Below are 114,696 nucleotides of genomic sequence, written 5' to 3' on the forward strand. Positions count from 1 at the left end.
GCCTTTGTGATCGCGCAGGGTACTGCCACGCTGATTAATTTCTTTGTGCAGCGTTGGGTCATCTTCCGCAGCACGCGGAAGTCCTTTGTGGTGGACAATTAAGCCCAGCAGAGCGCTTAAGGGCGGTGGAAGTCTTCTTTGCGGCCCTTGTTGTGCAGGTTGAGCCACTCGAGGAAGCCCTTGGGATCGCGCCTTTGCACGAGGAAGAACCAGCCAAAACGTGCAAACTCCTGGGGGAGGAGTTTGCGCATGCCGCGCTGCCACAGCAGGTAGCCGCGGTTGCGGTAGGTGAAGTAGCGCTTGAACTCACCGGCCGGGTACTGGGTATGCATCTTGCCGCCCAGGATCGGCTTGAACTCGTCGGAGCCATCTGGGTGCAGGTAGCTGGTAGTCAGCGCGGTGCCGAACTGGAGACCGGAATTTACGAGGCGGCGGTGGTACTCCACCTCGTCGCCGCGGATGAAGAGACGGTAGTCGGGGACGCCGATGATTTGCATGGCCTCAGCGGAGATGAGTGCGCCGTTGAAGAGGGAGGCGATGCCGGGCAGGAAGTCGCCCTCGAGCTCGCTCATGTAGCGGCGCCACACGAGTCCCTGGCGCAGTGGGAATGCCAGGCGTGCGGGCTCATTGATGTTGCATACGGCAGGGGAGACCTCGTGCAGGGAGTTGGTTTCAGCGACGCGGTAGAGCTCGGCAAGGACGTTCTTGTCTGCTGGGCGTCCGTCATCGTCGGCGCACCATACAGCATCGGCACCGAGGGACAGTGCGGTGAGGAAGCCGAGGGCGAAGCCGCCTGCACCGCCTAGGTTGGTCTGGGAGGGGATGTATACGGCGCGCTCCTCGGCGATGGACTCAACGAGGTCCTTGACGGCGTCTTCGGCACCGTTATCCACAACGATGATCCACTGCACAGGGTGGGTTTGGTGTGCTACCTGCTCCAACGAGGCGCGAAGCAGTTCAACGCGCTGGTGGGTGACAATTACGGCGGCCGTGGAACCGGCAGTGCTCAAGGTGGCAGTCATGCGTTCCATTCTGCCACCCTTGCGGAGGCGTATAGGCTTTGGACATGGAGTTAGAAAAGATGTGGCCGCCTTTTGCGGTGCGCATTCACGCCAGCGATGGCAAGCAGAACATTTCGATGCGTGTCATGCGCGATACAGATATTGCTGCAATTAATGGGGTCACTCCGGAGGAGATCTATGGGGCCGAAATCCCGCAGCACGCGTTCGGCTGGCTCTTCGACGGCGATCCTTATGCCTCAGCGCGCATGCGGTGGGAGCACCGAGCAAGGATGTCTCCCGCGGAATGGTCTCTCGATTTTGTAGTGTGCATGGACCAGGAAATCATCGGCGTGGTTGATATGCGCGGTAGTGAGTTTGCAGTTCACAAGGAGGTGTCCACGGGTTCCTGGATTTATCATCGCCACCAGGACAAAGGCTTAGGCACGCTGGTGCGTCATGCAGTAGCGGGATTTTGCTTTGGTGAACTGGGTGCACAGGCCCTGAGCACTGGGTGGGTGCAGGGCAATCATGCCTCTGAGAGGGTGTCGATGACGCTGGGCTATGAGCTTTACGACGCCGGCCTAGCCGCCACCGTGCCCTGTGGCCCAGAAAAGACCGAGCTGCCCATCCGGCGCGCACGCCTTGCTCGGGATAGGTACAACAATGCCGGCTACACCGTCACGGTGGACGGAATAACCGGCGCATTGAGGGAGCTGCTCGGGGCGTCGCCAAGCACGGCTTAAGCCTTGCCCGTGCCTTCTTCCTTTTCGAAGCGTTGGCGTAGTTCCTTGACGTATTCGCCTACCTCGGGGCCTTCGTATTCGCTGACTACTTCGGAGACCTCGCCGGCACAGCGGATGGTGCCGTGGTCAATCCACAATGCCGTGTTACACAGCTGCGCCAGGAAGTCGTTGGAGTGCGAAGCAAAGACCAGGATGCCGGAGCGCTTGACCAGCTCCTGGAGGCGCACACGAGCCTTGGCCATGAAGGCGGCGTCGACAGCGCCGATGCCCTCATCGAGCAGGAGGATCTCTGGCTCAATCGAAGTCACCACGCCCAAGGCTAGGCGCACGCGCATACCGGTGGAGTAGGTGCGCAGCGGCATGGCGAGGTAGTCACCCAGTTCAGAGAACTCGGCGATCTCATCCATCTTGTTTTTCATCTGCTTGATGGTCTGGCCCAAGAACAGGCCGCGGATGATGATGTTGTCGTAGCCGGAGACCTCCGGGTCCATGCCTACGCCTAAGTCAAAGACAGGGGCGACGCGTCCGCGGACGTCGGCGGAGCCGCGGGTGGGCTCGTAGATGCCCGAGAGCAGACGCAGCAGCGTGGACTTGCCTGCGCCATTGTGGCCCACCAGTCCAACGCGGTCACCTTCGCGGAGGTGCAGGTTGATGTCTTTGAGGGCCTCAACCACCACCGTGTTGTCGCTGTTCTTGCCAATCGCACCGCCAGCTGAGGAAAGTACAGCCTTCTTTAAGGAGCGGGACTTGGCATCAAAGATGGGAAAGTCCACGCAAGCGTTATAAGTATCGATAGAAACCATTGTTGAAGATCCTTTCGTGCAGCTTGCGCTATACCCAGTAGCTCACGCGGAAGCGCCACTGGCGCATGGCCAAGCCGGCAACGAAGATGCCCACAAGCGTGCAGGCAATGACAATGAGCCAGTGATAGCCGGCGACAGGTTCACCGATCATAGGAGCACGGACGATCTCCATGTAGTGATACAGCGGGTTAATCTCCGCAATGCGTGCACGGCTGGCTACAGCACCGCCCTGATCCTTCAAGGTGTTGGTCATCCACACAATCGGCGTGACGTAGAACAACAGCTGCGTCAGTGCCTCAAGCAGCGGTGCGACGTCGCGGAAGCGCGTTGCCACGATGCCGAAGAACATGGCCACCCACACGCCGTTGACCAGCAACAGCGCCAGCGCCGGGATGAACAGGAAGAACTCCCAACCCAAGTGGCGGGGGAAGATGATGATGAGCAGCAACCAAATGATTAGGTTGTGGCCCAAGAAGAGCGTCTGCCGCCAGACCAGGCGATAGACGTGGACTGACAACGGAGCCGGCAGCTGTTTAATCAGTCCCTCATTATCAATGAAGACGGTTGAGCCCTCCTTGATGGCACCCGAGATGAAGTTCCACATAATAAGACCCACGGTGACGTGGGGGAGGAACTCCGCGACGGGGATCTGGAACAGCATTGAGTACAAAAGGCCCAAAGCAGCAGCCATCACACCAGTGGCGATGGTGATCCAGAAGGGGCCGAGAACGGAGCGGCGGTAGCGTTGCTTGATGTCCTGAATACCCAGCATGAACCACAGTTCGCGCTGCTTGGCGCCTTGAATAAGGTCGGCAAAAGCAGTCCGCAGGGTCATGGACTGAGACGCCGGGACCTCGCTTGACTCCGGGGTGGAGGTCATGCGGGCGATGTCGGCGCGCAATTGATTGTTGTCTTGCACGTCAAAACACCCTAGCGTGCATCCAGGCTAAACGGGTACCTACACGCCGCTTGTACTGGGAAAATGCTTGAGACCAGCGGTTATCCTGTTTTAGGAATCCGGACGGAAACACGTATAGAGTAGGGTGTCGATCGCCCCACAGCGGCCCCGAAAATCGTTGCGTTTGGGAACCAATGAAAGGCACGGAGGAAGGTTATATACATGCCATTAGGCTTGCCATCGAGGTATGACGTTGCCAGCGTGCGAGGTCTTTACACTGGCCTATCGGACGGATGGACCTACCTCAACGCAAACGCTGCGCCCCAGATTTCTGAGCGAGTGGCCGCAGGCGTTGCTCGTTCCTTCCGCATGTCGGCGGCGGTGGCCCCGCAGGAAGATTCCACTGGTGCGCACTCCGCGAACCGCACGCCGGGGCAGCTTGAGGGCGCGCGTAATTACGGCGCGGCCCGCATGGCGATCGCGGATCTCGTGGGCTCGAAGGCTGGCCGCGTTGTCTTAGGCCCTTCGCTGTCGGCGCTGTACCAGACGCTGGCGCGTAGCCTGCGCCCCATGCTGCGGCGCAATTCTTCTGTCGTTTTGTCCAAGCTCGATCCGCCTGCGCTCTACACCGCGCTGGCGGAAGTTGATGCGGACGTGCGTTGGGCACAGCCGGACCTCGGCACAGGTGAGCTTCCGGCGTTCCAGTACGCCGAGCTTGTCGACGGCTCCACCCGTCTCGTTTCCTTCTCCGCCGCCCATGAGTTGTTGGGCACTGTGACACCTACTGCTGAGATCATCGAAGAGATCCGCTCGCGCTCGCGTGCATGGACGCTTGTCGACGTCTCCGCGCTCGCCCCCTATCGACCCCTCGAGTTCGACGAGCTTGGGGCAGACATCCTTGGTATCGATATAGGCCTGCTCGGCGGCCCGCAGATCGCGGCCTTGGTATTCCGCGATGAAGCGATGTTCCGCAGGGTTGAATCGCATAGTCCGGTCAAGACTTCACACACTGCTGAAAAACTTGAGACTCCCGTGTCCACTGGCCTGGCCGGCGGCGTTGGGCCCTTGGTGGATCACCTTGCTGCGCTGGCGGGTGGCGAAGCCGGCTCCCGCCGCGTGCGCGTGCATAAGTCGATGGATGCGTTGAGTGATTACTTAAGCGAGCTCACCGCGGATCTATATACGTACCTGGGCACCTTGCCTGCCGTGCACATCCTGGGCGTGACGGGCGAGGCAGCAGCGGGTGCTTCAGATGATAGGCTGCCGCGCCTGACCTTCGCCGTGCAGGGCGTTCCCGCGGAGACTGTGCACCGTCGCCTCATTGACAACGGCTTGGTAACCACGCTGGCTTCCCGCACTCCGCTGCTGACTGAAATGGGTGCCGACGAAATTGGCGGTGCCGTTACCGTGGCACTGGGCCCATTCAACACGCATCATGACGTCGAGCAGCTCACCCGCGTGGTGGCTTCGCTGGCTTAGTGCTGCGGCACCGTCTTGCGGATGCGGGGCCGGTCTACACCTCGAGGACCAATTTGCCCGTGACCTCGCCGGAGTTGAGCGCGCGGTGGGCAGCGGCGGCGTCGGCAAGCGCAAAAGTGCCGTGGAGATGATGTTTGACCGTGCCGTCCTCGAGCCAGGGCCAGACGTGCTTGACGGTGTCCGCGACGATGGCGGCCTTGTCCTCAAGTGAGCGCGAACGCAGAGTGGTGCCTTGGAGGGTGAGGCGCTTGGCCAGAAGGATACCCATGTTGAGCTCCTCTTTTGTACCACCCTGGAGGCCGATGGTGACCAAGTGACCGTCGGTGGCTAGTGCCTTGAGGTTCTGCTTGAGGTACTTCGCGCCGATGATGTCGAGAATAACGTCACACTGGTTCTTGAGCTCCTCGGCGAAGTCCTGCTCCTTGTAATTAATGAGGACGTCCGCGCCATAGCTCTTGCAGGTATCGAGCTTCTCCTGTGAGCCCGCAGTAACGGCGACCGTGGCGCCCAGAGCCTTAGCCACCTGGATTGCGAACAGGCCGATGCCGCCCGCGCCGCCGTGGATGAGGATGGTCTGGCCTTCGCGCAGCCCTGCCTCCATGGCAAGGTTGGACCACACGGTGCACGCGACCTCGATGACGGATGCGGTGTCGGTGAGTGAGAAGCCTTTGGGAATCGGCAGGAGCTGGCCGACGGGAACCGCAACGTACTCGGCGTAACCGCCGCCCGCGAGAAGTGCTCCAATCTGGGTGCCTTCGGTCCACTCGGTGCCGTTGGCATCGACGATCTCACCGGCGACCTCAAGGCCGATCGTCTCCGATGCGCCAGGTGGCGGCGGGTAGTGGCCGCGGGCCTGCAGCAGGTCTGCTCGGTTAACGCCGGCAGCGTGGACTTTGACGAGCACCTCCCCGGGATGGAGCAGTGGCTTTTCGACGACGCCTAGCTCCAGCGCGCCCGGATCCTCAGGGTTGGTTTGCACGATAGCTTTCATGTTCACCGAGCTTAACGAAAAGTAGACCGTGCTTGGGTGGAGAACTGGGTGGGGGAATGTGAACTCGCTTGGTGGGTTTAGTAGGCTAAGTGAGTCGCAAGACAAGGAGACGTGGCAGAGCGGCCGAATGCACTGGTCTTGAAAACCAGCGTGGGTCAAACCACCGCGGGTTCAAATCCCGCCGTCTCCGCCGTGTGAAGTCTCGAGACATCGTTCCTGTGGATGGTGTCTCGAGACTTTTTCGCGCTTCGCATCGCCACGCGTGGTTTCATGTACCGATATATGTAAATAGCGGCCAGAAACCTGGTGATTCAGGCACGCTAAATACACACAGAGGTACATACGCCGTGGACTGTCTTCGGTTTCCTTAATGTGGGCTGCCTACGCGGTATTCTGCTCGAGCCAGGCGTTGATGCCGCCGCGCAGGGAGAAGGCCTGCGTGTAGCCGCGCTCGCGCAGGGCCGCGACTGCCTGGGCGGAGCGGATGCCGCCGGCGCAGTAGATGACGGCAGGCTCGTAATGGCCGAGCTGCGGGTTCTCACCCGCCAGGATGCGGTCCAAAAGGAAGTGCTCGGAGCCGGGAATGGAATGCTCAGCACGCTCTTTAGCGGTGCGCACATCGATGATGCGGTAACCGGAAGGGATCTCTCGGACCTCGGGGGCGTCGGCAGGCTGCGAAGGCACCGCGCCGCCGGATACGACGGGGATGTACTCCCACGTGCCGGAAAGCGCATCGTAGTAGCCGATCTTGCCCATGAGCAGGGAACCCGTGCCCGTGAGATGCTTGAGCGCCTCCAAGGCCATGGCAGAACCCACTGTGCCCACGACTGGGCCCAGCACGCCGGCTTGGGAGCACGAAGGTACAGAGCCGGGTGCCGGGGCAGTGGGAAAGACGTCCTCGTAGACCGGACCGTGCCCAGACCAGAAGACAGAAAGCTGCGCATCGAATCCCAAAATCGAGGCCCAGACGTGCGGGATGCCCAGCTCGTGGCAGGCCCATGAGCACAGGTAGCGGGCCTCAAAGTTGTCGGTGCCGTCAAGGAGGATGTCGGCCTCAGCTAGTTGTTTCAGGGCCGTCGCCGATTCCAGGCGCGGGTGCTGAATGACCCGCACATCAGGGTTAAGCGCGTGGAGGGTCTCTGCCGCGGAGACGGTCTTCGGGCCACCAATGTCGTCCATACCGTGGATGACCTGGCGCTGCAGGTTGGAAAGGGAGACCACGTCGTCGTCGAAAAGCAGGATGCGCCCCACGCCTGCGCCCGCGAGGTAGAGCAGGGCAGGCGAGCCAAGCCCGCCGGCACCAATCACCGCAACGGTGGAACGGGCCAGCTTGGCCTGGCCTTCTTCACCCCACAGTGCTTCCTGGCGCGCGTAACGAATGCTCATTCCAGCCCCACCCAATTGCTAAAACCGTCCGCGTGGCGCTGTTCCTTCCAGATGGGAACCTCCGCTTTCACGCGGTCGGCGCATTCCGCAGCAGCAGCGAATGCGTCGTTGCGGTGTGCCGCGGCGGCGATGACCACGAAGGCGGCGTCGCCAACGTGCAGGTCACCCGTGCGATGCGCACACCACAAACGGGCCTTGGGGTGCGCGGCGATGACCTCATCTGCCACGCGCGCGATCTCCGCATCGGCCGAAGGATGTGCCGTATACGTAAGCAGCTCCACGCCGCCGCGGCCGCCGTCGTGATTGCGCACGATTCCCTCGAAAGTAACCACCGCACCCATCGCGGCGGTGGCCACCTCTGGGTATTCGATCGGTTCCGCGGTCATGAAAGCCCCGAGAACCTTTCCGGTATCGGCGCTGACATACGAAGGATCAGTGCTCATGCTTTCCTTCCAACTGGTCGATGATGTGCGGCAACAAGGGCTTCAACACCTTGCAGCCATCCTTCACGCCGCCCGTTGAGCCAGGCAAAGCCATGGCAAAGGTACGGGCGTTGACGCCAGCGACTGTACGCGAGAGCGCAGCAGTGGGCACGCTTGCCGACGCCGCGTAAAACGCGTGCGCAATCCCTGGCAGCTCCTTGGTTAGGTGCGCGGAGACGGCCTCGACAGTGGCGTCGTCAGGCGAAATGCCCGTGCCGCCGGAAGTAAGAATCACCGAGGGGCCCTCCGCGAAGACCGTGTTCAAGGCTTCGTCGATCTCCGCATCGGGGACGATGAGTGCGTTGGGCGTATCGAAACCCATGCGGCGCAGGAATTCCACCGCGATGGGGCCGGAACGGTCCTCGTAGATGCCCGCGGCTGCGCGGGTGGAGGCCACAATTACTACTGCGCGGCGGGCCATTAGAACGGGATCACCTCAACGACATCGCCCGGCTGCAGCTGTGCGCCGGCCGGGATGCGGATGAGGGCGTTGGCGCTCATGGCCTGGGACAACAGGTGCGACCCGGTGCCACTGAAGAGCTCCGCGGTGGCGATGCCATTCTCGTAGTCCACGATGCCGCGGCGGAACTGATCGCGGCCCTCCAAGCCGGTGACAGGAACGGTGACCTGCGCGGTGTGTGCCGCGCGGGAGCGACCCAACGCCGGGCCGAGGTAGACGCGGAAGCTGACCAACGTGGATACGGGGTTGCCGGGCAGGCAAATGACGGGGACGTCGCCAAGCTTGGCCAATCCCTGCGGGCCGCCAGGCTGCTGAGCCACGTGACCGAACCAGCCATCCTCCTCGAAGACCTGGCGCACCACCTCGAACTTGCCGTGGGACACACCGCCAGAGGTGACGATGGCATCGGGCTGGTAGACGCGAACCACGCCTTCGAGATCGGAGCGGAGGATGCCTGGGTCGTCGTTGGTGCGGACAAAGGCCACAACCTCAATGCCGTACTCGCGGCACAACGCGGCGATCATCGGGGCGTTTGCGTCCGGGATGCTGGCCGCGCCCTGGCCGCCGATTTCCGCGCCGCCGGTGCACACGACGATGCGGGCAGGCGTGTAGACCTCGACCTCGGTGATGCCCTGGGAGGCCAGCGTGCCGATGGCGGCCGGGGTCAGGCGGGTGCCTTCCTCGACGAGGACCTTGCCCGCGGCGATGTCGGAACCTGCAAGGCGAATGAACTGGCCCTCAGGGGCTGCGGGGATGGTCACGGTTTCGCCCTCGCGCGGGAACTGCGGCGGCTCGCACTGCTCGACGGGCACGATGGTGACGGTTCCCTCGGGTACCTTCGCGCCGGTCATGATGGGTGTTGCGATGCCATCGCGGGCGGAACCTGGCACAGCACCGGCTGCCACGGTGGCGCCGACGGTGAAGGTGCCGCCGGTGGTGGAGGTAATGGCGTAGCCATCCATCTGCGAGTTGTCGAAGCGCGGCATGTCATAAGCTGCGGTGATGGTGCGGGCGAGGATGAGACCGTCAACTTCCAGCAGGGAGCGGGTCACCACCGTCGGTGCAGGTAGTGCTCCACGGATAGCTGCTAGGTGTTCTTCGTAACTGCGCATGCTGGCGTGCCTCTCCTTATGTGTCTGGTTAACCTCTCCAATTTTAACGGCACTTTTAATGCAAAAACTGGCATAGTGGCAGACATGGTTGAAATTCACTATTTCGCTGCCGCACGCGCTGCGGCCGGCGTGAGCCATGAGCTTGTCGACGCCCCCGCGACTCTCGGCGAGCTCCTCAACGAACTGGCCACCACGCACACCGGGACCACCGAAGCTGGAATGGGCCTGGGCGAGGTCCTCGAGCGCTGTACCTTCCTGGTCGATGGCAAAAACGCCGAGCGCGCCGCTACCCTAGAGGGCGCGACGCGCGTCGATGTGTTGCCGCCGTTTGCTGGCGGCTAGAGCCTAAAGGCCTGCTTCGTTTTAGAAGGCAGCCTCCCAGGCCTTCAGCAGAACCTCGGTCTCCTCGGCGGTGGTGATGGAGATGCGGATGCCCTCCGGGAACGCGCGCACGAGGACACCCTGCTCTGCGAGCTTGGCCGCGACCTCCTGCGGGGTGCCCAGCTGCTCGATGTTTGAAGCAGGGAACCAGATGTGGTTCGCCTCAGAAACTGGGACGCCGAACTCGGCGAAGCGCTCGGTGAGGCGGTCGCGCTCGCGCACTGCCTCGTCGGTGCGCTCCTGCAGCGAATCCTGCGCTGCCAGGGAGTACACGGCACCAGCCTGAGCCACGGCGTTCACGGAGAACGGGATGGCTACCTTGTTGAGGGCCTCGATGATCTCCTGGGAGCCGAAGGCGTAGCCCACGCGCACACCTGCCAGGCCATAAGCCTTGGAGAACGTGCGCAGGCCGACGACGTTGGCGTGCGTCTTGATGTATTCGGTGGCCAGCGGCACGGAGTCGTTGCGGTTGTACTCGATGTAGGCCTCGTCGAGGGCCACGATGATGTCTTCCGGCACTGCGGCGAGGAACTCGTCGAATTCCTTCTTGGTGATGATGGAACCCGTGGGGTTGTTTGGGTTGCACACGAAGATGACCTTGGTCTTGTCCGTGACTGCCTGTGCCATGGCGGGCAGGTCCACGCGGTGCTCAGCGTTGAGCGGAACCGCCACCGGAGTAGCGCCCACTACCTGCGCAAAGATCGGGTAGGCCTCGAAGGAACGCCATGGGAAGACCACCTCATCGCCAGGCAGGCACGAAATCTGCACCAGCTGCTGGCAGATAGCCGAGGAGCCGGTGCCCACAGCAACCTGCTCCAAGGTCACGCCGAGGTGCTCAGCAAGGGCGCTGCGCAGCTCGATGGCGCCCATGTCTGGGTAACGGTTGGCGTCGGCAGCTGCGGCTTCCATGGCCTTGAGGGCCTCGGGGAGTGGCGGTTGAGTGGCTTCGTTGGAGGAGAGCTTTAGTGCGATTTCGTTGCGTGCACCCGGAACATAGACGGGCAGCGAAGAAAGGTCTGGGCGAATCATGGGTACTACCTTAAGCGTTGCGCGGGCCGCGGGGGCCGAAATCGAAGTCTGCGGTTAGCGGGCCGAAAGCCTGCAGGCCCTTCGGCGCATCGAATGGATCGAGGTGCACCTCGAGGAATGCCCCGCGTTCTGGGTGAGCGGCGATGTCTTCCAGAGCGTCCTTGAGTTCCCCCTCGGTCTTGGCGGAGTAGGACTCCATGGTGGTGTCCGCCTTGAAGACCTTCGGCAGTTCGTTGTAGTTCCAGTTCTGGATCTCGTTGTACTCCTGCTCCATGCCGAGGATGAAGCGCTCGATGGTGTAGCCATCGTTGTTTACCAGAACGATGATGGGCTTGAGCTCCTGGCGCAGGATGGTGGACAGCTCTTGGGCGGTCAGCTGGAAGGAACCGTCACCGATGAAGAGCACGTGGCGGCGCTCTGGGTTGGCCAGCTGGGAGCCGAGTACTGCCGGCAGGGTAAAGCCGATGGAGCCCCAGATGGTGGAGTTGATGTACTGCACGCCTTCAGGCATGCGCTGTGGGCCGAGGCCGATGTTGGAAGTACCCGCTTCAGCGATAACGACGTCGTCTTCCTGGATGAACCCCAGCATCTGCTGCCAGATGCGAGCCTGCGTCAGGGCGGCGTCGGCTTCCACCTCGAAGGCCTCCGGAACGAACTTCTCGCCGCCGGTCGGCTTCTTGGCAGGGATGCGCTCGAGCAGGACGTCGAGAAGCTCCAGCGTGTTAATGCCTACGAAGAACTCGCCGTCGGCGTTGAGGTGCTGATCGCCGAAGTTGAACACGTGCGCGTTGTCGAGATCGTGGGTGAAGGAACCGGAGTTGACCTCGATGAAGCGAGGGTTGGTGGTGACTAGGAAGTCGGAGTTTTCGATGCGATCCTGCACGCCCGGGGCAGAAGCCGCGCCGTTGTAAGTGCCGATGAACAGCGGGTCGCGCTCGGAGAGGATGGCCTTGCCGGAGGAAAGCTGCGAGTAGGGCAGCTGGGCCTTGTCGATGATGGCGCGGAACTTGTCGGCGAAGCCGTGGCGGTTAGTGTCCTGATCGATGAGGATGATCGGGTCCTTAGCAGCAGCGAGGCGCTCCAGCACGCGATCGGCCGCAGCCTCGAGGCGCTCCTTGTCGGAGGAAGCCAGCTCGGTGGAGAAAGGCGTATCCGGGACCTCGATGGTCAAGTGGGTGATGTCGGAAGGGATCTGGATGTGCACTGGGCGCTTCTCACGCAGGCAGGTGTGCAGGGCCCGGTCGAATTCCTCGACCACGTTCATCGGGGAGACGCGGGTGGCTACCTCGGTAAACGGTGCGATGGCATCGAGCATGTTGGCAAAGTCGCCGTCGGCAAGCGTGTGGTGCAGGTTCCAGCGGAACTCGGTGGCGTACTGCGGCGGAGCGCCGGCGAGGGAAACGAGTGGGACGTGCTCAGCGCGGGCGCCGGCGATGCCGTTTAGCGCGGAGAGCTCGCCCACGCCGTAGGTGGTGAGCAGACAGCCGACGCCGCGCTGGCGGGCGTAACCATCGGCGGCGTAGGCCGCATTGAGCTCGTTGCAGGCGCCAACGAAACGGATGTCCTTGTCTTCGTCGATCTGCTCGAGGAAGCTCAGGTTGAAGTCGCCGGGAACTCCGATGATCTCGGAGATGCCGATGGCCTTGAGGCGGTCGAGGATAAATTCGCCGACGGTGGTCTGCATTGCGAGCCCTTTCTTTTTTAAAGCTTCTTTGATTAAACGATTATCGTAGGTCACATTTTTGTTGTCATTAGACAATATTGAGAACTATCTTTGACATATGTCGAAACTCACGGCGCCGAACCTGTCGCGCATCCAGGAATTGGCAGACGAGGTAGCCAAGGAGCTTCAGCGATCTGTCGAGGTGACCACGCCCTCCATCAACGTGATCGCGGCGAGCGCGCAGCTGGGCGCGATTGATAGCCATCGCGCCGCCTCGATTCTGGACCGTACCCCGCCGCCGGAGCCGATTCCGTGGATGCTTAGCTTTGGGATTCAGGACTCGACGGTGCCGGTACGCCTACCCGCCAATGAGGACTACGGAATGCTGCCGCGCGTGGTGGTTCCGTTGCGCCGTGGGGCGGACCTGGTGGGGCATGTGTGGATCATCGATGAGCCCGCGCTTTCCGACGCCGCCCTTTCCTCCGTCGCGCCCCAGCTGACCACCTTGACGCAGCTGGTGGATGAGCGCGATGCCCCGCTGGCTGCGCGTGCGCAGGTGCTGGGGGACTTAGCGCGCGACATTCTCGCGGGCGACGAAAGCGCGCTGGCCGCGGCGCGGGAGCACGACTGTCTGCCGCGTGACGGGGAGCTGCTCATCCACCGCATTGACGTAGATGGCGACTTGATGCAGCTCGCGATTGAGCTAGCGCGCCCGCTGCGGCGCCGACCCTTCTTGGCCATGGATTCCCACGACTCCTTGGTGATCATCGAATCCCCGCGCGATGCGGAGGACACCAAGGTGCTCATCGAGGAGGTAGCCAGTGCGGCACTGACGGCGGGCACCGCGATTGGTGCGCGCGGCAGTGCGCCGACGGCGCGCCGGGCGCGCTTTATGGCGGACGTGGCGCGGCTGACGGGGCAGGAGGCGATGGACTGGGCGTCGGCAGGCGCGTGGCGTGCGCTTTTGGGCTGGGACTTGAGTCCCGCTACCGTGCGCGCGCTGAGTCCGGATGTGGGCCTGCTTCTCGACGACGAGCGCAACAGCTACTGGGAGACCCTTCTGGTCTACTTTGAGCACGCGCGTAACGTGAATGACACAGCTGCTGCGTTATATATCCACCGTGCTACCTTGCATTATCGCTTGGACCGCGTGCGCGACATCTTGGGCGCGCAGGCCTTGGACGATGGGTGGCGTTGCGCCGCGTTGCATGTGGCATTGAAGCTGCATGCGGCGCTTGTTCGCGGATAAGCGGGGGCTGTTTGGCACGGGTGGTTGGGCTCGGGTAAAGTGAGCGAAGATTCATTGCGAATCGCTGGAGACGTGCCAGAGCGGCCGAATGGGGCTCCCTGCTAAGGAGTTGACTTACTTGCGTAGGTCCGGAGGTTCAAATCCTCTCGTCTCCGCCATAAAGAATCCCAGCTCTTTACCGAGCTGGGATTCTTAAGTTTTACGTACCGGGGCCGGGCTGATGGGGGCTGTTTCTGGGCTAAAATCTGCGTAGTTGCCAACGAAGGTGCTTGCTGAGAGAAAACGGAGGGCTTCGTTGTCAGTTATGCAGGTTGTGGCTACACCGAGCTCCGATCGGCCAAGACTCGATTGCCAGCGCAATGCCGGGATTTGTTACGCAAATATTGTGAGATAAACGTGACAAACTTTGAGGTGGTATTTCCGCCAAACAGGTCTACTATCCCTATTTGTGAAACGTAGTTCTTCGCAGAACCGAAGCCGAATTTTTGGTCCTGCACGCGTGACCGCCATGGGCTTTTTGCTGCTCATCTTGCTCGGCACGTTCCTTCTTATGCTGCCGATTTCCACGGCCGGCCCGCAGTGGACTCCGCCGCTGCATGCGCTGTTCACGGCGACGTCGGCGGTGTCCCTGACTGGGCTTATCGTTCAAGACACCGGCACATACTGGACCTCCTTTGGGCAGGTTGTCATCATCACGCTGATCCAACTTGGTGGCTTGGGAATCATGTCCCTGGCCTCCTTGTCCGGCATGCTGCTGACGGGGCGTATCAGCCTGAAGGCGCGGCGCTCCACGGCAGCGGAGGGCCGCCCCGTTGACGGAGGTATTCGTCGCACGCTGCGTTTTACGTTTCTGGCCACCTTTGTGTGTGAGGCCCTGGTTGCCATCGTCGTTGGAATGAGGCTTCACCTAGAGCACGGAGTGTCAGGCCCACGTGCGGTGTGGGAGGGTATCTTCCATGCGATCTCGGCCTTCAACAACGCTGGCTTCAGTACCTATTCGGACAACATGATCGGGTTCAGCACCGATGCCTGGATCCTTTTGCCCTTGGCCTTCGCCCTGATAACCGGTGGCTTGGGCTACCCGATGTTGGCGGAAATCGCACGCCGCATCCGCGGTCGGGTGCGGTTGTCAGTGCGGGGCGACGCCCCGCGTGTGCACCACATGTCTATCACTGCCCGAATGACATTCGTGGCCACGGCCATGTTGCTCTTCGGCGGTATGGCGTTCTTCCTCGTTGCTGAGTGGAACGGCGTGCTCAAAGACATGAGCCTGGGAACCAAGCTGCTCAACGGCTTCTTCATGAGCGCCTCACCGCGTACTGCGGGCTTCAACGCCATCGACTACGCGGACGCGCACACCATTACGCTCATGTTTTCCGATATCTTGATGTTCATTGGCGGCGGCTCCGCGGGTACCGCGGGCGGCGTGAAGGTGACCACCGCCTGCGTGCTCGCTGCGGGAATGGCGGCAGAGTTTCTGGGCCGCGAGGACACCACCATCGGCAAGAGACGGCTGCCGCACGCAGTGACCCGCCAAGCGCTAGCGCTGACCATCGCGGGCGTGGGCGTCGTCATGTTCGGCGTGGCCAGCTTGGTGGTGCTCAACCCGCAGTTCTCCACGGACCAAATCACATTCGAGGTGCTCTCGGCGTTCGCAACCGTGGGTCTTTCCACCGGAATCACGGCCAACCTCACCGCGCCCTCGCAGATTATTCTGTGTTGCATCATGTACTTGGGACGCGTCGGCCCCACCACGCTGGTGGCCTCCCTGGCCGCCCGCACCATCACTCGTCACTACCGCTACCCAGTAGAAAGGCCGTTCATTGGCTAACATTTTTGACGCTTTGCGTCGCGAAAAGCAGTCCATCGACATTCCTGCTGTGGTGGTCATCGGCTTGGGACGCTTTGGTTTCTCCCTCGCCTGTGAGCTCATGGATCACGGCGTGGAGGTCCTAGGAATCGATACCTCAGAAAAGTTCGTACGCGACTACTCGCCGATTCTCACCGAGGTTGTCCAAGCTGACACAACCGACGCCGAGGTTCTCCGCCAGCTGGGTGTAGCCGAGGTCGAGCGCGTGGTCTTGGCCATCGGCTCCCACTTGGAGGATTCCATTCTGACAGCCTCCAACCTGGTTGAGCTGGGCATCAAGGACATCTGGGCCAAAGCAGACTCCGACGCCCACGCACGCATCCTGCAGCAGCTCGGCGTGCATCACGTCATCCGCCCTGAGCGCGATACCGGACGCCGTATCGCCCACCTGCTGGGCGGCAAGTTCGAGGACTTTGCGGAAATCGCCAACGGCTACGGCGTCACCAAGCTCACGGCCCCCTCCGACGTGGTACGAACCCCGCTCGACCCGCAAGCCATCTGGAAGAAGCACCACGTCCAGCTGGTGTCCGTGCGCCGCGATCAGGGTGCCTGGATGCCGATTGAGAAAGGCTTAGAACTCTCGCCCACGGACCTCATCGTCATCGCCGGAAGCCCCGCAGCCTTAGAGAAGTTCTCCGAGGCTAAGTAGCTTCCAGCCGGTTAATCGCCCGCCTGGCGGTATTCCCGCCATCCAAAAGGTATTCGTACCAGTAATAGGGCCCCTAATTAAACGTCAAAGTCTGTGCCCCACGTAGTCAGTTGCGTCCTAGCGAGTAACCGTTCAGCGATTAAGCTTGTCGGGGCCATCGGAAGGCCGACTAAACGAAGGAAGTCAATGGAAGCTGAAGCACTCCACACAGCTGCCGATCACGCCGCACTCGCGCTTGCCGACGCCGAATCCTATCGCTTCGTCGAGGGCTGGCACGCATGGCGGGTGGGTGGCAAGTGGTTCATGTTGGCTACCGAATACAAAGGCCAGCGCGTGCTCATTCTTAAGGCGCCGCCGGAGGACGTCGCCGCGCTGCAGGAGGGCTACGCCGACATCGGTCCGGCCTATCACATGAACAAAAAGCACTGGTACACGGTATTTCCCGGCCCTTCCATTACGGAGCAGCTCATCACTGAGCTCGTGCAGGAGTCCTACATGGCAGTGGTCAAAGGCATGCCCAAGGCACAGCGCCCGGCTGGGTGGCAGGAGGCTGTGAAATAACAATGTCCACACCAGATAAGCGTTTCCCGCGCTCCGTTTACTCGCGCGGCAGCGAACCTGATCCGCGCTTCAGCATGGCCAACGAACGCACCTTCCTAGCCTGGATTCGCACCTCCTTGGCGTTCATCGCGGGTGGCGTGGCGCTGCAGGCTTTCGAATTGCCTATTCACGGGACGCTGACCACCGTCATTTCCGTGCTCATGCTGCTCACCGCCATCGTGTTGCCGGGTGTGGCGTGGGCGCACTGGAGGGCGTCGGAAAGCGCAATGCGTCAACAAAAGCCCCTGCCCGCGAACCTTGCCATGCCGTTGCTCGTGGGGCTCGTCATAGTGGTGGGCGCGCTCATCCTCGCAGGTCAGTTGATGTCTTAGATGTACGACGTCGGATTGCAGCCCGAGCGCACGCGCCTGTCCTGGCAGCGCACGCTCTTGGCTTTCGTGTTGGTGACGTTGGTGGTGCTGCGCAGTGAAATTCCCTGGTCAAACGCGGAGCTGGCGGCCTACGTGGGCGGTGGCCTGGTGTGCGCATGGTTGGGTTGGCGGGTACATCGACGCGCCGCGCTTTACGACGCCGCCCTCGCCTCCCGCACCCCACTTCCCGGCGCCGCGGCTCTCGCTAGCCTTGCCTTGGCCGTGTCTTTGCTCGCGCTCTTGGCCATTGTAGGACTCGGTGGGGGTAGCACCATTTCCTTGCAAAGCTGAACTGTTGCAACGTTGTCTAGTGGACCCGAGGGGGTAGGCTAGTCGATTTTTCATAAACAGTGGGGGTAAATAGAAACGATTTCCTAGTTTTGCGTTGGTCCAAGTTGTATGGTTTTCGCGAACGTGGGTATTTATTTTCCGCTGCGAAACGCCCCGTTGCACACCCCAAGCCGAGGACAATCCAGGGAGAACTGTATGACAACACCGCATACACACGAATCGACAGCACATGTAGAAGGTGAAGACGACCACGGCGTAAAGCAGAGCGAATGGCGCCGCATGGTGATTGGCCTTTTTCTTGGCGTAGCCCTGGCTGCGCTGGTGTGGTTCCTCTTCCCATCCAATGCAGTGGAGACTGTTCTACAGTCTTCCGGCGCTGACCCAGAAGAGGAGTACACATACGGGGCAATTCGCGCGGTTGCGGCCGTGACCATCCTGATGGGTGTGTGGTGGATGACCGAGGCGATTCCGCTTGCAGCGACCGCTCTGCTCCCGCTCGTTATTTTCCCGCTGGCTGGTGTGGGCACGATTAAAGAGGTCGGTGCGCCTTATGCATCGGCGACCATCTTTCTTTTTATGGGCGGCTTCCTTATCGCGCTGGCTCTGCAGCGCTGGAACCTGCACCGCCGTATGGCGCTGGCCGTGGTGAAGGTTGTGGGCACCTCGCCCAAGCGCCTGGTTTTGGGCTTCATGCTGGCCACGGGCTTTTTGTCCATGTGGGTCTCTAATACCGCTACCGCAGTGGTCATGCTGCCGATTGGTACCTCCGTGCTGGCGCTGACTGCTGAGACGGTTGGTGGCATGAAGAACCAGAAGGAGTTCGCAACGGCCCTGATGCTGGGTATTGCTTACTCGGCTTCCATCGGCTCGCTTGGCACGCTCATTGGTACCCCGCCGAACGCCCTGCTGGCTGGCTACATGAAGGAATCTCATGACATCGTGCTGGGCTTCGGCAAGTGGATGATTGTCGGTATGCCGCTGGCTATCATCTTCCTGTTTGTCGCCTGGTTCATGCTGATCACTATCTTCAAGCCGGAGATGGATCGTATTCCTGGTGGTAAGGAGCTCATCGACAAGGAAATCGCGGCTCTCGGTCCGTGGACCATGCCCCAGATTCTCACCGGGATCATCTTCTTGGGTGCTGCGATCTCTTGGGTTGCCGTCCCGTTCCTAGTGGGCGAGGACTCCAACTACGACGACGCCATCGTCGGCATCGCGGCTGGCCTGCTGCTATTCGCTATCCCTGCCGACGCTAAGACCGGCGTGCGCTTGCTGGATTGGAAGACTGCCAACGAGATGCCATGGGACGTGCTGCTTCTCTTCGGCGGTGGCCTGTCCTTGTCGGCGATGTTTAACAACTCCGGTCTCTCCCTGTGGATTGGTGAGATGGCCAAGGGCCTGGGCGGCTTGCCGACCATCCTGCTCATCGCGGCGGTCGCCCTGCTCGTCCTCTTCCTGACGGAGATCACCTCCAACACCGCAACGGCGGCTACCTTCTTGCCGATTATGGGCGGTGTGGCCGTGGGTATTGGCCTGACTACCAACGGGGAAATCAACATCCTGTTGCTGACCATCCCGGTTGCTCTCGCGGCTACCTGCGCGTTCATGCTCCCGGTTGCGACCCCGCCGAACGCGATTGCGTACGGCTCTGGCTACGTCAAGATTGGCGACATGATCAAGGGTGGCGTTGGCCTCAACCTCATTGGCTGTGTGCTCATTACGCTGACGGTCTACCTGCTGGCCGTGCCGGTCTTCGGCTTGGTGCTGTAAACACTGTCTGCTGCGTGCGGGCAAGGCACCTATCCGGCGCCGAATCGCCAGGTTAACAATGCGTAAAAACGTATTGTGGCCTGGCGATTTGCTGCTTCTGGGCAACAGCACTATAGTTAATCCACGTTGCAGAGAGCGCTTAACGCTCAACGCCAACGGACTGCGCCCGTAGCTCAACGGATAGAGCATCTGACTACGGATCAGAAGGTTGGGGGTTCGAATCCCTCCGGGCGCACAAAATTTAACCCCTAGCTTGTTAAAAAGGCTAGGAGTTTCTTCGTTTTACGGTGTGCCTATATTTCGAGGGTCACTTACCGGCTACTTAGCCCCCGGCTTTCACCCGTGGATGTCACCTAGGATCTGCGTAGTTGCCAACGAGAGCGCTCGTGGAGGCCAAGTGAAGGGCTTTGTTGTCAGTTATGCAGATCCGAGCCGCAGCCAAAGCCCTAGCCGCCGCGAAAGCCACAGACAGCCCGCTTACTGCGGCTCCTGCTGAGAAAAGTCGATGTCTCTCACCCAGTCCGGCTCGGGCGGCGGCTCCAGAGCTCCCTCCCACGGCGCCGGACCCAACGCGCGGTGCCAGCTGCGCACTCCGCGGTAGTAGCGCCTCTCCCAGGCGGGCTGATTAGCAGTACAAATCTGCTCCACGATGTAGTTCAGGTGGTATTTCACGCAATGGCCGGTATAGCGCAACGTGCGCCAGCCCCGCAGGACGGCCTCGTTGTTCTTCCAGTGGTCCCTAATCCACGGCGTGAGCGCCGAGTGGAATTGCAGACCGTTTATCTCAAGCGCAATCTTGTAGTCCGGCAAGACAATGTCCCACCGATACGCCCCAATGAGATAGTTGCTCTCCACCTTCAGCCCGCGCGCCTTCAAAGCGCGGATGACTAGTATCTCCGCAGAAGAGTCGGTAAACAGTGCAGCTTGCGTAAGTACCTTCTGCGCGTGCGCCGACAGTCGGCGAAACTCCGCTCGGTCCCGCTCGATGGCCTCCCTGCCTTCCTTCGTCGAGTAGAGGGCCTCGCACAGCTCCACCGCCAGGGCGGCGTCGAGCCGCTCGATGGCGAGAAGCGGATTGGCCACCCGGATGCCATCGATCATCCGATAGGCGTTTTGCTTAGTGCGGCGCAGTGAGTAGAAAGGCGACGTCGGCAAGCGTGCAGGTCCGCGCAGCTCCAGCGGAGTCGTCAGCTCATGGCCTAAATAGAGCTGTGCCGCGGTGCGACCGGCGGCGATCACAGTAGCTTTGTATTCTTGGACCGCTTGCAGAACCTCCAGCGGCGTCGGAGCTCCCCACACGTAGATACCGCGCGCAATTTTGGTGATGTCCCCACGCCGCAGACGCGTGACAAGTTGGGACCTACTTAGCCCCCGAACAAGTAGTGCATTCATCGTTCCCCCCGTTGATGCTGCGCTCAGCTTAACAAGGGGTGGGGCAACCGGCCACCGGAAAGCTGCATATTTGCCAACGAAAGCCGCGACACCCCCAAAACTGTAGGCTTCGTTGTCAGTTAGGCCGATCGCACATGCTTACCGACGCCCCCGTACCCTAGATTCCATGAACCAGAAGCTTGCATCCTGTCTCATCGCCGGCGCCATTCTCGGTGCGGTTCTCTGGCTGGCGTCGGGGATGCTATGGCTCTTGCCCGTCGGAATTGCGCTCGGCCTCTTAGGCCTGCCGATTCTCGCGCTGAGCCGAGACGAGTCACAGTCCCGGAAGCAGCGCGATGACACCTTCCGAGACTGAAAGCGCAGCTTAGAAAATCTCGATGCGCCCGCCCAAGGACTCCGACTGGCGCAGCTGCGCCACCCAGTTCGGGCCGCCCGGGTGCAGGCGCAGCACCGGCCGCGAGGAAATCTTCACCGGCGAGACAGACTCCTTGCGGGCACCCGAGCGCGCCTCAATACGAGTACGGGCACGGAAGCCGGTCTCAGCCAAGTCTGCGATGGAAGGCTGCTCCGCAGCGAGCGAGTCGCGCGCGGCCTGGAGGAGCTGGAGGGCTTCGTCGAGGGCGTCGACAAGCGCGGGCGCGTTCGTCTCACACATCTGACGCACGAGCTCAGGCGTGGTGCCCGCCACACGCGTGCCGTCCTTGAAGGAGCCCGCGGCCAAGGACTGCGCGAGGATGCCGCCATTGTCGCCCACCACGGCGAGGGTCTCAGCCAGCACGTGTGGCAGGTGAGAAATGCGGGCCACGGCCGCATCGTGGTTGGCCACGCGCACCGGAACGGCCTCTGCGTGCACCATCTGCGTCATACGCACGACGTCAGTGAAGGTTTCGATCCACTTCTTAGGGATGCGCTCGCCGCGGGCTTCGCACTCCGCCGCGTAGTCATAAGTAATTGCCCACGCCGAGCGCTTGAACAGGCCAATTTGGGAGTGGTCCCAGCCGGAGTTCTGGGTACCGGCCATCGGGTGCCCGCCCACGTAACGGCTTTCCATGCCACGCTTCAGGAAGAGATCGCGGACCTCCGTCTTGACCGAAACTACGTCGGTAATGCCGCAGCTTGGCGCATGCTCTTCGATCTGATCCAGCACCGAGTCCACCGCATTCATGGGGGTAGCGATGACGATAAGGGCGTCGTCAGCCTCGGCGCGTGCGAGGATCGCAGGCATGTCATCGGTGACGTCATAGCCCGCTTTGATGGCACTGCGGGCACCGGAAGTCGAGTGATTATAGCCATACACTGCGTGTTTGCTTGCCACGAGGTCGCGCAGCAGGGAACCACCAATGAGGCCGAGGCCGATGATGCATACGGGTCGTTGAACGTCTTGAGAACTCACGGTGACAATTCTGGCACAACACGACTAATCTCACGAGGTATGAGCGATGACAACATCTCCTTCGCAGTTACCGTCGCCCGCAATGAGGGGCAATGGGTGGTTCGGGAGTTCGATGACGACTTCGAGGACATCAACACCTCCATAAACGCAGTGCGCGCGCTGCGCTCCGAGGGCGCGGCCTTTGCGCTGCTGTGTGTGGACGATGATTACTTTGTCGTTGTGCGCCCGGTGCCGGGAGATGTGCGCATGCTGATCTCTGACGCCACATATGCCGACGAGGATGATTTCGCCGCCGACTTCCTGGAGCTGCGCGACCTTGACTTCCCCGAAATCGATGACGACGACGAGGATCCAGATCCTTATGGCGACGGTGACTTCGATATTTTTGCTGATCTTGGGCTCAGTGAAGATCAGTTGGGCTACATCATCGACAATGACGAAGATTGGCCCTCCGACATGCTCCTGCGCATCGCGGGCGATTTAGGCTTCGGCGACGAGCTCGAAGAGATCATTGCTTAAATCCCAAGGCTTGGCCCGCGCCGAGGCGCGCATGCGCCGCGCGCTCGAGGTGGCACGGCAAACTCCGGCAGGAGATATCCCGGTAGGAGCAGTGCTTTACGACGCCGCCGGCAACGAGCTTTCCACCGGCGTCAACCGCCGAGAGCAGCGCGGCGATCCCACCGCGCATGCGGAGGTGGAGGCGATTCGTGCGGCCGTCGCCAAGCATGGCGATGGCTGGCGCCTAGAAGGCTGTGAACTCGTGGTCACCCTCGAACCGTGCGCGATGTGTGCCGGGGCCATCCAGGGTGCCCGCGTGGCTTCCGTGGTCTTTGGTGCTTTCGAACCGAAGACGGGCGCGTGCGGCTCGCTTGTCGATGTCTTGCGTGCCCCCGGTGCCCTGCACGTGCCCGAGGTGCGCGCCGGGGTGTGCGAGGAAAAATGCGCCGGACTGCTGACCGACTTCTTCGGCGAGCTGCGCTGAATCTGTGTAGGGTGGGGTCATCGCAAACAAAGGAGGCTCATCATGGGTGATTTTGAAAACAAGAAGGACGACCTAGTAGGCAAGGCCAAGGAAGCTGCGGGAAACGCAACCGACAACGAGGATCTTGCTAACGAGGGCAAGGCAGACCAGGTTATTTCCCAGGCTAAGGACAAAGTCTCTGACGCTGTCGAGGGCGTAAAGGACAAGGCCAACGAGGTTATTGGCGGCCTGAAGGACAAGTAAATCCGGCGGGATTTTGTGCCGCGCGCTTCAACACGTAACCTAGACCACGGTGGCGTGTCCGAGCGGCCGAAGGTGTTCGCCTCGAAAGCGAATGTTGGGTAACCCCCAACCGCGGGTTCAAATCCCGCCGCCACCGCCATAGCGAAAAGCCGTGGGGCAAGTAATTGCTCCACGGCTTTTCGTGTTTTAGCTGCCAGCGGCGGGCCGCTAGACTGGGCGAAGTTAATCAACGAGACAGAAGGTAACTCCTGTGGCAAAACTCTTGTACCGTCTTGGGCGCTGGTCCTTCCTCAACAGGTGGAAAGTGATCATCGCATGGCTTGTGATCTTTGTGGCCGCCGTGGGCGCCACGATTGCCTTGATGAAGCCCATGACTACGGAGTACTCCATCAAGGGCACGCCGGCGATTGACGCTACCCACCGCGCCGCCGAGCTCTTCCCGGAAAGCGGCAACCTGGCCAGCGCGCCTTCTGTGAACCTGGTCTTCCAAGCCCCCGAGGGGCAGAAGCTTTCTGACCCGCAAAACAAGGAAGCGATCCAGCAGGTGGTCGATCAGATCACCAACGAGCTCGGCATCAAGGACCAGCAACGCTGGGGCAACCCGCTCGACGTATCGCCGGCTCTGCAGCAGCAGGTTATCGATCAATTCACCTCGATGGGCCTCCCGGAAGAGACCGCCCGCAAGGATGCGGAAAACCTCGCGATGGTCAACGAGGATGAGACTATCGCCTACACCACCTTCGACTTCGATGCGGAAAGCTCCTACACCGTTGAGCAAGAAGACAAGGACGTCGTCACCGCGGCGATGGAGCTGGGCCGCGAGAAGGGGCTAACGGTAGAGGCCGGTGGCGCGGGCTTTGGCGATGAGATTAAGGTCAACTCCACCTCGGAGATCATCGGCTTGGGCGTGGCCTTCCTCGTCCTCATCTTCACCTTTGGCTCTTTGGTCTCGGCGGGCATGCCGCTGATCTCGGCCGTCGTGGGCGTGGGCCTTGGCGCGCTCGGCGTCATGATTGCCACGCACTGGATTGAGCTCAATAACTTGACCCCGGTCCTGGCCATCATGATTGGCCTGGCCGTGGGCATCGACTATGCGCTGTTCATCATGTCGCGCTACCGCCAGGAGCGCTCGCGGATGGATGGGCCCGAAGCCGCCGGCATGGCGGTGGGCACGGCAGGTTCTTCCGTGGTCTTCGCCGGCGCCACGGTCTTTGTGGCGCTCTTTGCCCTCATCGTGGCCAAGATTGGCTTCCTCACTGCCATGGGCTTGGCCGCCGCGGGCACCGTGTTCATGGCGGTGCTCGTCGCGTTGACCCTGGTGCCGGCGCTGCTTGGCCTGGCTGGCGATAAAGCCTTTGCTGGTCGAATCCCCGGCATCGCCGGCAACCCGAACAAGAAGGGCAAGCACCGTAAGGGCGCCACCATGGGCAACCGCTGGGTGCGCGCAGTGCAGAAGGCCCCGGGCCTGGTCATGGCCGTGGTCGTGTTGGGTCTTGGCGCGCTGAGCGCCCCGGTGCTGAACATGGAGCTCGCGCTGCCGGCAGATACCAGCTCAAATCCGGATACCACCCAGCGCAAGTCCGCGGACCTGCTGGCGGAAGGCTTCGGCGCAGGCGTCAATGGTCCATTCCTGGTCATCGTCAACGGTGAGGAAGCCAACCCAGACGCGCCGGCTCTCCAGCCGCTGATTCAGGGTCAAGAAGGCGAAGACCAACAAAAGAAGGCAACTTTCGCCTCCTTCATGTACGCGACCCAGCAGCTTAACCAGGTAGGCGGCGTGAAGCACGCACAGATCGTTGGCCTCAACTCTGATCAGACCGCGGCACAGATCATGGTTACACCGACCACCGGCCCGACGGATCCCACGACCGTCGGCACGGCGTCGGCACTGCGTGCGGAAAATGAGCGCTTGGGCGAGGTCACTGGCGCAGAAATCGGCATGACTGGCCTGACCGCCGTGCAGCTAGATATCACCGAGCGCCTTGAGGCCGCCATGCTGCCTTATCTGGCCATCGTGGTGGGCCTGGCCATCCTGCTGCTCTTCCTAGTCTTCCGCTCGGTCTTGGTCCCTGTGGTGGCTGGCTTGGGCTTCCTGCTCTCAGTGGGCGCGGCCTTCGGCCTTACGGTTCTGGTGTGGCAGGACGGCCTCTTTGGCCTAGTCCCGGCGCCTGGTCCGCTAATTTCCTTCATGCCTATCTTCTTGATCGGCGTGACCTTCGGCCTGGCCATGGACTATCAGGTCTTCCTGGTTACCCGCATGCGCGAGCATATCTCGCGCCACCCGCAGGGCAGTGGCACCAAGTACAACGCCGTGGACGAGGCCACCATCGCGGGCTTTACCGAAGGCGCGCGCGTGGTCACGGCCGCAGCCATCATCATGATTTCGGTCTTCGTGGCGTTTATTAACCAGCCGCTGCCGTTCATTCAGATCTTCGGTTTCGCACTTGCCGCAGGCGTGCTTTTCGACGCCTTCTTCGTGCGCATGTCCCTCGTCCCCGCCACGATGTTCCTGCTGGGTCGCGCCACCTGGTGGCTGCCGAAGTGGATGGACAAGATCATGCCTTCCCTCGACATCGAAGGCACAGCTCTGGAAGAAGAGTGGGAGCGTGAGCATGGCGGCGCATCTGCTGATACGACGCAACACGTAAACTAGCCCCTATGATCGAGCAACAGCCGCCTTTTCCTGCACCCAAGCTAGAGACTGACCTGAGCTTCGACGTGCGCACGCGCCTCGACCAGGCTGGCCCTGGCAAGCATGGTCGCAGCGGCACCATTCACACCCCGCACGGGGATATTCAGACCCCCGCCTTCATTCCCGTGGCCACCAAGGCCACGGTCAAGACCCTGACTCCGGAGCAGATCCGACAGACGGGCGCGCAGGCTATCTTGTCCAACGCTTATCACCTTTATCTGCAGCCGGGCCACGACATCGTGGATGAGGCTGGCGGCGTCGCGGCCTTTGAAAACTGGCATGGCCCCACCTACACCGACTCCGGTGGATTCCAGGTGATGTCGCTTGGCGTGGGTTTCAAGAAGGTCCTGGCCATGGACACCTCGAACCTCACCGAGAAGGACATCCGCGCGGCCAAGAAGGAGCGCATGGCGCAGGTCGACGAAGACGGCGTGGACTTCAAGTCCGTCATTGACGGCTCGAAGCACCGCTTTACCCCGGAGGTTTCCATGCAGATTCAGCATGGTTTGGGTGCCGACATCATGTTCGCCTTCGACGAGCTGACCACTTTGGTGGATACCCGTACCTACCAGGAGGAATCCGTCGCGCGCACCCATCGCTGGGCACAGCGTTGCTTGGATGAACACCACCGCTTGACCGAGGAGCGTGGCCCGCAAAAGCCACGCCAATCCCTGTGGGGCGTGGTGCAGGGCGCGCAATATGAGGATTTGCGCCGCCAAGCCACCCGCGGTTTGGTGGAGCTTTCCCAGGCTGCCGAGGCAAACGGCAAGCGCGGTTTCGGCGGCTTTGGCATCGGCGGCGCGCTGGAGAAGGAGAACCTGGGCACCATCGTGGGCTGGGTCTGCGACGAGCTTCCTGAGGATAAACCGCGCCACCTGCTGGGCATTTCTGAGCCTGATGACCTATTCACCGCGATTGAGGCCGGCGCCGATACCTTCGATTGCGTCGCGCCTACCCGCCTGGGGCGTCGCGGTGGCGTGTACACGCTCGATGGCCGCTTGAACTTGAAGGGTGCGCGCTTCAAGCGCGATTTTGCAGGAATCGACGAGGAGTTTGGCGGCTACATCTCGGAGAACTACTCCCGTGCGTACATCCACCACCTGCTCAAGGCCAACGAATTCCTGGCCGGCACGCTGTGCACCATGCACAATCTGACCTTCATGATCCGCCTGGTGGACAACATCCGCGCCTCCATCGACGGCGGCTACTACGAGGCTTACCGCGACGAGTTCATGGGCCGCTATTACGCCGGCAAGTAAGCTACCTCCCTGCGCCCTCCGCCTTTTTCCGCAAATGCGCCCTCCGCCTTTTTCCGCAAATACCCAGGGCTGGAACTGCAGACCTCCTGTTCGGCTTTTCTCGCGCTTGCCGACGCCGCCCTTTTCACCAGGAAGCTGCAGTTCCAGCCCTGGGTTTCTAGGGCTGGGTTTCTAGGGCTGGGGATTTGTGGGTTAGCTGCTGGGAACGTAGTCTTCGCGGGATTTAACCCACTTGATGACGACGGTGGTTAACGGCAGCATGACCACCTCGATGAGGGTTTTCCACACGAAGCCGACCACTACGTAATTGAGAAAGCCGCTGAATGTAGAAATGCCGATGACTGGTGCGGCGATGATGCAGAACAACACAGTATCGCCGAACTCGCCCACGACGGTTGAAGCCACCAAACGGCCGATGAGCCCGCGTTCACCGGACTTTGCCTTCATACGGGTCAGCGTGAAGGAGTTGAGCAGCTGGCCCACCAAGTAGCCTGCCAAGGAAGCGGCGAGGATTTGCGGTACAAGGCCCAAGGTAGCGGCGAAGGCCTCTTGGCCCTCATAGAAATCCGCCGCTGGCAGCCAAATCGCGATATAGAAACACACCGTGGCCAGAATCGCCATGACGAATCCGATGTAGACCGCCCGCCGCGTGGACTTGAAGCCATAGCATTCGGACAGGACGTCGCCTGCAATATAAGCCAGCGGGAATAAGAAGAAGGCGCCGTCGGTGATAAGCGGACCGAGCTGGACGCCCTTTGTGGCGTTGATGTTGGAAATGAGGAACGTAACGACGAACACCGTAACCAGCCACGGGTACAGCGTGGACTGTACCGGGATGAATCGGATGCTCTCGCCACTGGAAGTGGTTGCGGTTGCCGATTTTTCTGTCATGGGCAGTTATCTTGCCATGTCGTCTTATGGTCTAAGAAACCAGAAATAATCACACAGGTTGGGGGAGGTTGGGGAATAATCCTCAAGGTAGATCCAGCGAGAAATTTGCAGTTAAACCCAGCTTTATCAATCTAGCGATGAGGTAGCAGAGGGCAAATCCCAAGGAAGGGGCGAAATGAGGCCTCAAATATGGCATTCTTTTGCTTGCTACACTTGTGCCTATTTTGTTCCCTTTGGTTTCCCTGGCTGCGCTCTTGGTCGGGGGAGCGCTATTTGAGAAAAGGTCATTAATTATGACATTTGGTTCGCCTGGTTCGTCGCCCCAGTTTGGCGGTCCGCGCCCCGGAGCGGGCAGCGGGTACAACACCGGACCCAACAACGCCGGCTCGGGTTTCGGATTCCCGAGTTCCCCTAACTTCGGTTCGCCGAATCAAGCAGGAGGCACCGCGCCGTCGTTTGGCGCAGCTGGCCCCGCACAAGGCAGCCAGGGCTTTGGCGCACCGGGCGGGCAGCCCAGCGCTCCGCGCAGTTCGCGCCCAGCCACTCCGGCCGCGCCGACCAAGGGCCCGTGGCCTTTGCTCATCGCCGCTGGTGTGGCCGCCATTTTGTCTGCAATCGTCGTGATTGCCGCGCCGTTGGTTTCCACTGCGACCCAAGGCCTCTTCTTTGGACTGGCAATTACCGGTTGGGTGCTTGCAGGCATCGTCGCCTTCGTGCTCCTTGGCCTGTACACCCTGCAAAACACCAGGCGCCAAGCAGAGAGCTTCTACATTGAGGACACGCGCCAGACGCTGGTCTACCGCCTAGTCATGATCGGCGGCTTCGTACTCGTTGTTGCCTCTGCGGTGGAGATCGCCTTCTACGTAGGAAAGGTGATGGGCGCCTAATGCGAAAACTAAATCGTCTCCTCGCTCTCAGCAGCACCGCATTGTTGTGCGGTTTCGCAGGTTCCTTGGGAGCTTCCGCGCAAGATGCGCCAGCGCCTGAGCAAGCACCAGCGCCCGAAGCGGCCCCGCCAGCAGAACAAGCACCACAAGCCTCCGAAAGCAGCCTCTCCGAAGCCTCGCAGAAGAACCTCGCGGACTTCAGCTCGTGTATCGCGGATAAGAAATCCGCGGACCTGTTGTTCGTGCTCGACCAGTCGCAGTCCCTCATCGGTTACGAAGGCGAACCCGCCACCGATGGCTCCCACTTCCGTGTTGATGCCACCAAGGACATCGTCAATCAGCTGGCCAACCTGGGCAAGGACGCCGGCGCGGATATCAACGTCAAGCTTGCCGGATTCGGCTCCGGCTATTACTCCGAGGCCGGCGAGTACGGCGGCTGGACCAATGTTTCCGGAAACGCCGGTGCCCTGGACAAGGAGATTGATGCTTTCCGTAACAAGGAGCGCACCTCCGATCTGGAAACCGACTACGGACTGGCCTACTCGGGCGCGCTCAAGGAATTCGGCGATCATGATGGCAGCGATTGCCGGGCCATCGTCTTCTTTACCGACGGCGCCTACGTAGGCGTTGAGACCGGCAAGGATAACGCAGCAGCCCGCAACATTTTGTGCACCCCGGATTCCACGGTTTCCGCCTTCCGCCAGTCCAATATCCGCCTCTTCAACGTCGGCCTCGTACCGGAGCGCGATGCGAAGGAGCAGACGGAGCTTCTCACCGATCTGGCTGAAGGTGAGGGCTGTGGCCAGGGCGAACCGAACGGTGCTTTCTTCAACGGCGGTGAGGATCCCGCCGCATTGTTCGCGGCTTTCCGTAACCTCATTCCAGCGTCTGGTGGCTTGAACAAGGAAGGCACTTTCACCGAGCAATTCGATTTCTTTCTGGATAACTCGGTCGACCCGGTCCGCTTGTCCGCGGTTCCGAAGACCAGCGTGGAAGAAGGCAAGATCATCCCGACCCTCACCGGCCCTGATGGGCAAACGGTAGAGCTGAAGCCGGATACCAAGAAGGTCGCCGGCGCCGACGTGGAGATCACCACCAATGACCGCCTGCCGGGCATGGTCGACGTCGCAATGAAGAAGGGCGGCGAAGGCTGGGCCGGCAAGTGGACCTTTGGCTACAAGCTGGAGGGCGGCGCCGAGGGCGAGTACCAGGCATCTATGGTGATGATTCCGGGGCTGAACCTCAACCTGCAGCGCGAAAACGGTGGGAAGCTAAGCGGCGGCATCAACTCCGACCAAATCATTAAGGCACAGCTTGTCGACGGCGGCGGTCAGCCGCGCAAGCTCGAAGGCCAAGGCACGCTGCGCGCGGAGTTCGTCCCCGAAGAGGGCGAGTCAGTAACGCTGCTCGAAAGCGCTCCGATCGTGGACGGCAACGCGGTGGATATCCCGCTGGACAAGGTCGAAAACGTTGCGGCTGGCAAGCTGGTGACCAGCGTGGACATCACCACGAAGGGCGTCGATAATCAGCCGGGCTCCAAGCTCAACCCCATCAAGAGCGAAACTCCGCTGACGATTACCCCGGTCAACATGCCCTCCGTCGGCTCGGCACAGGTGGTGTCGATGACGGAAAAGGAAGTCACGATCGATGTTCCGGTAGCTGGTCCGGGTAAGGTGTGGCTGGCGGAGCAGAGCTTCGGCGCTGATGAGGTCACGCTGCCGAAGGGCGTGGATGCGCTGAAGGTAACCTCGCAGTACGATTCCGCGGATAACGCGCTTGAGCTGGCCAAGGGCGAAGAGGCGACGCTGCCTGTGACCCTTTCTGCCGAAAATATGGAAGACGGCGCATTGGCTTTGCAGCCAGAGCTGAGCTTGCAGTCTGCGGAAGATAACCAGGAAGCGCAGCTGCCTTTGCAGCTCAAGGGCTCGATGACCACGCCTTTGAGCAAGAGCGCTTTCGGCCTGGCATTCGTGCTGGCGGTTCTCTTGGGCCTTCTGATTCCGCTGGCAGTTCTTTACTTCATGAAGTGGTTCTCCGGCCGCATCCCTGAGTCACCGCGCATGTTCGCGAAGACGATTCCGGTCAAGAAGGAAGGCACGAGCCTCATCCGCACGGATACCGGCAAGCCGTTTGCGGTTTCCAAGGACGAGTTCCAGGGCGCAGTGCCTGTCGACGCCGCGCCGCGCCGGGCAAACCTGGGCCTGTATGAGGCGAAGGTAAAGATGGGCCTTAGCCCATTTACCGCGGCACACGTGGAAGTTGAAAAGGACGGCTCTATCTCCGGCAAGGGCAAGCAGTCCGGTGGCCGCGCCATCTTGCCGCTGGCAGTTCAGAACAATTGGTTCTTCGTGGGCAACGCGAATGACAAGGACCGCGGCGAGATCGTCTTGACCATCGACACGATGGCACATGCCGAAAAGTACGACGAGCTTTCCGAGGAGATTAACCGCTCCGCACCGGTGCTCTTCGAGCAGGTACAGTTCCCAGCGCCGAAGGAGCCTAAGGCTCCGAAGGGCCCGAAGGGAGAGCAAGGTGCACAGGCACCGCAGAACGCGCCGGGGGCTAACGCTCCAGTGCAGCAGCTCCCGGGGCAGCAGGGTGGCTTTGGTCAGCCGGGCCAGCCAGGCGGCTTCGGCCAGCAGGGCGGCTTTGGTCAGCCAGGCCAACAGGGCGGCTTCGGCCATCCAGGTGGCCAAAGTGGCTTCGGTCAACCAGGTCCGCAGGGAGGCTTTGGCCAGCCAGGTCCGCAGGGAGGCTTTGGCCAGCCGGGCAACGGACCAAGCGGCAATAATGGTGGATGGCCGCAGGGGCCTTCCTTCGGAAACAACTAGTCCGAGCCAGAACGCAAGCAGAACGCACAAGTTGAACACTTAAAGAGACATCCCGAAAGGTTTTAAGAGCAGATGAAGAAGTTCCTCGTAGTTGGCTGCGGTGGCTCCGGCGCCAAGACCTTGGCTTTTATCATGGACCAGCTCAAGGCGGAGCTGCGCACCATCGATCCAGACATCACTGAGTTGCCTAAGGCTTGGCAGTTTGTGAACATCGATGTGCCCCTCGAAGAGGAGGCTGGCCCGCAGAAGCTGCCGAACGTTACCCAGAGCGGTGGCCAGTACGTCGGCATCGGTTCACGACAGCGTTACAACCAGTTCGACGCGGGTATCTCTGAAACGCTGGGCCGCTCCGGCAAGCTGGGCGAGATCGCCACGTGGGCTTCGCGTACGCCGCAATCGAATGACACGAAGCTTGCCGATGGCGCCGGCCAGTACCGCGCCATCGGCCGTATCCTGACCCTGCGCCACCTGAGGGACATCCGCAACGCATTGAACGCGGCGGTGTCTGAGATGTTTACCCAGGAAGCTATCCAGGAACTGAACGAGCTCAATTACAAGCAGTCGAAGAAGCGCACCGATACTGGTTCCTCCGCGCCGGTTGTGCTGGTTGTTTCCTCCATGGCAGGCGGCGCAGGCGCTTCGATGTTCCTGGATGTCTGCCGCGTTCTGACCACCATCAAGAATCTCGATCCGACCAGCACGCTGGTCTTCATGTACACCCCGGAGATCTTCTCCGACAACAAGGCAGAGGACATGGCCGGTGCGTGGCCGAATTCCCTGGCCATGTTCGGCGAGGTTGTGGCTTCCCAGATGGGCAACTCCACCGCGCATGACCGCGCCATCTTCGAGGCCTTCGACATGGGCACCCCGCCGGACGGTCCGACATTCGGCCGTATTTTCCCAATCGGTTCCAAGATGGGCACAACCGGCTCCCGCTTCGGCGATGGCTCCGCGATGTCCGTCTATCGTGGCCTTGGCCGTGCGCTGGCCGGCTTGATGGCCTCGACCCGTGCCTCTGACAACCTGGTTTCCTACGCACTGACCAACACCCCATCCGGTGACGGCGGCCGCCGTTTCTTCGGTTGGGACCGTGATCAGTCCCAGGGCGGTACGCCGTGGGCACGCTTGCCTTGGGGCTCTCTGGGCTACGCACAGATTTCCATGGGCCGTGACCGCTTCGCTGAGTATTCCGCACAGCGCCTGGCCCGTAGTTCTTTCGACCGTTTGCTCAACGGCCACCTTGACAAGGCCAATCCGGAAGCTGGCGAGATACAAATTGCTAAGCGTCTCGATGAGCGTCTACCTGCCCGCTTCCAGGAGATGACTCTGGACCCTAACTGGGCAACGGGCGCACCGATTGATATCAACACCACCTGGAACTGGCTGATGGCCAATTTCAATACGATGGCCCAGCCCGCCGCGGAAAACGCAGTGCGCAACCTGCGTAATTTCATTCCTATTGGCGAGGGCCGCAACGTAAACGAGTGGCGTGGCGAGCTCATCCAGAACCTGAACGACCCACAAAACCAGCAGTACATCTCTGGTCTGCTCCAGCAGTCCGCGTATGACACCGCGTACCGCTATGCCAACTTCTTCTCTGACAGGGTTCTTGAGACCGTTGAAAGCGAACTTGCTGCAGTCGGTGTTCCTTATGTCCGCGAGCTTCTGGACCGACTCAGCGACATCCTCACTAGCGGCGACCGTCTGATGCCGCAGCTGAACGAGATGTCTAATTCCTTCCTCAGCACCAACGTTCTGGCTTTGCCGCAAGGCTCCGAGCCGATTCTGAGCCCGCTGACCGGCAAGGGCCAGATGACGGACCCAACCCCCACCGTTAATGCCCTGTTAGGCCTGTACCACCAGCAGTTCTACAGCTACTTCCTCATGGCGATGGCGCACATCCTGAAAGATGTTTTGCAGGACTACGCGGATGAGAATCTCTTCCACCTCAAGCGCGAACTGAAAGATGCCCACGAGGTCTTGGAGAAGGCTGCACAGTCGCGTCCGGAAACCAACAAGCTGGCTGACGTTCGCACCAACGAGGTCAACGCATGGCCGGAAGAAATCGACGAGGTCGTCGAGTCGCGCTTCAAGGGCGCCGAGAACGAGATCATGTTGACTGACGTCAACGCGTTTATCACCGATTACCAGGACCAGATGCTGCGCACCATTCAGGGCCAACACGCCACTTCCGACGTCCAGCACTATGACCAGGCTTATCCGTTTGCGGTCCGCGCGGTTATTCGCGGTGAGTGGGATTCCCTGGATGCCAACAAGGCTCCGAATAACACCTTGGCACCGCAAAAGCGCACTAACGATGAGTACAGCAACCGCGCCGGCTGGGTTTCCAAGTACCTGTCCCGTCACCCACAGACTGGCGAGGTTCGTGAGTCGCAGCGCGCCCAGTACCGTGCACGTATCCGCCCGGCGGACCTGCTGGGACGTGCTCGCGATTGGATCAACCGCCGCGACTACGAGTTCCACAAGTTCAACTCGGTGGATTTGCGCAGCTACCTGACGCTTACCCCAGATATCAACGAGGTTGAGCATAGTCAGCGCATCGATCGCTTCGTCAGTGCCTTCCAGCTGGCGCTGAGCTATGCTCGTCCATTGGCCGCTGTCTCCAGCGACATGGTTCAGCGCATCCACGGCAAGGACGTCCAGTACACCTACTCTTTCTCGGACATTCCGTTCGAGGCATTGGGGAACGAAGAGACTGGTATTGTTCCACGCCTGAGCAGCATCCTGAGCACACCTTCCATCGATGAGCCATCCCAGGTAGCGCTGCGCAACTCGCTCAACATGTCTGAGCAGGTCCAGCACATCGAAATCTTTGGTTCCTACCCGAACTACTCGCCGATCGTCTTCTCCTCGATGTTCGGATATATCGCAGAAGACATCGACAAGCAAGAAAACTTCGATGGCTCTTATTGGTCTGAGCGCCGCACACGCCCGCTAGCTGCCGCTCTGCCGATCACCGAGACGGAGCGTCAGGCCATGGTGGCAGGTTGGATCATTGGCCGCATCACCGGCCGCATCTACATCTCCGATCAGGACACCGACAAGGCCGCGGCGCATATCTTCGATGACACTCCAGGTGGCGTCAATGCTTGGGTTCCTTTCCCGAACCCGATGCTGATTTCCCCGCGTCGTATGGTCAAGAAATCCGACTGGATGTCTTCTGTCCTAGAGTCCATCTTCATCGCCTACGCAAAGGTGCAGAAAAACGGCCCTTATGGCTTTGGTTCTTCCTTGTACCCGTACCAGCTGCTGCGTGGCCTCTACGACAATGGCAAGGACTTCGCGCACTCCGGTGCGTCCACGCACCCGCTGGTACATCGTTTGGCTGAGTTCCTGCGCGATGGCAACGTGCCGGGCCGCGGCGTTGTTGGCTCCAGCATCCAGGATCGTTATGAATCCTTCGTTGCGAAGCTCGACAGGCATGTGCGTAATGCTGATCACTTCATTCCGGGTGGAATGAATTCTCTGCCGGGCCAAGGCATGGATGATAAGCCTTATGCCACCATCCGTCGCCGTGAGGTGGCTTCGGCAACGCCTTACTACCGCGACCTTGCACCGGACGTCGTCGTCATGGCGCAGCGTATCCGCGATTTGCTCGGCCAAGCCAAGACCGTTGCTGAGACCCCTGTTTCCTACCAGGCTGAGACCAGCCGCGATTTTTCGCCGGTAACGCCTAGCTTTGGTTCCGAATTTGAACTCCCTGACTTGGATGACACCTTCTAATGACTAACGTATTGTTCTTTGGACACGGCGCCACCGCGGATGAGATTCGTTCCCGCCTTTTCGACCTGCGTGCAGTGGGCTTGCTGGATAACTTCATGTGGGTGGACTACACCCACCCCACGTCAGCTGCAGTAGTGCGCTCTTTCGATGCGGAGGGCACGCCACGCATTTCCACGCTTGACGACGCCCTGCATCGCCACGAAGGAGACATCCTTCTGGTGGTTCTCGATTCGATGGATGAGGCGCAACCCCTGCAACCAGAGGCGTTGTCGCAGTGGGCTGCCGCGGTAGATTCCCGCATCGTGCAGGCATCCAACCAGCGAGTGCGCCTCCTGCTTTCGGCGTTGCCATTGCGCAACGTTCACATCGAGCCCTTGCAGGTGTGGGAGAACCTGGTGCTGTCCCCGGAAGAGGGCGGCACTCCTTCGTCGACGCGTATTCGCCCGATTCCGCGTTCTGAGGATGGCTTTGAACTGGCCCAGTTTGCTGCGCCTGCCGTGGCATCTATCTTCGGCCTCTGGCGCGGAATGCCGCAGGCTGCGGTGTTTGATCCAGACACCGGCCGCCTCATGGAGACGGGCAACCGCGAGAACTTCCGTTTGGTGCGTGCATTTCACCGCACTATCGACGCCAGCGCGGTTGAGAACGCGGTCAAGGATCGCGTGTTCAATCCGAACCGCCCCTTACCGCGCCCGCAGCTGCGCAACAACAGCCATGCCGAGCGCGTCACTGATCCAGCGAGGCTGACTCAGTACTACTCCGACACGCTTTTCGCGATGCACGGGAGTTCGCTGCTGTCCCCTGAAATCCCGTTGGAGTCGCCTAAGACGCAGAAGGTCAGCGCATGGGCTGCCCTGCGCGATAACCTGCGCCTGTACTGGGCCACGGGCATCGGCAAGCCGCAGGATTGGGTCAACAGCCACCGTGGCACGGTCAACAGTGCCACCGCGGGCTTCCTTCAGAACCTACTCTATGGCCAGAATTCCAACATGGAAGTCGTTCTGGATGGACACTCTGGTAAGGGCAATGCTGTGTCTATTCAGCAGATGCAGCAGAAGAACCAGCGCACCCTGGCTGAGGCGCAGAAGGTGCAATTCGACATCGGCCAGGCGCCGCAGCTGTCTGGTATGTGGGAGGCCTACCACGACTTCGCCCTTGGTTTGGTTGATGGTCAGTGGAAAGAAGACGCCATCTTCACACCGCAGAAGGGCAGCCAACAGGAAGTCCTGATCGTGCAGTATGGGCAGCAGTCCGTGCCAGACATGAGCAACTCCTTCCTTGGTTTCCATCCGCTGATGCACCGCACCGTGGGCTACAACAACGAGTCCGAGGCTAAGGTGGCCCCATTCGACCCGATTGCGGCTGAGAAGTTCGCAGCAGACCTGGACTGGACCAGCCAGGTCACGCAGAACACGGAAGTTAACCGCAAGAAACAGGAATTCGCTGCGTGGCGCAATCAGAACCAAAACAGCTTCGCCTGGAAGGTCGGTACTGGCTTGGCACAGCGTCTTGGTGTCGCTCGCCAGCGCGTTGATTTCTACGAAACGGAAGCACGCAGGCTGCGCGAGGAAGAAAAAGGCTTTGCTGTGCGCGACTTCAACGATGAAAATCGACGACTCACGAACAAGCTGCGTGCGTCGTGGGGCATCCTGACTCTTGTTCTGGTCGTGCTGTTCTACATGTGCTTGGCCAATTACAACCCAGATGTGAAGATCTGGGATGGCATGCTCACTCTCGATTGGCGGTGGACCACCTTTGGCGTGATCCTTTCGATCATCCTCTTCCTTTTGTTGACGTGGCTGATGTTCACCAAGGCACAGCGCGAAATCTACGATTACGTGCAAAGGCAAAAGCTCAACCGCCAGAACCAGGAGATTGCCGCGCGCAACATCGTGTCAGCAGCTGCCGACGTCGACCGCATCCTCAACGCTTACAGCCAGTTCCTCAGCTGGTCCGCGATCCTTGGACGTGCCATCTACGCACCGTTCGGGCTTAACTCCACCACGAGTGATCACCTGCGTACCCCAGAGTCTGGCTTGCCGGATAACGCGCGAATCGGCCAAGCGCAGGTCTCGGAAGATGAAACCAACCGCATGGCTGAGGAGATTCGCTCCCAGGTTTATTTACGTGACTGGGCGCACAAGTCCCTGCGTTCGCTCGTCGATTACATGAACTCTGTCTTTGAGCGCAATCAAGTAGGCCAAGGCTCGGTACAGCTCAGCGCTATGTGGGGCATGCGCGGCGAAAACTCTAACACCCAGCTCGACCTCATCTCACGCCACCTAGATCACCCACTCATGGCTTCCCGTGATGAGAAGCCGCAGGTCTGGCACAACGTGATTACGAATCCGCGGATGGCTGGCAGGCTGCAGCACTACCTGTCTTCGGTGACCTTCTTGGATGAGAATCGTCGTCAGACGCAGTCCACAGAGCAGTTCCTGGCGGGTATGAGCCAAGAGAAGGGGGCAATGCAGGCCTTCAGCAACGAGGCCCTGACCACCCTGGGTGCTTCGGCAGGCTACACCGAGATTGACCCTGACTACACGCGCACTATTGAGGTGGACAGCAATACGGAGCTGACCAGCCAGCTCTCCCGTTCTCTCACTGTGGTCCAGTTCGGCCGTATCACGGATTTCAAGTACCTGGTGCCGAAGGAAGAGCGGCTGGAGGAAGCGGTGCCATCAGCGTTCTTCGAGGATGCGCTGAGCGATCTCGATGACACTGATCACATCGATTCTTTCAATAATGCTTCTCAGGTTCAGCCTGGATACAGCTTTGGAAATGAGACCAGCAATACCGCAAATCCTTTTGGTTTCGGTCAATCGCAGCAGCCACCATCGCTCGATGATCTGGACGATACGTTCTAGGAGCGAAGAAAGATGACGCAATCCCAGCCAGCAAAGATCACGGATATTCCGCTGTCACAGCTGATGCCTTTGCACGCGATGCGCAGCGTCACTGTCGACGACGTACGTAACGCATTGTCGCCTGAGTTTGCTCAGTTCGCTGAGCAAATCGCAGCAGTGTTCAGCGGTGAGAGCGTGGAGCATCCAGAGCTTTTTGCGCGCAACCTCAACCCGGAGCCACAGGCGGAGGTTACCGGAAACTTTATCCAGTCCGAGACTTCGGAGATCAAAGATATGAGCCCCCACAACGAATCACCTCAGCCACAGAAGCCCAAAAAAGTGTTTGACTGGGCAGCAGAGTTGGCAAAACTGGAAGCGGCAAAGGATTCTCGCACCCAAGTTAACGAGGATGATTACACCAATCTCCCTGCATCTGCATTTAAAGTGCCCTATAAAGGCCGCCAGGCTGCGGGCTGGGTTGCCCCAGAGATGCACTACGAGATTGAGATTCCCGCTGCACAGCCCCAGTCGGACATACCGGAGGAAGAAGCGTACGGCTACGAACCGTCGGTGGAGGAGAGCTCCGATGCGCGCCACCCCGTGCGTATCTGGTGGGAGCCGCTGGAGTGCCAGCCAGGAGAAATGGTTCTCTATCGAGTGGTAGCTGATGACAAAGAGATGATCGAGTCGCCAGAGGCGGGCGAGACTCTCATGATCACTGAGGGCTTCGCATACCGTGACCATAACCCAGGCGAGTCGGGCCTGCGCCACTATTCGGTGTGGGCGTACAAGGGCAAAGACCTTGGGGAGATCATCAGTGCGCAACCGGTGTTCATGGGCGAGACCGCGGTGATCTACCCGCCGGTCAACGTCAAGGTCACCACCATCAAAGGCGCGATTCAGGTCTCTTGGGATTTGCTCGATGGCCATGAGGGCGCCGTCGTGTATGCGTGCAAAGACAACGAGCGTGACAAGCTTTCCCCACGCTTTGAGCAGGACATTGAGGCCAGTGGACGCAAGGCTACGATCCGCGTCCAGGAAGCCGGCCAGACCATGGTCGTGTCTTTGCTGGGGCAGGCGCAGTTCCGCAGCAACACGTTGACGAGCGTTAATGAAGCCGCGGTCCAGCACCGTGTGAAGCTGGCCAGTGAGCTCGAGAAGATGACCATTACTCGGTGCGAGCGTGTCACGGTCGAAGGACATGACAATATCGACATCGATTGGCGCTCGCCAAAGACCGGCGAGGTCAAGATCTATCTCACGCCGCATGCGCCGCTGCCGGAGCTGCGTACCAAGGCTATCGATAAGTCCTACGTGGAGAACGCGTTTGCCGACGCCGTGACTGAGACGCGCGGCGTTGCTCAACCGGATTCGCCGCAAAACACCACGGTGGCGTGGCCCCCGGATTGGTACGAGGTGTACATCACCCCGGTGAACTTCAACGAAGCTGATGCTTGGGTGGGCGAGTCAAAGGTTCTGCAGCGCGTCCTGCCCATCGCGGAGAATGAGGTCCGCCTCATTGAGCGTGTGGACAGCCAGCTCATCTCCTTCAACTGGCCACTGGGCGCAACCATGGTGGAAGTTACCACCAACAGCGGCACGAGCACGGTGCGTGAGGAAGACTACGAGCTGCAGGGCGGCATCCGCTTGAACCTGGAGCGCCACAGTGACCGCGTGCGTCTGCGTCCTTACGCGATGTACGCAGGCGAGCGTACCGAGGCTGAGGAGCGCATTCTGGAATACGCGGGACTTCGGACAGTCACGTATGACATCCTGTATGACTTCCCGACTCGCCAAGTTGGTGTTTACCTCTCGAGCTTGGACAGCGGCGACAAGCGCCCATTTTCTTGCCAGGTTGTATACAACCCAGAGCGCCTTCCGCTTTACGCTGAGGATGGTTACCCGCTGAAAATCTCCGGCACCAATACGGCGACGTACACAAGCCAGGGACTGGGACAAAGCACGTTCCAGAACCCTGACTTTGTTGTGGAGCTCGATGAGCGCACGCTGCGCGGTGGCTACCTGCGCTTGTTCGCGGTTGATGGTTTCAATTCGATGGACAGCGGATTCGACTCCTTTGGGATGGGAAGCAACGACGTGTTTAATTCCTTCAACCAGAGTGGATTCGACTCGTCGGAGTTCAATTCCGAATTCAAGGCGAATGACAAGGCCGTCGTGGTGGAGCGCAACGTGGCTAGCCGCTTGTTCTTCCCGGCGAGTGCTTTTAACCAGCAACCGGTTGATTTCAACGACTATCAGAAGGGGCAGCAGTAATGGGCGGCGCATTTAGTTACGCGTCCTTTTCCCGCGGAAACGGCCGTGCCGGTGGTTGGGGAGTGGGCTCCAAGGTTGGCGATATCTCGTCAGAAGAGCTCCAGGAGCTCATCACTTATGTCCCGACCACGCTGAACACTGGCACTCGCATCCCTGACTTTCCGTCCGCGCAGGAGCGTGCAGAGCTGGTGCACCGTACCGCTGTATTCACGCTGACTGAGGAAGGCGAGAAGTGGGTCACCATGGTCTCTGTTCCGGCGGGAATCGATGCCACGGGACGCGGTGGAAATGTGTTCACGTACACCTGCGTGACGGACGGCGGAACTCCGCCAGCGCCAGCCCAGGTACTGTTCTCCCCGGACGTGCCCACTCCTTTCTCCATCTTCGAGGTGGACAAGGTACAAATCCCGGAGAAGATTGTGCGCAAGGGCCCGCTGGCTTTTGATGCACTTATCGACGACTTTCTGGCTGGCGAATTCCAAAAACCTGCCACTCTTCCGGCGCCATTTAAGTCCGTGACCCCCAATCCGGACGCCGGCTACAACGCACGTTTGGTCAGTGCCATGGCGCAGGTACTTTCTTCCAAGAAGAAATCACTAGTGGTACTCGTTGCACCAGAAAACCAGGCGGCATTGTGGATTGCCGCAACCGCCCGCGAGGTCGGCGAGCAAGGCTTCGGGTACTCCACGTTTGAAAAGCCAGCGGGTATCGCTGAGCTGCCGCTGGGCACTTCGACCATGGTCGTCGTCCCGGAAAGGGAAAAGCTACGCCTGATGGAGATGGTTAAAGCCGGTGCTATCCCAGGTAACCCGGTCGTCTTTGTTCTGGGCGCGTCCCTGCCCGATATCAGCGCCTATGATGACTCTGCCGTGCAGCCGCAACAAAGCACGGTGGCGGAGCAGTCGCGCCCTTTTGGCGAGCCACAAGCTCCGGCCGCTGAAGCTTCACCATTCCTGTCAGAGGCTCCGCGGTCACCGCAGCCGACCGGATTTGCAGAGCAGCAGCCACTCGGTTCCTATAACGCAACGAACCACAATCCTTTTGCTGACGTCTCTGCTGCTCCTACGCCGGTCAATCCGGCGCCAGAGACCCCTAAGACCCCAGAGTCCACAGTTCCAGTGAACCCGGCGCCGGTGCACCCACGGGTGGAACACCGGGCGTCGCCAAGCGCAGCTCCGCGCCCCAATGCATGGGTGCCGCCGCTGACTAAGCAAGAAATCGAGCACCTATATAACTACGATCCGGCGTGGTGGTTGAAGTACCTGAATGCCAACCGTGGCCGTGCTATTCACCTCGCGATTCTGGATCGCTCCTGCTACCCAGAGGGTTACTACACCCTCGCCTTGGCTGCGGCAATTGCCTCCTGGGTCCAGCTGTTCGAATCGCCTTATAAGCTCCTCGTTCGCGAAATCTTGCGAGGTCTCGACGACGACACAATCGCGCAAGCGCGTGCTCTCGTGGTTGAGCGGTTTACCGGGGTCATCAAATTAGACCGGTGCAGAATGGGTATCGATTCCCAAAGCGATCCGGGCCGCTTCATCAAGGAAATTGCTGAAGAGATTGCTCGCAACGTCCAAAGCCAACGGAAGGTAGAAGACTATGGCTAAATACACTTTGAAGGATGGAGATTCCCGCTCCATTTCTATGAATGACAGCATTCGTGTCGAAGCCTTCGAGATTGGTGCAGGTGGCGCGAGGATTGAGCTGGAGATCATTGGTGAAGGTGCGGATTTTAGTCGCATCGACAAGATGTACTACATCATCCACAACATCACGGAACGCGCAACGATTCAGGTGAAGCCGTCCGGGGCGGCAACCTACGGCCAGCGCACCGAAATCCGCTTGAACATTTCCAATGGCGAGGACACCGTCAGCTTTCCGCGCGTGCTTATCGATGGTGCTGAGGACAGCTCGGAACGCCTGGCTGAGCTCACCGCTGAAGGTGGACGCCTCCGCCTTGATGCCTTCGGCTCTTCTGAAGGCGTGGGTATTACCGACTCCGCACGTGAGGTTCGTTCCAAGATGCGCCGTGCTGCGGTGAACGACGCCGAGCTGAAGAACGCCACGGCAATCATCGACAGTTCCTCGTCCATGCAGGTCAACGTCAACAATGCGGCGCTCGATCTGGTGGCTAAGTACATCAATGCCCTCGCTGATTCCTTCAGTGGCTTCATCGCAACCGATGGTCGTGAGCGCACTGACCAGCACGTGGTGAGCGAATTGCGCAGCTTCATCCGTGGCGTCATCGAAGCCGGTGCTGACCGCGTGGGTCAACGCCGTTGGCGCAGCGAGGATCTCTCTGCGAATTCCTCACTGTTTATCTACGTCACTGATAGTCCAACGGCACAGATGCTGAAAGGCGATATTCCTTCGGTGGTTATCGTCGTCAGCCCGATCGCTAAGCAAGAGGTCGAACTTGCCAAGGTAACTGCAGGGGACCACGCGGTGGCCTTCGTTGTTATTGACGCCGAGGCCGTTGAAAAGCAGGGGAGCGAGTTCAACCAGGACCTGGCACGCCTGTCAGATCAGGTCGCCGAGATGCTCAAGGAGGAGTACTAATGGCTAGCTTGGCAGCATGTCCGTGGACGTTCCGTCCACTGGAAGAAGGCGCTACCGTCAGCCCGTATAACAACCGTGAGTTGTTGCCCAACTGGACCGAATCCGTGACCCATTGCGTGGCCATGGCAGGTGCTCGTAACTCCGGAAAGTCTCTGTATACCGCCGTTATGGTCAAGCAGCTCAAGCAGCTGGCGCATAAGCACAACCATTCCGTATTCGCAGCGGATCAGTCCACGGAGCAGCGCTTCCAGGAAAAGTACGAGCAGCCGCTCTTCCAGGAGATGAAGAGCATGGACCCAACTCCGAGCGCGGTGGCTACGGACGCGTATCAGCGTGACCCGCTTATCTTCGATCTTGGCCAGTGGCCAGATCCTGAAGGCACTATGCGCACGAATTACCTTGTGTTCCGCGATGTCGCAGGTGAGGACTTGGAGAACTTGCCGGAGCGTGAGGATGACCGTGAGGCGCTGTCCTTCTTCAAATACGCGGACCTCGTGATTTTCCTCTTCGACCCGCTCCGCGAGCGAGAGATCCGTGACTACCTGCACGGTTTGGTTCCTGACTTCGGCGAGCTGGGTGCGGAACCAACCCGCGTGCTGGAGAACCTCATCACCCTCATGGGCGAGGACTCCCCACCACCGCTGGCGGTGACGATTTCTAAGTTCGACACGATCCAGAAGCTCGAGCAGAACCCGAATACGCAGTGGGCCAAAATCATGGGCAACACTGGTGCCGCGTTCCGTCGTGACACCGGTTGGAACTTCTACTTCGATGATGCCACCATCTTGAGCTACGAAGTTGACTCGCTGCTGCGCTTCCTTAAGGCCAACGACCTCATCAATATGGTCAACAACATCAGCCAGAATGGACGCCAGTACTTTGCGGTCTCTGCATTGGGCGAGGCGCCAACTGGCCGGCAGCTGGCGCGTAGCGGCATCGCGCCGTTCCGCGTTCTTGATCCTCTACGTTGGATGCTCAGCAGCCGCGGTGTGTTTAAGGATGATGTGCAGTGACTTTCGGCAGCCCGCGGGGCAATCAACAGTTCGGTTATCCGCCACAAGGAGGGCAGAGTAACCAGGGGTTTGGGGCGCCGGCTGCGCCCTTCAGCGACTACCGCTTTGGGCAGGTAGCCGAGCAGGAGCAGGTAAAGCGCAAGGCCGCAGACATGAGCGCGTGGCGCGCGCCGTGGACGCTGCAGATTGCCGCGCTCATCGTCCTCGGCATCTCCTCCTACATTGTGTACTACGTCTTCGAGCTCGTGGCTTCGGAGCGGGTGTCGGAATCCCTGAATCGCATCGAGCGACTGGCTACTGAGCTGGGTGTTGTGCTTTCCATCGTCGTGGTTGCGTTGTGCGCTCTGAGCGTTTACGTGTTGCATGCGCAGCATAAAGCGCGCATTTGGCTTTCTGCGGTCCTAGCGCTGGTCGTGCTCATGATTGTGTTACCGCACGTATGGCCTATTTCCTTGGCCGCAATCGTGGCCATTGTGCTGCTGTGGCTGCCAAGCAATAAGGAATGGTTTGGCTTCATAAGCTAGGCGCTTGTAAGCGAACAGCATGTGCGCAGTTTGGCATGAGGAGATGACTCGCCGCTAGGCCTTCTTGGCCAGGGATGCCATGGCGTCGTCATTTCCGGCGGCGGAGAAGAGGTTGTAGGCAAAGTGGTAGCGCTGGCGTGCACTATCCGCGTCGTTGGCGAGGGCATAACGATCTCCCAAGAGCTCGGCGACCTCGCCGAGGCCATTGAAGTCGGCGGCGGTTTGGGCTAGCTCCACTGGGTGCCGCTCGAGGAAGTCCATCAGGATCTGTGTGGATTTGTACAGGTTGTTTGCCTCAGTGCGCAGCGTCTCAGAAAACAGCACGGTCCACTTAGCGGCTACGGGAAGCCCCGTGTGCTTGAGAACACTGACGTAGCGGGAGGCGAGGATATCGTGCGCTTCACTAAGGTCGGACTGCATGAGCCCAAGAACTACTTGCTTGAGTAGCATCTCCAGCTCGCGTTCTTCGTTGCCGTCACGGGCGTGTTCTTGGGCGGCATCGGCGTAGAACTGGGCGCGGATTATTCCGGAGGGGTCCGTGATATTGCGGGCTGCATCTTCGTAGAAGCGAGCCAACATGGCGATGGGGAGTTCGAGGTATTCCCGCCGCTTGTGGTTGCGGCGCAGGATCTTGTAAGACTCCTCAGCGACGACTTCGCGGGCTTCATCCGAAGTGGAAGCCCACAACGCGCCAACTGCGGATTCGAGGAGAATAGTCAGTGCCTCTTTTAGCTCCGTGTTTGCGCTGGAATCGAGGCTTGTGGTGGGGGCTGTGACCTGCAAGGGGCCAGCAAAGGCAGAATTTAGGACCGCATGGTTGATAGCGACGAACTCGGACGCGTGTGACTGGGCATCGCCAGACTTGGCGGCGTCGAGTCGCGTGCGCAGGCCAGCCAAAATTTGTGCGATGCTCTGCGCCCCAGCCTCATCAGAGTCTGCCGTTTCGTTCGGGGTAGCAACTGGGTGGATGTTAGTTTCAGGCGCTGCTGCCGCCTGAGCGGCGGCTGTTTCCTCAGCCTCTCGTTCAGCTTGCTCGGTGGCCTTGCGTTCCTCGAGTTCGTTGAGCTCGGTGAGAATGGAGCTGTCGCCTGCAAATGCGGCCTTTTCCCCGAAGGCGCGGGCGTTCTCAAACTCCTCGAGTTTCATGAACTCATCGGCCAAGAGGGCGTAGCCGCGGCTTGCTAGATCAGGCTTACCCGTTAGGATGCCGATGCCAGCGATGAGTAGGCCATTGGTTGAGTCAATCGGCTCGGAATCATCGAGTAGGGAGGCGACAAGCAAGCTATGCGCTTCTAGGAGATCGGCAGCAGGCTGTGCGTCTTCAACTGCGCCGGTGAAGCGACCATCCACAATAACTCGGTCGATACCTGCTGTTATCTCTTCAAACTCGGAAGCGGGGAAGCCATCTTTGGGAGAGAACAATTTTGCCGAATCCAACAGTGCTGCTGCGCGCTCGGCATCGAGGAGAGGGAATGTCACGTCGGTAGGCATGGGACAGATTTTAGTGCAGGAGGAGACAAATTTCGCTCGTACACTAGAGTCCATGAAAACCGACACCCCCGCGGGGCGCTACGCCCCGAGCCCCTCTGGGGATCTCCATTTTGGAAACCTGCGCACCGCCCTGTTGGCTTGGCTGTTTGCCCGTTCTACAGGCAGGCGCTTTGTGGTCCGAGTCGAGGACGTTGACACCCAACGCTCATCGGAGGAGTCGGCGCAGCGCCAGCTGGAAGATCTACAGGCTCTTGGCATCGATTGGGATGGCGAAGTCATCCGCCAACAGGATCGCTATGCCGCCTATGCCGAGGCTCTGCGCCAGCTTCCGCACTACGAGTGCTTCTGCTCCCGCAAGGACATTCAGGAAGCCTCGCGCGCTCCGCACGCCATCCCCGGGCAATACCCTGGAACCTGCCGCAATCTCACGCCCGCAGAGAAAGAAGCTAAGCGCGCTGAGCTCGCGGCCGCAGGGCGCGTGCCTTCCTTGCGGCTTGCCGCAGAGGTCTCCGAGTTCACCATCCATGACGCATTGCATGGGGATTACACCGGAGACGTGGATGACTTCATCCTGCGCCGCGGCGGGCTGGTGGCCGACGTTGCTAACCCAGATACGGACTGGGCTTATAACCTGGCGGTAGTGGTCGATGACATTTATCAAGGCGTCGATCAAGTCGTGCGCGGTGATGACTTGTTGAGCTCTGCGCCGCGGCAGGCGTACTTGGCCTCCTTGCTGGGTCAACCGGCACCCGAGTTCGTCCACGTTCCGCTCGTTTTGAATGAGGAAGGCAAGCGCCTTTCAAAGAGGGATGGGGCGGTGACGTTGCGGCAGTTGCTCGAGGAGCAGAGCCCAAACGACGTCGTGGCGCACATGGCCGAATCCCTAGGCTATGAGACACGCAGTGCGGCAGAGCTCCTGGACCAGTTCGATCCCAGCTCAGTGGGGACTGAGCCCTATATCTGGATCAACTCTTCGATTCATTAATAAAGCGCGGACTATTGTTAAAGAAGTAACTAAATTATACGGTCGTGTTCGGAGTGATTTGAGTGGAAGTGCTACTGGTCCTAATCGGTTTGATGTTGTTGACCGTGATCGTTGTAGCAGTAGGTGACAAACTCGGTCTGCCGTGGCCAGCGCTCCTTTCTATCCTTGCCGCGTTATCGATGTTCATCCCGCGGCTGCCTGACTTCACGATTCCCACTGACCTGATTCTTCCGGTGTTCCTGCCGCCGCTGTTGTGGGCGCTGGCGAGGAGGACCTCCTGGGGAGTTATCCGGGAACAGTGGATGACAATTCTTAGCCTTTCCGTCCTTCTCGTGGTGGCAACCACCATGGCAGTAGGCATGACCGCATATGCTTTCCTGCCGGGCATCTCTCTTGCTGGAGCGATCCTCATCGGCGCCGCCATTGCCCCACCCGACCCAGTTGCAGTGGAGGCAGTCGCCGAGCCCGCAGGCATTCCGCGTCGTATCATTTCCACGCTGCAGACTGAAGGCCTCTTTAATGACGCGGCGTCGATTGTCGCTTTCCACCTCGCGCTCGTGGCAGTCACCGATGGCTCGAACATGTCCTGGGCAGACGCCATCACGAGCTTCCTCTATTCTGCAGTCGTCGCAGCAATCCTGGGCTGGGGAAGCGGCCGCCTTGCCTCCATCTTCATTGCCAGGGTGCACGAGGTCGTGGCCCGCAACGCGCTGACCTGGGTGATTCCCTTCGCTGTCTATGTTGTTGCGGAAGAACTCCATGCTTCAGGCGTCATTGCTGTGGTGATTGCCGCAGTTGAGCTGCACTCGCGCGCGCCCATCCAGGCCGAGGATAGGCTCTCCGGCCAGTCCTTCTGGGAGACCATCGAGCTGCTCTTTACCGGCGTGGCCTTCGGCCTCATCGGCATGACGGTAAACACTGCGGTACACGAGGCAGGCGCCAACCTGGGCCACTCCGTCATCGTCGGCATCTTGCTCTCCTTGGTTGCCTTCGTTGTACGCCTGCTGTGGATGTGGGTCTTCTACCTGATCAACAAGAAGCGCGGCAAACCCCGGCTTGCCCCGCTGCGCCTGCAGGAGGTTCTCCTCATGACCTGGTCCGGCATGCGCGGGCTGGTCACGCTGGCCTTGGTCTTGTCCATTCCTAGCGATGCCATCGCCTACAGCGATGAGCTTTCTGTCATCGCGCTGACCGTGCTCGTGATGACCATGGTGATTCCAGGTCTGCTGCTGCCATGGCTCATGAAGCGGTTGGATCTCACCACGTACTCGCAGGCGGCGTCGGACAAGATGCGCACCGAAATCACCAGCCGTGCGCGTAGAGCCGGAATCCAGTCCTTGCGGAAGAAGTACCAGGAATTGGATCCAGAGATCGCAGCAAATATCTCGCAGTGGTTCGAGGAACGCCTTGGTGAAGACGAAGACGGCGATGACGCTAGTACGCGTATGCAGAAGGCCATTCAGGCCCGCGACGTCGCCATTGCGGCGCGCCGGGTAGCACTGGCTGGTGCGCAGCAGGAGCTGCTGCGCCTGCGTCGCGACCGCAACTTTAACCCCATGATCGTGGATGAGGTGCTCGAAGAAGTCGACCGTATGACCCTCGGAACCAAGACTCACTAGGCTGGGCAGCCGGAACCACATCGCCTCGTACAGGAGCAACACACATGAACGCATTTGAGTATGCCCAGCTAGAAGACAGCATGGACTACTTGTACGACTTTTTTGATCAAGACTTGGAATCCCGCGTACGCACTGAACGTGAGTACCTGCCGGAGTCCCTGCAGGATCTGCTCGGGGACCATACGGTGTTGGACTACATTTGGCTGTGGATTAAAGAGCCCGGCCCCAACGGTTTCAAGCAGTATCTGCGCGACGGTGAATACTCTGAGGCCGAAGTCGAAGAGGCATTTTTGTGGACTCGTAACGAGTGGGGCTACAACACCCCACCTCATATTGAATGGTTAAAGGCCGATGGCTACGAGCCACCGGCCTTCTAACGAGCGCTTTTAAGAAGCTTCTTAGTGCGTGGGCTGAAAGTCCACGGCCACGATCTGATTGTCCGGCTTGGAGCCGTCAGCAGGGAATGCCAGCGCGATTGCCTTGGCAAAGTACTCGGCGCGCTTCTCGTTGCCTTCGGTGGAGTAGTGTACGTCGTCGCCCGGCAGGAACCACTCAGTGTGCACGTCAGAGGCCCAGTCATAAACCACCAGGTTGGGGTAGCGGTCGCGTGCGCGCAGCAGGGCCTCGTTGAAAGGCGCCATGTTGGCGTTGGCGTAAGCACCGGAATCCAGGTTGGTCTTGGCAGTCGGCCACATCACGGGGGCGTCGCCAAGCACCTGCATGATCTGGTCCACGCGCCAGTCTTCCTCGCCGGAACCGCCCACGGCACGGTTGGCGGCGTCGTTCACGCCAGCGCCGATGACCCAACAGGATTCCGCGCCGTAGCCCTGGCCCAGCAGCTGGTTGACGGAGTCGAGGATGGTTGGATCCCCCTCGAGGGCCTCAACGGTGGAGCGGGCGCCGGTGACGTCTGCGACGACTTCTTGAGCGCCGACGTTTTGGTAGGTTACCTGGGCATTGAGCGAAGGAACGGAGATGTAGTCGTCGGAGAACATGCCGATTGACGTCGAGTCACCTACGTGAATGACGGTGGTGCAGCGCGTCTTGCCTGCTTGGGAACGATCCGGGGCTGCGAAGCTAGGATCCGCGCTTGACGACGCCGCCTCTTCCGGCGCCGCCGCATCGGGTGCCTTGTTAGCAGGGCCGTTACCGCCGACCTTCAGGCCCATCTGCTGCGAACCAGCTGGCTGATCCTTGCCTAGGGTGTCGTTCCATGCGGCCGGAATGCCCATAGCAACCACTGCCGCCAGCACCGTGGCTGGCACGGCTAGGGCAATGCGGGGCGTGCCCAGAGCCTTGCGCTCAGCCCACCAGTTTTTGACGGGAGCAAACACACCGTTGCGGCGAATCGGGTCCTCCACCAGGGACCAGGAAATTGCCGCCAGCGCGATGGCTACGACGGTGACCAGGATGGGGTGCGCCACCGACCATTCCGGGATGAACACGATAGCGGGCAGGTGCCAGAGGTAGATGCCGTAGGAGCGCTCACCGATCCAGCGCAGCGGCGCGAGGCCAAAGAACTTGGAAAAGAGTGTGCGCTGATCCAAGGCCGCGGTGATCACGGCCACGCTGGCAACAGATAGCGCAAGCAGGCCCCAGTTGTAGAGGTGCGGGGAGTAGTCGGTCAGCCACCAGTAGAGGAAGCCGATACCCACCGCGCCCAGCAGCGCGCACGGAATGGTCAGGGCGCGCGGCGGGATGCGATAGCCTTTGTCCTTGGTTAGCGCGATGGCCAGTGCGGCGCCGAAGAGGATGCCGCCGGCACGAGTATCGGTGCCTTCGTAGACGCGGGTGGCGTCAGCGCCGGTGTTGAATAGGAAAGCCATCCAGCCGAAAGAGACCGCGGCGAGGACGAGTGTGGCCGCAACCAGCGGTTTGCGCTTGCCGCGCGTGAGCTTGAGCAGCACGAACAGTACCAGCGGCCAGAAGAGGTAGAACTGTTCCTCCACGGACAGGGACCACATGTGGTCGAGCGGCGCGTGGCCGGTGAAGCGGTCGAAGTAGGACTGTCCTTCCAGGATGACATGCCAGTTGTTGACGTAAAACAGCGCGCTAAGTGCGTGCCCGCCGGTCTCGCTGAGTTTCGCGCGATCGAAGAAGATAGTCAGTAGCAGCACCACAGCCAGCATGAGCACAACCGCAGGGACCAGGCGGCGGAAGCGGCGCAACCAGAAGGTTGGCAGGCCCAGGCCCTTGCCGCGCAGGTGGCTGCGCATGAGGTTGGCGGTAATCAGGTAGCCAGAAAGCGTGAAGAACATGCCGACGCCCAAGTAACCGCCGGGCAACCAAGCAGGATTCAAGTGATAAGCCAGAACACCGAGTACGGCGACAGTGCGCAGCCCGTCAATAGCGGGGACATATGACGTGTGTGAATCGACCGGTCTTGGCATCCGGAATTCTCCTCCGAGGGGACAAAGTTAAGGGTGGGGTGGATTGTGAGACCTCACTACTTTAAACCCCTGCTTGGGCATTTTGGTGTTTGTGCGGAATATTCCCCGTCGCATGGAGGGGCGCAGCGTGTTCGGTACGCCGAGCACTAGGGCATGGTGGGTATTGCGCACGGTATGTGCTGCATTTCACAAAAATTGGCGAGGGTGATGAGTGGAGGGTGTAAGCTTACGAGATTTTCGTTGCGCCCCTCTGCAAGCTTGCGCGCCGGAAGTGATAGTCTACACTCCGTTTATGGCTAGGAGCTTGGGAAATGGGAATGATGCTTGACGGGGAAGTCCGAGCGGCGGGAGCCGGTAGAAACTTAGGGAAATTGAACAAAATCACTCCCGCGTAAATAATTTTTGAAGTAAATTTCATCCGCGCCTTGAAATATAAAGCCGCTGGTTAACCCGATTGTCTAAAGCTGAGTAGTGTGTTCTAAGTGCGTTACGCTTGGCAGATTTTTACTCGAGACATTGCCCGTCTCGGTCGCACTAAAAAGGCATGGATCATCCTCATCGGCGTGGTCATCACACCCGCCCTCTACTCGTGGGTGAACATTGCAGCCTTTTGGGACCCGTACGGAGCAACCGAAAACATCAAGGTCGCCGTTGTCAATGAGGACAAGGGCGGATTTTCTGAGGTCACGGGCCGTATCGACGTAGGAAAACAAGTAACAGAACAGCTCCGCGAGAACCACCAGCTGGGCTGGCAGTTCCTCGACGCTGAAGCTGCAGAGAGATCGCTCGAACGCGGCGATACCTACGCCACCATCACCATCCCCTCCGACTTCAGCTCGGAGCTGCTGGGCGCGCTTAACGGGCAATATACCCAGCCGGCCCTGGAGTATCGTGTAAACGAAAAAGCCAGCGCGATCGCCCCGAAGATCACCGATACCGCTGCATCGAGCCTGGATAAGCAAATCACCTCTGCGTTCAAGGAGCAGGTAGCTGAGGCCGCGGCCTCCAACGTGCGCGACGAGGGAAATAAATTCCAGAACAAGATTCAGCAGTCTCGCCAGCGCTCTGAGGGCGCCTTCGATAAGGCCGCTAACAATATTGAATCGGCACGCAGCGATCTGCAGCGAGTAGGCGATAAGCTCGGCAGCGCCCAGTCCTCGATGTCGGGCGCCAAGCAGACGCTAAGCGACGTCGAGCAGGCAATGACGGATGCGCAGGCTGCGCTGGGGGACGTCCAGGGCATTATCTCCGATGCTCAAGGTAACGTCACCGGCTACACTGACTCGCTAACCTCAGCCTTTGTGGAGGGCGCGACTGGCCTGGCGGAAGGTACGTCCCGTGCCCAGGAATCGGTCGCCGACATCACCGCACGGCTGGACCAAGCTAATTCGCGCTTCAACTCTGCAACCCAGCAGACTAACGACGCCATCTCTGCCGGCGACGAGTCCATCAAGCAACTGCGCGGCATTGTAAACTCGCCCGCGATTTCCCCTTCGGTAGCGGGCCCACTGAACGACGCCATCTCCACCCTGGAAGATGGCAACGCCGCGAACAAGCAGCTGTTGGGCAACCTGCAGGCGCTCAGCAATGACAGCAATGAAACAGCCAAGTCCATCAAGTCCACCGCGGACGCGGTCAACCAGGCCGCACAGGACACAAAGCAGACCTCGCAGACGCTGTCGGATGCTGTGGACAAGTCCGTGCCCGAGCTCAACCGCGCAATGAGCAACTTGAGCTCCAAGGTGGGTGGATTCTCGGCCACGCTGGAGACCCAGAAAGCAACGATGAAGGAAGCGCAACGCTTGGTCGACGGCGTCGCCAAGCAGCTCGGCGCCACCCAGGAAGCGGTGAGGTCCTTTGACGCCGACCTGGCTTCCCTCGAGGAAGGCGTGGAGGGCGCGCGCGATGACGTGCGAGCCATCACCGCGACCTCACGAACCAAGGAGTTGCAGACCATTACCGGCCTGAACTCCGAGGAAATCGGCAACTTCTTTGCCGATCCAGTCGAGGTCAAGAGTGAGCCCGTCTACCCGGTGGGCTCCTATGGTTCCGCGATGGCCGCGCTGTTTACCAACCTCTCCCTGTGGATTGGCGCCTTCGTGCTCATGGTCATAATCCGCGTGGAGGTGGACCTCGAGGGCTTCAAGCGCCTGACCGTGGGACAGGCCTACCTCGGCCGCTTCATGCTGATGGCCTTGCTGGTTCTGGTGCAGGCCGTCATCGTAACCGTGGGCGACCTCGCCATCGGCGTGCAGACCGTGAGCCCGGTGGGCTTCGTGGCCACCGGCATGCTGATCTCTTTGGCCTATCTCAGCATCATCTATGCGCTATCGACGGCGCTGGGCCACGTGGGCCGGGGTCTCGCCGTGGTACTCGTCACTGTGCAGATCCCTGGTGCCTCCGGCTTGTACCCGATTGAGCTGATGCCGACCTTCTTCCGTGCGATTTATCCGCTTTTGCCGTTCTCCTACGGCATCGACGCAATGCGTGAGACCATCGGTGGCTTCTATGGGCTGCACTACTGGAAGTTCATGGCGGTGCTCGCGCTCATGTTCGTGACCTCCTTCATCCTGGGTCTTATCGGCCGTCGCAGCTTCGCGCACTTCAACCTGCTGTTTAACCGCGAGTTGGCCAAGACGGATCTCATCGCGGCGGAAAACGTGCAGATTGTCGGTGATGGCTACCGCTTCGCCGACGTCATCAAGGCGTTGCAAGGCAAGGAAGAGTTCGCGGCCGACTTGGAAAAACGCAAACACGACTATCAGCACTGGATTCGCATTGCCGCCGTGGTGGGCTTTGTGGGCATGGTGGTGCTGGGAATCATCGCTGCGTTGGTTCCTTCGCAGAAGCCGTTCCTGCTGGGCATTTGGACGCTGTGGTGCCTGGTGATTCTGGCCATCGCGGTCACGCTTGAGTACCTGCGGCAGAGCTTGGCACAGTCTGCGGAGCTCGTGGATCTGGACGAGGAAGAGCTGCAGCATTCTGTCGCCGCACGTGGCGAGGGCGTGCATTCGGCAACGGCTGCCGCTTCCGTTTCTGTTCAGGAGGAGGAGTAATGAAAAAGATTGGTGAAATCTTCCTCGACGATCTCCGTCGCGCAACCAAGAACGTGATGGCTGCCGTCATCCTCTTTGGCCTCGTGGTCATTCCGTTGCTGTTTACTTGGTTCAACGTGCTGGCCAGCTGGGATCCCTTCTCCAACACCGGTCAGCTCAAGGTCGCTGTGGCCAGCGAGGATACCGGCTACAAGAGCGATATCTTCCCCGTTCCGTTGAACGTGGGCGAGCAGGTGCTCTCGCAGCTGCGCGCCAACGACAAGCTGGACTGGATCATTACTGATCCGGAGAATGCACTAGACGGAACTAAGTCCGGCGAATACTACGCCGCCATCGTTTTGCCGGAGCACTTTAGCTCGGACATGATGACCTTCTACGCGGAAGGCGCCAAGCCGACTGAGATCTCGCTGTACACCAACGAGAAGAAGAACGCGCTGGCGCCGAAGATCACCAACCAGGGTGCGGAGGGTGTTTCCTCCCAAATTGCGGAGTCCTTTACGCACACGCTTGGCGACGTCTCCCTTGGCCTCATTTCCTCCCTCGACGACTACCTCAACCAAGGCGATACGCAAGCGGCCCTCAAACGTATCGAGACTCGCGCCGACGGCATTGAGGCGCAGCTGCACACCGGTGCGCGCACGGCGCGCTCCATGGCCAGCCTCGTGGACTCTTCGGTGCCACTGGTGGAAAGCGCGCAGCGCATTGCGAATGCCCCGCGTCCTTCGCTTGATGCGCCGAGCGGCGAGCTGAACCTTTCGACCGAATCACTCGACGCCGCACTCTCGCAGACCGCGGACAGCTACGACGTCGTCCGCCAGCGTATCGATGCCCTCTATGATTCCGCCTCCACCTCGCGAGCCTCGATGCAAGCAACGCTCAACACCCTGGCGGGGCAGGTCCAGGGCCAGATTGACGCCTACAAGGGGCTGCGCGACCGTATCAACACCGACGTTAAGCCGGTGCTTCCTGCGGAGGCCGCCCAGCTGACCAGCAACTTGGATGAGGCGATTGCCGCACAGGAAGCGGTGCATTCTCGCCTAGTCGCCGCAGCCAACGCGCCGGGCACCGAGAAACCGGACTTCTCTGCCATCGACCGTGCCAAGGAGGCAATTGAGAGAAGCCGCAACTCCCAACTGCGCACCTCGGTGGGGCAGTTGCAGTCCTCCCTCCAGCGAGTTGGTCAAGACATTGGTACGCAGGGATCCAGCATCAGCCTCGATACCGAGACTCTGACTGGCGCGCGCGATGCCCTTACTACGTTGGCCTCGGAGCTCGACAGTGATGGCGAGCGCTTCGGTGAGCTCAAAGATGAGCTGGGCAATGCCCGCAAGACAGGCGACTTCTCCAAGCTGGCCAAACTGGTGGGCTCCAACCCGGACGCGTTAGCCGGCTTCATCGCCTCGCCGGTTGCGGTTGACCGTCAACCGGTCTACCCAGTCGCAGCATTCGGCGCTGGCATGGCGCCGCTGTACACCACTCTGGCGCTGTGGGTGGGGGCGCTGCTGACGGCGGTCACTTTGCGTACGGATGTCACTGATAAGTCATATTCTGTGGTGCAGCGCTTCTTTGGCCGCTTTGGAATCTTCGCGATGATCGGCTTCCTGCAGTCCACGCTGCTCTCCCTGGGCCTTATCTTCTTCGTGCAGCTAGAACCCGCACACCCGTTCTTGCTGTGGCTCGCAGCCTGGGTTTCTTCGACCGTGTTCATGATGATCATTTATACGTTCGTGGTTTCCTTCGCCAACGCGGGCAAGGCGCTCGGCGTGCTCTTGCTCGTCATCCAGGTCTCTAGTGCGGGTGGCGCCTACCCGCTGCAGCTCCTGCCGGAGTGGTTCCAAAACATTAGCCCGTGGTTGCCGGCGACGTACACGATTCGCGCCTTCCGCGCCGCTATTGCTGGCGTCTACCACGCGGATTACTGGCTCTCGCTGCTGGTCTTGCTCCTCTTTATTATCCCAATGCTCTTCCTTGGCATCGTGCTGCACAAACCGCTCAACGCCTACACCACCAACCTCAATGCAGAGTTGGCAAAGACCAAGCTGATGTAATACCGCACTAGAATCGCCGGCATGGCATCTACACCCCGCTCAGTTACCTATCGTTACGTCGACTCGCCTGTGGGCGAACTCCTCGTGGCGGCGACTGAGCGGGGTGTGGTCTATCTGGCCTTCGCATGCGAAGACTCTGCGAAAGTGCTGGCACGTCTTAATGACAAGATCGGCCCGGTGTCCAAGGGCACCAGCCCAGAACTGACTCTCGCCGTAACGCAGCTCGCCGAGCACTTCGCAGGCACGCGTCGGACATTTACCGTGCCCATCGATGAGGCCCTCACCTCGGGCTTCCGTCAGCGCGTGCAAAGACTCCTGTCGGACATTCCGTACGGCGCAACCTCCACTTATGCCCAGCTTGCCGATGCCGCCGCAAACCCCAAGGCCGTCCGCGCCGTGGGCAGCGCCTGCGCCCGCAACCCGGTGCCGATCATCGTGCCGTGCCACCGGGTGCTGCGCAGCGACGGCAGCCTCGGTGGCTACCGTGGCGGCGTGGCCGCAAAGGAGTTGCTGCTGCGCTTGGAAAACGGTGCGCTGGAGTTCTGACCTTCGCCTTGTCAGCGCTGCAGCTCCTGGCTGCTGAAAACGAAAAAATGGTCCCAGCTCCGAAGAGCTGGGACCTGTGGCGGAGGATAGGGGATTTGAACCCCTGAGGGATGTGACTCCCGCACGCGTTCCAGGCGTGTGACATAGGCCGCTAGTCGAATCCTCCGTTGGAAAACATTATCAGCCATGTCTAGAGCGGCAAAATCAGCAGGTCAATAGCGGAAAGGTGGCCCTCAAATTGCGTGGACCGCCCGCGAGCCACGCGAGCCGAGCGCAAACCATTCGGGCTGAGCATGAATCCTGCGGCCTGAGTGCAATCCGTGTGAGCCCAGTGTCCAAATGGTGAGGTCGCGTCCAAATGGTGAGGTCGACCCTTTACGGATGGGGGTGCTGTTAACTGCTGGGGCTGTTGAATGGCGAACTCACCATCTGTACCTCACCATTTGGCCCTTCCACGCCGCCGGACTCAAGAAAACGTAAATGGTCCCAGCTCCGAAGAGCTGGGACCTGTGGCGGAGGATAGGGGATTTGAACCCCTGAGGGATGTGACTCCCGCACGCGTTCCAGGCGTGTGACATAGGCCGCTAGTCGAATCCTCCGTTGGAAGACTCTACACGAGCAGGCCCAAAGGAAAAATTCGTACACCGCACGCCGGGTAGGCCGGTCTGCGTCCGGCGTTAGTGGAGTAGCCGTAACAGTGGCCATAGTGGTGGGAGGAGCGGGGCCGCAGCGACGGAAAGAATAACGGTTTGCCGCGAGCGTGGCTAGCACGCTAGGCTTATCGGCAGGATTCCGCGTGGCGTCCATCCTCTGAACTCCCCCAGGGCAGGAATGCAGCAAGGGTCAGGAGGCTCTGACGGGTGCGCGGGGTCCCTTTTAAGTTTTCTGGGTGATAAACATTACAAAAGCTGCACGCAAGCATTAGTATTGGTTGCCATATATTCGCAACTACCCGCAACTAACCCGGAAGGTAGACAGGAATGTCGCTGCTCAATCTCGAAAAGTCCGAACTCGATGACCTCGCAACACAGGTCCGTAAGGACTACGAGGAGCTCAAGGCCAAGGGCCTGAAGCTCGATCTGACCCGTGGCAAGCCAGCCAAGACCCAGCTGAGCCTGTCCAACGACCTTCTTGAGTTGCCGGGCGCCGGCAACTACACCGACGCAGCGGGCAATGACCTGCGCAACTACGGAAACCTCGAGGGCATCAAAGAGCTTCGCGAGCTGTGGGGCAAGCTGACCAACACCAACCCAGACCTGCTGCTGGCCGGTGACTCTTCCTCCCTGAACATCATGTTCGACCTCATCTCATGGGCCTTCGCCTTCGGCACCAACGACTCCGAGCGCCCGTGGTCGCAGGAAGAAAACATCAAGTGGATCTGCCCGGTTCCGGGCTACGACCGCCACTTCGCAATCACCGAGCACTTTGGCTTTGAGCTCATCTCCGTGCCGATGCTAGAAGACGGCCCTGACGTCAACGCCATCAAGGAACTGGTCAAGGACCCACAGGTCAAGGGCCTGTGGACCGTCCCGATGTTCGGCAACCCAACCGGCGTCACCATCTCCGCAGAGGTAGCCAAGGAGCTGGCCTCCATGGAGACCGCCGCTGCTGACTTCCGCATCGTGTGGGATAACGCTTACGCCGTTCACACCCTCACCGACGAATTCCCAGAGATCCTGCCGATTCTCGACATTGCCGCAGAGGCCGGCAACCCGAACCGCTTCTGGGCCATGTCCTCGACCTCCAAAATCACCTTCGCCGGCGCAGGCGTCGCCTTCTTCGCCTCCTCCCGCGAGAACCTTGACTGGTACCTCTCCCACGCCAAGATCCGCGGCATCGGCCCGAACAAGATCAACCAGCTGGCACACCACCAGTTCTTCGGCTCTGCTGAGGGCGTTCGCGCGGTCATGCGCCGCCACGCAGCGCTGCTGGCGTCGAAGTTCAACGCGGTCCTGCGCATCCTTGAGTCCCGCCTCGGCGAGTACGAGATTGCCAAGTGGACCGAGCCAAAGGGCGGTTACTTCATCTCCCTCGACGTCATTGACGGCACCGCTACCCGCGTCTGGGAGCTAGCCAAGGACGCCGGCATCGTCCTCACCAAGGCCGGTTCCGCGTTCCCGTACGGCGAGGACCCGAATGACCGCAATATCCGCCTCGCTCCGTCCCTGCCTCCGCAGGAAGAGGTTGAGACTGCGATGGACGGCGTCGCCACCTGCGTCCTGCTCGCCGCTCTGGAGAAGCTGGGGGCTTAGGCCATCAATTCCGACGAGACCGCTTATTGGCTTGACCAGGTCATCCCCGCCCAGCTGGAGTTCAAGAACGTTGAGGGGCGCAGGCTCGGTTTAGCCGCGCTTGACGACGCCCAGTCCCTCGCCGTCACCACCACCTTCGGCGACGTCGACACCGGGCTTAAGCATGCGGAGCAGGGGGTCGACGTGCGCTGCGAGCTGTTGACCGTAGCGCGCGCCACCCAGCCGGAGGTGGCTGCGGCAGTCGTTGCGGCCGCGGACAAGCTCACCAAGGCCAAGGGCCTTTTGCCCGCGCAGCCAGGCGTGATGCTGCCGGAGATCCTCGCAGAAGATTCGCTGAGCGTGCACCATGGCCTGCTCATCGCTCCTTATCTGTGGGGCGGACAGGTCCCGCAGCTGCCCGAAGAAGGTCGCTTGACGCTGGTGTGCCAACTGCTCATGCTTACCGACTCGGAGTATGCGTACGCGGTGGAAGAAGGCGTCGCCAAGCTGCAGGAAGCAGTCGCCGAGCAAGGCGTGGACATCCTGGATTGGAAGCGCGCCGGTTAGCTTGTTCCGCCCGCAGCGGGGGAGAGTGTCCGCGGCAGAATGTAGACTGACTAACCGTGGCTCTATACCGGAAATATCGTCCAGCAACTTTCGCGGAAGTGGTCGGCCAAGAGCAGGTCACCACGCCTTTATCCGCTGCCCTCGACGCAGGGCGAATCAACCATGCTTACCTCTTTTCCGGTCCGCGCGGTTGCGGTAAAACCTCTTCTGCGCGCATCATGGCCCGTTCGCTCAACTGCGAGCAGGGGCCGACGTCTACGCCGTGCGGAGTGTGCGATTCTTGTGTGTCCCTGGCCCCGGGCGGCCCGGGCAATCTCGATGTGACGGAGCTCGACGCGGCGTCACACAACGGTGTTGAGGACATGCGTGAGCTGCGCGACCGCGCCTACTACGCGCCGGCGGAGTCGCGGTATCGTATCTTCATCATCGACGAGGCCCACATGATTTCCGCCTCGGGTGCGAATGCTCTGCTCAAGGTGGTTGAAGAGCCACCAGAGCACGTCATCTTCATCTTCGCCACCACGGAGCCGGAGAAGATCATCGGCACCATCCGTTCGCGTACCCACCACTACCCGTTCCGCCTGCTGACCCCGCCCGCGATGAAGGGCTTGCTGGAGCGCACCGTGGCTGCTGAGGGCGTGCACGTGGATGACACTGTGTACCCCATGGTCATTCAGGCCGGCGGTGGTTCCCCGCGTGACACGCTGTCCATTTTGGACCAGCTGCTCGCGGGTGCGGGTCCTGACGGACTCACTTACGACGTCGCCCGTCCCCTGCTGGGCGTGACCGATCTCGGTCTTCTTGACAACACGATTGAGGCGCTGGCTAACCAGGACAAGGCGGGTTTATTCACGCTTGTTGACGATGTCATCGAAGCCGGCCACGAACCTCGCCGTTTTGCCATTGATCTGCTCGATCGTCTGCGCGACTTGATGATCCTGCAGGCCGTTCCGGGTGCTTTGGAAGCCGGGTTGGTCTCCGCTCCAACCGATCGCGGCGAGATCCTCCTTGCCCAAGCACAGCGTTTCACCGGAGCGCAGCTGGCCTACCTGGCTGAGACCGTAAACAGCCGTATCTCTTCGTTGCGAGGAGCGACTTCGCCGCGCCTCCTGCTGGAGATTCTTTGCGCTCACTTACTCGTGGGCTCGGCTCCGGCAGCAGCCGCGGCTGGCCAGCCGGCTGCGCTGCCCACGGGCATGCCTGTTGGCTCACCGCAAGGTGCCTCCGCTGGAACGCCTGCTGCCAGCCACGCAAATACCGCAGCTTCCAACCAACCTGCACCCGCTACTGCCCAAGCCCAAGACCCAGCAGCCGCAGCTGCCGCCATTATCGCTGCCCGCCGCAACCGCCAGGCGCAGCAACAACAGCAGCAGGCCCAGGCGCCGCAGGCTCAGCCGCAGCAGTCCGAGCAACAGCCAGCCGAGCGCGCCGAACAGGCGCCTCAGCAGCGAACCGAGACTCAACCTGCACAGGAGTCTGCTCCGGAGCCAGCCAAGGAACCGGCACAGCAGTCTGTTCAGGAACCAGCGCAGGAACATGCAGTTGATGTCGCGGAGCAAGTGCGTTCGCAGTGGTCGAACCTTCGCGCGGCCGTGGGGCGTCGCAACAAGGTTGCAGAGATCATGCTCGCTGAGGCGCGCGTGCTTGGCTTCCGTGATGACACATTGATTCTGGGACACACCACGGGTGCCCTTGCGGAGCGAATCAATTCGCCGTCCAACAACGATGCGATCGTGGCAGTTCTAAAGGAAGAGCTGCGCCGTGACATCAAGGTCAACTGCATCATCGGCACCAACCCGAAGGCAGCAGGCTTTAGCGAAAGCACTCCGCGGCAGCAGCCAACGTGGAACCCAAACCAGCAACAGCGCGAGTCCGCTGAGCCAGAACAGGAGTCTGAGAGGCCTAGTCCGCAGGCTGAACCCGAGCAGCAATCGGAGCAGTCTGCCAGCGCATCTCAGCCAGTGCAGCCGGAACGACCACAGCCTGCGGCTCCGGAGACTGGAGGAGCTGAGGTGGCAAGCGCTGCCGATAACGCTTCTCCGAACGCTTCTGCGTTTGCATCTGATGATCCGTGGGGAGCACCGCGACCTATCGGCACGCAGAACAACGAGCCTGCTCGCGAAGAGAGCCCCGGGCCAGTGACACCGGCTGCGGCATCGGAGGCTGCGGCGGCGGCCACAGCGGCGGCAAGCGCGCATCAACCTGCACCGCAAGCTACTCCGCCTGCGCAGCTGCAGGCCCCGCGTCAGCAAGCGGCGAAGCCGGCACAACAGTCATCCCAGCAGGGTGGTGACTGGCGTTCGCGAATCGCGCAGGCCTCCCAGGTGGCACAGAAGCGTGACGAGGAATTCAACAAAGTTCCGCATTTCGGCAACGGTGTACCGCTGCCGCCCGAACCAGCGCCGGAAGACGATTTTGAGGCACCACCAGAGGAGTACTATCCAGCTGACCCGCAGCCCAGTCAACCGGGGTTGGGGCAGCAGAACCAGGAGATGGGGGCGTCGGCAAGCACTGCGCAACCACCGCAACAGGCCTACTCACGCGATGACGAAGAGCGCGAGATGATGGAGGAAGCTCAAAACGTCGGCGAGATGGATCATCGCAGTTCAACTGAGGTGGCGATGGAGCTGCTTGCCAAGGAACTCGGAGCACGGCGCTTGTAGGCGTGCATCTGTACACTTGGCGGGTAGCAAAAACTTAGAGAACTTACTTTTGAAAGGACTTTCCATGACTGACCCAATGTCCCAGGCAAATGACATGAACGATCTGCTCGCACAGGCTGCCCGCGTGCAGGCTGAGCTGCAGAAGGCACAGGAAGAAATCCTCGCCGCGCAGGTTGAGGGAACCGCTGGCAATGGCCTGGTTAAGGTCGTTATGACTGGTGGTGCTGAGCTCGTTGACCTCCAGATCGATAAGTCCGTTGTGGACCCTGAGGACGTTGACACCCTCCAGGACCTCGTTATCGGCGCTTTCAAGGAAGCACACGCTGCGGCTGGTCGTCTCGCACAGGAGAAGATTGGCCCGCTGTCCCAGGGCATGGGCCAGTCCCAGCAGGGCTACGATGGACCTTCTTTCCAGGATGTCTTCGGCGGCAATCAGTAGTCGCACGTTAAACTAAAAGGTCGTTGTCCCGGTTCGGGGCGGCGGCCTTTTGTCGTTAATTATTAGGGAGAATCGTGTTCGAAGGACCTCTGCAGGATCTCATCGACGAGTTTTCACGCCTGCCTGGCGTGGGCCCAAAGTCGGCGCAGCGTATCGCTTTTCACGTGCTGCACATGGATCCAGAGGACGTCGATCGCTTGCAAAACGCCCTCGGTGCGGTGCGCGACGGCGTGACCTTCTGCCGCATTTGCTGCAATATCTCCCGCGAAGAGGTGTGCCGCATCTGCGTGAATTCGCAACGCGACGCCTCGACCATATGCGTGGTTGAGGAGCCTAAAGACATCCAGGTCATCGAGCGAACTGGCGAGTACAACGGCCGCTATCACGTGCTGGGCGGTGCTTTGGACCCCCTGGCCAACGTCGGCCCGAAGGACCTTAATATTTCTGCGTTGTTGCAGCGCATCGGCGGCGTGCTGCCGGACCGAGAGCTAGCGGATTCCACTCCGGACGCGCCGTTGTACGACACGACGCCGGAGATCAAAGAGGTTATCCTCGCCACGGACCCGAATACCGAGGGCGAGGCCACCGCGGCATACCTAGTCCGCTTGCTGCGAGACTTCCCTGACCTAAAGATCACCCGCCTCGCATCCGGCATGCCGCTGGGTGGCGACCTTGAGTTCGTGGATGAACTGACGCTGTCTCGCGCGCTGTCGGGTCGTTTGACGGTGTAGCTGTCTTAGCAGCCGCCCTAATTGCCGAATTGTGGCGCTAAGTTGCGCGAAAATGGCGACGATTTGGCATTTAGGGCGGCTAAGGCAAGCCGCGAGCGCCAGCTGAGCGCCCGCAGTTGCGAGACTAGAGCTGCGAGCGCGGCGGCTTCGACGCGTTGAAGCGCTCGGTGCGCAGCTGTGACACGGCTGGGATGTCGAGGGGCTCGAGATCCGCCAAAGCGATGCCCTGAGCCTTGGCCAGCAGCAGGTCAGCGAGCTGCGGGTTGCGGGCTAGTGCTGGTCCGTGCATGTAAGTAGCGATGACGCTGCCCTGAACGGCGCCTTCGGCTGTGCGCTGCTCGGAGGCATCGGCAAGGTCCGCGGTAGCGGCAGTGTCGGCATTACCCTGTCCGCGGGTGAGCTTGCCCAGCGGCTGCGCAGCCGGGCCCAGGATGGTCGCGCCCATGTGGTTCTCAAAACCGGTGAGAGGCTCGGTGAGTTCCGCAGTGATGCCAGCGCGGGTGGGCTCAGAGGAGACCTCGCCGATGGCGCGTTCGGCCATGGAAGCGGTGGTGGCGTCGATAAGCCCCACGCCGTCGATAATGCGGCCGGAGGCGCGGAAGGACTCACCGAGAACCTGTAGGCCTGCGCAAATGGCGATGATTGGGCGGCCTGCGTTGGCCGCACGCGTGAGGCCACCGTCTGCGATGAGGTGCTCAGCAGCGAGAATCTGTGCCACGTCCTCGCCGCCACCAAGGGTGTAGACGTCGAGGGAATCCGGCACTGGCTCGCCCAGCTTGATCGGGATGATGTCTGCCTCGAGGCCGCGCATGCGGGCGCGCTGACGCAGGACTAGAGCATTGCCATCGTCGCCGTAGGTGCCCAAAACATCCGGCAGGATGAGGCCGATCTGCAGCTTAGTCATTGGTGGTCTCCTTTGCTTCGCGCTCAAGCGCCTTCTTTAAGTCGCGGAAAGCGGTGTAGTTAGCCAGAACCTCGATGCGACCCGGAGGGCAGGCCTTGATGGCCTCCAGCGGATCGCGGATGAGCTCGTGCGAGATATCGGCATAAACCAAGCGCACGGCCAGATCGGTGCCGCGCTCGCCGGAAGCTTTGACTGCCAGCTTCTCAAAGTCCTCGAACTTCACGTCCCACAGCCAGGACATGTCGATGCCGTCAGCGACGTGGCCATTGGTGGCGATGACGAGGCCTTCGGCGGTGCGGTCCACCATGGACAGCGCCTCTTGCCAGCCGGCCGGGTTCTTAGCCAAAAGCAGGCGAATCTTCTGGTTACTAAGAGTGATGGTGGAGTAGCGGCCGGCGACGTCGGCAACGGACTCGGTGGCGGAAAGCGCCTTGTCGAGGTCCACGCCGAATCCCTCCACGGCAGCAGCGATGGCCTGGGCGGCGTTGCCGCGATTGGCGCGGCCAGGCAGGGCGAGGTTCAATGCACGCTCACCTTGCGGAGTGTGGAGTCCAGCTTGGTCCACGGACCAAGTGGGAGTGGGGCGGCGGAATTCGCGGCCGTCGGCAAGCGGCTTGACGGCACGCCAATCTTCACCGTCGCGAATGATGTGGCCGCCGGTACGTGGGCAGGTCACGGACTCGCCGAGCCATCCGGCACCAGCGGAAACCCAGATGACGTTCTTGGCGTCGTATGCCACGGAGGTCATGAGGACGTCGTCGCAGTTAGCGATGATGAGCATGTCCGGGTGCGCCTCAACCGCGCCGCGCAGGGCGCGTTCAATCTTGTTAATCTCGCCCACGCGGTCCAGCTGGTCGCGGGAGAGATTCAGCAGCACCAAAGCCTGCGGGTTGAGCTTGTCCGCCACATGCGGAACGTGCAGCTCGTCGACCTCGAGGACGAGGCGGCTGGCGTTTTTACCGGCCAGCAATGCAGAGATGATTCCGGCATCCATGTTGTCGCCACCGTCGTTGGTGGCCACGGTGTGCTCAGCACGCACGGCGGCGGCGAGCATGCGGGTAGTGGTGGACTTGCCGTTGGTGCCAGTAACCAGGACTGCGGGGCGGTCGCCACCGAGGTGGGCCATGATCTGTGGGTCAATAGCGCCGGCAACGAGGCCACCAATCATTCCGCCTGCTCCGCGGCCGGTGGCGCGGGAGGCGGTGGTGGCCAGCTTGGCGGCGGTAGTGGCGGCGTTGGTACGCAGAGACTGCAACGTGCCAGAAAGGTTAAAACTCATGCCCTTAGGGTAGTCGCGTCAGCGCACCGGACGGGACTCGCGCGCCTAGTTTTGTCCGGAGTTTTGATTCTTTGCAGAGTTATTCCCCGCAGAGTTGTTCCCTCCGCGGCGTCCGCGTCCGCCTCGTCCGCCGCGGCGGCGACGTCGCTTGTTGCCATTTCCAGAGCCGGACTTGTTCTGCGGTTTGGTCTGTGGTTTGTTCTGTGGGTTGTGTTGCGTGCTGTGCGCAGCATCCTGCTTGTTCTCAGCAACTTGTGCATTGGGATTGGCTGGCTTGCCTGTTGCGGAGGAAGACTTGCGGCGGGAGCGGCGTCGGTTAGCGTTGCTCGAACGGCGATTGTTGCTGTTCGGAACGTGTGCGTGTCGGCTCGACTGCTCCTTCTTTGGCTCCGGCTCCTGGGCCTCCTCGATGCGTTCGAGTGCGGCGAGGAAGGCCGTGTCAGACATCAGGGGGATGTCCTTGCGGTGCGCGTGCATCGGTTTGCCCACCAGGTCAGTGGTCACGTTGCAAACCACCAAGGAAGTCTCACGGGTCAGCTTTTCCGAGTAGTTGAGCTCCTCACGGGCAAGCGCAGAAATGATGGTGTCCGGATCTTCCAAGATTTCCGGGGCGACCACGATCTCCATGCCACGGCGCAGCTCCTTGCCCGGCTGGTACTTGCCCGGGTTATGGTGCTGCCGCGGAGCTTCCGCGGCGTCGACGCGCACGTGTGAGCGCTGCAGCCCAAAGCGGTCCGCGCGCAGTTCGTCAGGTGCGTACGTACTCAGCGTCTTGCCTGCTTGGAGGCTGTAGAGGCGGTACAGCAGTTGCGTAGCCTCACGGGAGGTCTCCGCCTCGCTGCGCTGCGCGCGCTGCGTAGTTGCGGTGGCTGGTGGTACATCGAGTCCGCTGCGCTTGGCGACGGCCGCCAGCCTAATGTCGTTCTCCCATACCCCCTGTCGGCGCGCGGTGGCGAGAGTATCCACGATGGTGACCGGGGTGGGAACGTGTCCGACCTTTTGACGGCGACGGCGTCCTTTGTTGCGATTGCGGTTGCGCGAGCGATTCTGGCGGGCCGCTGCCATCATGGCGCGGCGGGCCTCGGACACGATGAAGCCCCAAGTGAAGGGGGTGTCGTGGACGATGAGCGTGCGGCCGTCGATAAGCCGGTCCAAGGGCTTGAGAAGGCGGGAGAAGGCTTGGCCTCTAGCGACCTCTTCGGGAGTCAGGCCATGAAGGTGGCGCGGACCGGGGTCTATGTCAGGGTTGATAACAGCATGGAATTCCTGGCCGACTTCGCCTTGCGCGTTGAAGGTTAGGGCGTCGATTGCAACGAGCCGAGCCGTGGAGGGGTGAATTCCTGTGGTCTGGACGGTGAGCGCGACGAAAGGATGTGCGGCCACAGCCTCGGTTTGCGCGATTTCTTGCGTGCTGGGCTCGCGGTGGTTTTGCGCTGGCTCTTGCTCAGTGGAAGCAGGGGTACGGGCCGCGGAGTTTTGTGCCTGCGGCCCAGGCTTAGGCGGTTGTGCTTGCGGCTTGGGGCCGGGGTTCGGAGCGGAAGCCCGGCCGGGAGTGCGGGGGTGGCCAGTGGCCAGCGCAGCCGGAGAAGGCGCGGGGGCTGAATCAGGGCCGGGGGTCATGCTCATTCTTATCAGTGTAGTACCCAGACCGCGCGAAACCGCTCAACGGGCGAGTGTGTGACTCAGGGGCGGATGATGATAGTTATTACCGTCGTTGTAACCTGCCTAGTCGGTGTGGCCGGGCTTGAGGGCTGCGTAGGTTCTGGCTGCTTGGTCGACGGTGGCGTGGTTTGCGGCTTGCTCGTCGGTGGCGTGGTTCGCGGCGTGGTCGACGGGACGATCTCGGGCGTAGGCGGCTGCGGAGTGCTTGGTTCGCGGCTCGTAGTAGGGGCGTCGGTGGTGGACGGATGGTCGACTGCGCGCTCCTTGGTATACACAGTGCTTGGGGGTGCGGTTGTAACCTCAACCGAAGGTGCCGGGCCGGTGGTCTCTGACTTGCGGGGCGCAGTAGTACGAGGTGTAGATAGAACTACAGAAGTTTCAGTGACCTGCGGTACGTCTTCGTTTGCAGGCTCAGGCGTCGGTTCAATCGCCTTCGCCTGGATGCGCGTAGCTACGTTTCGGTGCCCATTTTTGTTGGAAGCGGAGTCAGAGTCCTCTTCAATAGTGCGGAATCCTCCTCGGCTTTCGGTGCCAGGAGCTGTAGCAACGGATGAGCTGGAATGGGACTTATTGCCCAAAGTATTGCGGGACGGTGTGACTTCGTCTTGGAAGGAGGAATCGTCGAAGGATTCTCCCTGTAATGCAGCTGTTTCCTCGTGTTTCTGCTTGTCTACAGAGAACATGGAAGCTGCAAAGTTTGCCCCGCCACCAACAATGACCGCGGTACTTGCAGCCGCCACCAGCTTCAAACCAATGTTGCTGCCCATGAGAGCCGTAGAAGCAGTTTTGGAAGTCATTAGGGCTGCAACTTGATTGTTGGTGGACCCGAAGAAGTGGATGTTTGCGTGCTCTGCTGCCTCTGCACGTGCAGCTGTAACAGCAGAAAGGCCCATTGACGCTGCGGTGAGGGTGCCAGCTACGACTGCGCGATTAGCTTTATCCTCAACATCGGCATAAACAACCAAGCTCGGCTTGGATTCCTCCATGCAGTAGTAGGCGTGAGCGACTGCAAGGAGGCCGTTTTGCTGATACTCTAGCACCGTGTTTGCAAGGCGACGGGCATCTTCGCGGTCCAGAGAGGCAATTTGTACTCCGTCGACGAGAACAGCTACAGCGCGGCGGCCAAGGAAACGGCGGGCATAGAGCGTGACGAGGAAGTGCTCGGCCCCCTCGGGGAGCACGTCCATTTTTGGTTGAAAATTAGTGATGGTTGCAGGGGTTGAACCCGGCAGCAAGGCCCACCGCTCAGCTGGGGGGTTATTTGCAGGCACGCATAGGCCCGGGGCTGGGAGCTGAACGTCAAAGGAAGGCCACTGTTCGCCGTCCATTTCGACCATCGCGATGCGAGCGGTGACGTGTGGATGCAGGCCAGCATCAATGATCCAGTCCAGCTCGGTATAAGCGCTGACGTCGCTCTTTTCGAGGTGGCCGATCGTGGTGTCCTGATAGCGGACCCTGAAGCCTTCTTTGGAGGAACCGCTCAAATTGACCTTGATTTCTGGTTGATCGGTGCCCGTTTTTTCCATAAGGTCCACCAAGAAGTCAGGGTTTACTTCTTGAATGGGAATGTTATTGACATTGCCAAAACCATGGTCGGGGACCATGTAGTTGGTCGACTTCATCAATATTCGCCTTCTTATAGGGGGTACCGGCTGAGCCAAAAAGTCGGGGTTCAATAAAACTAAGTATTCAAATACTGCAATCACCGGCAAGCATTGGGGTGGGGTTGCCGGTGACAGCTTCACTAACACTATCCATTAAAATGCCCGCATAGGTTAATAATCTGTAGAAAATCTTACTTCGAAAATGAATAATTTTCAAACGTATAAGCTGGCCTTTAGCTGGGACTATTGACGCTTTGCGAGTGGGGGAAGCATATTACGCCTAACGAATAATGTTTAGTGGGCAGCCATATATACAGTTGGCAAAATTAATGCAACGACAGTCAAAATAATAAGAATGAGCCAGAGTTTAGGACTGCCCGGCTTGGGTGATGCATCACCTTTTGTGCTGGGGAGTCGATCGATGCGGGAAAGGTCTGTATCGGTGATGGCTTTAAAACTGGCCGTCTCGAAAGTCTCGGCGGCAACGCTAGTGGTGGCGGTACGTTCTGCTAAAAGACGTTCCTGGCCCGTTCCCTCCCGCGATTCTTGGGAGACGGCGTTAGAGGCGTAAATGTTAAGCACGCGCCCGTTTTGGCGGGGGTAGTGGTAAGCATGCGCTAGTGTGGTCAGCCCATCTGCGGCATTTTCTGTGATGATCGCAGAAAGGTATGCGGGGGCGTCGTCTAGCGTTGCGATGAATTGCGGCCCTAAGTATGCGCTGATGCTGTGGGGATCGGATTCGGCGGTTCGCAGGGTGACAAGAAGGTGGATGCGGCCGTAGTGCGGAATATCCACGTCGTCTGGAATGTCGTGAACGCTTATAGCGGGGGCATAATCCAGTATTGCCCACGGGGAACTCGGCGGGTTATTGGCGGGCAAACATAGGCCTGGCCGTGGTAGAAGGATGGCGGGCTGGGTGCCGTGGAGAAAAGTGACGGCGGGGGTTAGGCCGGCGTCGAAAAGCAGCTCAATTTCTGGATACTCTGCAGCATCGCGGGCAGCGATCGAGCCCAGCTTCTCTTCGCCGGACATGACATCCCACCCGCCGTTAGTCAGACGCGTGAGGGAAACGAGTTGCTTCTCAGGATCGGAGGGCGCGGTAGCGGCATCACAAACGGGAAGCGACTGAACTGCGCCTAGGCCAAGGTGCGGGATGGGATACAGGGGAGAAGTCATGTTTCGACTTCTACCACCTAAACCGTATCCGCGGGGCTTTGGCCTAGGCGCGCAGTCGGGGAGGGGTGTGCAGATGCGGCTAGTTCAGTGCGCGGTTGACCGCAGAGTTGATGGCGAAGATCGAGGCTCGAGTGGTTGAGCCTGCGATGCCCGCGCCCCACACTTGGGTGCCGTTGACATCGGCAGCAATGTAACAAGCTGCTTCAGCGTCGTCACCAGCGGTACGGGACTGCTGGGAATACTCGATGACCTCGAAGTCGATGCCGAGGTGTTCCAGAGCGTTGGCGTAGGCCGCAATCGGACCGTTGCCGTGGCCGGAGATGACATGTTCGGAGCCGTTGTACTCGACGGTTGCCGTGACCTTTGCCTCCGAGTCGTCGTTAGGCGAGTTATCGATCTGGAAGGTCTTGTGCGCCAGCGGTGCTTCGCGGTCCAGGAACTCGGTGGCGAAGATGTCCCACATGTTCTTGGAGTTGACCTCGCCGCCTTCGGTATCGGTAACCTCCTGTACCACAGCGGAGAACTCCGCCTGCATGGCGCGCGGCATGTTGATGCCGTGATCCGTCTTCATGATGTAGGCAACGCCGCCCTTGCCCGACTGCGAGTTCACGCGAATAACAGCCTGGTAGTCGCGGCCGACGTCCTTCGGGTCGATGGGCAGGTAAGGAACCTCCCAGACGGTCTCGCGCAGCTCGTCCCAGGAGACCTCGGTGTTGTTGGCGCCAGGGCGAACCTCGTTGGCCAGTGCATCCAGACCCTTGTTGATGGCGTCCTGGTGGGAACCGGAGAAAGCGGTGAAGACCAGCTCGCCGCCATAGGGGTGGCGCTCAGGAACGCGCAGCTGGTTGCAGTATTCCACGGTCTCGCGGATGGCGGGCAGGTCGGTGAAATCGATCTGCGGATCGACGCCCTGCGTCAGCATATTCAGGCCCAAGGTGATGAGGTCCACGTTGCCGGTACGCTCGCCGTTACCGAACAGGCAGCCTTCGATGCGGTCGGCGCCCGCCAGGTAGCCCAGCTCGGCTGCGGCGATGCCCTCGCCACGGTCGTTGTGCGGGTGCAGGGACAGGATGATGGAGTCGCGCTTGGCAAAGTTGCGGTGCATCCACTCGATGGAGTCGGCGTAGACGTTCGGGGTGATCATTTCCACTGTGGAAGGCAGGTTGATGATCATCGGGTGCTCCGGGGTGGCCTCCATGATGTCTACGACGGCGTCGCATACCTCGACGGCGAAGTCCAGCTCAGTGCCGGTGAAGGACTCAGGAGAGTACTCCCAGCGCCAGTTGGTGTCTGGGTAGTCCTTGGCGATCTCCTTGATGAGCGCGGCGGCATCGGTAGCCAGCTTCTTGATGGCCGGGCGGTCCTTGCGGAAGACCACGCGGCGCTGCAGCTTGGAGGTGGAGTTGTAGAAGTGAACGATGACGTTCTTGGCGCCTTCGCAAGCCTCAAAGGTGCGGCGAATCAGGTGCTCACGGGCCTGAACCAGAACCTGGATGGTGACGTCTTCAGGGATCTTGTTCTGCTCGATGATCTCGCGCACGAAGTTGAAGTCCGTCTGAGATGCGGAAGGAAAACCTACCTCGATTTCCTTGTAGCCCATCTTGACCAGCAGGTCGAACATGCGGTGCTTGCGCTGCGGACTCATTGGATCGATCAGCGCCTGGTTGCCGTCGCGCAGGTCCACAGCGCACCACTGCGGAGCGGAGATGATCTTCTTGTCAGGCCAGGTGCGATCCGGCAGCTGGATATCCTCGACCTCTTCGGCGAAGCTCAGGTAACGGTTAACCGGCATCGAGGAGCCGCGCTGCTTGTTCCATGCGGGCTGGTTCTTACCGAATGGGCCGTTGGGAGTGCTGATCTCGCGAGGTGCAGAAATGAAGGAATCGTTGGGAGACATGTTTTATAAGGTCCTTGAAGGTTTTGAAAGGTTTGTGGAAGCTGTGTCTCACGGCCAGCTGTGGCAATGGCGGCTGAATGCGCATCACTGAACACCGCGACGGGACGCTGGCCGCAAGATTATCAAGGCCTAATTCCCGCCGCGGCAAATAAGGAGGAGGCTCAGCCGCGTAGTCATGTGGATCACACTAACGTGCTTCCCATTCCGTGGCAAGTGTTCCCATGGGGTGAGACAAATGAGGGTGTGGCTTGGGGGAGGAGAATGCGAAATCTGGAAGATTCGTCCAGCCTAATGCGGCATATTGCCGGCGGCGGGCGCTTAACCTATAGCATTATCCATTGTGGAGAACGCGAGCAAAACAGGTCTCGGTGAGGAAGCGGAAAGCAATGCGCTTGGCGACGTCGTCAAGCACGAGCGTCAGCGCGATTGGATCGCGGCCCTGGGCGTGGGCGTCCTAGGAAACATCCTGCGCATTGCTGTGCTCGCTATGTTTGCCAAGGCCAACGATGATAATTTGTGGGGCCTGCTCAATAAATGGGACGCCGTATACTACACAGAAATTGCACGCGCCGGCTACTTCAACGCCGATATTGTGACCGAGGGCAACGTTTATGAAACGACGATGGCCTTCTTTCCGGGTTTTCCTTTGCTCATTAAGCTCGTCAGTTTCCTGGGATTTTCGGAACCCGTCGCCGCTATCCTCCTGAATTTTGTGTTTACCGTGGTCATGGCCGCGGGTGTTATGGCAATCGCGCAGCGCATGGGTGCGGACTTCAAGGCACGCGTGGCCGCAGCAATCGCGGTGACCTCAGCGCCGATGTCCATCGTCTTCGCGATGCCGTACACGGAGGCGCTGTTTGGCGCGCTGACAATGTGGGCGCTCGTTGCGCTCATTGACCGGAAATGGCTGCTCGCGGGACTTTTGGTTTTTGCGCTGTCTGCCGTTCGTCTGACCTCGGCGGACGTGATCTTGGTCTTCGGCGTGATTGTGCTGTTGTGGGGCGCACGGGAATGGAAGGCGTGGGTGGCGCTGGTGGCCTCGGCGTTGCCGCTGCTGGGTTATCTCACGATGGCCAACCACTACCTAGCTGCCGCCGGTGGATATTTTGGAATTCAGAAAGAACACTGGAATTCACAGTTCGACTTCGGCGTGGCCACCTTTGAATGGGTTAAATCCACGCTGATGACCGCGGATCACGCAGGATTTCTGCTATCTACCTTGGTCATCGTTGGCGCTCCCATTCTGTTGGTGCTTGCCTGGCGCAAGCTTCCGCTGCCGGTGTGGCTCTTTTCGGCAGCGCTCATAGCTAACGTGCTGCTCTCGGACGGAATCATGCACTCGCGCCCACGCCTTCTGCTTCCGGCTGCCGTGCTCTTTATTCCGTGGACAATCGAAATGAGTAAGTGGGCAAGCTCCCGTCAGATGGCTTTTGTAATGGGCGCAGTGGTGCTTGGTGGCGCCTGGTTCTCGGCGCACATGCTGGCTGTTTTTGACTGGGCGATTTAGCAGTTTTGAAGGGGCGATTTATAACGCGCTGGCCGGGCCGAGCTAATTATCGGCCTGCACTTGGGCACGTCCCACTGGCCGCCGAGAGAGGACGATCGTTGCTAGAATCATGACGGCCAAGGCGGCGGCCATCACGGACCAGCCCGTGATGGAATCTACTTGGAATTCCTCGCCGAGCACTGCATAACCCAAGCTGAAGGCGATGATGGGCTCCATGATGGTCATGGCAGGAAGCGACTGCGCGAGCGGGCCGGCATGGAAAGAATACTGTTGTAATACCGTGCCTGTTCCAGCCAGAAAGACGAGGCCGTATAGCTGCCACGATTGCGCGAGCTGCCACAGCCCATCGTTGGTGAAAATGTCCACCACGGACTTGGACAAGAGTGCGACGTAGCCATAGAGCGCGCCGCAGGCTGTTCCCAGGGCGAGCGCACGCCGGGCACGGTAGCGCCAGGCGAACAGACCTAAAAGGGCCAAACCAGCGGCACCACACACAAGCGGCGGCCACCATTCATTGAGGGAGGGACGGGGATTGCCGGCAGTGGGGCGGCCGTAGACCACCAAGACGCCCACAGCGATTGTCAGCGCCGCACACCAGAAGGTCTCGTGAAATGACAGCGCACGCTTGGAGTACCAGGCGGAAAGGGGGAGCGTGAACATGAGGGAAAGCACCAAAATGGGCTGGACCACCAGCAGGGTTCCGAATCCTAAAGCGATGATTTGCAGGCAATAGGCCACCACTGCTGCTAGGGTGCCGACCCACCATAAGGGGTTGCCCATGGCTGTGCGCATGACGGAACTTGACGCTTCGAGAGCGATCCGGTGGCGGATGACGGTTCCCCACGCCACGGTGAGGGCCGAGGCGAGGGCGAACAAGACCGCCAAGAGATTGCTGAACACCCCACCACCGTACTCAAGGCGCCGTGAATATAACGAATGATTCAGGCGTGTGTAGTGATTTCTGTATATGCGGGCAGCTGCGGGGTTGCTGCGTTATGGTGGCGGAGCGGCGCTAAAAATACGGCGCAATGCATGATTGGTGAATAAAAACACTTTGATCCCCTTCACATATTGTGAAAGGAAGTACCTCGCCGGGGTAGCATGGACAACTGACTAATGCACGACAGGTATAGCAGGGCTTATCGGCCCTGTGGCTATAGCCTGTCGCGGGAAAAGCACAGTGAAAGGTGGATATCCCAACGTGGCCCTGATCGTTCAAAAATACGGAGGCTCATCCCTCGAAACCGCGGAGCGCATCCGTGCTGTCGCCGAGCGCATTGTGGCTACCAAGAAGGCGGGCAACGACGTGGTTGTTGTCTGCTCCGCCATGGGGGACACCACCGATGAGCTGCTGGATCTGGCAGCCCAAGTAAACCCGGTGCCGCCGCAGCGCGAGATGGACATGCTCCTGACCGCGGGTGAGCGCATTTCCAACGCTTTGGTGGCCATGGCCGTGGAGTCCTTTGGCGCGGAAGCTCAGTCCTTTACAGGCTCCCAAGCTGGCGTGCTCACCACTGAGCGCCACGGCAACGCGCGCATCGTGGACGTCACGCCGGGCCGCATTACTGAGGCTCTGGATCAAGGCAAGATTTGTATCGTCGCTGGTTTCCAGGGCGTTAATAAGGAAAGCCGCGACGTTACCACCTTGGGTCGCGGCGGCTCCGACACCACCGCCGTGGCCCTCGCAGCGGCGCTGCAAGCCGATGTCTGTGAGATCTACTCTGACGTCGATGGTGTCTATACCGCGGACCCACGCATTGTGCCGGATGCACAGAAGCTGGAGAAGCTCTCCTTCGAAGAGATGTTGGAGATGGCGGCCGTCGGCTCCAAGATTCTTGTCCTGCGTAGCGTGGAATACGCCCGTGCATTCAACGTACCCCTGCGAGTTCGCTCGTCTTATTCAAACGACCCCGGCACCTTGATCGCCGGTTCAATGGAGGATATCCCTGTGGAAGAAGCAGTACTCACTGGCATCGCGACCGATAACTCTGAAGCCAAGGTTACCGTCTTGGGCATCCCGGACCGCCCGGGTGAGGCAGCGAAGGTGTTCCGCGCCATCGCCGAGGCCGAGATCAACATCGACATGGTCCTGCAGAATGTCTCTTCCCTGGAGTCCGGCACCACCGACATCACCTTCACCTGCCCGCGTGCCGATGGCCCGCGCGCGATGGAGATCTTGACCAAGCTCAAGAACGAGGGTCACTGGGCAAACGTGCTTTACGACGACCAAGTGGGCAAGGTTTCCTTAGTCGGTGCAGGCATGAAGTCTCACCCGGGTGTTACCGCAGACTTCACCGAAGCGCTGCGTGACGCCGACGTCAACATGGAGCTTATCTCCACATCCGAGATCCGCATCTCCGTGCTCGTCCGCGAGACTGACCTCAATAAGGCGGCTGTGGCATTGCACGAGAAGTTCCAGCTGGGCGGCGAAGAAGAAGCTACCGTCTACGCTGGTACGGGCCGCTAAAAACATTTCAGGGAAAGAAGGAAATTTTCATGACCACCATTGCAGTCGTAGGAGCTACCGGCCAGGTAGGACGCGTAATGCGCTCCATCCTTGAAGAGCGAAACTTCCCTGCGGATAAGGTGCGCTTCTTTGCGTCACCGCGCTCTGCTGGCCAGGAGCTGGAGTTCCGTGGTGAAAAGATCGTGGTTGAAGATCTCTCCCAGGTCACTGAGGCCTCCATTGCTGACGTAGACATTGCTCTGTTTTCCGCCGGTGGCGCTACCTCGCGCGATTGGTCCCCGGTCTTCGCCGCTGCTGGTGCAACTGTAGTGGATAACTCTTCTGCATTCCGCAAGGATCCTGAGGTCCCGCTTATCGTGTCTGAGGTAAACCCGGAGGAGGCAAAGAATCCGCCGAAGGGCATCATTGCTAACCCGAACTGCACCACCATGGCCGCAATGCCGGTTCTTAAGGTCTTGCACGATGCTGCTGGCCTGAACCGTTTGCACGTGTCTTCTTATCAGGCAGTTTCTGGCTCTGGCTTGGCTGGCGTTGAGGCCTTGGCCAAGCAGGCTGCCGAGATTGGAGATCGCAACGTAGAACTCGTCCATGATGGCTCTGTTCTGGAGGTCTCTGAGGAAGAGCTTGGCCCATACGTTGCTCCGATTGCCTTCAACGCGCTGCCTTTTGCTGGCAACTTGGTTGATGATGGCTCTGAGGAAACCGATGAGGAGCAGAAGCTGCGCAACGAGTCGCGCAAGATCCTGGGTATTCCTAAGCTCAAGGTTGCTGGCACCTGCGTTCGCATCCCGGTATTTACCGGCCACACCCTGACCATCCATGCGGAGTTCGACAAGGCAATCACCCCGGACGAGACACGCCGCCTGCTTGCCGACGCCCCCGGTGTCAAGGTCGTCGACGTTCCGACTCCGCTTGCTGCTGCAGGTATCGATGAGTCCCTGGTGGGCCGCATCCGCCAGGATCAGTCCGTGGATGACAACAAGGGCCTCGTGCTGGTTGTCTCCGGCGATAATCTGCGCAAGGGCGCAGCTTTGAACACAATTCAGATTGCCGAGCTGTTGGTCTAGCGCGCGGACCTAAAACAAAGCCATAAAACACAGAAAGGAGCTTGTACATCCAATAAACGGATGTACAAGCTCCTTTTTAGTTATTTACTTCGGATTCTTACTTTGGGACTTCCGGCTTGGTGTGCTCGACGAAGACCACGGAAGGATCAGGATCTTCACGGTCGTATTCGAGCTCTTCATCTGCCTCGAGATCTTCGTGGATTTCTTCTTCGACGGCATCGACAAACTCCGCAGTTTCCATGTTGGAGGCCGTGGCCAAGGTGCGCAGTTCCTTTTCATTCTTCTTGGTAAAGTGCTCACGCGGATCAAGGCGGCGCTGGACCAGCGTACGAGCACGCGTGCGGCGGTCTGATTCCTTTACCATCTTGCCGCGGTTTTTAACCCAGCCAAAGAGCATGGTGGCAATGACCACCAAGCCGCCGTAGCCGAGAATTGGATAAATCAGTCCGACGAGCTCCTTGAAATCAGCGAAGGACAGCGCAAAGCCAATGAGGCAGGTAATGAGGTAAACGGGGTAAAAGCGCTTCTCATGGCCGCGCGTCAGGCGTTTAGCCAGCGCGTAGAACATGCCCACTGCGGTGTTGAAAACCATGCCGTAAATGACAAAGGTCATTGCGTAACCCAGAGCGGGGTGGATGGTGTTAATCAACGCTAGGACAGGCATTGCCTGGCCATTTACCTGCGGTGCGGCAAAGAATAGGGCGCAGACCAGCAACGCCAGCATGAACAGGAAAATAGCGCCACCAATAACACCGCCTAGGCCGACGGTTTTGTTGTCTAGGAAGTTTCCACCAATCACAATGGCCATCGAAACGGTGCAAATAGCGGTTAGGCCGGTGTAATTAAGGGCGGCGATCCACGGATTAGCAATTGCGGGATCTACGTTGTGGATGGCGTAGTTGTTTGCTTCTTCCAAGGTCGTCTGGTTCGTTACCAAGCTGTAGATAGTGACGAAGCCGATGAAGACGATGATAAAAGGCGTGATAAGGCCTAAGACAGCGGTGACTTTATCGACGTCGAGAAGCCCCGTGATGAGCACCAACACCAGCATGATCAAGGCGCCCACCCACGTTGCCAGGGAAGGGAATTGTTGGGCGAGGTTGGCGCCGCCGCCGGCGAACATGACAAAGCCCACCGCAAAAAGCGTGATAATGGTGGCCCAGTCAAGGATTTTCGAGGTGATCGGCCCGGTGATTTGGGAGTAGACGGCGGTATGCTCCGAAGCCTGGAAATAGGATCCAAGCTGTAGGAAGGCGATGCCAGCAACGATCATGAGGGCGGCGGACAGCGCCATCCCCCACAATCCAAGCGTGCCGAAGGAAACAAAATATTGCATGGCTTCCTGGCCGGAGGCAAAACCAGCGCCGACCATAACGCCAATGAAGGCCATAGAGATGGCCACTGCGCGTTTAAACATAAGGTGTGGGGGAGTCTCGCTATCTCACACGCGCCGGGAGGGTAAGTCCGCGCTCATCATTTTGCAGGCGTGCAGTTTGTGTGCGAGGCGTTTGCTGCCATGGTGGCGCAATACCGGTTCGACGTTCGATTTATCACGTGTGCGTTGTACAACATTAGGCGTATGAGCTGGGTTAGGCCAACTCATACGCCTTGGAAAGGTCTGCTTAAGCAGGAAGAGGAGAGAGCTTTGTATTAGTCTCGTGGAACTTCCGGCTTGGTGTGCTCGACGAAGACAACTGAAGGATCAGGATCTTCACGGTCGTATTCGAGCTCTTCATCTGCCTCGAGCTCCTCGTGGATTTCTTCGGCGATGGCGTCCTCAAACTCGTCGGTCTTCATATTGGAAGCGGCCGCGAGCTTTGCGAGCTCCTTCTGATTCTTCTTGGTGAATCGTTGACGCGGGTCTAGCTTGCGCTGGACCAAGATGTGCGCACGATGACGGCGCTTGCTCTCCGACGTGATTTTGTCACGATTGGTGATCCATTTGAACACCATCACAGCGATCATGAGCAATCCCAAGTAACCCAGGACTGGGTAGACATTGCTGACCAGGGACTGGAAACCAATGAAAGACAAAATAAAGCCGATTACACAGGAAGCGGCATAAACAGGGTAGAAGAGCTTTGGCTTCTTGCGGGTCAGTCGCTTGCCCAGCGCATAGAACATTCCGATCGCGGTGTTGAATACCATGCCGTAAATAACGAACGTCATGATGTAACCGAGCGACGGATTAAGAGTGTTGATGAGTGCAAGCACCGGTAGATCCTGACCATTGACCTGCGGCGCCACCATGAACAAGGAGACAACCAAAAGGGTGAGCAGGATGAGGTAGATGATGCCGCCAATAAAGCCGCCAATTCCTACTGCGCGGTTATCAAGGATGTTGCCGCCAATGACGATGGACATGGACACAGCACACATAACGTTCAGGCCGGTGTAGTTCAGTGCAGAAAGCCACCAGTGAGAAAGGCTGGTGTCGACGTTGTTGACGGCAAAGTCATTGAGCTGCGCGAAGTCAACGTCAGCAGTCGCGATGGTGTAGCCGGTGGCCAACACAATGAAAAAGATGACGAACGGCGTGATGGTACCGATGACGGTAGTGACTCGGTCGACGTCAAGTAAGCCCACGAGAAGAACCAGCACCAACATGATGGTCGCGCCCATCCACAGCTTGACTTCGGGGAACTGCTGACTGATGGTTGAGCCGCCACCAGCAAACATAACGAAGCCGATGGAGAAAAGGGTCGCAATGGTGGACCAGTCGAGAATCTTGGATGTAATCGGTCCCGAGATTTTGTCATACACTGCGGTATGCTCTGAGGCCTGGAAATAGGAGCCCAACTGCAAAATGGCGATACCCGTGATGAGCATCAAACCTGCGGCTAAGGCGACGCCCCAGAATCCTTGGTTTCCAAAGGCTACGAAGTACTGCATCGCTTCCTGGCCGGATGCAAAGCCTGCGCCAACAATGACGCCAATAAACGCCATGGAGATAGCCAATGCACGTTTCAGCATGAGGAGATTTCTCGCATTCCCACACGCGCCGAGCAAAAGAAATGCGCGCGTCTTATCGCGCGCTGGGTCGGGTCGACTGTCGATTTGTCACGTGTGTCTTTAACCAGGTTACTTTCGTTTGCCTGGGAACTGCCAGCCAAATAGTGGTCATTTCGTGGAAAATTATGAAATCCGTTCAGTATTCAGCCCCAAAAGCGCAGGCTTTATGGCTATATCGCAGTGCTGATAACTAGTAGATAACGATTTCCTTGCACTTGGGAATCCTGTGAAGCTCCAGCGGTGGTTAAGCCACAGGTGTCGTTATGCGTGCAGCCCTTCTCGTAGGTGGTAGGCAGCGGCCACCGTCTACGTGTGTTCACCTTGTGACCGCAGGCTATTAGTCTGTGGAAGGATCGGTTCCTTCAATAAGGTCCTTGCGAGCGCGAGCCACGCGCGAGCGAATCGTGCCGACGCGCACGCCGGCGATCTTGGCTGCTTCTTCGTAGGTGTAGCCCAAGACCTGGGTGAGGATGAGGGCTTCGCGGCGGTCGGCAGGGAGGGCGTCGATAAGCGCACGTGCGTCGATCCAATCGCTCCACGTGCCTGAATTCTCGATTGCTGGGGCCTGGGCCGCCGCGTCCTCATACTCCGTGGCGGACTTGCGCGGGCGAGCCATGTCGTGCCGGATGTTGTCCACCCAGACCCGCCGTGCCAGGGATAGGAGCCAGGTGCGTGCCGACGAACGCGCAGCAAAGCGGGGGAGGGCACCAATGACCCGCAAATAGGTCTCTTGTGTGAGGTCATCGGCGATTTCCGGGCCGCCTAGGTGGGCGAGTAGCCGCCACACGTCGTCCTGCGTGGATTTGATGAACTCCGTTAGCGCCGCGCGGTCGCCACGACCAGCCCTGAGGGCAAGGTCGGTGACGCGTGCGTCGTCATGTTCGGAGTGGTGTTTCACCACCATGAACTTACCAGTATGACAGTTGATTCAGACTTTGCTGTCAATACTTATCAATTTGGAAATTTCTGTTGCAGAAACCTATTAAACAGGGTAGGCTATTACTTGTCCGTGATTGATAATCGACCCCAATTATCAACTATTTTCTTTTAGGAGGCTTTCCATGACTAACTCCGAAGCTGACAAGGTGCTCAACAAGGGTCAGCGCCCAGCGGGCGGCCCAAACACCACCAGCCCCTCCGGTCAGCCGATTGCGACCGAGAACACCAGCATTACTGCCGGCCAGAATGGCCCTGTTGTTCTCAATGACATCCATCTGATCGAAAAGCTCGCCCACTTCAACCGCGAGCGCGTGCCAGAGCGCACGCCGCATGCTAAGGGGCATGGTGCCTTCGGTGAGTTGCATATCACCAACGATGTTTCCAAGTACACCAAGGCAAAGCTCTTCCAGCCTGGCACCGTCACCCCGATGATGGGCCGTTTCTCCACCGTTGCTGGTGAGCAGGGCTCCCCGGATACCTGGCGCGATGTGCATGGCTTTGCCCTGCGCTTCTACACCGAGGATGGCAACTACGACATCGTGGGCAATAACACCCCAGTCTTCTTCCTGCGTGACGGTATGAAGTTCCCGGACTTTATTCACTCCCAGAAGCGCCTTGGTGTCAACGGCCTGCGTGACGCGGATATGCAGTGGGACTTCTGGACCCGCAACCCAGAGTCCACCCACCAGGTCACCTACTTGATGGGTGACCGTGGTACCCCGAAGACCACCCGCCACCAGAACGGTTACGGTTCCCACACCTTCCAGTGGGTCAACGAGGAAGGCGACGCTTTCTGGGTTAAATACCACTTCAAGACCCGCCAGGGCGTGGAAAACTTCACCGACGCGGAGGCAGGTGAGAAGGCCGGCAAGAACGCCGACTACCACCGCGAGGATCTCTACAACGCCATCGAAGAAGGCGACTACCCAATCTGGGACGTTAAGGTGCAGATTATGCCGCTCGCTGAGGCAGCTAACTATCGCTTCAACCCGTTTGACCTCACCAAGGTTTGGTCCAAGAAGGATTACCCGCTGGTTGACGTTGGATACTTCGTGCTCAACCGCAACCCACGTAACTTCTTCGCGCAAATCGAGCAGGTTGCTCTGGACCCATCCAACCTCGTTCCAGGCATCGGCCTTTCGCCGGACAAGATGCTGCAGGCTCGCGTCTTTGCTTACGCTGACCAGCAGCGCTACCGCATCGGGCCGAACTACAAGCAGCTGCCGGTTAACCAGCCGCTGAATGCGGACAAGGTCAACACCTACGAGCACGAGGGCAGCATGCAGTTCCTCTTCAACGCTCCTGAGGATCCTGTCTACTCCCCGAACCGCCACGCAAAGGGCGGCGGCTACCTGGATGGCGACGTCAACGACCGCTCCGTGCAGGAGACCATCACCGCTCCGGACCTCTATGTGAATCCGGACCCGGCTGGCTTGGACCTTGTCCGTGCACCGTACGTGCACCACGCTGAAGACTCCGATACGGTTCAGGCAACTGACCTGTATGAGAACGTCTACAACGATGACGAGAAGGAGCGCCTGGCGGACAACATCACCAATGCAATGGCTGGTGTTTCCCCAGAGACCGAGGAGCGCGTCTACGCCTACTGGGGTGCAGTTTCCCCACGCCTAGAAAAGCGCGTTCGTGAGCTCTTCGCTGAGAAGAACTAGCATGTAATACAACCTCCTAATCACAGGCCTGAGCGTGCACTGCCATAGTGTCGCTCAGGCCTCGTGATTTCATGCCTTCGACGTCATAGCAGGGGCCCTGCATGCCGCTACTAGTGGTCTCGCTAGTGGCGGTTTCTTTTGCGGCCGTGTTGGATTCGGCGGCAGCGAACTGCGGCTCACCTTCTGCAGTGTCTTTGGGGGAGCAAGCGGTGAGAGGAAGAAGTACGGCTAGGGGGAGAATCAGTGGGCTGAAGTTTTGGGGATTCCGTATCTTTGCCCTGGCTTAAAACGGCGCGCCTGCGTTGTTTGCCGTGGTGGTGGCGATATTTTGAAAGGATGAACTCGCGTCTCGCTGAATCGACTTCCCGCCCGTCCCGCACGCGGGGAATCCTGTTGTGCATTCTCCTCATTCTGCCGTTACTGGCGGGCGCGGCTATTGCTGGCGTCACGGGTTGGGATCCGGCTCGTTCCTGGTCGAGTGAGGGCACGGGGGCGCCCTCTGCCGCTAACGCTGATTCCGCAGCGCTTAGCGACGCCGCCCGCGCCGCCAGCGAAGCCCAAGCCCAAGCCGGCTTCCTTAAGTCCGGTACCGGCCAGCTCGCGACAGGAACTGGCAAGCTGAAGGAGGGGGCGGACGGACTTGGAGGGGGCGTCGACAAGCTGAGCTCCGGCTCGCAGGAGCTTTACGACGGCTTGGTTCAATTGCAATCCGGCACGGCACAGCTTGGCAACGGCGCGACGGAAGTGGCAAACGGTGTGGGTGCTGCGGTGGACCAGATTGTGGGGCTAAAGGTGGTGCAAGGCCAGCTGTTACAGGCCATCGATGGCACCGTTAAGGATCTAGAAGGCAATAACTCCGCAGAGGCGCGCAATATCAAGTCGCAGCTGGCTGACCTGCGTGTCCAAGTAAACAACTTCCAGCTGGATCAGAATCTAACGGACCAGCTGACCAGGCTGAAGGAGGGCTCGCGTGAGATTTCCAACCAGTTGGCTGTAAACGGCTATGGCTACCACGACGGTGTATACAAGGCTGTCGAAGGCGCAAAGCAACTCAACGATGGTACGAAGCAGCTCGATGCCAAGGTCGATGAGGCGCTGAGCGGCGTAAAGCAGCTTGATGATGGCGCGAAAAAGGTCGACGGGATGGCAAAGCAGAACCAGTCGAAGGTGCAAGAGGTGCAGCGCGCGCTGCCTGCGCCGACGGGCGGAGTCCAAGACGCGCGGCTGCTAAGCCCCGTGGTGGCCATGTTGATTGCGGTAGTGCTGACGCTGGGTGGCGCTTGTCTGGGGGCTTTTGTGGTGTGCTCGGGTCGCAGTCCGTGGTTGCCGTTGTTCGGTGGAGTAGTGGTGTTGGCAGTTTTAGCGGAGATAATGTTCTTCCTGCTGGCTACGGGTCCGACTGGTGAGGCCGCGCTGTGGGTTGGCCTAGCCGCAGTGGTGACGAGCCTTGCGTCGGCGGGGCTGACGACGGCCCTGCTGCGCTACTTTGGCAAGGTGGGCGCGGGCCTGGCAGTTGTGCTTGGTCTGGCACAGATTGCTGCGGTGGGCTGGTTCTGGAAGTCCGCTGTGGCGGCAGCTGTGGTGGGAGGAGCCTGGAAGGTTGTTATGGGCCTGCTTCCGCTGCATTGGACTACCTCGGCTCTGACCGTGGCGGGTAACGGTGGCGACCACATGCTGCTGTGGACGGCGTTGGGGGTACTTGGTGTAGTTTCGGCATTCTCATTAGGTGTTATGAAGCGCCCAACTGAAAGTTCTGAAATCTAAAAGTCCCAGGTGGCGAACCCTTTTGGTCTATGAAAATGTAGTCCAAATAGGTATTGGTTCAGAGATTTCTGTGAATGTCTTGGTTTGGTTAACGTTCCATGATGAATCAGTGCTAGGGTAAAATTGCTCACAATGCCTACTTAGGGAGTAGGCAAACGGTTTCTCCAATCCGTTGTGAGTGATAGGGAATAGGGGCGACGCGGCTGCTGTAGGGGCGCCGCGTCGTTTCCCGTTTTATTGCTTTCTGGGGGCTTTTCGTTCGCTGGGATGCGGTTGCGTCCACTCGGATCTGTGGCCTATCTGCGTAGTTGACAACGAGGGTATCATTTCTTGCCTACGGGCGTGCTTCGTTGTCAGTTATGCAGATCCGGGAGTCCAAGCCCGCAGCCCAAGCCCGCAGCCCAAGCGCAAAAGAAAAAGCCCGACTAGAAACCTAGCCAGGCTGATGGTCGGGATAACAGGATTTGAACCTGCGACCTCTTCGTCCCGAACGAAGCGCGCTACCAAGCTGCGCCATATCCCGGAAAACCGCTTTAATCGGTACCCGAATACTTTAACGCAGCCTGAGCGTCAACCACAAAACGCCAGCTGAGCGCTACCTAGCGTTCGGTGATACGCAGCAGGGTCGCCGAGGGGCGGCAGAATATCCGCACTGGCGCAAACTTCGAGGTGCCCAGGCCGTTGGAAACGTGCATTTTCATTCTGCCGAAGTCGTGGAGGCCCTGGACGCGTGCACGGTCAATGCCGCAGTTGGTTACCAGAGCATGCGAACCTGGCAAACAAATCTGCCCGCCATGCGTATGGCCAGACAGTGAAAGCTGGTAGCCATCAGCCTCAAACTTCTCCAGCACGCGCGGCTCCGGAGCATGCAGCAGCGCCAATGCCAGGTCAGCGTCCTCGTTCGGTGTGCCGGCAATCTCGGAGTAATCATCCAGGTCGTGGTGCGGATCATCAACACCAGCCACCGCCAGCTTTACATCGCCGACCTTGAACTCCACGCGGGCCTGGTTGGCGTCGTGCCAGCCGTGCTCAATAAACGCCGCACGCATGCCCTTCCATGGCAGGTCAACATAAGAGGGCTCGCGTTTCTTTCCAAACAAGTACTTAAACGGGTTGACCGGGCGCGGTGCCCAGTAGTCGTTAGTACCAAAGACAAACAAGCCCGGGCGGCTCAGCAGCGGGCCGAGCGCACGGAGAGTATCCGGTACGCCACCTTGGTCGGAGAGATTGTCGCCTGTGTTCACCACCAGGTCTGGGTCCCAGGAATCAAGGCCTGAGACCCATTCAATCTTCTTTTCTTGCCCCGGAATCATGTGCAGATCCGAGATGTGCAGGATGCGGAATTCTTCTTTCCCACGCAGCGTCCCCTTTGGGAGTAGCGGGAGCGTGTATTCCTTCAGCTCAAACTTGGTCAGTTCGGTGTAACCCCACGCCAGGGTGCCTAGGCCGGCGGCAGCAATGCCACCGATAATCGGGAGTATCTTCACCCCACACAGCCTACCTGGCGTAGATTGAAGAACATGAGCCAGCTTAAAGAAACCATTCGTGCAGATCTGAAGACCGCCATGAAGGCCCGTGAGAAGGAGCGCACCAGCGCCATCCGTTCGCTCCTCGCCGCCATCCAGGCCGAGGAAACCAACGGTTCCCGCCACGAGCTCACCGACGAGGACGTACTTAAGGTAATCTCCCGCGAGATCAAGAAGCGTCGCGAGTCCGCCGAGGTTTATGCAGAAAATGGCCGCCAGGAGCTGGCGGACGCCGAGCTTGTCGAGGTCCCCTTCTTCGAGGCGTACCAGCCGGAGCAGCTTGACGACGCCGCCCTCGACGTCCTCGTCAGCGAGGCCATCGCCGAGGTCGAGGCAGACTCCGGCGAGGCTGCCACCATCAAGCAGATGGGCAACGTCATGAAGGTTGCCACCGCCAAGGCTGCTGGCCGCGCCGACGGCAAGCGCCTATCCAGCGCAGTCAAGGCCAAGCTCGCCTAAGACGCAAAAAGAAATCCCGCCGTCTTCCTGCACTAAGCAGAGGAGGCGGCGGGATTTTCAATGCGCGTGTGCCTAGAGGCCGAAGAGGTCGCGCACGCTGTCGGCAATGGCGTCGATGTCCTCCTGGCGAATGAGCGGCGGGGGATTGCCTTGCCGCTGGTTACCGAAAGGATCCGGGGCATGCTGATCGCCACTGGTTTGATCGGTCTCCGCGCCTCGGCCACCACCGTTAGAGGAAGGCGGTGGTGCGGAAGAAGTGCCGTCGGAAAGCTGCAGCGTGATTTCCGAGCCCTTCTTTAGCCCGTCTGGACCCGTGATGGCGCGGACCACGCGGCGGTAGGGAACCCCGTTGCCCTGGACCTGCGAAACCTTGACTTGGTAGCCCTCGGATTCGAGCTTGGAGCGAGCCTCGCTCTCAGACTTGCCGCGGAGGCCATCGAGGAGGGAGTTGACTTTGCCGTCGTCATAGGCCTTGTCGTAATCGGGGACCGTGCCTGAGGCCGCGGCTGCGACGGATGAAGCCATGGAATAGAAGGTGCGGGCAGGCTCGAGGCCGCCGAAGAGATCGCCATAACCACACTGGCGGACTGGGCTGGTGCACAGTGAAGTCGTGGTGGTTCCGTCATTGTAGATGTAGGGAGCCGCAGCGATTCCGGAGTTGAATCCCAAGAATGCGGAGGACTGGTTGGATTCGGTGGTTCCCGTCTTGGCGGCTGCCTGGCCACTAAAGCCCATCATCTTGGCGGAAGCAGAAGCCGTGCCCTTGATGGTGTCCGCAGTCATGTTGTTGGCCAATGCGTTAGCGATGTTCTTGTTCAGCGCGCGCTCACAATTCGGCACCTTGAGGTAGACCTCATTGCCGTCTTTGTCCGTGATCTGCTTGATGGGGTTGGGCTCGCACCACATGCCTTCTGAGGCCAACGTAGCGCCCACGTTGGAAAGCTCAAGCGGATTCACTGCGGTAGGGCCGAGGGTGTAGGAGCCAAGGTTGGATTCCTTGATGTGCTGAGCGATCGACGTCTCTTCGTCGTAGCTGCCCTTTTCGTCGTAAGAGCGCAGACCGAGCTTAACCGACATATCCACCACGTGCTCCACGCCCACCTGTTCGATGAGCTTGATGAAGGTGGTATTCGGTGAATAAGCCAGCGCATCTTGCATCGTCATGGTTGCGGCATAGTTGCCTGCGTTCTCAACGCAGTAGCGATTAGCCGGGCAGCCTGCCGCGCCGCCGGAGCCGAGTCCCTCTGCTTCATAGCGAGTGGGGACGTCGAGCTGGTTCTTGATGCCATAGCCAGATTCCAACGCGGCTGCCGCGGTGAAGACCTTGAAGACCGAGCCGGCACCGTTGCCCACCAATGAGTGGGTCTGCGGGAGCATGGTCTCGTAGTTGTCGAGGTCCAAACCGTACTTGCGAGAAGAGACCATAGCGAGCACTTCGCGAGTGGACGTGCTGGGCTTGACTACGTTCATGACCTCAGCGACACCCGGGGTCTTGGGGTCTGTCTGGGATCGCACTGCGTTGAGCGCCTGGTCTTGGACATCAGGATCGAGAGTGGTCTTGATGGTGTATCCACCGCGTGTGAGCTGCTCGCGGGAAATTCCCTTGCTCTCTAGGTATTCGATGACGTAGTCGCAGAAGAAGCCGCGGTCTTCTGCGCTGATGCAGCCGTTGGGGAGGAGGGAAGGGCTATCGAGCACGCCCAAGTCCTGCTTGCTGTACTCATCAGCTTCGGCCTGTTCGAGAGCGCCATTATCCACCATCGACTGGAGGACCAAGTTGCGGCGGTTAATGACTTCCTGCTCGTTGGTATAAGGGTTCAGATACTCGGAAGACTGGACCATTCCGGCTAGCATCGCCGCTTGGGGCACCGTGAGCTCAGAGGCATGGATGCCAAAGTATGTGCGTGCCGCGGCTTCTACACCGTAGGAGTGGTTGCCAAAGGGGACGAGGTTTAGATAGTTGGTGAGGATCTCGTCCTTGTCCAACTCCGCATCGAGGTCGGTCGCCATGCGCATCTCGCGCAGCTTACGGGCAATGGACTGCTCGGTTGCCGCGGCGCGCTCTTCATCGGTCTTGGCGTTAACCAGTAAGAGATAGTTCTTGACGTACTGCTGGTTAAGCGTGGATGCGCCTTGGGAGACTCCACCTGCTGCTAGGTTGCTCCACAGCGCGCGAAAGTTGCCCTGGAAGTCCACGCCTTCGTGCTCGTAGAAGCGACGATCCTCGATGGCCACGATGGCCTTCTTCATGGGATCGGAAATCTTGTCGGAGCTCACCGGGTGACGGCGTTGCTCGAAAAGGTAGGCGAGGCTGTTGCCTTTGGCGTCCAGAATGGTGGTTACGCCCGGGGTGTCACCAGCAGTGAGATCCTGTAAGTCGGACTGCATGGTGTCGTTGGTACGGGCAACCGCCACGCCAGAAAGCCCCGCAAAGGGGGCAATCACTACGGCGATGAGAACTCCCGCGAGGACCGTGGAGAGGGCAATTTTTGCCAAGGATTTGATGACAGTCACGTTGAACACCCTACGTGGTGAAACTGTGAGCGGGGAATAGCAGACTCCCCCCTAAAGTGTGACGTGTTAGACAAGTGCTAACGCGTGTGAATACACTTACCGTTGTTACATAATATTCCGCCTGATGAAACATCATACTGCGAGCGATATGCGTGCGTATGGTATTTCGTCAAAATTGTTCGCAAGATTAGCGGGATAGGTAGTAGAGGAAGGAGCTACCCAGCCATGACCGTAAGCCTGAAGGTGACGGGTCCAGCCAAGTCAGTAAGTGCAACCGAGCGTGGTGAATGGGTAACTCAAGCTAAGTGTCGCAACGGTGACCCAGATGCACTCTTCGTGCGTGGTGCCGAGCAGCGTAAGGCCGCGGTCATTTGTCGCCATTGTCCAGTGCTTAATGAATGCCGCGCAGATGCACTAGACAACCGTGTTGAATTCGGAGTGTGGGGCGGTCTGACGGAGCGTCAGCGCCGTGCACTCCTGCGCAAGAATCCGCACATTACCAGCTGGGCGCACTACTTGGCTGAGGGCGGCGAACTCATCGGAATCTAGGGAAACCTAGAGCGTTATTTACGCGTCATTTTGGCTGTTAAACCGGTAGTATATGGTCTATGACTAAATGGGAATACGCTACCGCGCCAGTACTAACTCACGCGACCAAGCAGATTCTGGATTCCTGGGGTGAAGACGGCTGGGAGCTTGTCACCATCACTCCTGGTATGAATCCAGAGAACGTTGTGGCTTACTTCAAGCGTGAGGTGGAACAGTAATGAGTCATCTTTCGCGACTCGCCAAACTTGGATACTCTCTCCCGGAGGTTGCGAAGCCACTTGCGTCCTATGTTCCGGCTATTCGCGTAGGCGACCAAGTATGGACTTCCGGGCAATTGCCTGTTGTTGAGGGCGTTCTGCCAGCCACGGGCAAAGTGGGGGCGGACGTCTCGATCGAAGACGCACAGGGCTATGCACGCACTGCCGCGCTGAATGCTCTCGCAGCGATCGACTCTCTTAGTGGACTCGATAACGTCTCCCGCGTAATTAAGGTCGTGGGTTTCGTTTCTTCTGCACCTGACTTTGTTGAGCAGGCTGAAGTTATTAATGGTGCTTCCGATTTCATCAGGGAGGTTTTCGGCGAGGCTGGCACGCACGCGCGTTCTGCAGTGGGCGTGGCTGTACTTCCGAAGGATTCCCCCGTTGAGGTGGAAGTTATCGTGGAACTTTCTAAGTGATCGGATAGGCTTAATAATCATGGAGCATCCTGCATACAGCCAATTGCGTCCCGTAACCCCGTCCGTAGGCGTTGTCTTGTGCGACAACCCTAGCTACACGGCTCTCGAGGGAACTAATACGTGGATCGTTCGTGCTAACGAAGATTCAAAGGCAATCGTCGTTGACCCAGGTCCGGAGGACGAAGGTCACCTCAACGTCGTCACCGCGAAGGCGGGTGAAGTGGCGTTGATTCTTGTTACTCACCGTCATGACGACCATGCGTCTGGAGCGCAGCGTTTGCGCCAGCTTACCGGCGCGCCAATTCGAGCTTTTGACCCGAACTACTGCAATGGGGCAGAAGCGCTTGTCGACGGCGAAATTATCACCGTTGACGGCATCACCCCGCAGTTGGAGGTTGTCCACACCCCAGGCCACACCGCTGATTCGACCTCGTTCTTTGTCTGGTCTGGTGTGGCTAAGGATTCCCAGCTCGAGGGTATCCTCACGGGCGATACCATCGCTGGCCGTCACACCGTCCTGCTGTCTGAGACGGATGGTGACTTGGCGGAGTACCTTAAGACTTTGGACATGCTGGAAGAGCGCGGCAAGGACATCACTTTGATGCCGGGCCACGGCCCTGATTTGGACGATGTTTCGCAGGTCGCACGCAAGTACATTGACCGCCGCCACCACCGCCTTGAGCAGATTAAGGAAGTCTACGCACGCTTGGGCGAGGACGTTGACCTGAAGACTCTGGTGGATGAGATGTATGACGACGTTGACCCAGTTCTGCGCCATGCCGCAGAGCAGTCCACCCGTACTGCGCTGAAGTATCTGGCTGACCAGAAATAGGAATTAAGAGTAAAGCTCCTGGGAATCGGAAGTGATTCCCAGGAGCTTTATTTATGGATTTAGGCTTTAGCGAGCGCGCTTTGCCAGGTGCTCAGTGTCCACGATGAGGACGGACTTGCCCTCGAGGCGAATCCAGCCACGGTGTGCGAAGGTGGCGAGCGCCTTGTTTACGGTCTCACGGGAAGCGCCAACGAGCTGGGCGATTTCTTCTTGGGTGAGGTCATGGTTCACGCGGAGGGCGCCGCCCTCCTGAACACCGAAGCGGTTAGCCAGCTGCAGCAGAGTCTTGGCAACGCGGCCCGGAACGTCGGTGAAGATGAGGTCCGCGAGGTTAGCGTTGGTGCGGCGCAGACGGCGGGCCAGAACGCGCAGGAGCTGCTGTGCAATAGCAGGGTGATCAGAGACCCACTGCTTGAGCATCTCGGAGTTCATGGTTGCGGCCTGGACCTCGGTCACACAGACTGCGGAAGAGGTACGAGGACCCGGATCGAAGATGGACAGCTCGCCGAACATGTCAGACGGGCCCATCACAGTCAGGAGGTTCTCGCGGCCGTCCGGCGCGTGGCGGGCAAGCTTAATCTTGCCCGAGGTGATGATGTAGAGACGATCACCTGGCTCGCCCTCATCAAAGATGGTGGTTCCACGAGGGAAACGTACGGTTTCCATCTGCTCAATGAGGTTCTGTACTGCGACGGGATCAACGCCTTGGAAAATACCAGCCCGAGAAAGAATGTCCTGTACGCCTTCCACGTTTTACTCCTTGAAGTTGGCGGGGTAGTGGTGAAGAAATGCCCGGAGTCTTTCCGAGCATCTGACGCGTGTGTATCGAAAAACCAGAAGTTTTCTAGCGAGACAGGCGCGCGCCCCTTATGCAACGAATCTCATCCTACAGTGTAATTTGTCACTTTATCTAACCCTGTGAAAAATTGTCACACTTCTATGGAGGTCAGAAAAGGATGCGGGGAAAATTATCAGTCCCCGAAGACCTTTGACTCCAGCTTCTCCATGAGGATCGCAAACAGTGCGAGGGCTAGAGGCACAACGACGATCAATGAAACCATAATCAGTATCCTACTAAGCTCAAGAGAATGTTTGACTCATCGCCTGTAAGTCGAGCTCCGCGCATCAATGAGCTGCTCGCCCGAGAATACCCGGATGCTGAGTGCGAGCTGGACTTCTCCAACCCGCTTGAGCTTCTCGTGGCCACGGTGTTGTCAGCGCAATGCACTGATGCGCGCGTCAATCAGGTAACTCCCGAGCTCTTTGCCAAGTACCCGGATGCGGCGCACTATGCCGCGGCGTCGCGAAGCGACTTGGAGGCTATTCTCCGGCCGTTGGGATTTCAGCGCGCTAAAGCTGGGCATCTTATTGGCATCGGGGAGAAACTCATGGCCGATTATGGAGGTGAGGTTCCGCAGGGCATCAAGGAGCTCACGGAGCTGCCTGGCGTGGGACACAAGACGGCACTTGTAGTGCGCGGTAACGCCTTTGGGCTCCCAGGCTTGACCGTGGACACTCATTTTGGCCGGCTTATGCAGCGGATGGGGCTAAGCCAGAGCAAGACTCCGCTCAAGATTGAAAAAGACATCGCTGAACTCCTGCCGGAAGAGGAATGGACGATGTTTTCCCATCGCATCATCTTCCACGGGCGCCGCGTGTGCCATTCACGCAAGCCGGAGTGTGAAGTATGTGTGGTGCGGAAGCTGTGCCCAACCGGAGTTTTAGCAGCTCAAGGCGTGAGGAAGACCGATGTCCGAGGCGGGAAGTAGGCTGAACGGCATGAATAAGCTCACCTCATACATCGTCGGTTCAGTCATCGCGGCCATCGTCGTCGCCGTGCTGGCTTTCGTTGGTGCGCGCAACCTGCTTGGCAGTGGCGGGCAGGAGCCTGAACGCGGCGTCGATGCCCCGGCGAGTGCGTCTGCGCAGGTGGGGGAGGGAGACGTCGTCAAGCGCCCAGCGTGTCCGGAGGGCACAGTAGCGGACGTGGACCTCGAATGTTTGGGCGCGCAGGCACAAGGTGCTGCTAAGGACGTGCAAGTGGTCAATGTCTGGGCCTGGTGGTGTGAGCCGTGCCGTGCGGAACTGCCGTACATGCAGGAAGTAGCCACGGTGCATCCCGACTGGGACGTGGTGGGAGTCCACGCGGATAGCAACGCTGCGAATGGCGCCGCTTTCCTCCAGGACATTGGTATTGACCTGCCGAGTTACCAAGATGATTCCAATAAATTTGCCGGACAGCTTGGGCTCCCAGGTGTTATTCCCATTACGCTCGTTGTGTACAAGGGCGAGGTGAAGAAGCAGTACATAAAGCCCTTCGAGTCCACCGCAGACATTGAGAAAGCAGTGGAGGAGGCCCTGGCATGAGTAGGCTGAACCCAGACTTGGCGCCGCAGTGGCTACGCCCTGCCAAGGGTGTGGATGCAGCGGCGGTGCAGGAGCGCATAGGTAATCGTCACGCTACGAAGTTCGTGAAGGACCTGCCGCCGGTGCGCAAGGAGGCTGCGGTGTTGGTGCTGTTTAAGGGCACGTCCTTCGACGATGGCGAGGTGTTGCTGACGCACCGTTCGCCGTCGCTGCGCTCGCATTCCGGACAAATCGCTTTCCCAGGTGGGCGCCGCGATCCCGAGGACGCCACGCTTGTCGACGTTGCCTTGCGCGAAGCGTGGGAGGAAACCGGCCTGGAAAGCTCCACGGTCACGCCGCTGGAGCAATGGAACCAGTTGCAGATTCGAGCCACCGGTAACCCGGTAAGCCCCGTTACCGCCTTTTGGCACGCTCCTGGAAAGGTGTGGGCGGCGAGCCCCGATGAAACCGACGACGTATTCACCTTTCCGCTGCGCGAACTGGCGGAACCCACTAATCGCTTGATGGTGGGCTTTGGCCCGTGGAAGGGGCCGGCATTTCGCGCCAACGACTATTTGATCTGGGGTTTTACTGGGGGGATTCTCTCCGCCATCTTGGAGCACGCTGGCTGGGAGAGCGAATGGGATAACAATTCGGTGCATGATCTGCACGGCGCACTCAAGCGTTCGCGAAATAATGAGAAGATGACCTAGCTAAAATGGCCTTCGCGTTTGTGCTCTAAGTGGGCCGCGCGTTTACCGAAGAAAGAACCTTTGCCCCGTGACCCTGACCCTCGTATTAGACATCCTCATCGTGGTGGCAGTTTTGCTTGCCCTCTGGGCGGGCTGGCGCCAGGGCGCGATTTCTGCTGTCTTGTCATTTGTTGGCATCGTAGCCGGCGTTGTGTTGGGTACCGTGTTGGCGCAATTCGCCATACGGCTGACAGACCAGGCTGCCTTGCGTTTTCTACTCGCCATCGGTGTGCTCATCATGATGGTGGGCATTGGTCAGCTAATCGGTGCGAGTATCGGTGCCCGTTTGCGCGATAGGATGCGCACCCGCAAGAAACAGCGGGTGGATTCTTTCATCGGCGCGGGATTTCAGGCCGTTGCCGCGGTCTTCGTTATTTGGCTGATCTCCTTGCCTTTGGCTTCGAACGTGGGCGGCGCGCCAGGCCGTGCCTTGCGGGAATCACATATTTTGAGCGTGCTCAATGGGGCTGCACCAACGCAGTTGGCGTCGTTGCCCAATGGCGTTGCGGCGGTACTCAACGAGTCAGGACTGCCGCCGCTGGTTTCGCCGTGGCAGGATTCCGGCAGGGCCGTCGAGGTGGCGGCCCCAGCACAGGACGTTAATGATCCTGCTCTGGTGGAACGCCTGCGACCTTCGGTCATTCACGTGCTTGGCGACGCCGAGGTCTGCTCCCGCCGCCTCATGGGTTCCGGCTTCGTAGCAGCTGATGACTACGTGATCACTAACGCGCACGTAGTTGCCGGTACCGAGAAGGTCCATCTGGATACGGTCCTTGGCCTGCGCCAAGCAGAGGTGGTCTATTACAACCCCAATGTGGATATCGCCGTCTTGCACAGCGACAATCTGGGCATCAGCCCTCTCGATTGGGCGCCGACTCCAGCTGATACCGGTGACGACACTATGGTCATGGGCTTCCCGCACTCCGGCCCCTTCGCGGCAAGGATGGCACGCGTGCGCGAACGCATCACCATTGCGGGACCTGATATTTATTCCAAGGGCCGCGTGGAGCGCGATGCTTACACGGTCCGCGGCAGCATCCGCCAGGGCAACTCGGGCGGGCCGCTGGTCAATACCGATGGCCAAGTCCTCGGCGTTGTGTTTGGTGCTTCCGTCGAAGACTCGGAGACCGGCTACGCACTGACCGCTGACGAGGTAAACAAGCACATCGGCGACATCACCCAGCTGAGTCGGCCCGTAGATACCGGCAACTGCGTGGCTGGCTAGAAGCCCTAAGCCCCAATCTGCGCCATAGAGAAAGACCCTGCTTATCGCATTCCTGAGGGGGAAGAATAAGCAGGGCCTTTGTGACGGCCTGCGGTGTGCTGTGGTGCACCGAGGGGGGAGGTGTTACTCCTTGGCCAATCCGAGGTTGGAGCCAGTGCCGATCTCGAGGTGCATGCCCGGAACCGAGTTGATGAGGTTGCGGGTGTATTCCTCTTGTGGGTTGTTGAAGATGGAAGCGGAGGTGCCTGCCTCCATGACTTGGCCCTTCTTCATAACCACAATGTCATCGGCCGTCTGGCGGACAACTGCCAGATCGTGCGTGATGAAGAGGTAAGACAGCTTTAGCTCAGACTGCAGCTCGGCCAGCAGCTGGATGATCTGGTTCTGCACCAGAACGTCCAGTGCGGAGACTGCCTCGTCGAGGACGATGACCTCTGGGCGCAGCGCCAAGGCGCGGGCGATGGCGATACGCTGGCGCTGACCGCCGGAGAGCTCGTTCGGGTAGCGGCGCATCGCAGAACGCGGCATGGCCACCATGTCGAGCAGCTCAGCCACGCGGGCCTCACGCTCCTTACGGCTTCCCACCTTGTGCAGAGCCAGCGGCTCTTCGATGCACTTGAAGATGGAGTACATCGGGTCCAGGGAGCCATACGGGTTCTGGAAGACGACCTGCATCTTGCGGCGCAGGTTGAACAGTTCTTTCTTGGAGAGCTTGGAAGTGTCTTTGCCTTCGAACTCGATGGTGCCGGAGGTTGGCTCCAGCAGGCCCAGGACCATGTTGGCCACGGTGGACTTACCCGAACCGGACTCGCCCACGAGCGCCATGGTGGTGCCGCGGCGGATGTCGAAGGAGACATCGTCAACTGCCTTAAGCAGCTTCTTCTCGCCGCGCTGACCACGAATATCAAATTCCTTGGTCAGGTTGCGTACGGAGATGACGGTTTCTTCCTCAATGTTGGCAGCGTGGCTTGCAGTGCCGGTCTTGAGCTCCTCGGTCTCGATTCCGGCTTCTTGGGCCGCACGGATGCGGGAGGAAGCGAGGGAAGGAGCCGCGGTGACCAGACGGCGGGTGTAGGGGTGCTCAGGGTCGCGCAGGATGTCTCGCGAGGGGCCAGATTCCACGATGCGGCCGCGGTGCATAACGATGAGGTGCTCAGCACGCTCTGCCGCGAGGCCCAAGTCGTGGGTGATGAACAGAACCGCGTTGCCGAGGGACTCGGTGAGGTGCTCGAGGTGGTCCAGGATGGTCTTCTGCACGGTCACGTCGAGTGCCGAGGTCGGCTCGTCGGCGATAAGAAGCTTCGGGCGAGCGGCCAGGCCGATACCGATGAGCGCGCGCTGGCGCATACCACCGGAGAACTCGTGCGGGTACTGCTTGGCGCGACGCTCGGCGTCGGGAAGCCCAGCTTCCTCAAGGATCTCCACCACGCGCTTCCCGCGCTCGGAGCCCTCAATCACGTTGTTGGCCTTGAGGGATTCCTCAACCTGGGTGCCAATACGCCACACTGGGTTCAGGTTGGACATTGGATCTTGCGGGACCAAGCCGATCTTGTTGCCGCGGAGGGCCTCGAACTGCTTGTTGTTGTAGTGGGTGATGTCCTCGCCCTCGAAGAGGATCTGACCCTTGGTGACCTTGCCGGTGCCCGGTAGAAGGCCCAGGATGGACATAGCGGTGGTGGACTTACCGGAGCCGGACTCGCCCACGATTGCCACGGATTGGCCTGGGTAGATGCTCAGGTTGACGCCACGAACTGCCTCGACGGTACCGGTGGAGGTCTCGAAGGAGATGTGGACGTCCTTCATTTCAAGTAGCGGCTTATTCATTAGCGATTCCTTGCCTTCGGGTCGAGGGCGTCGCGAACGACGTCACCCATCATGATGAAGCTCAGAACGGTCAGGCCCAGGGCGCCTGCCGGGTAGAACAGGACGGCCGGGTTAACACGCAGGGAAGCCTGTGCGTCAGAGATGTCTCCGCCCCAGGAGACGAACGTGGACGGCAGACCGATGCCCAGGAAGGACAGGGTTGCCTCGGCGACGATGTAGGTACCCAGCGCCACGGTGGCGTAGGAAATAATCGGCGCTGCAGCGTTCGGCAGGATGTGGCTGAAGAGGATGTGGATGTTCGACGCGCCGATAGAGCGCGCGGACTGCACGTATTCCTCGTTCTTGATGGAGACCACGGCGCCACGCGTAATACGGGCGATGGAGACCCAGCCGAACAGACCAAGGACCAAGACCACCGTGATGATGGTGCGGTGCTCCTTGAACATCTGCATAACAACGATTGCCGCCAGAACCAGCGGAATAGCGAAGAAGATGTCGGTGATGCGGGAGAGAACGGAGTCAATCCATCCACCGAAGAAGCCGGCTACGGCGCCCACTAGGGCGCCGATGATGACCACGAGAATCGTGGTCAGCACGCCTACGGTTACAGAGGCACGTGCGCCATAGATGACGCGCGCATAGATGTCGCAACCCTGGCGGTTAAATCCGAAGGGGTGACCGGACTCGGCAGGAGCGAGCGACTTGGACAGCTCGCACATGCGTGGATCGGTGTTGGTGAACAGACCTGGGAACAGCGCCAGCAGGACTGCGATAACGATCATGGTGGCCGCAACCCAGAAGAGCGGGCGGCGGCGCAGGTAGCGCCATGCCTCTCCCCATTGGGAAGAAGGAGCAGACTCGTCCTTGACGGCGTCGACAGCGCCGAGACCGGTTTCGTCGACCTCGTTGACGTAGTGCTCTTGGCCAGGGTACTGAGTAGTCTTTTCGAAATTAGGCATAACGGATCCTCGGGTCGAGTACTGCGTAGAGGAGGTCAACCAGCAGGTTGGCGATGATGTAGATGATCACCAAGACCGTGGTGAAGGAAACGATGGTGGTCGGCTCACCACGCAGGATGGCCTGGTACATGGTTCCGCCAACGCCGTTGATGCCGAAGATGCCCTCGGTAACGATGGCACCGGTCATCAGGGAGCCGATGTCGGCACCGATGAAGGTAGCCACTGGAATCAGGGAGTTGCGCAGGACGTGGCGGCGGGTGACGGCACCACTGGAAAGGCCCTTTGCGCGGGCGGTACGCACGTAGTCTGCGCGGAGGTTCTCAGCAACAGACTGGCGGGTCAGGCGGATGACATATGCCAAGGAGAGCGCACCCAGCACCATTGCTGGCATGAGGAGCGACTCAAAGCTGGCCTTCGCGCCCACCGTCACCGGAAGGAGCTGCCATTTAATACCCACGAGGTACTGGAAGACAAAGCCGATGACGAAGGAAGGCACTGCGATGACGAGCAGGGAAGCGACCAGGACGGTGGAATCGAAGATTCCTCCGCGGCGCATACCGGCGATGACGCCGAACAGGATGCCGAAGACTGTTTCAAAGACAATGGCCATGAGCGTGAGCTTCACCGTAACTGGGAAAGCATTGGCCATAACTTCGGTGACGGGGATTCCGGAGAAGGTGGTTCCGAAGTCCAGCATGAAAATGCCCTTGATGTAGAGCAGGTACTGGACAATAAACGGCTTGTCGAGGTTGTATTCGGCCTCGATCCTAGCGCGAGCTGCCTCGGTGAGACCGCGGTCGCCGCCCAGGGCTTCGACCGGATCGCCGGGCATCAAGAAGACAAGTGCGTAGATGAGGAGGGTGGCTCCGAAGAACACCGGAATCATCTGGAGCACTCGTCGCCCGATATAGCGCAACATAGTGTTGTCCTTTACTAGTTGTGAGCATGCGCTTGCCGACGCCGCGCGATCGAGAAGGTCGCGACCCTGGGTAAGGGTTGTGGCAGAGGCTGCTACGCGTGTCTTGAGAGTTTGCCTGTCGTGGCTACAGGGAATCCTAGTTTGTGATCTCGCTCAATGAGTAATCTCTGAATCTGTGCGCATCACAGAAAAGTGTGGTTTCTAGTGGTTGGCAGGTTGGTATATTTTAGCCGCTGGTAGCCGCATAAATGTGGAATATGCAGGCATTTTCAATTTATTCATGGGGGTAAAAATAGGGGGCACCCGCTCTGTACTTGAAGCGACAGATGGGGGTGCCCTTTGCCCTAAGTGGTGAGCAGGCTCACCCTATATTGGGCGATGCTGCTGCGGAAAGGCTAGGCCTTAGAAATCTCCCAGAACGGGATAGTGCCGTTCCAGCTGACCGCGACGTTGTTGACGGACTCGGACCAACCGATCGTGGTGTTCGGGTACCACAGCGGGACGGCGGGCAGATCCTCGAAAAGGATCTGCTGGATTTGCTCGTTAACCTTTACGGCCTCTTCGGGGGAGCTGGACGCTGCCTTGTCGATGAGGGAGTCGAGCTCTGGGTTGGAGTAGTCGGCATCGTTGTTGCCGGCGCCGGTGCCGTACAGGGGGCCGATAAAGGCGCTGGTGGCCGGGTAGTCGGCGGACCAGCTGGATCGGGTTGCGCCCTTAGCGGTGCGGTTCTTAACTTCGTCACGGAAGGACTTGAAGTCAGGGTACGGATTACCCACGGACTCGATGCCCAGAGCGTTCTTGATGGAGTTTGCCACGGCGTCGACCCAAGCCTTGTTGTTGCCGTCAGCGTTGTAGGAAATCGGCAGCGTCCCTTCGAACTTGCTGATCTTGTCCGCCTTGTCCCACAGCTCCTTCGCCTTGGCGGGATCGTAGTTGAGCACGTCGGAGCCCTTGATGGAGTCGTTGTAGTTCGGGATCGCCGGCGAGGTGAAGTCCTTGGCTGCGGTTGCGGTGCCCTTGTAGATGACCTCGGTGATCTCGTCGCGGTTGATGGCGTGGGAGATGGCCTGGCGGCGCAGCTTGCCCTCTTCACCAGAGAAGTGGTCGAGGTTTTCGTTAAGGGTCAAAGCAACCTGGCGGGCGGAGGCGTCGGAAGTGGAACGGCCGGCGAGCTCCTGCTCGTAAGTGGAGAATGCGGAGTCTGGGATAGCATCCAATACGTCGAGGTTGCCGGAGAGCAGGTCAGCGTAGGCGGCGTCGCCTTGGGCGTAGAAGGTGAACTTCACGCCTTCGTTCTGAGCTGTGCGATCGCCGGTGTACTCCGGGTTCTTGACCACTGTGGCGTCAACGTTGTGGTTCCAGGAATCCAGCATGTATGGGCCGTTGCCGATTGGGTTCTCGCCATAACCATCGATGTCGGCGAAGGCGGACTCGTGCATCGGGAAGTAGGCGTCGTAGCCCAGGCGGCTGACGAAGTCGGCGTCGGGTGCGGCCAGCTCGATGGTGAAGGTGGAGTCATCGATGACCTTCAGTCCCTCCATGGACTTAGCGCCCTCTTTGTAGCCCTTGATCATTTCGAAGAAGTACGCGTTGTTGAAGTTCTTCCCAACGGCGTAGTTCCACGTATCGACGAAGTCCTTCGAAGTGACCGGCGAGCCATCGGAGAACTTGGTGTCCTTGAGCTTGACTGTGAAGACAGTGTTGTCCTTGTTGGGCTCGATGGACTCGGCGACGTCCATGTGGGTCTTGCCGGCGTTGTCGTAGTAGACCAAGCCGGCATAGATCAGCTTGGTTAGGCGTCCGCCACCATTTTCGTTGGTGTTTGCCGGGATTAGCGGGTTCTGCGGCTCGGCTCCGTTGGCCAAGACGATTCCGTCAGAGGAACCGCCGTTGTCGGAGGAGCCACAAGCAGCCAGGGAAACCGAGGCCGTGGCTACGGCTAGGAAAGCGAGAGTCTTCTTGAGATTCATGCAGTTGTACCTTTCACGCGGTGCGTAGGGAAACATCGCATTTAGACTAGAAGCACTGCATAGAAGATCCAAAAATTAGCGGGATGAAAGTTATTCTTGCTTCCGAGCATGCAACGGCGGAAAACCGTGCATATTTTATGAATAAGACTCAGGAAATGGCGAAGCTAAGGGGGCGTCGCCAAGCGAACAAAAAGCTCCGTCTCCCAGACAGGAGACGGAGCTTTGCGTTGCGCGAGTCTAAAGCTTAACGCAGAACTTAGTTCTTGGTGATCTCGTAGTAGACCGGGACGCCCTTCCAGTTGAAGGAAGCGTTGCTTACAGCCTCGGAGAAGCCACCAGTGGCGTTCGGGTACCACAGCGGGATGGCTGGGAGATCTTCGAACAGCAGCGACTGAGCCTCGTTGTACTTCTTAGCGGCCTCTTCCTGGGAGGAGGACTTTGCAGCCTCAACGAGCAGCTTGTCGAACTCTTCGTTGGCGTAGTCACCGTCGTTCGAGGAACCGCCGGTCTGGTACAGCGGAGCAAGGAAGTTGCCCAGGGATGGGTAGTCTGCCTGCCAACCGGTACGGAAAGCGGTCTTGATGGTGCGGTTGGTTACCTCGTCACGCAGGGACTTGAAGTCTGGGTAAGGAGCGCCAACGGCCTCGATGCCCAGGGTGTTCTTGATGGAGTTGGACACTGCATCAACCCAGCTCTTGTGGCCACCGTCAGAGTTGTAGGCAATCTCGAAGGATGGGGAAGCCCACTTGTTGATCTTGTCAGCCTCAGCCCACAGCTTCTTAGCCTTCTCTGGGTCGTACTTCACGACTTCGTTGCCCTTGATGTCCTCGGAGTAACCCGGGAGAACTGGGGAGGTGAAGTCCTTGGCAGGAGTGCGAGTGCCCTTGAAGATGGTCTCGGTGATCTCCTCGCGGTTGATTGCGTAGGAGATGGCCTGGCGGCGCAGCTTGCCCTCTTCACCGGAGAAGTGCTCGAGGTTCTCGCCGATGGTGAAGGACTGGAAGCCAGCGTAAGGCTGGTTGACTGCACGGTCGCCGAGGTCAGCCTCGTAGACGTCGAAAGCGGAGTCCGGAACGGAGTCTAGGAGATCCAGGTTGCCGGAGAGTAGGTCAGCGTAAGCAGCGTCGTTGTCAGTGTAGAAGACGAACTTCACGCCGTCGTTGGCAACTTTCTGGCCACCCTTGTATTCCTCGTTAGGAACGACGGTTGCGTCCTGGTTGTGGTTCCACTCGGAGAGCTTGTATGGGCCGTTGCCGATTGGGTTCTGGCCGAAGGCGTCCATGTCCTCGAAAGCAGACTCGTGCAGCGGGTAGAACGCGGAGTAACCGAGCTGAGCTGGGAAGTCCTGCTCTGGGTTGGTCAGGGTGACAGTGAAAGTAAGATCGTCGACGACCTTGAGGCCCTCGAGCTCCTTGACGCCTTCCTTGTAGCCCTTGATGTTGTCGAAGAAGGATGCGTTGAGCTGGTCGTTTGCTACGGCGTAGTTCCAAGCGTCAACGAAGTTCTTTGAGGTAACCGGGGAGCCGTCGGAGAAGTTGGTCTCCTTGAGCTTGATGGTGAACTCGGTGTTGTCATCGTTGGGCTCGATGGACTCGGCGATTTCGTTTTGAGCCTTGCCCTCAGAGTCGTAGTACACGAGGCCGGAGTAGATGGAGTCAACGATGCGGCCACCGCCGGTCTCATTGGTGTTTGCAGGAATCAGCGGGTTTTGTGGCTCGCTGCCCCAAGCGGTGATTAGGTTGTCGCCGCTAGCGGATCCACCTGCGGCGCTGTCGTTGCTGTCGCTGCCACATGCCGCGAGGGTAAGGGCTACGGAAGCTGCCGATACGACAGCAAGCGTTTTTTGATCGTCATAAGGGGGAGAGACCTCCGAATTGCGTAGAGCATTGGATGAACATTTGCGAACCTTTTAGGTTTGAAATGAAGTTACCTTGTGTTCACGCACACATTCAAGAGTTTGTAATTTATAAACATGTGATAAAAACTATAAGTCGCTAGTTAGTATCCCGTGAACTGGGATTTTAGGCTTAAAAATAAAGAAAAAGCCACCCCCTGTGTGGGGTGGCGCTCGGGATAGATTAACTGTTACTTATTTCGCACATTCCCAATCATGCGAGTTGAGCCATTCGCTGACCATCGTTGCGAAGGCTGCGGGCGACTCAATGTGGGGCAGGTTCTTGGTCTGAGCGATGGTGGCGTTCCGGAACGCGCTTGCCGTGCGTTTCTCAGCGCGGCGCACGAGTGGGCGCCACAGTTGTTGCTTGGGATGCAGGTACAAAACCGGCGCTTCGACCTTCGAGTCGATCCAGCTTAACGGTGGCACGGCGGTGCGCATGCGGTGGTTCCACAGGATCCCACGGCGGACGTTTCCTATCTGCGAGGCTTGAATGCGCAGCTTGGCGACGTCGCCCCGGCGCTCAGCTGGGAACTTTGAATCCGTATTGAGGGCCAGCTCCTTTTCATAAGTGGAGGGACGCATTAAGGGGTTATGCCGGCGGATGGGCCCTGCTAGGCGGCATAGGCCTGCGCGCAGTAGCAGCCACCCGAAGTCCCATGGGCGGGCGGCCATGGCGCGGCGCAGATCGACGGGGTGGGACGCGGAAACAGAGACTAGTCCCAAGGTACGTTCGGGGCGTTCGCAGGCCACGGCCCATGCAATGGCACCACCGGAATCTGCACCGACTAGGTATGCGGAATCGTGGCCCAATGCCTGGATGGCGCCCGTGATGTCACCGACCATCGCGCGAATGTCCTGGCCTACCTCCACTGGGGGCTTGTCCGACATTCCGAAACCGCGCATATCGAGGGCAGCGACGTGGAAGCCTTGCTCAGCAATGGGGGCGATGACGTCCTTGAAATCGAACCACCCGCCGAAGGAACCATGCAGGAGGAGGACGAGCGGATCGCTCGGTGACCCAGCGGTCGCTGCATGCAGCCTGATGCCACGGGTGTGCACAAACTCGTGCGTGAAGGGGCCTTCGAGCTCAACTACTGAAGGGGGCAACGGCGCAGGAGTCTGGGCCATGGGAACGGTTTCCTTTCTTTCCTTGTCTTATAAAAGCTAAACCCGCCCGAGCTAGAGAGCTCGGGCGGAGAGATTCAGCCTCGGGCGGAGAAGATCAGCCTCGGGCGGAGAAAATTAGCCTCGGGCGGAGACAAGCGAAGTTGGAAAGTGCTGCTAAATGGTTTTAGGTGTACAGGCCGCGTTCAACGGACTTGGTTGCCTTGCCTGGGACTAACTTCTTGAGTTCCTTGGTGGACTGGATGGTCTTCTCAGGTGCCTTAACCTTCTTGATGTTCTTGAAGCCGATAAAGCCCACGATGGCTGCGAGAACCAGCATGATGAGGAAGACGATCAGGAACGCTGCCCAGCGATCGAGCCAGAGGTCGAGCAGCTCCGCAAGGAAGAAGAAAAAGAAGAAAGAGCTGTACAGCGCGATGGTGCCAGCGACGCCGAACATGCCGGCACCGATGCCGCCCTTCTTGGCGGATTGAGCAAGCTCGGTCTTGGCGAGCTCAACCTCGGAGCGGACGAGCTGAGACATCTGCTCGGTAGCGTTGGAGACCAGCTGTCCCACGGATACCTCACCGGGCCTCGAGGTATCTGCATCGCTGAGCGGGATAGCATTGACCTTCGGTGCGAATTGGTCCGATCCGTCAGTGAATAGTCCGTCGTTGCTCACGGTTAGTAACTCCTAGCGTTTGTCTAAATCTGTAGTGGCCATAGTAGTGAAACCTGACAACTGCGTGTGTGAGGAATCGCAGAGGCCGCACACGTCTATCCTAGAGGATATGGCAGAAAATGACCCGTTGGCCCCGCTCTTTGCATTACCTGGGGTGGAAAATGCGGCTGCGCAAGCGGTTCAGAAAATTTCTCGCGCACATCGCCGCCCGGCGGGTTTACGGAAATTCGATGTTATTTCCGCAGAGTCCGCGATGCGCGGCGCACGGGCCGCGGTGTTCGTCGAAGGCCTAACTATCTCCCCGAATTTGCAGCCCGAAGATGCGGCCGACGGGCCCCTTGCAAACGCTATTAGTACCTACTCGGTGCTGGCGCCCGAGGTGCAATCGACTACTGTGCGCACCTTTGCGCGCTCGCCGCTCCAGGTTCTCGCGCGACTCGACGTTGTGGCGGGCGGAACAGGCATTCCGGCGGCGTCGGGCGCCGCGCGTGTCCAAGCCTTGGCGCGTCTCATCAGCGGTGTTAGCGGAATGGCTTTTGACCGGTTGCTCCCAGTGGTGTTGCATGCGGAGCTCGCTGCTTACGGCGTCTTTGGCTCACGCAGTCACCTCATCGGCATGGTTGCAGCCCGCATCGCGGCGATTCACAGTGGCTTCGACCCGCGTGGCTTTGCGGTCCCCGAAACCTACTACAACCGCCACCGCGATGAGTATTGGGAAGCCATCAGCGCTTATCCGGAGCAGCCTGGCAAAACCTTGGAGTTTCTGTTTAAGGCGTGGATTGCGGGCGGGGAAGAAGCGGACGGCATCGCGCGGTCGGCCTAGGCGCTGTTCTTGGGTTCCCAGAAGGCCGAGGGGCGTTGGGACAGCCACAGGCCAGCCGCCACAACTGCGGCGATTCCGGCCACTACTGCGGAACCGATGCCTACTTCCTTCGCGCCGGGCATCGTAAAGAGGGGGACCGGGTCCTTGAAAGTGCGGATGTCCCAGCCTTGTTCCAAGGCGTGCTTTTTCATGTGTCGGTCAGGATTGACCGCAACGGGGTGGCCCACCATTGCGAGCATCGGGATGTCTGTGGCCGAATCGGAGTATGCATAGGACTCGCCGAGATCGACGCCCAGTTCCTCCGCGATGTCACTTATTGATTGCGCCTTGGCAGGCCCTTTGCAATAGAAGAGGATTTCCCCGGTAAAGCGGCCGTCGCTTTCTTCTAGCTCGGTGGCTGCCACGCGCGTGATGCCGAGCTCCTTGGCGATGGGGCGCACCAGCGCTGATGCGGAAGCTGAGATGATGACCACCTCGTGGCCCGCCGATTGATGGAACGTGATGAGCTCGCGGGCCTCGGCATAAATGGCCGGGGTGACCACGTTGTGCATCGTCTCAGCCACGATGTTGTGGACCTCATCCACCGACCAACCTGCGACCATTGCTGCTAACTGGTCGCGGGTGGCGTCCATCTGTTCGCTGGATTGGCCTGCAAACATGTAGCCCGCTTTTGCAATCGACATTTGCAGGGCTTCCGATGGCGTGATGAGTCCGTTGTGCATGAACTCCTTGCCGAAGGCGAATGCGGAGGAAGTGGCGATAATGGTTTTATCCAGATCGAAGAAAGCAGCCACGCGGGAATCGCCGCTGGGCACGGAGGAATCGGCAGCGGTGGAGGCGGCTTCCGTGCCGATAGCTTCAGCACGGTGGGGATCGGGAATCATACTGTGACCAATGTTAAGGGTGTTACGCGCTGGCGGCAAGGTTGGCGGAACTTTGTGATTTCTCTCGTTAGGCATTTGGTCTGGGGCCTTGGGTGCCTTGCGCCGTGGTTGCTGTTGTCAATGGCCCGCTTCCATGCCATAATGAGCGGTGCAAGGCCCCGATATACTGTGCGGCCTGCCCCGGCTCACCCCCCCCCGATGCCGGGTTACCGATGACCCGCGCACACCCCCCCGAGGCGCGGGTCATCATCTATTTCCGCCCTGTTTGTGCACGCGAAGGTCAAGGCAAAGGAAAGCACAAAACGGCTGTTTTCCACACATATTTGCTGACACATCACGCTGCATCGCTACAACGCGTTTCCAATAGGTGCGTTATCCACAGCGAGAAAATTGCCTCTAGAAACAGCGGCTATGTCACCCGCAGGCTTAAGGCATGAGTTCACAAGACGTCACCATCGCCATCGCTGTGGGAGATTCCGCGTTGCGCGCTGAGGTTCTTGCAGCAGCCGCTGCTACCAGCGTGCACGTCACCACGGTGGAAGACCCACGCGACTTTCCGCGGCACCTGCCCAAGGCCAGCGTTGTCATCGCAGACAAGCTCACCGCGGCTCTCGTGGCCAAACACAGCGTTGCCCCGGTTTTCTTCGTTGTGGCCGACCCCGGCCCCATTGACTACGAGGCCGCGATGAAATGCCGCAGCGCCGAAGCCTTCATCGTGCCTGCTGAGTCGAAGCAGCTCTTGAGTGCGCTTGCGGATCAGGTGAGCCCACGTGAGCAAAGCGGCGGATCTTTCGCGCTCGCAGTGGTTGGCGCAGCCGGGGGAGTGGGCACATCTACCTTTGCCTATGCGCTCGCGGTGGAGGTGGGAGCAGGGCTGCTTGTCGACGCCGCTCCTTACTCCGGTGGGCTCGATCTTCTCGCTGGCATCGAGGAGGAACCAGGGGCAAGGTGGCCGGATCTTGCAGCGGGAAGTGGCGCCGTAAACGCCACGGACCTGCATCGGGCGGTGCCGCGGCACGGAAACCTGGGGGTGCTGGCGGCGTCGCGAAGCGCACATGCGCAGGTAGCGACCCTCAAGCCAGCGCGGCGCGAGGCCATTTTCCAAGCAGCTGCGTTGCACCCACAAGGTGCTGTCTTTGATGCCGCGCCGGGCGATATCCCGCAAGTCTGTGAACACGTGATCATCGTCTGTGCCGCTGAGGTGCGCTCCGCCGCGGCGTGTGCACAGCTGGTTGGGGAGCTGCGTGCGCAGCAGATGGCGTGCAGTGTTGTGGTACGGCATCGGCAGTGGTCGGGGCTTGAGCCGGAGGATATTGCGAACATCGTGCACTGTGACCCGATTGCGGAGATTCCCACTGTGCGCGGGTTGACCAAGGCCGTGGAGACAGGCGGTTTGCGCAGCATACCGCGCCCGTTGCGCGCAGCTGCCCAGCGAGTGATCGACGAGGTGCTTTCATGAGTAACACCAGCCTCCTGGATAAGCTGCGCGGAATTGTGGCTGCCGAGCCGGAGCTCGTGGCCGACACCACGGCGCTGGCCCGGCGTATCCGGGCAGAGGCAGGCGTCATCAGTGATGGCGATGTTCTCGACCTTTTGCGCCGCCTGCGCCATGACTCGCTTGGGCTCGGGGTGCTGGAACCGATTCTGACGCAGCCGGGGCTGAGCGACGTTGTGGTCAACGGTCCGCGCAGTTGCTTCATCGACCGTGGCAGCGGCTTGGAGCCGGTGCCCGTCAGCTTTGCCAGCGACGCCGAGGTACGCCAGCTTGCCACCCGCCTCGCGTCGGTGGCGGGTGTGCGCCTCGATGACGCACAGCCTTTCGCCGATGGAAGGCTCGCGCGGCCCGATGGCACAGCCCTGCGCCTGCACGCGCTGCTTGCCCCGCCTTCTGCGGGCGGCACCTGCATTAGCTTGCGCGTGCTCCGCCAAGCACAAACGAGCCTTGACCAACTGGTGGCAAGCGGCAGCATCGCAGCAGAGGTCGAGCCCCTGCTGCGGGCGATTGTGGAACGCCACGCTTCCTTCCTGGTCATTGGCGGAACGGGAGCGGGCAAGACTACCTTGCTCTCAGCGATGCTGGGTACGGTGCCAGACTCTGAGCGCATCCTCGTGATTGAGGACACCGCGGAGCTTGCGCCCTTGCATCCGCACGTGGTGACGCTGGTGGCGCGGCGCGCTAACGCGGAAGGCCGCGGTGAAATCACGATGGCGCGGCTCCTGCAGCAATCGCTGCGCATGCGCCCCGACCGCATCGTGGTGGGAGAAATTCGCGGAGCGGAAGTTGTGGACTTGCTTGCCGCGCTCAACACCGGCCACGACGGCGGTGCTGGGACCCTACACGCGAACTCGGTTTGGGAGGTACCAGCGCGCATGGAGGCCCTCGCCGGGCTCGGCGGCCTGGACCGCGACGCACTACACTCGCAGCTGGCGGCGGCGGTACACGTGGTGCTTGCGATGGAACGGCGGCCAGAGGGCCGGTGCCTGGCGCACATCGGGCTGCTCGAAGGAAACCCCGTGGTGCCCGAGCTTATCTGGAGCATCGATACCGGCAAGGGGCCCGGTTACGGGGACTTCGCTGAGCGCCTGGGGGTTGCACCATGACCTTCTTACTCCTAGCGGGAGCGGCCCTTGTGATGCAGCCTCCGGTAGCTCGCCGGCTGCAGCCAGGCAACGCGCGGACTCGCCCTGCCGGGCTACTTGTGGTTCCGGTGGTCTTCTGCGGGGGGCTCGGCTGCTACGTATTCGGGCGTGTCAGTGTCGCAGTGGCCGTGTTGTTCGTTGTGGTCTGTGCGGTCTGGTATATCCGCGACGTCGATCAAGCCCGCCAAGCCCGGCGCGGTCGGGAACATCTGGCTACCTTCCTCGGCACGGTTGCCGCGGATCTCAGGGCGGGTGCCACCACGGCGGGTGCGTTGCAACGCGGTGTGAACTCGGTACCTGCAGAATGCCCCGCGGCAGTGCGGCTGCCGCTTCAAACTGCGGCTGGAATGGCTGCTCACGGTGGGCATATTCACGCCCCGCTCGTGGAGGCCGCGGACCCGGCGGTAGTGCGCCTTGGCCACGTCATACGCATGTCGACGGCGCACGGGGTCGCGCTCGCAGAACTTATCGAGCAGGCCCAGGCCCAGCTCGATGCCGCGCGCCGCCACGCCAAATCCACGGAGTCTTCGCTGCAGGGCCCGCAGGCCACCGCGCTTATCCTGGCCTGTTTGCCGTTGGCCGGCATCGCGATGGGAGGGGCGATGGGAGCGGATTCATTATCGTTCCTGTTAGGCGGGGGATTAGGGGGCCTGCTTCTCGACGTCGGTGTGGCCCTTGCCTGCGCAGGCTTTGCCTGGTCGCGCTACATCCTGCGGAGGGCTGCGGCATGATGACCTTGCTTTGTCTGGCCCTAGCGCTTCTTATTCCCACGGCCCCGCCGCTGCGTCGTCTCGTGCGGCCAAAGACGCCACGCGATGGGCCGCGGCAGCAGCCAGCGCCTCTTGATGTTGCGGCTGACCTCGAGCTCTTCGCGGTGTGCGTGGAGGCGGGCCTGTCGGTGCGCGATGCGTTGGCTGGGGTGGCGTCGACAAGCGCCTGCCCCGCGTGGCAGGAAGCTGCCGCGCTGCTGGGGGTTGGTGCGCCGATGTCTTCGGCCATCGCGGTCCTGCGTGAACAACCGCAGTTGGCGGATCTGGCGGGTCTGCTTGAGCTCTCGGGTGAATCCGGCGCCGCGATTGCCGCGGGCTGTCACCGCCTGGTGGAGACGCTGCGCGCGGAGGCCGCCGCGAATGCTGTGGCACGCGCTGAGCGCGCCGGGGTATTCATCGCGGTTCCGCTAGCCGTGTGCTTTCTGCCAGCGTTCATCGTCTTGGGGCTCGTGCCCGTGATTATCAGCCTGGGGACCCAGCTGCTTTAGCAACCTATCCACTAATACGAATCTCACACATCAACTACAGAAACCAGCACTACAAAGGAGAAAAATATGAAAGTTCTAGCTACTCGCATGAAAGCCGTCTTAGGCAACGACGAGGGTATGTCGACGATCGAATACGCCATGGGCTCACTCGCTGCTGCGGCGCTGGCTGCGGTACTTTATGCAGTCATCAATGGCGGACAGGTTCCCGACGCCATCGAATCCATCATCACCGACGCGCTCTCCAATACTCCGCGCTAGGCTATGCAACTCATCCGCATCCTGCGTAATGACACGGGCTCGGTCACCATCGAGGCGGCTCTGGGGTTAAGTTCGCTGGTCATCGTGGCCGCGGGCGCAGTCGCCGGGGTGGCAACGATGGCGGCACACCTCGCGGCTGTCGACGCCGCTGGGGCAGCTGCCCGTGCACATGCCATCGGGGAGCCCTTCTCGAGTGACGGGGCAAGCGTCGACGTTGCTGAGCATGGCGGGCTCGTGACCGCACAAGCCACGGTGCCGGCCCCGCTCGGGTCGATGAAGGCGCGTGCTGTGTTCCCTGCTGAGATCGGGTCCACGCGATGAACCGCTGGCATAACTCCGATGCTGGCTATGCCACCGTGGCCAATGCGGGCATCATCGTGGCCATCGTGTCCCTCTTGCTCGGCGTCACCGCCGTAGCGGGGCGGGTGGCTGCGCGCCACGAAGCGCAGGTTGCGGCGGACATGGCTGCCGTGGCGGCTGCTTGGGACCACGCCCGGGGCAGGGACGCGTGCGCCCAGGCGCGGGAGACGGCCGCGCACAACGAATCGACGCTGCGGGAGTGCCGAGTGGTCGAACGCGACGTCATCGTCACCGTTGCCGTACGGCGGGTGGAGGCGGTGGCGCGGGCCGGGCCTGTCTAAGCGTCGGCAGGCATGGGCCCTGATTGCGTCATCGTCACCAGCGCGCCCAACAGCTTGATGGCGCCTGCCTTGTCCAGCGGGTTGTTGCCGTTGCCGCACTTCGGTGACTGCACGCAGGACGGGCAGCCCGACTCGCACGGGCAGGAGACCACCGTCTCGTAGGTGGTGGCTATCCACTCGGGGAAGCGGCGGAAGCCCTCGTCGGCAAAGCCGGCGCCGCCGGGGTGACCGTCGTACACAAACACCGTGGGCAAGCCCGTGTCCGCATGCTGCGCGGTAGAGACGCCGCCGATATCCCACCGGTCACACGTTGCTATCAGCGGCAGCAGACCGATGGCGGCGTGCTCCGCCGCGTGCAAGGTGCCAGGCGTATCCGCTGCGGTGACGCCCATCGCTGCAAGTGCCAGCGGATCGATGGTGTACGCCACCGCGCGGGTATGCAGGCGCTGTTGCGGCATCTCCAGGGCAATGTCATCGCCCACCGTGCCATCAGGCAAACGCACCTGATAACCCGTCACTTGGTCGATGACCTCTACCTCGACGTTGGCTACCCACAGCCCCGGCGCGTAGTTCACCAGTTCGTCGGCCTCGCGCACGATTCGAATATCCGTGGTCGAGCGCGGGGTCGTGGTGTACTCCGGGGTGTCCGGCTTAGCCAGCGCCAGGTAGTCGGCGAAGTGCAGCTCCTCGATGACGTAGCTCTCGCCCTGGTGCAGATACACCGCGCCGGGATGGACCTGGCTGGCGGCGCGTGCGGCGTCGATTGTGCCGAGCAAACGCCCGTCAGAAGCATCCACGATCATGACCTCTTCGCCCGAACCACCGCGCAGCGACACCGCCGCGTGGGCAGTCTCCGGCGTGAGCTCCTCTCCAGCCGGAATCGGAGTGGCGAACCATCCGCGGTCGCGGCGGCGCAGCAGCCCCCGCTCCGCCAGAGCATGCACCACGTCGTGCGCCCCGAGCTGCTCGATTTCCGCATCCTGGAGCGGCTTCTCGACGGCCGCGCAGTAGACGTGCCCGAACAGGATATAAGGATTCGCCGGGTTGAACACGCTCGCCTCAACTGGCTTGCCCAGCAGCGCGTCAGGGTGGTGCACCAGGTAGGTATCCATCGGCTCGTCGCGTGCCACCAACACCACCACGGAGCCTTGCCCGCGCCTGCCCGCGCGGCCTGCTTGCTGCCAAAAACTTGCCACCGTGCCCGGAAACCCCGCGGTGATGACGGCATCCAATCCGCCAACATCGATACCTAGCTCCAGCGCCGAAGTCGTCGCCACGCCCAACAGCTCACCGGAATCGAGGGCCTTTTCCAACTTGCGCCTGTCTTCTGCCAGGTAGCCCGCGCGATACGCAGCGATGCGGCGGGCGAAATCCGGCCGACCCAACGCGCCCGAAAGGTCTTCCGCCGTGCGTAGCGCCACTACCTCCGCGGCGCGCCGGGAACGCACGAAAGTCAAGGTGCGCGCGCCCTCTGCCACGAAGGTCGCCATCATTCCGGCAGCTTCCGTGGTTGCGGCGCGGCGAACCGGGGCACCGTTTTCGCCTTCAGCGCCTTCAATGAAGCCCGGCTCCCACAACGCCACCGTTCGCGCGCCCGTCGGCGCACCGTCCTCGGTCACCTCGCGGGTTTTACGCCCCGTCAAACGCTGCGCATGGATGGCCGGGTCCTTCATTGTGGCGGAGGCAGAAATGACCACCGGGCGCGCTCCGTAGTGATCGCACAGCCTTAATAGGCGGCGCAACACCAGCGCCACGTTCGCGCCAAAGACCCCGCGGTAGGAGTGGCACTCGTCGATCACAATGAAGCGCAGATGCCGCAGGAAGCGTGCCCAGCGCTGGTGGGAGGCCAGCATCGACATATGAATCATGTCTGGGTTGGAGAAAATGAACCGCGCGTCATCCCTGATTCCGGCGCGCGCCTCGGTGGGAGTATCGCCGTCGTAAGGCGCGGCAACCATCCCGCGCAGCTCCTCGACCTCTCTGCTCATCTGCAAAACGGAGTGCAGCTGGTCCGAGCCCAGCGCCTTTGTGGGGGTGAGATACAACGCGCACGCAGTAGGGACACTTGCCAACGCAGTGAGGATGGGAAGCAGGTATCCCAAGGACTTGCCCGAAGACGTGCCTGTGGCCACCACGACGTCGTTTCCCTGCCAGGCGCGCTCGGCTACCGCGACCTGATGGGAGTAGAGCTTGTGCACGTCACGGCCCTCAAGGAAGGCGCGCAGCCCAGGGAGAACCCATTCGGGCCACGGCGCATAGCTGGCCGGTTTCGCCGGCAGGGTGGTGGTGAAAGTGCATGTGGATCCGTCGTAGCGTCGCTGCAGGAGCTCGACGAGTTCTTCGCCAAGAGGGTTGGTCACGCTACCCCCTTTCCCGAAAATCTTTTGCGTCAAACTATCGCCTACTGAACAAACGTGCCACACTGGGAGGCAGGCCGATGAATTCTTGGCTCAGTGTTTTTCTTTTTGTTAGTGCTGGCGAAGATTTGTTTTCCACAATCCAATTTTTCGTCCACACCGAGTGGACACTCATATAGAAGGTTTAACACCATGGCACAAGGTACCGTCAAGTTCTTCAACGCAGAAAAGGGCTACGGCTTTATCGAGATGGAAGATGGCTCCGGCGACATCTTCGTTCACTACTCCGAGATTCAGGGCAACGGCTTCCGTACCCTCGAAGAGAACCAGAAGGTCTCTTTCGAGGTCGCTGAGGGGCAGAAGGGCCTGCAGGCACAGAACGTGACTGCTCTCTAAAACTTTAATTCGCGCAACCCCTTAGGAATGATTTTCCTAGGGGGTTTCTGCGTATCCGCGGTGGGTATCCCACCATTCCAGCAGAGCGTTTTGAACCTTCTGTAGGCCAAAGCCGATGATGATTGCGGCGATAATACTGACCACCATCGCGAGCGCCGGCGAATCGGAGAAGGCCATACCTCCCACATAACCAATGGCTAGCGCTTGGGCAGCCCAGATGGAGACGCCTATGGTGTCGAAGAAGAAAAACAGCGGCCACGGATAGCGCATCGAACCCAACAGAATGGTCATGAATAGTCGCGCTGAGGGAATGAAGCGGGCAATGATGATTGCGGCGCCACCGCCGCGGCGCATGTTGCGCTTGACCCACGCTAGGCCCTCGTAGGCTTTGGAGCCCTTTTGGACGCGGTTGACCAAGGCCATTAAGCGGGTTCCCAGAAGGAAACAGAGATTATCGCCCAGAATGGCTGCCACCAATGCGACGAAGAACATAGTGGGGACGTGCGGGTACCCCTGCGACGCGGACCAAGCACCCACCATATTGAGTGGGATTTCAGAGGGCAGGACGGGGAAGAAACAGTCTAGGAAGATCAGGCTTCCCACCAGCGGGTATACCCATTGGGTGAGCATGACCATTTCGATCCATGCGGTGACGGATGCAACCATCATTCCTCCCCATCGGGCGTGTTGTTCGTGTTAGTGTGCCTTTTACTGTGCCCTGTGCTGAGGCGCT

At 59.9% G+C, this 114,696-nt stretch carries 98 protein-coding genes, 7 tRNA genes and 1 other RNA gene (1 of these 106 only partly in view); 65 read left to right on the plus strand and 41 right to left on the minus strand.

Annotated features, from left to right (window positions below):
* Positions 1-102, plus strand: the end of a protein-coding gene (locus tag HMPREF3153_RS11530) for a GtrA family protein (protein ID WP_046645759.1). Its footprint begins 360 nt before the window's first position; only the last 102 of its 462 coding nucleotides appear in the window; the start codon falls outside the window, past its left edge; its stop codon occupies positions 100-102.
* 14 nt (positions 103-116) lie between these two features.
* Here HMPREF3153_RS11530 and HMPREF3153_RS11535 read toward each other — a convergent pair whose 3' ends face one another.
* Positions 117-1,031 carry a galactofuranosyltransferase GlfT1 gene (locus HMPREF3153_RS11535; RefSeq protein WP_210385578.1) on the minus strand — a complete coding sequence of 305 codons (915 nt, stop codon included), beginning with the start codon at positions 1,029-1,031 and terminating at the stop codon, positions 117-119.
* Between the two features lie 35 nt (positions 1,032-1,066).
* Here HMPREF3153_RS11535 and HMPREF3153_RS11540 point away from each other — a divergent pair, with 35 nt between their 5' ends.
* Positions 1,067-1,744: a GNAT family N-acetyltransferase gene (locus HMPREF3153_RS11540; RefSeq protein ID WP_070420940.1), complete on the plus strand. Its 678-nt coding sequence runs from the start codon at positions 1,067-1,069 to the stop codon at positions 1,742-1,744.
* Here HMPREF3153_RS11540 and HMPREF3153_RS11545 read toward each other — a convergent pair.
* Both HMPREF3153_RS11545 and HMPREF3153_RS11550 read right to left on the minus strand, forming a co-directional pair.
* Complete coding sequence (locus tag HMPREF3153_RS11545) at positions 1,741-2,547, minus strand: galactan export ABC transporter ATP-binding subunit Wzt/RfbE (RefSeq protein WP_046645756.1); 807 nt, start codon at positions 2,545-2,547, stop codon at positions 1,741-1,743. The two genes, HMPREF3153_RS11540 and HMPREF3153_RS11545, sit on opposite strands and share 4 nt — an antisense overlap.
* Before the next feature lie 28 nt (positions 2,548-2,575).
* The gene (locus HMPREF3153_RS11550; RefSeq protein WP_046645839.1) at positions 2,576-3,427 is read right to left on the minus strand and encodes a galactan export ABC transporter permease subunit Wzm/RfbD; all 852 of its coding nucleotides are present in this window, start codon (positions 3,425-3,427) and stop codon (positions 2,576-2,578) included.
* A gap of 240 nt (positions 3,428-3,667) precedes the next feature.
* On the opposite strand from HMPREF3153_RS11550, the gene HMPREF3153_RS11555 reads away from it, so the two are divergent.
* Complete coding sequence (locus tag HMPREF3153_RS11555; protein WP_070420941.1) at positions 3,668-4,924, plus strand: aminotransferase class V-fold PLP-dependent enzyme; 1,257 nt, start codon at positions 3,668-3,670, stop codon at positions 4,922-4,924.
* Between the two features lie 34 nt (positions 4,925-4,958).
* On the opposite strand, the gene HMPREF3153_RS11560 is transcribed toward HMPREF3153_RS11555, so the two are convergent.
* On the minus strand, positions 4,959-5,915 hold the full coding sequence (locus HMPREF3153_RS11560) for an NAD(P)H-quinone oxidoreductase (RefSeq protein WP_005530448.1): 957 nt from the start codon (positions 5,913-5,915) through the stop codon (positions 4,959-4,961).
* Positions 5,916-6,020: 105 nt separating this feature from the next.
* Between HMPREF3153_RS11560 and HMPREF3153_RS11565 the strand changes: the two genes are divergently transcribed.
* Positions 6,021-6,105 (plus strand) — tRNA-Ser (locus HMPREF3153_RS11565).
* Between the two features lie 191 nt (positions 6,106-6,296).
* Here the strand turns inward: HMPREF3153_RS11565 and HMPREF3153_RS11570 are convergent.
* Genes HMPREF3153_RS11570 through HMPREF3153_RS11585 form a run of 4 tightly spaced genes read right to left on the minus strand, consistent with a single transcriptional unit; the run spans position 6,297 to position 9,355 of the window.
* Positions 6,297-7,301 (minus strand): ThiF family adenylyltransferase, encoded by a 1,005-nt coding sequence (locus HMPREF3153_RS11570; RefSeq protein WP_070420942.1) that lies wholly within the window; start codon positions 7,299-7,301, stop codon positions 6,297-6,299.
* On the minus strand, positions 7,298-7,744 hold the full coding sequence (locus HMPREF3153_RS11575; protein ID WP_005530444.1) for a molybdenum cofactor biosynthesis protein MoaE: 447 nt from the start codon (positions 7,742-7,744) through the stop codon (positions 7,298-7,300). The genes HMPREF3153_RS11570 and HMPREF3153_RS11575 overlap by 4 nt, the downstream gene beginning before the upstream one ends.
* Positions 7,734-8,204 carry a MogA/MoaB family molybdenum cofactor biosynthesis protein gene (locus HMPREF3153_RS11580; RefSeq protein ID WP_005530441.1) on the minus strand — a complete coding sequence of 157 codons (471 nt, stop codon included), beginning with the start codon at positions 8,202-8,204 and terminating at the stop codon, positions 7,734-7,736. The genes HMPREF3153_RS11575 and HMPREF3153_RS11580 overlap by 11 nt, the downstream gene beginning before the upstream one ends.
* On the minus strand, positions 8,204-9,355 hold the full coding sequence (locus HMPREF3153_RS11585; RefSeq protein WP_070420943.1) for a molybdopterin molybdotransferase MoeA: 1,152 nt from the start codon (positions 9,353-9,355) through the stop codon (positions 8,204-8,206). The genes HMPREF3153_RS11580 and HMPREF3153_RS11585 overlap by 1 nt, the downstream gene beginning before the upstream one ends.
* Positions 9,356-9,439: 84 nt before the next feature.
* Here HMPREF3153_RS11585 and HMPREF3153_RS11590 point away from each other — a divergent pair, with 84 nt between their 5' ends.
* A complete protein-coding gene (locus HMPREF3153_RS11590) occupies positions 9,440-9,697 on the plus strand; it encodes a MoaD/ThiS family protein (RefSeq protein WP_034657333.1) in 258 nt (85 codons plus the stop codon).
* 21 nt (positions 9,698-9,718) lie between these two features.
* Here HMPREF3153_RS11590 and hisC read toward each other — a convergent pair whose 3' ends face one another.
* Positions 9,719-10,765 carry a histidinol-phosphate transaminase gene (gene hisC, locus HMPREF3153_RS11595; RefSeq protein WP_070420944.1) on the minus strand — a complete coding sequence of 349 codons (1,047 nt, stop codon included), beginning with the start codon at positions 10,763-10,765 and terminating at the stop codon, positions 9,719-9,721.
* Between the two features lie 10 nt (positions 10,766-10,775).
* Positions 10,776-12,449, minus strand: coding sequence for an alpha-keto acid decarboxylase family protein (locus tag HMPREF3153_RS11600; RefSeq protein ID WP_070420945.1), 1,674 nt, complete (start codon positions 12,447-12,449; stop codon positions 10,776-10,778).
* Positions 12,450-12,546: 97 nt separating this feature from the next.
* Here HMPREF3153_RS11600 and HMPREF3153_RS11605 point away from each other — a divergent pair, with 97 nt between their 5' ends.
* The 9 genes from HMPREF3153_RS11605 (at position 12,547) to HMPREF3153_RS11645 (ending at position 19,463) form a co-directional block, all read left to right on the plus strand.
* Positions 12,547-13,677: a PucR family transcriptional regulator gene (locus HMPREF3153_RS11605; protein ID WP_070420946.1), complete on the plus strand. Its 1,131-nt coding sequence runs from the start codon at positions 12,547-12,549 to the stop codon at positions 13,675-13,677.
* Positions 13,678-13,743: 66 nt separating this feature from the next.
* Positions 13,744-13,835: transfer RNA gene (locus tag HMPREF3153_RS11610), tRNA-Ser, on the plus strand.
* Between the two features lie 350 nt (positions 13,836-14,185).
* Positions 14,186-15,508 carry a TrkH family potassium uptake protein gene (locus HMPREF3153_RS11615; protein WP_070421021.1) on the plus strand — a complete coding sequence of 441 codons (1,323 nt, stop codon included), beginning with the start codon at positions 14,186-14,188 and terminating at the stop codon, positions 15,506-15,508.
* Positions 15,501-16,196 carry a potassium channel family protein gene (locus HMPREF3153_RS11620; protein WP_168712917.1) on the plus strand — a complete coding sequence of 232 codons (696 nt, stop codon included), beginning with the start codon at positions 15,501-15,503 and terminating at the stop codon, positions 16,194-16,196. Before HMPREF3153_RS11615 ends, HMPREF3153_RS11620 begins: the two co-directional genes overlap by 8 nt.
* Positions 16,197-16,382: 186 nt before the next feature.
* The gene (locus tag HMPREF3153_RS11625) at positions 16,383-16,757 is read left to right on the plus strand and encodes an MmcQ/YjbR family DNA-binding protein (RefSeq protein WP_070420947.1); all 375 of its coding nucleotides are present in this window, start codon (positions 16,383-16,385) and stop codon (positions 16,755-16,757) included.
* Positions 16,758-16,759: 2 nt separating this feature from the next.
* Positions 16,760-17,128, plus strand: coding sequence for a YidH family protein (locus HMPREF3153_RS11630; RefSeq protein ID WP_070420948.1), 369 nt, complete (start codon positions 16,760-16,762; stop codon positions 17,126-17,128).
* A complete protein-coding gene (locus tag HMPREF3153_RS11635) occupies positions 17,129-17,458 on the plus strand; it encodes a DUF202 domain-containing protein (RefSeq protein ID WP_070420949.1) in 330 nt (109 codons plus the stop codon). It begins immediately after the preceding gene.
* Between the two features lie 195 nt (positions 17,459-17,653).
* On the plus strand, positions 17,654-19,228 hold the full coding sequence (locus HMPREF3153_RS11640) for an SLC13 family permease (RefSeq protein ID WP_070420950.1): 1,575 nt from the start codon (positions 17,654-17,656) through the stop codon (positions 19,226-19,228).
* A gap of 162 nt (positions 19,229-19,390) precedes the next feature.
* Positions 19,391-19,463 (plus strand) — tRNA-Arg (locus HMPREF3153_RS11645).
* A 242-nt stretch (positions 19,464-19,705) separates the two neighbouring features.
* Here HMPREF3153_RS11645 and HMPREF3153_RS11650 read toward each other — a convergent pair.
* Complete coding sequence (locus HMPREF3153_RS11650) at positions 19,706-20,620, minus strand: hypothetical protein (RefSeq protein WP_070420951.1); 915 nt, start codon at positions 20,618-20,620, stop codon at positions 19,706-19,708.
* Positions 20,621-20,786: 166 nt separating this feature from the next.
* On the opposite strand from HMPREF3153_RS11650, the gene HMPREF3153_RS11655 reads away from it, so the two are divergent.
* On the plus strand, positions 20,787-20,975 hold the full coding sequence (locus tag HMPREF3153_RS11655; protein WP_046645745.1) for a hypothetical protein: 189 nt from the start codon (positions 20,787-20,789) through the stop codon (positions 20,973-20,975).
* 9 nt (positions 20,976-20,984) lie between these two features.
* On the opposite strand, the gene HMPREF3153_RS11660 is transcribed toward HMPREF3153_RS11655, so the two are convergent.
* Positions 20,985-22,013, minus strand: coding sequence for a prephenate dehydrogenase (locus HMPREF3153_RS11660; protein ID WP_070420952.1), 1,029 nt, complete (start codon positions 22,011-22,013; stop codon positions 20,985-20,987).
* Positions 22,014-22,052: 39 nt separating this feature from the next.
* On the opposite strand from HMPREF3153_RS11660, the gene HMPREF3153_RS11665 reads away from it, so the two are divergent.
* The 6 genes from HMPREF3153_RS11665 to tgt all read left to right on the plus strand — a co-directional run bounded on the left by HMPREF3153_RS11665 (position 22,053) and on the right by tgt (position 27,189).
* Positions 22,053-22,532 (plus strand): tRNA adenosine deaminase-associated protein, encoded by a 480-nt coding sequence (locus HMPREF3153_RS11665; protein WP_005530399.1) that lies wholly within the window; start codon positions 22,053-22,055, stop codon positions 22,530-22,532.
* A 31-nt stretch (positions 22,533-22,563) separates the two neighbouring features.
* Positions 22,564-22,995 (plus strand): nucleoside deaminase, encoded by a 432-nt coding sequence (locus tag HMPREF3153_RS11670; RefSeq protein ID WP_070421022.1) that lies wholly within the window; start codon positions 22,564-22,566, stop codon positions 22,993-22,995.
* Between the two features lie 42 nt (positions 22,996-23,037).
* Entirely contained in the window at positions 23,038-23,238 is a 201-nt protein-coding gene (locus HMPREF3153_RS11675; protein WP_005530396.1) for a CsbD family protein, read from the plus strand.
* 48 nt (positions 23,239-23,286) lie between these two features.
* A tRNA-Ser gene (locus tag HMPREF3153_RS11680) sits at positions 23,287-23,377 on the plus strand.
* Positions 23,378-23,488: 111 nt separating this feature from the next.
* A complete protein-coding gene (locus HMPREF3153_RS11685; RefSeq protein WP_070420953.1) occupies positions 23,489-25,891 on the plus strand; it encodes an MMPL family transporter in 2,403 nt (800 codons plus the stop codon).
* Positions 25,892-25,896: 5 nt separating this feature from the next.
* Complete coding sequence (gene tgt / locus HMPREF3153_RS11690; protein WP_070420954.1) at positions 25,897-27,189, plus strand: tRNA guanosine(34) transglycosylase Tgt; 1,293 nt, start codon at positions 25,897-25,899, stop codon at positions 27,187-27,189.
* Positions 27,190-27,381: 192 nt separating this feature from the next.
* Here the strand turns inward: tgt and HMPREF3153_RS11695 are convergent, their stop codons facing one another.
* Complete coding sequence (locus tag HMPREF3153_RS11695; RefSeq protein WP_070420955.1) at positions 27,382-28,080, minus strand: queuosine precursor transporter; 699 nt, start codon at positions 28,078-28,080, stop codon at positions 27,382-27,384.
* Between the two features lie 293 nt (positions 28,081-28,373).
* Here HMPREF3153_RS11695 and HMPREF3153_RS13090 point away from each other — a divergent pair, with 293 nt between their 5' ends.
* The 9 genes from HMPREF3153_RS13090 to HMPREF3153_RS11740 all read left to right on the plus strand — a co-directional run bounded on the left by HMPREF3153_RS13090 (position 28,374) and on the right by HMPREF3153_RS11740 (position 44,758).
* Complete coding sequence (locus HMPREF3153_RS13090) at positions 28,374-28,967, plus strand: hypothetical protein (RefSeq protein ID WP_239685196.1); 594 nt, start codon at positions 28,374-28,376, stop codon at positions 28,965-28,967.
* Entirely contained in the window at positions 28,967-31,798 is a 2,832-nt protein-coding gene (locus HMPREF3153_RS11705) for a vWA domain-containing protein (RefSeq protein WP_070420956.1), read from the plus strand. Before HMPREF3153_RS13090 ends, HMPREF3153_RS11705 begins: the two co-directional genes overlap by 1 nt.
* A gap of 72 nt (positions 31,799-31,870) precedes the next feature.
* On the plus strand, positions 31,871-35,542 hold the full coding sequence (locus HMPREF3153_RS11710; RefSeq protein ID WP_070420957.1) for a tubulin-like doman-containing protein: 3,672 nt from the start codon (positions 31,871-31,873) through the stop codon (positions 35,540-35,542).
* The gene (locus HMPREF3153_RS11715; RefSeq protein ID WP_070420958.1) at positions 35,542-38,409 is read left to right on the plus strand and encodes a hypothetical protein; all 2,868 of its coding nucleotides are present in this window, start codon (positions 35,542-35,544) and stop codon (positions 38,407-38,409) included. The genes HMPREF3153_RS11710 and HMPREF3153_RS11715 overlap by 1 nt, the downstream gene beginning before the upstream one ends.
* Before the next feature lie 12 nt (positions 38,410-38,421).
* A complete protein-coding gene (locus tag HMPREF3153_RS11720) occupies positions 38,422-40,662 on the plus strand; it encodes a SaeA-related protein (RefSeq protein WP_046645740.1) in 2,241 nt (746 codons plus the stop codon).
* On the plus strand, positions 40,662-42,269 hold the full coding sequence (locus tag HMPREF3153_RS11725) for a GAP1-N2 domain-containing protein (RefSeq protein WP_070420959.1): 1,608 nt from the start codon (positions 40,662-40,664) through the stop codon (positions 42,267-42,269). The genes HMPREF3153_RS11720 and HMPREF3153_RS11725 overlap by 1 nt, the downstream gene beginning before the upstream one ends.
* Positions 42,262-43,221: a hypothetical protein gene (locus HMPREF3153_RS11730; protein WP_070420960.1), complete on the plus strand. Its 960-nt coding sequence runs from the start codon at positions 42,262-42,264 to the stop codon at positions 43,219-43,221. Before HMPREF3153_RS11725 ends, HMPREF3153_RS11730 begins: the two co-directional genes overlap by 8 nt.
* The gene (locus HMPREF3153_RS11735; protein ID WP_005530376.1) at positions 43,221-44,234 is read left to right on the plus strand and encodes a TRAFAC clade GTPase domain-containing protein; all 1,014 of its coding nucleotides are present in this window, start codon (positions 43,221-43,223) and stop codon (positions 44,232-44,234) included. The genes HMPREF3153_RS11730 and HMPREF3153_RS11735 overlap by 1 nt, the downstream gene beginning before the upstream one ends.
* Positions 44,231-44,758: a hypothetical protein gene (locus tag HMPREF3153_RS11740; protein WP_070420961.1), complete on the plus strand. Its 528-nt coding sequence runs from the start codon at positions 44,231-44,233 to the stop codon at positions 44,756-44,758. Before HMPREF3153_RS11735 ends, HMPREF3153_RS11740 begins: the two co-directional genes overlap by 4 nt.
* 54 nt (positions 44,759-44,812) lie before the next feature.
* Here the strand turns inward: HMPREF3153_RS11740 and HMPREF3153_RS11745 are convergent, their stop codons facing one another.
* Positions 44,813-46,249, minus strand: coding sequence for a hypothetical protein (locus HMPREF3153_RS11745; RefSeq protein ID WP_070420962.1), 1,437 nt, complete (start codon positions 46,247-46,249; stop codon positions 44,813-44,815).
* Positions 46,250-46,301: 52 nt separating this feature from the next.
* Between HMPREF3153_RS11745 and gluQRS the strand changes: the two genes are divergently transcribed.
* The 3 genes from gluQRS (at position 46,302) to HMPREF3153_RS11760 (ending at position 49,230) form a co-directional block, all read left to right on the plus strand.
* A complete protein-coding gene (gene gluQRS, locus HMPREF3153_RS11750) occupies positions 46,302-47,234 on the plus strand; it encodes a tRNA glutamyl-Q(34) synthetase GluQRS (RefSeq protein ID WP_070421023.1) in 933 nt (310 codons plus the stop codon).
* 62 nt (positions 47,235-47,296) lie between these two features.
* Positions 47,297-48,853, plus strand: a complete 1,557-nt coding sequence (locus HMPREF3153_RS11755) for a cation:proton antiporter (RefSeq protein ID WP_070420963.1) — start codon at positions 47,297-47,299, stop codon at positions 48,851-48,853.
* Positions 48,854-48,897: 44 nt separating this feature from the next.
* Positions 48,898-49,230: a hypothetical protein gene (locus HMPREF3153_RS11760; RefSeq protein ID WP_046645736.1), complete on the plus strand. Its 333-nt coding sequence runs from the start codon at positions 48,898-48,900 to the stop codon at positions 49,228-49,230.
* Positions 49,231-49,251: 21 nt separating this feature from the next.
* Here the strand turns inward: HMPREF3153_RS11760 and HMPREF3153_RS11765 are convergent, their stop codons facing one another.
* Positions 49,252-51,243 (minus strand): acyltransferase family protein, encoded by a 1,992-nt coding sequence (locus tag HMPREF3153_RS11765; protein WP_070420964.1) that lies wholly within the window; start codon positions 51,241-51,243, stop codon positions 49,252-49,254.
* Positions 51,244-51,725: 482 nt separating this feature from the next.
* Here HMPREF3153_RS11765 and HMPREF3153_RS11770 point away from each other — a divergent pair, with 482 nt between their 5' ends.
* Genes HMPREF3153_RS11770 through HMPREF3153_RS11780 form a run of 3 tightly spaced genes read left to right on the plus strand, consistent with a single transcriptional unit; the run spans position 51,726 to position 56,893 of the window.
* A complete protein-coding gene (locus tag HMPREF3153_RS11770) occupies positions 51,726-54,299 on the plus strand; it encodes a YhgE/Pip domain-containing protein (protein WP_070420965.1) in 2,574 nt (857 codons plus the stop codon).
* Positions 54,299-56,347: a YhgE/Pip domain-containing protein gene (locus HMPREF3153_RS11775; protein ID WP_070420966.1), complete on the plus strand. Its 2,049-nt coding sequence runs from the start codon at positions 54,299-54,301 to the stop codon at positions 56,345-56,347. The genes HMPREF3153_RS11770 and HMPREF3153_RS11775 overlap by 1 nt, the downstream gene beginning before the upstream one ends.
* A gap of 21 nt (positions 56,348-56,368) precedes the next feature.
* The gene (locus HMPREF3153_RS11780; protein ID WP_070420967.1) at positions 56,369-56,893 is read left to right on the plus strand and encodes a methylated-DNA--[protein]-cysteine S-methyltransferase; all 525 of its coding nucleotides are present in this window, start codon (positions 56,369-56,371) and stop codon (positions 56,891-56,893) included.
* Positions 56,894-56,970: 77 nt separating this feature from the next.
* Here the strand turns inward: HMPREF3153_RS11780 and HMPREF3153_RS11785 are convergent.
* Positions 56,971-57,059 (minus strand) — tRNA-Ser (locus tag HMPREF3153_RS11785).
* A 344-nt stretch (positions 57,060-57,403) separates the two neighbouring features.
* Positions 57,404-57,492 (minus strand) — tRNA-Ser (locus HMPREF3153_RS11790).
* 184 nt (positions 57,493-57,676) lie between these two features.
* Between HMPREF3153_RS11790 and ffs the strand changes: the two genes are divergently transcribed.
* The 6 genes from ffs to recR all read left to right on the plus strand — a co-directional run bounded on the left by ffs (position 57,677) and on the right by recR (position 63,524).
* An RNA gene (gene ffs / locus HMPREF3153_RS11795) (signal recognition particle sRNA small type) lies at positions 57,677-57,773 on the plus strand.
* A gap of 100 nt (positions 57,774-57,873) precedes the next feature.
* Entirely contained in the window at positions 57,874-59,145 is a 1,272-nt protein-coding gene (locus tag HMPREF3153_RS11800; RefSeq protein ID WP_070420968.1) for an aspartate aminotransferase type Ic, read from the plus strand.
* A gap of 183 nt (positions 59,146-59,328) precedes the next feature.
* Positions 59,329-59,691 (plus strand): suppressor of fused domain protein, encoded by a 363-nt coding sequence (locus tag HMPREF3153_RS11805; RefSeq protein WP_083281044.1) that lies wholly within the window; start codon positions 59,329-59,331, stop codon positions 59,689-59,691.
* A 56-nt stretch (positions 59,692-59,747) separates the two neighbouring features.
* Positions 59,748-62,354 carry a DNA polymerase III subunit gamma and tau gene (locus tag HMPREF3153_RS11810; protein ID WP_070420970.1) on the plus strand — a complete coding sequence of 869 codons (2,607 nt, stop codon included), beginning with the start codon at positions 59,748-59,750 and terminating at the stop codon, positions 62,352-62,354.
* A 64-nt stretch (positions 62,355-62,418) separates the two neighbouring features.
* Complete coding sequence (locus HMPREF3153_RS11815) at positions 62,419-62,793, plus strand: YbaB/EbfC family nucleoid-associated protein (RefSeq protein WP_046645729.1); 375 nt, start codon at positions 62,419-62,421, stop codon at positions 62,791-62,793.
* Between the two features lie 74 nt (positions 62,794-62,867).
* A complete protein-coding gene (gene recR / locus HMPREF3153_RS11820; protein ID WP_005530356.1) occupies positions 62,868-63,524 on the plus strand; it encodes a recombination mediator RecR in 657 nt (218 codons plus the stop codon).
* 124 nt (positions 63,525-63,648) lie between these two features.
* Here the strand turns inward: recR and HMPREF3153_RS11825 are convergent, their stop codons facing one another.
* The 6 genes from HMPREF3153_RS11825 to leuA all read right to left on the minus strand — a co-directional run bounded on the left by HMPREF3153_RS11825 (position 63,649) and on the right by leuA (position 72,046).
* Positions 63,649-64,428 (minus strand): type 1 glutamine amidotransferase, encoded by a 780-nt coding sequence (locus HMPREF3153_RS11825; protein WP_005530354.1) that lies wholly within the window; start codon positions 64,426-64,428, stop codon positions 63,649-63,651.
* Positions 64,421-65,707 (minus strand): Mur ligase family protein, encoded by a 1,287-nt coding sequence (locus HMPREF3153_RS11830; RefSeq protein ID WP_070420971.1) that lies wholly within the window; start codon positions 65,705-65,707, stop codon positions 64,421-64,423. The genes HMPREF3153_RS11825 and HMPREF3153_RS11830 overlap by 8 nt, the downstream gene beginning before the upstream one ends.
* 45 nt (positions 65,708-65,752) lie before the next feature.
* Positions 65,753-67,333, minus strand: coding sequence for an exonuclease domain-containing protein (locus HMPREF3153_RS11835; RefSeq protein ID WP_070420972.1), 1,581 nt, complete (start codon positions 67,331-67,333; stop codon positions 65,753-65,755).
* Between the two features lie 56 nt (positions 67,334-67,389).
* A complete protein-coding gene (locus HMPREF3153_RS13165; protein WP_070420973.1) occupies positions 67,390-68,991 on the minus strand; it encodes a hypothetical protein in 1,602 nt (533 codons plus the stop codon).
* Between the two features lie 276 nt (positions 68,992-69,267).
* A complete protein-coding gene (locus HMPREF3153_RS11845) occupies positions 69,268-70,149 on the minus strand; it encodes a hypothetical protein (RefSeq protein ID WP_070420974.1) in 882 nt (293 codons plus the stop codon).
* 79 nt (positions 70,150-70,228) lie between these two features.
* A complete protein-coding gene (gene leuA, locus HMPREF3153_RS11850; protein WP_070420975.1) occupies positions 70,229-72,046 on the minus strand; it encodes a 2-isopropylmalate synthase in 1,818 nt (605 codons plus the stop codon).
* Between the two features lie 340 nt (positions 72,047-72,386).
* Between leuA and HMPREF3153_RS11855 the strand changes: the two genes are divergently transcribed.
* Positions 72,387-73,553, plus strand: coding sequence for a mannosyltransferase family protein (locus HMPREF3153_RS11855; protein WP_070420976.1), 1,167 nt, complete (start codon positions 72,387-72,389; stop codon positions 73,551-73,553).
* Positions 73,554-73,595: 42 nt separating this feature from the next.
* Here the strand turns inward: HMPREF3153_RS11855 and HMPREF3153_RS11860 are convergent, their stop codons facing one another.
* A complete protein-coding gene (locus tag HMPREF3153_RS11860; protein ID WP_070420977.1) occupies positions 73,596-74,453 on the minus strand; it encodes a DMT family transporter in 858 nt (285 codons plus the stop codon).
* Positions 74,454-74,754: 301 nt separating this feature from the next.
* Between HMPREF3153_RS11860 and HMPREF3153_RS11865 the strand changes: the two genes are divergently transcribed.
* Positions 74,755-76,020 (plus strand): aspartate kinase, encoded by a 1,266-nt coding sequence (locus tag HMPREF3153_RS11865; RefSeq protein ID WP_005530337.1) that lies wholly within the window; start codon positions 74,755-74,757, stop codon positions 76,018-76,020.
* 29 nt (positions 76,021-76,049) lie between these two features.
* Complete coding sequence (locus tag HMPREF3153_RS11870; RefSeq protein WP_070420978.1) at positions 76,050-77,087, plus strand: aspartate-semialdehyde dehydrogenase; 1,038 nt, start codon at positions 76,050-76,052, stop codon at positions 77,085-77,087.
* 97 nt (positions 77,088-77,184) lie between these two features.
* Here HMPREF3153_RS11870 and HMPREF3153_RS11875 read toward each other — a convergent pair whose 3' ends face one another.
* The 3 genes from HMPREF3153_RS11875 to HMPREF3153_RS11885 form a co-directional block, all read right to left on the minus strand.
* On the minus strand, positions 77,185-78,504 hold the full coding sequence (locus HMPREF3153_RS11875) for a YkvI family membrane protein (protein WP_046645722.1): 1,320 nt from the start codon (positions 78,502-78,504) through the stop codon (positions 77,185-77,187).
* A 233-nt stretch (positions 78,505-78,737) separates the two neighbouring features.
* Positions 78,738-80,060, minus strand: a complete 1,323-nt coding sequence (locus HMPREF3153_RS11880; RefSeq protein ID WP_070420979.1) for a YkvI family membrane protein — start codon at positions 80,058-80,060, stop codon at positions 78,738-78,740.
* A gap of 376 nt (positions 80,061-80,436) precedes the next feature.
* Positions 80,437-81,003, minus strand: a complete 567-nt coding sequence (locus HMPREF3153_RS11885; protein WP_049064492.1) for an RNA polymerase sigma factor — start codon at positions 81,001-81,003, stop codon at positions 80,437-80,439.
* Between the two features lie 157 nt (positions 81,004-81,160).
* Here HMPREF3153_RS11885 and HMPREF3153_RS11890 point away from each other — a divergent pair, with 157 nt between their 5' ends.
* Both HMPREF3153_RS11890 and HMPREF3153_RS11895 read left to right on the plus strand, forming a co-directional pair.
* On the plus strand, positions 81,161-82,708 hold the full coding sequence (locus HMPREF3153_RS11890) for a catalase (RefSeq protein ID WP_070420980.1): 1,548 nt from the start codon (positions 81,161-81,163) through the stop codon (positions 82,706-82,708).
* A gap of 336 nt (positions 82,709-83,044) precedes the next feature.
* The gene (locus HMPREF3153_RS11895; RefSeq protein ID WP_070420981.1) at positions 83,045-84,472 is read left to right on the plus strand and encodes a YhgE/Pip domain-containing protein; all 1,428 of its coding nucleotides are present in this window, start codon (positions 83,045-83,047) and stop codon (positions 84,470-84,472) included.
* A 446-nt stretch (positions 84,473-84,918) separates the two neighbouring features.
* Here HMPREF3153_RS11895 and HMPREF3153_RS11900 read toward each other — a convergent pair.
* Both HMPREF3153_RS11900 and HMPREF3153_RS11905 read right to left on the minus strand, forming a co-directional pair.
* Positions 84,919-84,995, minus strand: a tRNA-Pro gene (locus tag HMPREF3153_RS11900).
* Positions 84,996-85,071: 76 nt separating this feature from the next.
* The gene (locus tag HMPREF3153_RS11905) at positions 85,072-85,959 is read right to left on the minus strand and encodes a metallophosphoesterase (protein ID WP_070420982.1); all 888 of its coding nucleotides are present in this window, start codon (positions 85,957-85,959) and stop codon (positions 85,072-85,074) included.
* Positions 85,960-85,992: 33 nt separating this feature from the next.
* On the opposite strand from HMPREF3153_RS11905, the gene HMPREF3153_RS11910 reads away from it, so the two are divergent.
* The gene (locus tag HMPREF3153_RS11910; RefSeq protein WP_070420983.1) at positions 85,993-86,457 is read left to right on the plus strand and encodes a GatB/YqeY domain-containing protein; all 465 of its coding nucleotides are present in this window, start codon (positions 85,993-85,995) and stop codon (positions 86,455-86,457) included.
* A 72-nt stretch (positions 86,458-86,529) separates the two neighbouring features.
* On the opposite strand, the gene HMPREF3153_RS11915 is transcribed toward HMPREF3153_RS11910, so the two are convergent.
* On the minus strand, positions 86,530-88,971 hold the full coding sequence (locus HMPREF3153_RS11915) for a transglycosylase domain-containing protein (protein ID WP_070420984.1): 2,442 nt from the start codon (positions 88,969-88,971) through the stop codon (positions 86,530-86,532).
* 225 nt (positions 88,972-89,196) lie between these two features.
* Here HMPREF3153_RS11915 and HMPREF3153_RS11920 point away from each other — a divergent pair, with 225 nt between their 5' ends.
* From HMPREF3153_RS11920 to HMPREF3153_RS11930, 4 genes are read left to right on the plus strand one after another with little or no spacing between them, the layout of a single operon-like run.
* Positions 89,197-89,520, plus strand: coding sequence for a WhiB family transcriptional regulator (locus HMPREF3153_RS11920; protein ID WP_034657256.1), 324 nt, complete (start codon positions 89,197-89,199; stop codon positions 89,518-89,520).
* A gap of 59 nt (positions 89,521-89,579) precedes the next feature.
* Positions 89,580-89,738: a Sp36 family protein gene (locus HMPREF3153_RS12685; protein WP_086892235.1), complete on the plus strand. Its 159-nt coding sequence runs from the start codon at positions 89,580-89,582 to the stop codon at positions 89,736-89,738.
* A complete protein-coding gene (locus HMPREF3153_RS11925) occupies positions 89,738-90,196 on the plus strand; it encodes a RidA family protein (protein ID WP_070420985.1) in 459 nt (152 codons plus the stop codon). The genes HMPREF3153_RS12685 and HMPREF3153_RS11925 overlap by 1 nt, the downstream gene beginning before the upstream one ends.
* Before the next feature lie 19 nt (positions 90,197-90,215).
* Positions 90,216-91,028 (plus strand): MBL fold metallo-hydrolase, encoded by an 813-nt coding sequence (locus tag HMPREF3153_RS11930; RefSeq protein WP_046645714.1) that lies wholly within the window; start codon positions 90,216-90,218, stop codon positions 91,026-91,028.
* A gap of 66 nt (positions 91,029-91,094) precedes the next feature.
* Here HMPREF3153_RS11930 and glxR read toward each other — a convergent pair whose 3' ends face one another.
* Positions 91,095-91,778 carry a CRP-like cAMP-activated global transcriptional regulator GlxR gene (glxR, locus tag HMPREF3153_RS11935; protein WP_046645713.1) on the minus strand — a complete coding sequence of 228 codons (684 nt, stop codon included), beginning with the start codon at positions 91,776-91,778 and terminating at the stop codon, positions 91,095-91,097.
* 338 nt (positions 91,779-92,116) lie between these two features.
* On the opposite strand from glxR, the gene nth reads away from it, so the two are divergent.
* From nth to HMPREF3153_RS11955, 4 genes are all read left to right on the plus strand, one after another.
* Positions 92,117-92,797 (plus strand): endonuclease III, encoded by a 681-nt coding sequence (gene nth / locus HMPREF3153_RS11940; protein ID WP_070420986.1) that lies wholly within the window; start codon positions 92,117-92,119, stop codon positions 92,795-92,797.
* Positions 92,798-92,807: 10 nt separating this feature from the next.
* The gene (locus HMPREF3153_RS11945) at positions 92,808-93,395 is read left to right on the plus strand and encodes a TlpA family protein disulfide reductase (RefSeq protein WP_070421024.1); all 588 of its coding nucleotides are present in this window, start codon (positions 92,808-92,810) and stop codon (positions 93,393-93,395) included.
* On the plus strand, positions 93,392-94,087 hold the full coding sequence (locus HMPREF3153_RS11950; RefSeq protein ID WP_070420987.1) for an NUDIX hydrolase: 696 nt from the start codon (positions 93,392-93,394) through the stop codon (positions 94,085-94,087). Before HMPREF3153_RS11945 ends, HMPREF3153_RS11950 begins: the two co-directional genes overlap by 4 nt.
* Positions 94,088-94,154: 67 nt before the next feature.
* Positions 94,155-95,351 carry a MarP family serine protease gene (locus HMPREF3153_RS11955; RefSeq protein WP_070420988.1) on the plus strand — a complete coding sequence of 399 codons (1,197 nt, stop codon included), beginning with the start codon at positions 94,155-94,157 and terminating at the stop codon, positions 95,349-95,351.
* Positions 95,352-95,474: 123 nt separating this feature from the next.
* Here the strand turns inward: HMPREF3153_RS11955 and HMPREF3153_RS11960 are convergent, their stop codons facing one another.
* The 7 genes from HMPREF3153_RS11960 to HMPREF3153_RS11990 form a co-directional block, all read right to left on the minus strand.
* Positions 95,475-97,175 (minus strand): dipeptide ABC transporter ATP-binding protein, encoded by a 1,701-nt coding sequence (locus HMPREF3153_RS11960; RefSeq protein WP_070420989.1) that lies wholly within the window; start codon positions 97,173-97,175, stop codon positions 95,475-95,477.
* Complete coding sequence (locus HMPREF3153_RS11965) at positions 97,175-98,134, minus strand: ABC transporter permease (protein WP_005531257.1); 960 nt, start codon at positions 98,132-98,134, stop codon at positions 97,175-97,177. Before HMPREF3153_RS11965 ends, HMPREF3153_RS11960 begins: the two co-directional genes overlap by 1 nt.
* Positions 98,127-99,053 (minus strand): ABC transporter permease, encoded by a 927-nt coding sequence (locus HMPREF3153_RS11970; protein ID WP_005531255.1) that lies wholly within the window; start codon positions 99,051-99,053, stop codon positions 98,127-98,129. Before HMPREF3153_RS11970 ends, HMPREF3153_RS11965 begins: the two co-directional genes overlap by 8 nt.
* Positions 99,054-99,448: 395 nt before the next feature.
* Positions 99,449-101,023, minus strand: coding sequence for a peptide ABC transporter substrate-binding protein (locus HMPREF3153_RS11975; RefSeq protein WP_070420990.1), 1,575 nt, complete (start codon positions 101,021-101,023; stop codon positions 99,449-99,451).
* A 256-nt stretch (positions 101,024-101,279) separates the two neighbouring features.
* Positions 101,280-102,659, minus strand: coding sequence for a peptide ABC transporter substrate-binding protein (locus tag HMPREF3153_RS11980; RefSeq protein WP_246817204.1), 1,380 nt, complete (start codon positions 102,657-102,659; stop codon positions 101,280-101,282).
* Positions 102,660-103,112: 453 nt separating this feature from the next.
* The gene (locus HMPREF3153_RS11985) at positions 103,113-104,048 is read right to left on the minus strand and encodes an alpha/beta fold hydrolase (RefSeq protein WP_070420991.1); all 936 of its coding nucleotides are present in this window, start codon (positions 104,046-104,048) and stop codon (positions 103,113-103,115) included.
* 163 nt (positions 104,049-104,211) lie between these two features.
* Positions 104,212-104,706 carry a phage holin family protein gene (locus tag HMPREF3153_RS11990; RefSeq protein ID WP_005531246.1) on the minus strand — a complete coding sequence of 165 codons (495 nt, stop codon included), beginning with the start codon at positions 104,704-104,706 and terminating at the stop codon, positions 104,212-104,214.
* A gap of 109 nt (positions 104,707-104,815) precedes the next feature.
* Between HMPREF3153_RS11990 and HMPREF3153_RS11995 the strand changes: the two genes are divergently transcribed.
* A complete protein-coding gene (locus HMPREF3153_RS11995) occupies positions 104,816-105,529 on the plus strand; it encodes an oxidoreductase (protein ID WP_070420992.1) in 714 nt (237 codons plus the stop codon).
* On the opposite strand, the gene HMPREF3153_RS12000 is transcribed toward HMPREF3153_RS11995, so the two are convergent.
* Positions 105,526-106,425: an HAD family hydrolase gene (locus HMPREF3153_RS12000; RefSeq protein ID WP_370876094.1), complete on the minus strand. Its 900-nt coding sequence runs from the start codon at positions 106,423-106,425 to the stop codon at positions 105,526-105,528. The genes HMPREF3153_RS11995 and HMPREF3153_RS12000 overlap by 4 nt on opposite strands.
* 421 nt (positions 106,426-106,846) lie before the next feature.
* Here HMPREF3153_RS12000 and ssd point away from each other — a divergent pair, with 421 nt between their 5' ends.
* The 7 genes from ssd (at position 106,847) to HMPREF3153_RS12035 (ending at position 111,210) form a co-directional block, all read left to right on the plus strand.
* The gene (gene ssd / locus HMPREF3153_RS12005) at positions 106,847-107,872 is read left to right on the plus strand and encodes a septum site-determining protein Ssd (protein ID WP_070420993.1); all 1,026 of its coding nucleotides are present in this window, start codon (positions 106,847-106,849) and stop codon (positions 107,870-107,872) included.
* Positions 107,869-109,014 (plus strand): TadA family conjugal transfer-associated ATPase, encoded by a 1,146-nt coding sequence (locus HMPREF3153_RS12010; protein ID WP_070420994.1) that lies wholly within the window; start codon positions 107,869-107,871, stop codon positions 109,012-109,014. The genes ssd and HMPREF3153_RS12010 overlap by 4 nt, the downstream gene beginning before the upstream one ends.
* 32 nt (positions 109,015-109,046) lie before the next feature.
* On the plus strand, positions 109,047-109,784 hold the full coding sequence (locus tag HMPREF3153_RS12015; RefSeq protein WP_246817205.1) for a type II secretion system F family protein: 738 nt from the start codon (positions 109,047-109,049) through the stop codon (positions 109,782-109,784).
* The gene (locus tag HMPREF3153_RS12020) at positions 109,781-110,311 is read left to right on the plus strand and encodes a type II secretion system F family protein (RefSeq protein ID WP_005531240.1); all 531 of its coding nucleotides are present in this window, start codon (positions 109,781-109,783) and stop codon (positions 110,309-110,311) included. Before HMPREF3153_RS12015 ends, HMPREF3153_RS12020 begins: the two co-directional genes overlap by 4 nt.
* 66 nt (positions 110,312-110,377) lie before the next feature.
* A complete protein-coding gene (locus tag HMPREF3153_RS12025; RefSeq protein WP_005531238.1) occupies positions 110,378-110,569 on the plus strand; it encodes a DUF4244 domain-containing protein in 192 nt (63 codons plus the stop codon).
* A 3-nt stretch (positions 110,570-110,572) separates the two neighbouring features.
* Positions 110,573-110,890 (plus strand): hypothetical protein, encoded by a 318-nt coding sequence (locus tag HMPREF3153_RS12030; protein ID WP_005531236.1) that lies wholly within the window; start codon positions 110,573-110,575, stop codon positions 110,888-110,890.
* Positions 110,887-111,210, plus strand: a complete 324-nt coding sequence (locus HMPREF3153_RS12035; protein ID WP_005531234.1) for an Rv3654c family TadE-like protein — start codon at positions 110,887-110,889, stop codon at positions 111,208-111,210. Before HMPREF3153_RS12030 ends, HMPREF3153_RS12035 begins: the two co-directional genes overlap by 4 nt.
* On the opposite strand, the gene HMPREF3153_RS12040 is transcribed toward HMPREF3153_RS12035, so the two are convergent.
* Positions 111,207-113,570 carry a Zn-binding domain-containing protein gene (locus HMPREF3153_RS12040; RefSeq protein ID WP_070420996.1) on the minus strand — a complete coding sequence of 788 codons (2,364 nt, stop codon included), beginning with the start codon at positions 113,568-113,570 and terminating at the stop codon, positions 111,207-111,209. The genes HMPREF3153_RS12035 and HMPREF3153_RS12040 overlap by 4 nt on opposite strands.
* 189 nt (positions 113,571-113,759) lie before the next feature.
* Between HMPREF3153_RS12040 and HMPREF3153_RS12045 the strand changes: the two genes are divergently transcribed.
* The gene (locus HMPREF3153_RS12045; RefSeq protein ID WP_005531231.1) at positions 113,760-113,963 is read left to right on the plus strand and encodes a cold-shock protein; all 204 of its coding nucleotides are present in this window, start codon (positions 113,760-113,762) and stop codon (positions 113,961-113,963) included.
* A gap of 36 nt (positions 113,964-113,999) precedes the next feature.
* Here HMPREF3153_RS12045 and HMPREF3153_RS12050 read toward each other — a convergent pair whose 3' ends face one another.
* The gene (locus tag HMPREF3153_RS12050; RefSeq protein ID WP_049147268.1) at positions 114,000-114,629 is read right to left on the minus strand and encodes a DedA family protein; all 630 of its coding nucleotides are present in this window, start codon (positions 114,627-114,629) and stop codon (positions 114,000-114,002) included.
* Positions 114,630-114,696: the final 67 nt, after the last annotated feature.

It is taken from the genome of Corynebacterium sp. HMSC06C06, from assembly GCF_001807295.1.
In the GTDB taxonomy this organism is placed as follows: domain Bacteria; phylum Actinomycetota; class Actinomycetes; order Mycobacteriales; family Mycobacteriaceae; genus Corynebacterium; species Corynebacterium striatum.

Coding starts and splice junctions, on each gene's coding strand:
- HMPREF3153_RS11675 (WP_005530396.1), top strand. CDS start 23,038: ATGGGTGATTTTGAAAACAAGAAGGACGACCTAGTAGGCAAGGCCAAG.
- HMPREF3153_RS11800 (WP_070420968.1), top strand. CDS start 57,874: ATGTCGCTGCTCAATCTCGAAAAGTCCGAACTCGATGACCTCGCAACA.
- HMPREF3153_RS11725 (WP_070420959.1), top strand. CDS start 40,662: ATGGGCGGCGCATTTAGTTACGCGTCCTTTTCCCGCGGAAACGGCCGT.
- HMPREF3153_RS13165 (WP_070420973.1), bottom strand. CDS start 68,991: ATGAAGTCGACCAACTACATGGTCCCCGACCATGGTTTTGGCAATGTC.
- HMPREF3153_RS11965 (WP_005531257.1), bottom strand. CDS start 98,134: ATGCCTAATTTCGAAAAGACTACTCAGTACCCTGGCCAAGAGCACTAC.
- HMPREF3153_RS11895 (WP_070420981.1), top strand. CDS start 83,045: ATGAACTCGCGTCTCGCTGAATCGACTTCCCGCCCGTCCCGCACGCGG.
- HMPREF3153_RS11720 (WP_046645740.1), top strand. CDS start 38,422: ATGACGCAATCCCAGCCAGCAAAGATCACGGATATTCCGCTGTCACAG.
- HMPREF3153_RS11985 (WP_070420991.1), bottom strand. CDS start 104,048: ATGGCCCAGACTCCTGCGCCGTTGCCCCCTTCAGTAGTTGAGCTCGAA.
- HMPREF3153_RS11995 (WP_070420992.1), top strand. CDS start 104,816: ATGGCAGAAAATGACCCGTTGGCCCCGCTCTTTGCATTACCTGGGGTG.
- tgt (WP_070420954.1), top strand. CDS start 25,897: ATGATCGAGCAACAGCCGCCTTTTCCTGCACCCAAGCTAGAGACTGAC.
- leuA (WP_070420975.1), bottom strand. CDS start 72,046: ATGTCTCCCAACGATTCCTTCATTTCTGCACCTCGCGAGATCAGCACT.
- HMPREF3153_RS12045 (WP_005531231.1), top strand. CDS start 113,760: ATGGCACAAGGTACCGTCAAGTTCTTCAACGCAGAAAAGGGCTACGGC.
- HMPREF3153_RS11605 (WP_070420946.1), top strand. CDS start 12,547: ATGTCGAAACTCACGGCGCCGAACCTGTCGCGCATCCAGGAATTGGCA.
- HMPREF3153_RS11925 (WP_070420985.1), top strand. CDS start 89,738: ATGAGTCATCTTTCGCGACTCGCCAAACTTGGATACTCTCTCCCGGAG.
- HMPREF3153_RS11580 (WP_005530441.1), bottom strand. CDS start 8,204: ATGGCCCGCCGCGCAGTAGTAATTGTGGCCTCCACCCGCGCAGCCGCG.
- HMPREF3153_RS11665 (WP_005530399.1), top strand. CDS start 22,053: ATGAGCGATGACAACATCTCCTTCGCAGTTACCGTCGCCCGCAATGAG.
- HMPREF3153_RS11585 (WP_070420943.1), bottom strand. CDS start 9,355: ATGCGCAGTTACGAAGAACACCTAGCAGCTATCCGTGGAGCACTACCT.
- HMPREF3153_RS11715 (WP_070420958.1), top strand. CDS start 35,542: ATGACTAACGTATTGTTCTTTGGACACGGCGCCACCGCGGATGAGATT.
- HMPREF3153_RS11760 (WP_046645736.1), top strand. CDS start 48,898: ATGAACGCATTTGAGTATGCCCAGCTAGAAGACAGCATGGACTACTTG.
- HMPREF3153_RS11880 (WP_070420979.1), bottom strand. CDS start 80,060: ATGCTGAAACGTGCATTGGCTATCTCCATGGCGTTTATTGGCGTCATT.
- HMPREF3153_RS12020 (WP_005531240.1), top strand. CDS start 109,781: ATGATGACCTTGCTTTGTCTGGCCCTAGCGCTTCTTATTCCCACGGCC.
- HMPREF3153_RS12015 (WP_246817205.1), top strand. CDS start 109,047: ATGCAGCCTCCGGTAGCTCGCCGGCTGCAGCCAGGCAACGCGCGGACT.
- HMPREF3153_RS11875 (WP_046645722.1), bottom strand. CDS start 78,504: ATGTTTAAACGCGCAGTGGCCATCTCTATGGCCTTCATTGGCGTTATG.
- HMPREF3153_RS11975 (WP_070420990.1), bottom strand. CDS start 101,023: ATGAATCTCAAGAAGACTCTCGCTTTCCTAGCCGTAGCCACGGCCTCG.
- HMPREF3153_RS11625 (WP_070420947.1), top strand. CDS start 16,383: ATGGAAGCTGAAGCACTCCACACAGCTGCCGATCACGCCGCACTCGCG.
- HMPREF3153_RS11670 (WP_070421022.1), top strand. CDS start 22,564: ATGCGCCGCGCGCTCGAGGTGGCACGGCAAACTCCGGCAGGAGATATC.
- HMPREF3153_RS12050 (WP_049147268.1), bottom strand. CDS start 114,629: ATGGTTGCATCCGTCACCGCATGGATCGAAATGGTCATGCTCACCCAA.
- HMPREF3153_RS11590 (WP_034657333.1), top strand. CDS start 9,440: ATGGTTGAAATTCACTATTTCGCTGCCGCACGCGCTGCGGCCGGCGTG.
- HMPREF3153_RS11950 (WP_070420987.1), top strand. CDS start 93,392: ATGAGTAGGCTGAACCCAGACTTGGCGCCGCAGTGGCTACGCCCTGCC.
- HMPREF3153_RS11945 (WP_070421024.1), top strand. CDS start 92,808: ATGAATAAGCTCACCTCATACATCGTCGGTTCAGTCATCGCGGCCATC.
- HMPREF3153_RS11885 (WP_049064492.1), bottom strand. CDS start 81,003: ATGGTGGTGAAACACCACTCCGAACATGACGACGCACGCGTCACCGAC.
- HMPREF3153_RS11550 (WP_046645839.1), bottom strand. CDS start 3,427: ATGACCTCCACCCCGGAGTCAAGCGAGGTCCCGGCGTCTCAGTCCATG.
- HMPREF3153_RS11630 (WP_070420948.1), top strand. CDS start 16,760: ATGTCCACACCAGATAAGCGTTTCCCGCGCTCCGTTTACTCGCGCGGC.
- hisC (WP_070420944.1), bottom strand. CDS start 10,765: ATGATTCGCCCAGACCTTTCTTCGCTGCCCGTCTATGTTCCGGGTGCA.
- nth (WP_070420986.1), top strand. CDS start 92,117: ATGTTTGACTCATCGCCTGTAAGTCGAGCTCCGCGCATCAATGAGCTG.
- HMPREF3153_RS11600 (WP_070420945.1), bottom strand. CDS start 12,449: ATGCAGACCACCGTCGGCGAATTTATCCTCGACCGCCTCAAGGCCATC.
- ssd (WP_070420993.1), top strand. CDS start 106,847: ATGAGTTCACAAGACGTCACCATCGCCATCGCTGTGGGAGATTCCGCG.
- HMPREF3153_RS11825 (WP_005530354.1), bottom strand. CDS start 64,428: ATGACTAAGCTGCAGATCGGCCTCATCCTGCCGGATGTTTTGGGCACC.
- HMPREF3153_RS11615 (WP_070421021.1), top strand. CDS start 14,186: ATGGGCTTTTTGCTGCTCATCTTGCTCGGCACGTTCCTTCTTATGCTG.
- HMPREF3153_RS11540 (WP_070420940.1), top strand. CDS start 1,067: ATGGAGTTAGAAAAGATGTGGCCGCCTTTTGCGGTGCGCATTCACGCC.
- HMPREF3153_RS11890 (WP_070420980.1), top strand. CDS start 81,161: ATGACTAACTCCGAAGCTGACAAGGTGCTCAACAAGGGTCAGCGCCCA.
- HMPREF3153_RS11870 (WP_070420978.1), top strand. CDS start 76,050: ATGACCACCATTGCAGTCGTAGGAGCTACCGGCCAGGTAGGACGCGTA.
- HMPREF3153_RS12685 (WP_086892235.1), top strand. CDS start 89,580: ATGACTAAATGGGAATACGCTACCGCGCCAGTACTAACTCACGCGACC.
- gluQRS (WP_070421023.1), top strand. CDS start 46,302: ATGAAAACCGACACCCCCGCGGGGCGCTACGCCCCGAGCCCCTCTGGG.
- HMPREF3153_RS12030 (WP_005531236.1), top strand. CDS start 110,573: ATGCAACTCATCCGCATCCTGCGTAATGACACGGGCTCGGTCACCATC.
- HMPREF3153_RS11930 (WP_046645714.1), top strand. CDS start 90,216: ATGGAGCATCCTGCATACAGCCAATTGCGTCCCGTAACCCCGTCCGTA.
- HMPREF3153_RS11910 (WP_070420983.1), top strand. CDS start 85,993: ATGAGCCAGCTTAAAGAAACCATTCGTGCAGATCTGAAGACCGCCATG.
- HMPREF3153_RS11560 (WP_005530448.1), bottom strand. CDS start 5,915: ATGAAAGCTATCGTGCAAACCAACCCTGAGGATCCGGGCGCGCTGGAG.
- HMPREF3153_RS11535 (WP_210385578.1), bottom strand. CDS start 1,031: ATGGAACGCATGACTGCCACCTTGAGCACTGCCGGTTCCACGGCCGCC.
- HMPREF3153_RS11745 (WP_070420962.1), bottom strand. CDS start 46,249: ATGCCTACCGACGTGACATTCCCTCTCCTCGATGCCGAGCGCGCAGCA.
- HMPREF3153_RS12035 (WP_005531234.1), top strand. CDS start 110,887: ATGAACCGCTGGCATAACTCCGATGCTGGCTATGCCACCGTGGCCAAT.
- HMPREF3153_RS11775 (WP_070420966.1), top strand. CDS start 54,299: ATGAAAAAGATTGGTGAAATCTTCCTCGACGATCTCCGTCGCGCAACC.
- HMPREF3153_RS12010 (WP_070420994.1), top strand. CDS start 107,869: ATGAGTAACACCAGCCTCCTGGATAAGCTGCGCGGAATTGTGGCTGCC.
- HMPREF3153_RS11845 (WP_070420974.1), bottom strand. CDS start 70,149: ATGACTTCTCCCCTGTATCCCATCCCGCACCTTGGCCTAGGCGCAGTT.
- HMPREF3153_RS11545 (WP_046645756.1), bottom strand. CDS start 2,547: ATGGTTTCTATCGATACTTATAACGCTTGCGTGGACTTTCCCATCTTT.
- HMPREF3153_RS11570 (WP_070420942.1), bottom strand. CDS start 7,301: ATGAGCATTCGTTACGCGCGCCAGGAAGCACTGTGGGGTGAAGAAGGC.
- HMPREF3153_RS11830 (WP_070420971.1), bottom strand. CDS start 65,707: ATGAGTTTTAACCTTTCTGGCACGTTGCAGTCTCTGCGTACCAACGCC.
- HMPREF3153_RS11765 (WP_070420964.1), bottom strand. CDS start 51,243: ATGCCAAGACCGGTCGATTCACACACGTCATATGTCCCCGCTATTGAC.
- HMPREF3153_RS11815 (WP_046645729.1), top strand. CDS start 62,419: ATGACTGACCCAATGTCCCAGGCAAATGACATGAACGATCTGCTCGCA.
- HMPREF3153_RS11655 (WP_046645745.1), top strand. CDS start 20,787: ATGAACCAGAAGCTTGCATCCTGTCTCATCGCCGGCGCCATTCTCGGT.
- HMPREF3153_RS11960 (WP_070420989.1), bottom strand. CDS start 97,175: ATGAATAAGCCGCTACTTGAAATGAAGGACGTCCACATCTCCTTCGAG.
- HMPREF3153_RS11555 (WP_070420941.1), top strand. CDS start 3,668: ATGCCATTAGGCTTGCCATCGAGGTATGACGTTGCCAGCGTGCGAGGT.
- HMPREF3153_RS11705 (WP_070420956.1), top strand. CDS start 28,967: ATGCGAAAACTAAATCGTCTCCTCGCTCTCAGCAGCACCGCATTGTTG.
- HMPREF3153_RS11780 (WP_070420967.1), top strand. CDS start 56,369: ATGGCATCTACACCCCGCTCAGTTACCTATCGTTACGTCGACTCGCCT.
- HMPREF3153_RS11710 (WP_070420957.1), top strand. CDS start 31,871: ATGAAGAAGTTCCTCGTAGTTGGCTGCGGTGGCTCCGGCGCCAAGACC.
- HMPREF3153_RS11635 (WP_070420949.1), top strand. CDS start 17,129: ATGTACGACGTCGGATTGCAGCCCGAGCGCACGCGCCTGTCCTGGCAG.
- HMPREF3153_RS11730 (WP_070420960.1), top strand. CDS start 42,262: ATGGCTAAATACACTTTGAAGGATGGAGATTCCCGCTCCATTTCTATG.
- HMPREF3153_RS11920 (WP_034657256.1), top strand. CDS start 89,197: ATGACCGTAAGCCTGAAGGTGACGGGTCCAGCCAAGTCAGTAAGTGCA.
- HMPREF3153_RS11835 (WP_070420972.1), bottom strand. CDS start 67,333: ATGAGCATGACCCCCGGCCCTGATTCAGCCCCCGCGCCTTCTCCGGCT.
- HMPREF3153_RS11735 (WP_005530376.1), top strand. CDS start 43,221: ATGGCTAGCTTGGCAGCATGTCCGTGGACGTTCCGTCCACTGGAAGAA.
- HMPREF3153_RS13090 (WP_239685196.1), top strand. CDS start 28,374: ATGACATTTGGTTCGCCTGGTTCGTCGCCCCAGTTTGGCGGTCCGCGC.
- HMPREF3153_RS11695 (WP_070420955.1), bottom strand. CDS start 28,080: ATGACAGAAAAATCGGCAACCGCAACCACTTCCAGTGGCGAGAGCATC.
- HMPREF3153_RS11640 (WP_070420950.1), top strand. CDS start 17,654: ATGACAACACCGCATACACACGAATCGACAGCACATGTAGAAGGTGAA.
- HMPREF3153_RS11650 (WP_070420951.1), bottom strand. CDS start 20,620: ATGAATGCACTACTTGTTCGGGGGCTAAGTAGGTCCCAACTTGTCACG.
- HMPREF3153_RS12025 (WP_005531238.1), top strand. CDS start 110,378: ATGAAAGTTCTAGCTACTCGCATGAAAGCCGTCTTAGGCAACGACGAG.
- HMPREF3153_RS11970 (WP_005531255.1), bottom strand. CDS start 99,053: ATGTTGCGCTATATCGGGCGACGAGTGCTCCAGATGATTCCGGTGTTC.
- HMPREF3153_RS11575 (WP_005530444.1), bottom strand. CDS start 7,744: ATGAGCACTGATCCTTCGTATGTCAGCGCCGATACCGGAAAGGTTCTC.